Origin of the sequence: Bifidobacterium aerophilum (assembly GCF_010667685.1) — a bacterium.
GTDB lineage: Bacteria > Actinomycetota > Actinomycetes > Actinomycetales > Bifidobacteriaceae > Bifidobacterium > Bifidobacterium aerophilum.
Genome location: NZ_WHZW01000003.1, coordinates 57,672 through 171,854, shown reverse-complemented (window position 1 = coordinate 171,854; position 114,183 = coordinate 57,672). Strand labels below are relative to the sequence as shown.

Annotated in this window: 66 protein-coding genes (1 of these 66 cut by a window edge); 50 read left to right on the top strand and 16 right to left on the bottom strand. The window is 63.9% G+C overall.

Going from position 1 to position 114,183, the window contains the following annotated elements:
- The first annotated feature begins 302 nt into the window (after window positions 1-302).
- The 7 genes from GFD25_RS02220 to GFD25_RS02190 all read left to right on the top strand — a co-directional run bounded on the left by GFD25_RS02220 (window position 303) and on the right by GFD25_RS02190 (window position 13,074).
- The gene (locus tag GFD25_RS02220; RefSeq protein WP_163229543.1) at window positions 303-1,286 is read left to right on the top strand and encodes an ABC transporter permease; all 984 of its coding nucleotides are present in this window, start codon (window positions 303-305) and stop codon (window positions 1,284-1,286) included.
- A 45-nt stretch (window positions 1,287-1,331) separates the two neighbouring features.
- A complete protein-coding gene (locus GFD25_RS02215) occupies window positions 1,332-2,324 on the top strand; it encodes an ABC transporter permease (RefSeq protein WP_163229541.1) in 993 nt (330 codons plus the stop codon).
- An 18-nt stretch (window positions 2,325-2,342) separates the two neighbouring features.
- Window positions 2,343-4,475 (top strand): dipeptide ABC transporter ATP-binding protein, encoded by a 2,133-nt coding sequence (locus tag GFD25_RS02210; protein ID WP_204314738.1) that lies wholly within the window; start codon window positions 2,343-2,345, stop codon window positions 4,473-4,475.
- Between the two features lie 56 nt (window positions 4,476-4,531).
- Window positions 4,532-6,274, top strand: coding sequence for an ABC transporter family substrate-binding protein (locus GFD25_RS02205; protein ID WP_163229537.1), 1,743 nt, complete (start codon window positions 4,532-4,534; stop codon window positions 6,272-6,274).
- Window positions 6,275-7,092: 818 nt separating this feature from the next.
- The gene (locus GFD25_RS02200; RefSeq protein ID WP_163229535.1) at window positions 7,093-8,934 is read left to right on the top strand and encodes an ABC transporter ATP-binding protein; all 1,842 of its coding nucleotides are present in this window, start codon (window positions 7,093-7,095) and stop codon (window positions 8,932-8,934) included.
- 41 nt (window positions 8,935-8,975) lie between these two features.
- Window positions 8,976-10,790 (top strand): ABC transporter ATP-binding protein, encoded by a 1,815-nt coding sequence (locus tag GFD25_RS02195; protein ID WP_163229533.1) that lies wholly within the window; start codon window positions 8,976-8,978, stop codon window positions 10,788-10,790.
- A 37-nt stretch (window positions 10,791-10,827) separates the two neighbouring features.
- Window positions 10,828-13,074, top strand: a complete 2,247-nt coding sequence (locus tag GFD25_RS02190; RefSeq protein ID WP_163229531.1) for an alpha-galactosidase — start codon at window positions 10,828-10,830, stop codon at window positions 13,072-13,074.
- A 171-nt stretch (window positions 13,075-13,245) separates the two neighbouring features.
- Here GFD25_RS02190 and GFD25_RS02185 read toward each other — a convergent pair whose 3' ends face one another.
- Complete coding sequence (locus GFD25_RS02185) at window positions 13,246-13,458, bottom strand: helix-turn-helix domain-containing protein (protein ID WP_204314737.1); 213 nt, start codon at window positions 13,456-13,458, stop codon at window positions 13,246-13,248.
- A 299-nt stretch (window positions 13,459-13,757) separates the two neighbouring features.
- Here GFD25_RS02185 and GFD25_RS02180 point away from each other — a divergent pair, with 299 nt between their 5' ends.
- The 3 genes from GFD25_RS02180 to GFD25_RS02170 all read left to right on the top strand — a co-directional run bounded on the left by GFD25_RS02180 (window position 13,758) and on the right by GFD25_RS02170 (window position 22,810).
- The gene (locus GFD25_RS02180) at window positions 13,758-19,115 is read left to right on the top strand and encodes a family 43 glycosylhydrolase (protein ID WP_163229527.1); all 5,358 of its coding nucleotides are present in this window, start codon (window positions 13,758-13,760) and stop codon (window positions 19,113-19,115) included.
- A 343-nt stretch (window positions 19,116-19,458) separates the two neighbouring features.
- Window positions 19,459-21,681 (top strand): glycoside hydrolase family 127 protein, encoded by a 2,223-nt coding sequence (locus GFD25_RS02175; protein WP_163229525.1) that lies wholly within the window; start codon window positions 19,459-19,461, stop codon window positions 21,679-21,681.
- Window positions 21,682-21,751: 70 nt separating this feature from the next.
- Window positions 21,752-22,810 carry an AraC family transcriptional regulator gene (locus tag GFD25_RS02170; protein ID WP_163229522.1) on the top strand — a complete coding sequence of 353 codons (1,059 nt, stop codon included), beginning with the start codon at window positions 21,752-21,754 and terminating at the stop codon, window positions 22,808-22,810.
- A gap of 16 nt (window positions 22,811-22,826) precedes the next feature.
- Here the strand turns inward: GFD25_RS02170 and GFD25_RS02165 are convergent, their stop codons facing one another.
- Window positions 22,827-23,690 carry an AraC family transcriptional regulator gene (locus tag GFD25_RS02165; protein WP_163229520.1) on the bottom strand — a complete coding sequence of 288 codons (864 nt, stop codon included), beginning with the start codon at window positions 23,688-23,690 and terminating at the stop codon, window positions 22,827-22,829.
- Between the two features lie 255 nt (window positions 23,691-23,945).
- Here GFD25_RS02165 and GFD25_RS02160 point away from each other — a divergent pair, with 255 nt between their 5' ends.
- From GFD25_RS02160 to GFD25_RS02135, 6 genes are all read left to right on the top strand, one after another.
- Window positions 23,946-27,038, top strand: coding sequence for a galactose-binding domain-containing protein (locus tag GFD25_RS02160; protein ID WP_163229518.1), 3,093 nt, complete (start codon window positions 23,946-23,948; stop codon window positions 27,036-27,038).
- Window positions 27,039-27,187: 149 nt separating this feature from the next.
- Window positions 27,188-28,612 carry an MFS transporter gene (locus GFD25_RS02155; protein WP_163229516.1) on the top strand — a complete coding sequence of 475 codons (1,425 nt, stop codon included), beginning with the start codon at window positions 27,188-27,190 and terminating at the stop codon, window positions 28,610-28,612.
- An 80-nt stretch (window positions 28,613-28,692) separates the two neighbouring features.
- The gene (locus GFD25_RS02150) at window positions 28,693-31,446 is read left to right on the top strand and encodes a glycoside hydrolase family 2 TIM barrel-domain containing protein (protein WP_163229514.1); all 2,754 of its coding nucleotides are present in this window, start codon (window positions 28,693-28,695) and stop codon (window positions 31,444-31,446) included.
- Window positions 31,447-31,680: 234 nt separating this feature from the next.
- A complete protein-coding gene (locus GFD25_RS02145) occupies window positions 31,681-35,028 on the top strand; it encodes a DUF5107 domain-containing protein (RefSeq protein WP_163229512.1) in 3,348 nt (1,115 codons plus the stop codon).
- 203 nt (window positions 35,029-35,231) lie between these two features.
- On the top strand, window positions 35,232-36,098 hold the full coding sequence (locus tag GFD25_RS02140) for an HAD family hydrolase (RefSeq protein ID WP_338024605.1): 867 nt from the start codon (window positions 35,232-35,234) through the stop codon (window positions 36,096-36,098).
- Between the two features lie 118 nt (window positions 36,099-36,216).
- The gene (locus tag GFD25_RS02135; RefSeq protein WP_163229510.1) at window positions 36,217-37,644 is read left to right on the top strand and encodes an ATP-binding protein; all 1,428 of its coding nucleotides are present in this window, start codon (window positions 36,217-36,219) and stop codon (window positions 37,642-37,644) included.
- 64 nt (window positions 37,645-37,708) lie between these two features.
- On the opposite strand, the gene GFD25_RS02130 is transcribed toward GFD25_RS02135, so the two are convergent.
- On the bottom strand, window positions 37,709-38,938 hold the full coding sequence (locus GFD25_RS02130) for a substrate-binding domain-containing protein (RefSeq protein WP_163229508.1): 1,230 nt from the start codon (window positions 38,936-38,938) through the stop codon (window positions 37,709-37,711).
- A 665-nt stretch (window positions 38,939-39,603) separates the two neighbouring features.
- Between GFD25_RS02130 and GFD25_RS02125 the strand changes: the two genes are divergently transcribed.
- Complete coding sequence (locus GFD25_RS02125) at window positions 39,604-41,466, top strand: DUF2264 domain-containing protein (protein WP_163229506.1); 1,863 nt, start codon at window positions 39,604-39,606, stop codon at window positions 41,464-41,466.
- Window positions 41,467-41,607: 141 nt separating this feature from the next.
- Here the strand turns inward: GFD25_RS02125 and GFD25_RS02120 are convergent, their stop codons facing one another.
- Both GFD25_RS02120 and GFD25_RS02115 read right to left on the bottom strand, forming a co-directional pair.
- Window positions 41,608-41,922 carry a hypothetical protein gene (locus GFD25_RS02120; RefSeq protein ID WP_163229504.1) on the bottom strand — a complete coding sequence of 105 codons (315 nt, stop codon included), beginning with the start codon at window positions 41,920-41,922 and terminating at the stop codon, window positions 41,608-41,610.
- Window positions 41,923-41,927: 5 nt separating this feature from the next.
- Complete coding sequence (locus GFD25_RS02115) at window positions 41,928-42,266, bottom strand: hypothetical protein (RefSeq protein ID WP_163229502.1); 339 nt, start codon at window positions 42,264-42,266, stop codon at window positions 41,928-41,930.
- A gap of 311 nt (window positions 42,267-42,577) precedes the next feature.
- Between GFD25_RS02115 and GFD25_RS02110 the strand changes: the two genes are divergently transcribed.
- From GFD25_RS02110 to GFD25_RS02090, 5 genes are all read left to right on the top strand, one after another.
- A complete protein-coding gene (locus GFD25_RS02110; RefSeq protein WP_163229500.1) occupies window positions 42,578-44,137 on the top strand; it encodes an FIVAR domain-containing protein in 1,560 nt (519 codons plus the stop codon).
- A gap of 259 nt (window positions 44,138-44,396) precedes the next feature.
- Entirely contained in the window at window positions 44,397-45,419 is a 1,023-nt protein-coding gene (gene galE / locus GFD25_RS02105) for a UDP-glucose 4-epimerase GalE (protein ID WP_163229498.1), read from the top strand.
- A gap of 199 nt (window positions 45,420-45,618) precedes the next feature.
- Complete coding sequence (locus tag GFD25_RS02100) at window positions 45,619-46,803, top strand: GNAT family N-acetyltransferase (protein WP_163229496.1); 1,185 nt, start codon at window positions 45,619-45,621, stop codon at window positions 46,801-46,803.
- 144 nt (window positions 46,804-46,947) lie between these two features.
- Window positions 46,948-48,885 (top strand): DUF4091 domain-containing protein, encoded by a 1,938-nt coding sequence (locus GFD25_RS02095; protein ID WP_163229494.1) that lies wholly within the window; start codon window positions 46,948-46,950, stop codon window positions 48,883-48,885.
- Between the two features lie 295 nt (window positions 48,886-49,180).
- On the top strand, window positions 49,181-50,731 hold the full coding sequence (locus GFD25_RS02090) for a glycoside hydrolase family 30 protein (protein ID WP_163229492.1): 1,551 nt from the start codon (window positions 49,181-49,183) through the stop codon (window positions 50,729-50,731).
- Window positions 50,732-51,086: 355 nt separating this feature from the next.
- On the opposite strand, the gene GFD25_RS02085 is transcribed toward GFD25_RS02090, so the two are convergent.
- The gene (locus GFD25_RS02085; RefSeq protein WP_163229490.1) at window positions 51,087-52,157 is read right to left on the bottom strand and encodes a LacI family DNA-binding transcriptional regulator; all 1,071 of its coding nucleotides are present in this window, start codon (window positions 52,155-52,157) and stop codon (window positions 51,087-51,089) included.
- A 219-nt stretch (window positions 52,158-52,376) separates the two neighbouring features.
- Between GFD25_RS02085 and uxaC the strand changes: the two genes are divergently transcribed.
- The 5 genes from uxaC (at window position 52,377) to GFD25_RS02060 (ending at window position 60,837) form a co-directional block, all read left to right on the top strand.
- Entirely contained in the window at window positions 52,377-53,795 is a 1,419-nt protein-coding gene (uxaC, locus tag GFD25_RS02080) for a glucuronate isomerase (protein ID WP_204314735.1), read from the top strand.
- A gap of 24 nt (window positions 53,796-53,819) precedes the next feature.
- On the top strand, window positions 53,820-55,232 hold the full coding sequence (locus GFD25_RS02075; protein WP_163229488.1) for a mannitol dehydrogenase family protein: 1,413 nt from the start codon (window positions 53,820-53,822) through the stop codon (window positions 55,230-55,232).
- 149 nt (window positions 55,233-55,381) lie between these two features.
- Window positions 55,382-56,629 carry a D-mannonate dehydratase ManD gene (gene manD, locus GFD25_RS02070; RefSeq protein ID WP_163229486.1) on the top strand — a complete coding sequence of 416 codons (1,248 nt, stop codon included), beginning with the start codon at window positions 55,382-55,384 and terminating at the stop codon, window positions 56,627-56,629.
- A 498-nt stretch (window positions 56,630-57,127) separates the two neighbouring features.
- Complete coding sequence (locus tag GFD25_RS02065) at window positions 57,128-59,878, top strand: sugar-binding protein (protein WP_163229484.1); 2,751 nt, start codon at window positions 57,128-57,130, stop codon at window positions 59,876-59,878.
- Window positions 59,879-60,048: 170 nt separating this feature from the next.
- Window positions 60,049-60,837, top strand: a complete 789-nt coding sequence (locus tag GFD25_RS02060) for a hypothetical protein (RefSeq protein ID WP_163229482.1) — start codon at window positions 60,049-60,051, stop codon at window positions 60,835-60,837.
- 19 nt (window positions 60,838-60,856) lie between these two features.
- On the opposite strand, the gene GFD25_RS02055 is transcribed toward GFD25_RS02060, so the two are convergent.
- Window positions 60,857-61,906, bottom strand: a complete 1,050-nt coding sequence (locus GFD25_RS02055) for a LacI family DNA-binding transcriptional regulator (RefSeq protein WP_163229480.1) — start codon at window positions 61,904-61,906, stop codon at window positions 60,857-60,859.
- A gap of 420 nt (window positions 61,907-62,326) precedes the next feature.
- Between GFD25_RS02055 and GFD25_RS02050 the strand changes: the two genes are divergently transcribed.
- The 11 genes from GFD25_RS02050 to GFD25_RS02000 all read left to right on the top strand — a co-directional run bounded on the left by GFD25_RS02050 (window position 62,327) and on the right by GFD25_RS02000 (window position 79,797).
- A complete protein-coding gene (locus GFD25_RS02050; RefSeq protein ID WP_163229478.1) occupies window positions 62,327-63,943 on the top strand; it encodes a type 2 periplasmic-binding domain-containing protein in 1,617 nt (538 codons plus the stop codon).
- 262 nt (window positions 63,944-64,205) lie between these two features.
- A complete protein-coding gene (locus tag GFD25_RS02045) occupies window positions 64,206-65,210 on the top strand; it encodes an ABC transporter permease (RefSeq protein WP_163229476.1) in 1,005 nt (334 codons plus the stop codon).
- An 18-nt stretch (window positions 65,211-65,228) separates the two neighbouring features.
- The gene (locus GFD25_RS02040; protein ID WP_163229474.1) at window positions 65,229-66,185 is read left to right on the top strand and encodes a carbohydrate ABC transporter permease; all 957 of its coding nucleotides are present in this window, start codon (window positions 65,229-65,231) and stop codon (window positions 66,183-66,185) included.
- A 720-nt stretch (window positions 66,186-66,905) separates the two neighbouring features.
- A complete protein-coding gene (locus tag GFD25_RS02035; RefSeq protein ID WP_163229472.1) occupies window positions 66,906-68,036 on the top strand; it encodes a glycoside hydrolase family 43 protein in 1,131 nt (376 codons plus the stop codon).
- 42 nt (window positions 68,037-68,078) lie between these two features.
- Window positions 68,079-68,762: a YesL family protein gene (locus tag GFD25_RS02030; protein WP_163229470.1), complete on the top strand. Its 684-nt coding sequence runs from the start codon at window positions 68,079-68,081 to the stop codon at window positions 68,760-68,762.
- Window positions 68,759-69,025 carry a glycoside hydrolase family 43 protein gene (locus GFD25_RS02025; protein ID WP_163229468.1) on the top strand — a complete coding sequence of 89 codons (267 nt, stop codon included), beginning with the start codon at window positions 68,759-68,761 and terminating at the stop codon, window positions 69,023-69,025. The genes GFD25_RS02030 and GFD25_RS02025 overlap by 4 nt, the downstream gene beginning before the upstream one ends.
- Before the next feature lie 18 nt (window positions 69,026-69,043).
- On the top strand, window positions 69,044-69,973 hold the full coding sequence (locus GFD25_RS02020; RefSeq protein ID WP_163229466.1) for a glycoside hydrolase family 43 protein: 930 nt from the start codon (window positions 69,044-69,046) through the stop codon (window positions 69,971-69,973).
- Window positions 69,974-70,174: 201 nt separating this feature from the next.
- Window positions 70,175-73,087, top strand: a complete 2,913-nt coding sequence (locus GFD25_RS02015) for an alpha-L-rhamnosidase-related protein (protein ID WP_163229464.1) — start codon at window positions 70,175-70,177, stop codon at window positions 73,085-73,087.
- Between the two features lie 553 nt (window positions 73,088-73,640).
- Entirely contained in the window at window positions 73,641-75,869 is a 2,229-nt protein-coding gene (locus tag GFD25_RS02010; RefSeq protein ID WP_163229462.1) for a glycoside hydrolase family 31 protein, read from the top strand.
- Window positions 75,870-76,007: 138 nt separating this feature from the next.
- On the top strand, window positions 76,008-77,117 hold the full coding sequence (locus tag GFD25_RS02005; RefSeq protein WP_163229460.1) for a LacI family DNA-binding transcriptional regulator: 1,110 nt from the start codon (window positions 76,008-76,010) through the stop codon (window positions 77,115-77,117).
- A 541-nt stretch (window positions 77,118-77,658) separates the two neighbouring features.
- The gene (locus tag GFD25_RS02000) at window positions 77,659-79,797 is read left to right on the top strand and encodes a right-handed parallel beta-helix repeat-containing protein (RefSeq protein WP_163229458.1); all 2,139 of its coding nucleotides are present in this window, start codon (window positions 77,659-77,661) and stop codon (window positions 79,795-79,797) included.
- A 390-nt stretch (window positions 79,798-80,187) separates the two neighbouring features.
- On the opposite strand, the gene GFD25_RS01995 is transcribed toward GFD25_RS02000, so the two are convergent.
- The 4 genes from GFD25_RS01995 to GFD25_RS01980 form a co-directional block, all read right to left on the bottom strand.
- On the bottom strand, window positions 80,188-81,240 hold the full coding sequence (locus GFD25_RS01995) for a LacI family DNA-binding transcriptional regulator (protein WP_163229456.1): 1,053 nt from the start codon (window positions 81,238-81,240) through the stop codon (window positions 80,188-80,190).
- Between the two features lie 639 nt (window positions 81,241-81,879).
- Complete coding sequence (locus GFD25_RS01990; protein WP_163229454.1) at window positions 81,880-83,463, bottom strand: alpha-N-arabinofuranosidase; 1,584 nt, start codon at window positions 83,461-83,463, stop codon at window positions 81,880-81,882.
- A 229-nt stretch (window positions 83,464-83,692) separates the two neighbouring features.
- The gene (locus GFD25_RS01985; protein ID WP_163229452.1) at window positions 83,693-84,739 is read right to left on the bottom strand and encodes an alpha-arabinofuranosidase; all 1,047 of its coding nucleotides are present in this window, start codon (window positions 84,737-84,739) and stop codon (window positions 83,693-83,695) included.
- 49 nt (window positions 84,740-84,788) lie between these two features.
- A complete protein-coding gene (locus GFD25_RS01980; RefSeq protein WP_163229450.1) occupies window positions 84,789-85,883 on the bottom strand; it encodes a LacI family DNA-binding transcriptional regulator in 1,095 nt (364 codons plus the stop codon).
- Between the two features lie 257 nt (window positions 85,884-86,140).
- Between GFD25_RS01980 and GFD25_RS01975 the strand changes: the two genes are divergently transcribed.
- The gene (locus GFD25_RS01975) at window positions 86,141-87,511 is read left to right on the top strand and encodes an alpha-amylase family protein (RefSeq protein ID WP_163229556.1); all 1,371 of its coding nucleotides are present in this window, start codon (window positions 86,141-86,143) and stop codon (window positions 87,509-87,511) included.
- 593 nt (window positions 87,512-88,104) lie between these two features.
- Here GFD25_RS01975 and GFD25_RS01970 read toward each other — a convergent pair.
- Both GFD25_RS01970 and GFD25_RS01965 read right to left on the bottom strand, forming a co-directional pair.
- Complete coding sequence (locus GFD25_RS01970) at window positions 88,105-89,148, bottom strand: LacI family DNA-binding transcriptional regulator (RefSeq protein ID WP_163229448.1); 1,044 nt, start codon at window positions 89,146-89,148, stop codon at window positions 88,105-88,107.
- Window positions 89,149-89,284: 136 nt separating this feature from the next.
- Window positions 89,285-90,415: a LacI family DNA-binding transcriptional regulator gene (locus tag GFD25_RS01965; protein WP_163229446.1), complete on the bottom strand. Its 1,131-nt coding sequence runs from the start codon at window positions 90,413-90,415 to the stop codon at window positions 89,285-89,287.
- A gap of 476 nt (window positions 90,416-90,891) precedes the next feature.
- On the opposite strand from GFD25_RS01965, the gene GFD25_RS01960 reads away from it, so the two are divergent.
- The 9 genes from GFD25_RS01960 (at window position 90,892) to GFD25_RS01920 (ending at window position 108,603) form a co-directional block, all read left to right on the top strand.
- Window positions 90,892-92,487 (top strand): extracellular solute-binding protein, encoded by a 1,596-nt coding sequence (locus tag GFD25_RS01960; RefSeq protein WP_163229445.1) that lies wholly within the window; start codon window positions 90,892-90,894, stop codon window positions 92,485-92,487.
- 287 nt (window positions 92,488-92,774) lie between these two features.
- Window positions 92,775-93,770 (top strand): ABC transporter permease, encoded by a 996-nt coding sequence (locus tag GFD25_RS01955; RefSeq protein WP_163229443.1) that lies wholly within the window; start codon window positions 92,775-92,777, stop codon window positions 93,768-93,770.
- A 30-nt stretch (window positions 93,771-93,800) separates the two neighbouring features.
- The gene (locus tag GFD25_RS01950) at window positions 93,801-94,763 is read left to right on the top strand and encodes a carbohydrate ABC transporter permease (protein WP_163229441.1); all 963 of its coding nucleotides are present in this window, start codon (window positions 93,801-93,803) and stop codon (window positions 94,761-94,763) included.
- A 642-nt stretch (window positions 94,764-95,405) separates the two neighbouring features.
- Window positions 95,406-96,332: a family 43 glycosylhydrolase gene (locus tag GFD25_RS01945; protein WP_163229439.1), complete on the top strand. Its 927-nt coding sequence runs from the start codon at window positions 95,406-95,408 to the stop codon at window positions 96,330-96,332.
- A gap of 250 nt (window positions 96,333-96,582) precedes the next feature.
- Complete coding sequence (locus GFD25_RS01940; protein WP_163229437.1) at window positions 96,583-97,569, top strand: hypothetical protein; 987 nt, start codon at window positions 96,583-96,585, stop codon at window positions 97,567-97,569.
- Between the two features lie 1,352 nt (window positions 97,570-98,921).
- Complete coding sequence (locus tag GFD25_RS01935; RefSeq protein ID WP_163229435.1) at window positions 98,922-100,904, top strand: hypothetical protein; 1,983 nt, start codon at window positions 98,922-98,924, stop codon at window positions 100,902-100,904.
- 50 nt (window positions 100,905-100,954) lie between these two features.
- Window positions 100,955-103,315 carry a beta-galactosidase gene (locus tag GFD25_RS01930; RefSeq protein WP_163229433.1) on the top strand — a complete coding sequence of 787 codons (2,361 nt, stop codon included), beginning with the start codon at window positions 100,955-100,957 and terminating at the stop codon, window positions 103,313-103,315.
- Between the two features lie 382 nt (window positions 103,316-103,697).
- Window positions 103,698-105,866, top strand: coding sequence for a glycosyl hydrolase 115 family protein (locus GFD25_RS01925; protein WP_163229431.1), 2,169 nt, complete (start codon window positions 103,698-103,700; stop codon window positions 105,864-105,866).
- Between the two features lie 349 nt (window positions 105,867-106,215).
- Entirely contained in the window at window positions 106,216-108,603 is a 2,388-nt protein-coding gene (locus tag GFD25_RS01920; RefSeq protein WP_163229429.1) for an alpha-L-arabinofuranosidase C-terminal domain-containing protein, read from the top strand.
- Between the two features lie 74 nt (window positions 108,604-108,677).
- Here the strand turns inward: GFD25_RS01920 and GFD25_RS01915 are convergent, their stop codons facing one another.
- Together GFD25_RS01915 and GFD25_RS01910 are read right to left on the bottom strand one after the other, a co-directional pair.
- The gene (locus GFD25_RS01915; RefSeq protein ID WP_163229427.1) at window positions 108,678-109,730 is read right to left on the bottom strand and encodes a sensor histidine kinase; all 1,053 of its coding nucleotides are present in this window, start codon (window positions 109,728-109,730) and stop codon (window positions 108,678-108,680) included.
- Window positions 109,718-110,410 (bottom strand): response regulator, encoded by a 693-nt coding sequence (locus GFD25_RS01910; protein ID WP_163229425.1) that lies wholly within the window; start codon window positions 110,408-110,410, stop codon window positions 109,718-109,720. The genes GFD25_RS01915 and GFD25_RS01910 overlap by 13 nt, the downstream gene beginning before the upstream one ends.
- A gap of 330 nt (window positions 110,411-110,740) precedes the next feature.
- On the opposite strand from GFD25_RS01910, the gene GFD25_RS01905 reads away from it, so the two are divergent.
- Complete coding sequence (locus tag GFD25_RS01905; protein WP_163229423.1) at window positions 110,741-112,180, top strand: YncE family protein; 1,440 nt, start codon at window positions 110,741-110,743, stop codon at window positions 112,178-112,180.
- Window positions 112,181-112,298: 118 nt separating this feature from the next.
- Window positions 112,299-113,864, top strand: coding sequence for an MFS transporter (locus GFD25_RS01900; protein ID WP_163229421.1), 1,566 nt, complete (start codon window positions 112,299-112,301; stop codon window positions 113,862-113,864).
- Window positions 113,865-113,874: 10 nt separating this feature from the next.
- Here GFD25_RS01900 and GFD25_RS01895 read toward each other — a convergent pair whose 3' ends face one another.
- A protein-coding gene (locus tag GFD25_RS01895; protein WP_163229419.1) for a LacI family DNA-binding transcriptional regulator crosses the window boundary here: on the bottom strand, window positions 113,875-114,183 show its final stretch. 732 nt of this gene lie beyond the right edge of the window; 309 of the gene's 1,041 nt are visible here — the last part of the coding sequence; its start codon lies beyond the right edge, outside the window; its stop codon occupies window positions 113,875-113,877.

The window sequence follows — 114,183 nt, the reverse complement described above, 5'->3', positions numbered from 1 at the left end:
GACCCCCTCAGTCAGCTGCGCTGACAGCTCCCCCTATCAGGGGGAGCAGAAGATGAGGAGTCGGTCGGCTTTGCTGAAAAGCGGCGGCTGAAAATCCGCAGACATTGTACTGCGTATTTCCTGTACGAATCCGAAACGAGAAATTAACAAACGGGTTCGTTGCGACGACCCGCCGCCAACTAAAACGGTTTTGCCATATCTCCGAACCGCAAATCCGTCAATACCCCATCTCATATATTGGATTGAATTTTGCGGGCGCCTGCGCGCGCGGTACTACTACTGAGGCTTTTAGGAGGTGACGGATGCTCAAGTACATTCTCAAGCGCATCGGCAACTACATCATCATGCTGTTCGTGGCGGTGTCGATGACGTATTTCCTGGCGAGCGCGTTCATGGATCCGCGTTCGAACTACATGTCGCGTAATCCGCGCCCGCCGATGGCATCCATCAACCGTTCGCTGGACATGGCGAACATCAACGACCAGACGCCCGTCATCATTCGTTACGGCCGTTGGCTCAAGGGCATCGTGACCCGCTGGGATTGGGGCCTGAGCCCCGACCAGTCGCCGGTCGGCCCGGCCATCGCGTCGCGCATCGCCGCGTCGCTGCAGCTGGTGACGCTCGCCACGATCCTCGCGATCATCTTCGGCGTGAGCATCGGCGTGTACACCGCCATCCGCCAGTACAAGTGGCAGGATCGCGTGCTCAACTCGGTCGCCACGTTCTTCCTGGTCATCCCGGCCGCCGTCATGGGCCTGATGGTCGTGCTCATCGCGATCAACTTCAACAACCTCATCGGCACGCGCGCGTTCTACGTGACCGGCCTGCACTCGTACCAAGGCAACAATCCGGTCCTGTGGGTGCTCGACTACCTGCAGCACCTGATCCTGCCGACCATTGTCATGACGATCCCCGGCACGGTGAGCTACCACCTCACCCAGCGCACGTATCTGCTTGACACGATGAACGCCGATTATGTGCGCACCGCCCGTGCGAAGGGTCTGCCGCTCAACGTCGCGATCCGCCGCCACGCGCTGCGCACGAGCCTGATCCCGACGGCCGTGGACGTCGCGTTCTCGATCGCGGGCGTGTTCACCGGCGCGGTCATCACCGAGAACGTGTTCGCGATCAACGGGCTGGGCATGTACTTCACGCAGACGATCGCGCAGAACGACATCAACGGCGCGGTCGCCGTGGCCGCGTTCGGCGGCGTGTGCACGCTGACCGGCGCGCTGCTGGCCGACATCTTCTCCGCGTGGCTCGACCCGCGCATCCGACTGAGCTGAGACGCCCGATCCCGATACGTGGAACGTGAGTAAAGGACGATCGATATGATGAACGATTCCGAGAACATGGTCGCCGACGCGGACGCGACCGACGAGGTGCGCGACGAGCAGAACGGCGTCGACCAGACGGTCGCAGCCGGCAAGTCCGACAAGTCCGAGCACGACGATTTCAAGCGCACCGGCCGCATGATGCTGTACGTGCGCCGCTTCTGCCGTCGCCCGTCCGCGGTGGTCGGCCTGATCGTGCTGCTGATCCTGATCTTCTTCGCCACGTTCGGCGCGCGCTTCTCGCAGTGGAGCTACGACGAGCCGGACTTCGCCGCGCTCGCCGCGCCGCCGTCCGCCGACCACTGGCTCGGCACGACCGTCGGCGGCTCCGACCTGTACGCGATGATCGTGCGCGGCCTCGGCCGTTCGCTGACCATCGGCATCCTGAGCTCGGTGTGCATCACGATCATCGCCGCGCTCGTCGGCACTGCGGTCGCGTTCTTCGAGGGCTGGTTCGAGCACGTCGGCATGTGGCTGCTCGACATGCTGCTCGTCGTCCCGTCGTTCCTGCTCATCGCGCTGATCGTCGGCATGGCCAAGGGCGGCAGCGACTGGATCTGGCTGGCGATCGGCCTGACCGCGTTCGGCTGGATCGGCTACGCACGAACCCTGCGCACGCTGACGCTCTCGCTGCGCGACCGCGAATACGTGCGCGCAGCGAAGTTCATGGGCGTGCCGTCGTTCACGATCATCGTGCGCCACCTCGTGCCGAACCTCGGCTCCGTGCTCGTCATCAACACCGTCCTCGGCGTCATCGGCGCGGTCAACAGCGAAACCTCGCTGAGCTTCCTGGGCCTCGGCATCAAGGCCCCCGACACCTCCCTCGGCACGTTGTTGAACGCCGGCCAGTCGGTCGTGCAGACCTCCCCGTGGGTGCTGGTCTTCCCGTCGGTCATGCTGATCATCCTGACCTTCTCCGTGCAGCTGATCGGCGACGGCCTGCGCGACGCGATCGACCCGTACTCCCGCTCCGGCGGCAAGGCCGAGTAAGCCAGGACGGCGATCATCATGAACGACAAGAACGCAACGACTACGAACGCAACAGGAGCAACCGTGAACGACACCGCGAACGAGAACGAGCAGCCGGTCATCAGCGTGCGCGACCTCACCGTCAGCTTCGCCTCCGAAGCCGGCACGGTGCACGCGGTGCGTGGCATGAACTTCGACCTGTACCGCGGCCGCACGCTCGGCATCGTCGGCGAGTCCGGCTCGGGCAAGTCCGTCACGTCGATGGCCATCATGGGTCTGCTCGACAAGAACGCGAAGGTGACCGGCTCGATCACGTACCACGGCGACGAGCTGCTCACCAAGTCCGATCTCGAGATGAGCAAGATTCGCGGCAAGGGCATCGCGATGGTGTTCCAGGATCCGCTCTCGGCCCTGACCCCGGTGTTCTCGATCGGCGACCAGATCAAGGAGGCGCTGGTCACCCACAACCCGAAGATGACCGAACAGCAGATTCACGACCGTTCGATCGAGCTGATGAACCTCGTCGGCATCCCGGACCCCGAGGACCGTTTGAAGTCGTTCCCGCACGAGTTCTCCGGCGGCATGCGCCAGCGCGTCATGATCGCGATGGCCATCGCCAACGACCCCGACGTCATCATCGCCGACGAGCCGACCACCGCGCTCGACGTGACGATCCAGGCGCAGGTGCTTGAGGTCCTGCGCAAGGCGCAGCGCGAGACCGGCGCGGCCGTCATCTTCATCACCCACGACCTCGGCGTGATCGCCGGCATCGCGGACGACATCGTCGTCATGTACGCGGGCCGCCCGGTCGAAAAGTCCGACGTCGACACGATCTTCGCCAAGCCGGCCATGCCGTACACGATGGGCCTGCTCGGCGCCGTGCCGCGCTCCGACCGCGAACGCGCCAGCCGCCTCGTGCCGATCCCCGGCTCGCCGATGAACCTCGTGAACATGCCCAAGGGCTGCCCGTTCTCCCCGCGCTGCCCGCTTGCGACCGACGTGTGCCGGCAGTCCGAGCCGGCCATGCAGCCGGTGCCGGGCCGCGAAGGCCAGTTCGTCGCCTGCCATCGCGCGGCCGAGATCGTGAGCAAGGGACTCACGTTCCGCGACGTGTACAGCGTGGGTGAGGCCGCCAAGTCGAAGTTCGACGGCATCCCGCGCGAACAGCGCAAGACCGTGCTCGACGTGCGGCACATGCGCAAGACGTTCCCGCTGACCGGCGGCGGATTCCTGCGCCGCAAGATCGGCGAGGTGCGCGCGGTCGACGACGTGACGCTCAACGTGCGCGAAGGCGAGACCGTCGCGCTCGTCGGCGAATCCGGTTCCGGCAAGTCCACGACGCTCATGGAGATCATGGAATTCGCCAAGCCGCAGGAAGGCGAGATCGAGATGTTCGGCACCAAGCTCGAACGCAAGATGCCGCGCGAACAGCGCCGCGAACTGCGTTCCGCCGTGCAGTACGTCTTCCAGGACCCGATGAGCTCGCTCGACCCGCGCCTGCCGATCTACGACATCCTCGCCGAGCCGATGAAGGTGCAGCACTACTCCAAGGAGCAGATCCGCGAACGCATCGCCGAACTCATGCGGCTCGTCGAACTGAACCCCGATCAGGTCGACCGCTTCCCGACGCAGTTCTCCGGCGGCCAGCGCCAGCGCATCGCCATCGCGCGCGCCCTTGCCGTCAACCCCAAGCTCGTGCTGCTCGACGAGCCGGTGTCCGCGCTCGACGTGTCCATCCAGGCCGGCGTGATCAACCTGCTTGAGGATCTGCAGAACAAGCTCGGCGTGGCCTACCTGTTCGTGGCGCACAACCTGTCGGTCGTCCGCCACATCTCCAGCCAGGTCGCCGTCATGTACCTCGGCCGCATCGTCGAATCCGGCGAGACCGAGGACGTGTTCGAACACCCGCTGCACCCGTACACGCAGGCGCTCATCAGCGCCGTGCCGGTGCCCGATCCGGCCGCCGAGCGCACGCGCAAGCGCATCGTGCTCGAAGGCGAAGTGCCCAGCCCGACCGAATCGTTCACGGGCTGCCCGTTCGCCGGCCGATGCCCGCTCATGCCCACGCTGAGCGCCGACCAGCAGGCCCGTTGCCGCGGCGAAAAGCCGATGCTGCGCGCCGCCAATGCTTCCCGACCGAGCGGCCATCAGGTCGCATGCCATTTCGCATGACAGGTCGGAACCCGCGCGGGGAATCCCGCACGGGTGGAAATAGAGAGGAAACAATCATGAAGAACATGCGCAAGATGACCGCTGTCGCGGCGTCCGTCGCGGCGTTCGCCATGCTGCTCGCGGGCTGCGGCAGCACGGGCAACGGCAACGGTTCCAACGGTGCCGCTACCGTGACCGAGGAGCCGGCCGCCGGCTTCGACTCGTCGTACACCGGCGCCCTGCCGATGCCGAAGGCCGACCAGCGTTACGACAACCACATGGACCGTGACAAGGTCAAGGACGGCGGCACGCTGACCCTGCCGATCTCCGAGATCACCTCCAACTGGAACTACCTGTCCACCGACGGCAACACCGGCTACATGTCCGAGCTGTGGAGCTGGTACCAGCCGCAGCTGCTCATGACCGACGAGGTCGGCGGCGACCCGATCGAGGTCAACCCGGACTACCTGACCGACATGAAGCTCGTCAGCTCCGACCCGATGGTCGTGCAGTACGACATCAACCCGAAGGCCAAGTGGAACGATGGCAAGGACATCGACTGGACCGCGTTCGAGGCGACCTGGAAGGCCCTCAACGGCAAGGATTCCAACTACAACCCGCCGAGCACCGACGGCTTCGACCGCATCGCGAGCGTCAAGCAGGGCGACAGCGCCAAGCAGGTCATCGTGACCTACTCCGAGCCGTACTACCCGTGGCAGCTCGTGTTCTCCTCGCTGGTCAACCCGGAGGCCGGCGACGCCAAGACCTTCACCCAGGGCTGGGTCAAGAACCCGCACAACGAGTGGGCTGCCGGCCCGTACAAGGTCGACTCCTTCAACGACAACAGCGTGACCTTCGTGCCGAACCCGAACTGGTGGGGCGACAAGGCCAAGCTCGACAAGGTCGTCTACAAGGTCATGTCCTCGACCGCTGAGATCAACGCGTTCCAGAACGGCGAGATCGACGCCTCCACGTCCATCTCCACCAAGGACAACCTGAAGGCCGTGCGTTCCGTCAAGGACGCCCAGCTGCGCTACGGCTACAGCCTCAAGACCCGCGTGCTCGAGTACAACGGCAAGTCCAAGCCGCTCGACGACCTGCAGGTGCGCAAGGCCCTGACCCAGGCCTTCGATGCCGACACCTACAACAAGATCCAGTTCCAGGGCATGGACTGGGACGCCAAGCGCCCGGGCTCCGAGATGCTGCTGCCGTTCCAGAAGGGCTATGAGGACAACATGCCCGCCGAGTCCAAGTTCAGCACCGACGCCGCCAAGAAGACCCTCGAGGCCGACGGCTACAAGCTCGGCGACGACGGCTACTACGCCAAGGACGGCAAGACCCTTGAGGTCTCCTTCACGTTCTTCGGCGACGACGCCACCCAGCAGGCCCTCGCCAACGCCTACCAGGCGATGATGAAGAAGGCCGGCATCAAGATCAAGGTCGTGAACGTGGCCGAGTCCAAGTTCTCCGACACCGTCATGAACGGCGACTACCAGGTGCTGCCGATGGCTTGGCAGGCCTCCGCGGCCCTCGGCTTCGTGACCTCCGCCCCGCAGCTGTACACCTCCGACGGCCCGTCCAACTTCACCTACGTCGGTTCCGCCGAGGTCGACAAGCTCGTCAAGGCCGCCGGCGCCCACGAGAAGTACGACGACCAGGTCAAGGCCATGAACGAGGCCGAGAAGGCCGCGCTCAAGCTCTACGGCACCGTCCCTGTCTCCAACCCGGGCCAGTACGCGGCCGTCAAGAAGGGCCTCGCCAACTACGGTCCGTCCGGCTTCGCCGGCAACCTGCCGCAGAACATCGGCTGGGAGAAGTGAGCCTTTCGCCGCGCCCCTGAAGGGGAGCCGTGATAGCGGCGGATCCTGCCGTTGCGGTTCTCGTTCGCTGCTCCCCCTGAAGGGGGAGCTGGCAGCCGAAGGCTGACTGAGGGGTGCCACAGCCTCCCCGACATAACTGAACTTCCCTCCGTGCCGGCCCGAATCGGGAACAGCCGGGCCGGCCGACGGCGGGATGATGATTGCGTTCGCGCGCGTCTTTTCTCCTTATTCTGCGCGTGCGTCCGCGATCGATCGTGGCCTTCCGTGCCGATGCGTCCAATCGCATCGGGGCGGAAGGCCTTTTTTCGTATCGGGGCTGTTTGCGGGAATGGGCGTATGACCCGTGTGACTACCCCTCAGTCGGCTTCGCCGACAGCTCCCCTGACAAGGGGAGCTAGGAGAAAGGGAGTAGTCGTCGCGCGGATAGACAGCTCCCCTAGGGGAGCCGAGGAAAACGAGCCGCGCCGCCCGGCGTTTCGCGGGTTGCGTTCAAGCGCGCTTGAGGCGATAGCGTGGACGGCGACCACAAAGGAAACGCGGGCGAACACACAGGACCGGAGGTGGTGCCTTTGCCCCGGAAAACCAAGGCAACACGCCCGAATCGGACGGGTTGCAAACGCATGAGGTTCGCCTAGACTGGACCGCGTTTGCGAATCCGAACAGGGGTTTCGGCCGGCGAAGGAGAGCGCCGGTTGCGGGACGCTCGAAACACGACGGTCGTGAATCGTGGCGGCAGCGAATGTCGCGCACGGCGGGGGAAACACATACGCCGTGCCATACCACAAGCAAACAACCAAGAATGCGGGGGATCTCCTCACATGTACGTCGATCCGACGAAAAACCAAGACAAGGGCAACCTGCGCTGGATCCTGCCCTACTGCAAACCCGACCTGCCTCGCGTGGTCGGCGCGATGATCCTGTTCTGCGCCAACAACACGATGGCCCTGACCATCCCGCTGATCACCGGCATGATCGTCGATCAGGTCATCACGCAAGGCCACACCGAACGGCTCATCCACTTCTGCATGCTCATGATCGTCATGACGATCATCCGCGTCGCCTCCCGATACGGCTACCAGATGTGGATGGAACGCTTCGGCCAGAACTCCATCTACCGGCTCGTGTGCGACGAATACGAAAAGCTGCACGAGCTCGACTTCACCTACTTCAACCACACGCGCACCGGCGACATCATGAGCCGCATGACCTCCGACACCGACGCGCTGCGCCACATGCTCAGCTGGGTCAGCTATCAGATCGCCGACTGCGTGGTCATGTTCGTCGGCGCGCTGTGCGTCATGTTCGCGATCGACTGGCGCCTCGCGCTCGCGCTCGCCTGCGTCACGCCGTTCATCTTCGTGCTCACGCGCAGCCTGTCCACGCACGCGCACCCGCTGTTCTTCGCGATCCGCAACTCGCTCGCCTCGCTCAACTCGATGGTCGAGGAGAACATCGAAGGCAACCGCGTCGTCAAGGCCTTCGTGCGCGAACCGTACGAGACGCAGAAGTTCGACGAGCACAACGACGACTACATGCAGCGCAACATGAAGCTCGCCTACAACTCGCGCAAATACATGCCCTGGCTCGACGGCTTCGGCTTCAGCCTCCAGCTCATCACGCTCGGCCTCGGCGGCTTCCTCGTCATCCGCGGCTACATGACGCTCGGCAACCTCGTGAGCTTCAACTCGTTCCTGTGGATGATCGACGGCCCCGTGCGCGCCTCCGGCTGGCTCATCAACGACTGGCAGCGCTTCAACGCCAGCTGCATCAAGATCCGCCGCCTGCTCACCGAACAGCCGCGCATCACCGAAAAGCCCGACGCGAAGGAAACCGTCAAGCAAGCCGTCGCCATCGCCGAACAGGTTGGCTCGCCCCACCCGGCGACCCCCGACCGCATCAGCGGCGAAATCCGCTTCGACCACGTCAGCTTCGCCTTCCCCGACGATCCGGACACGCCGATCCTCAAGGACATCGACTTCACCATCCCCGCCGGCAGCAAACTCGGCATCCTCGGCGAAACCGGCGCCGGCAAGTCCACGCTCGTCAACCTCATCTCACGCTTCTACGACCCGACCGTCGGCCGCGTGCTCATCGACGGCATCGACGCGCGCGACTGGCCGCTGTCCACGCTGCGCTCGCAGGTGTGCATCGTCGCGCAGGACACGTTCCTGTTCTCCGACACGATCGGCGGCAACATCGGCTTCGGCGCCGACTCCGACACCGACGACTGCTACATCCACAGGATGGCGCAGATCGCCGGCGCGGACAACTTCATCAAATCCATGCCGCAAGGCTACGACACGGTCGTCGGCGAACGCGGCGTCGGCCTGTCCGGCGGCCAGAAGCAGCGCCTGTCGCTCGCCCGCGCGCTCGCCGACAACCCGAGCATCCTCATCATGGACGACACCACGTCGGCCGTCGACATGGAAACGGAAGCGGAAATCCAGCAGCACCTGCGCGAAATGGACGGCAACAAGACGATCGTGACGATCGCGCACCGCATCTCGTCCGTCAAGGACTCCGACCTGATCCTCGTGCTCGAGCACGGCCGCATCGTCGAACGCGGCACGCACGCCGAACTCGTCGCGCAGCACGGCCGCTACTGGGACATCTACCACAAGCAGCTCGGACTGCAATCCGGCGCCGCGCAAGGCTTCTGACCGACCGGCATCCGCAACAAGGACTTGTATAAGGACTTCTCATGGCACAACGCAACACCTACCGCGAGGACGAGGAACTCGAGGAAACCATCAATTTCCACGACATCCTGCGCGTCGGCAAATACCTCAAACCCTACCTGCCCCAGGTGGTCCGCATCCTCGTCGTCGTCATCTCGATGAGCTGCATCATCGTCACCGGACCGTACCTGACCAAGATCATGATCGACGACGCGATCCCGAACAAGGACCTCGGCAAGCTCGGACTGCTCGCCGCCGGCCTGTTCGCCCTGATCGTGATCTACGAACTCGCGCTGCGCTACCGCACGGTCGCGATCACCCGCGTCGGCCAGCTCATGCTCAAGGACATGCGCCGCGACCTGTTCACGCACATCCAGACCCTGCCGTTCAGCTACTTCGACTCGCGTCCGCACGGCAAGATCCTCATCCGCGTGGTCAACTACGTCAACACCCTCTCCGACACGCTGTCGTCCGGTCTGATCAGCGTGTTCGCCGACGTGTTCACGTTCTTCGTCACGCTCATCGTCATGTTCGCGATCGACTGGCGGCTCGCCCTGTGGAGCCTGATCCTGTTCCCGCTGCTCATCATCTGGGTGCGCGGACTGCAGTACTTCCAGCGCAAGGCCTACCAGAAGCTGTCCAACAAGCAGAGCAACCTCAACGCGTTCATCCACGAGTCGATCGCCGGCGTGAAGACCACGCAGACCTTCGCTCGCGAAAAACGGCAGTTCGAGATCTTCCAGCAGCAGCAGGACGACGTGCGCACCGCGTGGATGCACGCCAAGCACATCGAATTCCTCATGTGGCCGGGCGTGCAGACCATCTCCGTGATGACCATCTCGTTCATCTACTTCGTGGGCATCACCGGCTTCGGCGGCGTGAACGTGACCACCGGCATGCTCATCGCGTTCGTCGGCTACGCGAACAACTTCTGGAACCCGGTCATCAACATCGGCAACTTTTACAACCAGCTCGTCACCTGCTCGGCCTACCTCGAGCGCATCTTCGAAACGCTCGACGTGGTGCCGGAGATCGAGAACAAGCCGAACGCGGCCGACCTGCCGCAGATCCGCGGCAAGGTCGACTTCAACGACGTGGTGTTCCGCTACGAGGACGACGGCCGCAACATCCTCAACCTCGTCGACTTCCACGTCGAGCCGGGCCAGACGATCGCCCTGGTCGGCCCGACCGGCGCCGGCAAGACCACGATCGTGAGCCTGCTGTCGCGCTTCTACGACGTGTCGGAAGGCTCGGTCACTATCGACGGCTACGACGTGCGCGACGTGACGCTCGAATCGCTGCGCCGGCAGATGGGCGTCATGCTGCAGGACACGTTCATCTTCTCCGGCAACGTGCGCGAGAACATCCGCTACGGTCGTTTGGACGCGACCGACGAGGAGATCGAGGCCGCGGCGAAGGCCGTGCACGCGCATGAGTTCATCATGGAACTGCCCGACGGCTACGACACCGCGGTGGAGGAGCGCGGCTCGACCCTGTCCGCCGGCCAGCGCCAGCTCATCGCGTTCGCGCGCGTGCTGCTCGCCGACCCGCGCATCCTGATCCTCGACGAGGCGACGTCGAACATCGACACGCGCACCGAGGAGGCGCTGCAGGCCGGCCTGCAGCATCTGCTCAAGGGCCGCACGAGCTTCATCATCGCGCACCGCCTGTCCACCATCGAGAACGCGGACGAGATCTTCTACATCGACCACGGCCAGATCGTGGAGCACGGCTCGCACGCGGAGTTGCTCGCCAAGAAGGGCGCGTACTACCGCCTGTACGAGTCGCAGTACGCGATGATCCGCGTGGCGACCGGCGCCGCGGCGGCGAACGAATAGCGAACGGCAACGAACGATAACGGATAGGATTGACCCCATGGATATCATCATCAACGACGAACTGACCCAATTCCACCTGACCAACGGCCGGCTCAGCATGATCCTCAAGGTCGTCAACGGCAAGCTGCTCAACCTGTACACCGGCGCCGCCCTGCCGGATGCGGCGCTTGACGGCGGCGAACCGAGCGACTTCGGCTACCTGGTCGACGACCGCTTCCGCGTGCAGGCGTCCACGCCCAGCGACGACGAGGCGGACCGCCAGTTCGTCGAGCACCAGCGCGTCGAATACCCCGAATTCGGCATGGGTGACTACCGTCACCCCGCCATCGAGGCCGTGCAGGCGAACGGCTCGCGCGTCACCGACCTGCGTTTCGCCGGCTACCGGGTCGCCTCCGGCAAGCCTGCGCTGCCCGGTCTGCCTGCCACGTTCCCCGAGGTTCGCGACGGTAAGATCGCATACGATTCCCCGGCCGCCGAAACGTTGTCCATCGACCTCGCCGACGAGCTGACCGGCCTGACGGTGACGCTCAACTACACGATCTTCCGCGACGAGCCGGTCATCGCCCGGTCTGCAAGCATCGCCAACCGCGGCGCCGAGCCGCTGACGATCACGCGCGCGGCCAGCCTCAACCTCGACCTGCCGGATTCGGACTACGACATGATCGAGTTCACCGGCGCGTGGGCGCGCGAACGCACGCCGCAGCGCCAGCCGCTGCACCCCGGCATCCAGCAGATCGAATCGCTGCGCGGCGCCTCCAGCCCGTTCTTCAGCCCCAACGCGGTGTTCGCGCGCCCCGCCGCCACCGAGGACGCCGGCGAGGCGTTCGGCCTCGCGTTCGTCTACTCGGGCAACTTCGACCTGCACGCCGAAGTCGACACGTACCACGCCACGCGCCTGCAGCTGGGCATCAACCCGTTCGGCTTCGCCTGGCACCTGGCCCCCGGCGAGACCTTCCAGACCCCGGAGGCGCTGCTCGGCTACACCGACCGCGGCCTGAACGACCTGAGCCACACCTTCCACCGCATCGTGCTCGACCACCTGCAGCGGCCGGCGTGGGCGCGCCGCGAGCGCCCGGTGCTTATCAACAACTGGGAGGCCACCTACTTCGACTTCACCGAGGACAAGCTGCTCGACCTCGCGAAGCTCGCCAAGAAGGCCGGCATCGAACTGTTCGTGCTCGACGACGGCTGGTTCGGCGCACGCACCGACGAGGACGCCGGCCTGGGCGACTGGAAGGCCAACCCGGACCGCCTGCCCGAAGGCATCGCCGGCATCGCGCGCAAGATCAACGAGCTCGGCATGGACTTCGGCCTGTGGTTCGAGCCGGAAATGGTCAACAAGAACTCCGACCTGTACCGTGCGCACCCGGACTGGCTGATCTCGACGCCCGGCCGTCGCCAGAGCATCTACCGTCACCAGTTCGTGCTCAACTTCGCCGACCCGGCCGTGGTGGACGACATCTACGGCCAGATGCACGCGATCCTGGCGAACGCGAACGTGGCGTACGTCAAGTGGGACATGAACCGCTTCATCACCGAGGCGTACGACGCGACGCGTGGCGCCGAGCATCAGGGCGAGATCATGCACCGCTACATCCTCGGCGTGTACTCGCTGTACGAGCGCCTGTTCGCCGCGTTCCCCGACCTCATCATCGAGGGCTGCGCGTCCGGCGGCTCCCGCTTCGACTACGGCATCCTCGCGTATTCGCCGCAGATCTGGACCAGCGACGACACCGACGCGGTCGAGCGCATGTCGATCCAGTACGGCACGAGCTACTTCTTCCCGGTCGCCGCGATGGGCGCACACGTCTCGATCACGCCGAACCATCAGACCGGCCGTTCCGAGCCGCTGTCGACCCGCGCAAACGTCGCCATGTTCGGCACGTTCGGCTACGAGATGGACCTGACCCGCACCTCGGCCGAGGACCTGGACGAGATCGCCGAACAGGTCGCGTTCTTCAAGGAGCACGCCCCGCTGCTGCACAACGGCGACCTGTACCGTCTGCGCGCGCCGTACGACCACCGCCGCATGGCGTGGATGAGCGTCGATGCGGACCGCGCGCACGCGATCGTCGGCGACTACGTGATCCTCGGCATCCCGAACCGTCCGAAGTCGCGCCTGTATCTGCGCGGCCTCGACGAGACCGCCCGTTACCGGGTCGTCTCCACCGACGGCAGGTTCGACGCGGTGCGTTCCGGCGGCGAGCTCATGCGCGCCGGCATCGACGACACCGACCTCGGCCCGGACTTCGCCTCGCGCATCTACCTCGTGGACCGCGTGTGAGTTTGACGTGTGGCGTTTGCCGGGCTAGCGTCCGCTGATTGCCCGCAGGAGCGCGGAGTGCATACGGATGCCGTCGACGGTTCGGGTGATGATGCCGTTGCGATCCAAACCGCTCATGCGCTCCGCGGCGCTGTCCAGCGCCGTTGACAGGTTCTCGAGTGTCCGGTTCGTTCATTCGCCATAGGACATCTCCACCGTCATGCCGAGCGCCTGCGTCACCATCAGCACCTTCCTGAAATCGAAGGATGCCTTGCCGGTCTCCACCTTCGCGAGCCAGCTGCGGGACACCGACGCCTGATCAGCCAGCTCCTGCTGGCTCAGCCCAGCGTTTTCCCGCCCGGACCGGATGGCTATGCCAACGTCGTACATGGTACGTATCTTCATGGCGGCTCCTGTGGTTGTGTATGATCGTATACAAAAGAAATTGTATACGATCATACACAACGTGCAACATGCGGCGCCGACTGCGATCCAAAGTGACGTCGGACTTCCGGGAGGGGCTTGTGTGGGTGACTTGGCCGGAGTCGCGGCGATTGCGTTCGGGACATCGGCTCAGTTTGCGCAAAATCGAGCATCGTTGATCAAGCATGATTGAGTTTGCGTTAACTTGATTAATCTGATCGAAGGTGCTTTACTGTCTTGTAGCGATATAAGTTAACGTTATCCACAAGGTTTGTGGAGCGGTGACCAACGCTGACATCACCAACCCAATAACCAGCAAGGAAGCACCCATGCACCTCAACGCATCCGGAGGCAAGGGGCTCGTCGCCGCACTGGCATCGGCATCGATGCTCCTGTGCGCGCTGCCCGCCGCCACCGCATACGCCGAACCGGCCTCAAACGCCGGCGCCACGGCAACCGCGGCGGACACGCCCGCCGTCACCACGCAACTGGCGACCTACTACGGCAAGGCCCCGAACCTGCCCGCCGAAATCGACGGCAAGGCCGTCACCTGGAACGACGACTACACGCAGGGCGACACCTACAACGACCTGTGGGGCACCGTCACCGCCGAAGGCACCACCGCCGACGGCGGCAAAGCCACCGCCACCGTCGACGTCGTGCCCGAAGGCATCACCTACTTCGTCGACGCCGGCACCGGCAAGGACTGGAAGACCGCCGCATCCATCGCCCGCAAGGACATCACCTCCGGCACCTGGACCGCCGTCAAGGCGCTCGCCGGCGACCAGCTGCTCAACGGCACCGATTCCGACCAGTTCTACGTCGCCGCCGACGGCGACACCTGGGGCCACGAACAGTCCAAGCGCAGCAGCGACAACCGCCCCAGCCCGGACCAGGTCTCCTTCCCCGACACGACCGTCAACGACGGCGACACCGTGTCCGACAAGTACGCGATGGGCATGACCTCGCTCGACAAGAACAACTTCACGTACTACTTCACGCTCGACGCCGGCACGTACACGCTGACCACCGGCATCCGCGAGCTGTACAACGGCAACCACGGCCGCACCATCTCCCAGCAGGTCACCGACGCGGCCACCGGCGACGAGCTGCTCACGCTCGATGACGTGCGCCTGTCGCCGCGCGGCGGCAGCGCCAAGGCCAAGGACGCGTCCCCGGTCGTCTCCTCCGGCAGCTTCACGCTGACCAAGACCACGCTCGTCAAGGTCGCGTTCCCGCGCGGCCCCGACGTGTCCGGCCAGTCCAACGAAAACGGCGTGATCAGCTGGCTCGCGATCGCCACTGGCGAGAACCCCGGCCCGATCCTCAACAAGTCCGCGCTGCGCGCTGCGGTCAAGACCGCCAAGGCCATCCAGGCCGACGGCAAGACCTACGCCAAGCACAGCACCGAACTGTTCGACGCGGCCGTGAACGAGGCCGACAAGATCCTCGCCGACACCGACGGCAGCACCTACAGCCAGGACGAAGTCGACTGGCAGGTGCGCATGGTCGACGCCGCGACCGAAACCATGACCGAACGTGACCTCAATGAAACGCGCTACACCGGCGTGCAGGTCGGCAAGCAGTGGCTCGACACCGAAGGCGCCGCGATCCAGGCGCACGGCGGCGGCTTCCTGCAGCAGACCGACACCGACGGCAAGCCGATCTACTACTGGGTGGGCGAGGACAAGACCCACAACTCCTCCAACTACAACGGCATCGCCCTGTACTCCTCCAAGGATCTCGTCAACTGGACGTTCCGCCACCTGATCCTCAAGTACGACGTCGACACCCCGGGCCTCAACCAGAACAAGATCGAACGCCCGAAGCTCATCTACAACGCCAAGACCAAGAAGTACGTGCTGTGGGGCCACTGGGAAGGCTACGACAGCTACGCGTCCTCGCAGGTCGTGGTCGCCACCAGCGACACCGTCGACGGCGACTACCAGTACCTCGGCCACTGGCGTCCGGGAGCCGACGCGGACCACCGCAACTGGCGCACCGAACGCGGCCACACCTTCTTCGAGAACGGCGACGAGATCGACTCCGCCGACCTGGCCGACACCGCCAAGTGGGGCTACGGCTCGCGTGACATGACCCTGTTCGTGGACGACGACGGCACCGCGTACATGATCTCCGCGCAGGACGGCTCCCGCATGCGCATCTACCAGCTCAACGACGACTACACCGACGTCGCGTTCAACGACGACGGCACCGTCAAGATGACCTACCTGATGTTCGACGGCGGCCGCCGCGAGGCCCCCGCGCTGTCGAAGGTCAACGGCAAGTACTACATCATCACGTCCGGCCAGTCCGGATGGCTGCCGAACGAGGCGCGCTACTCGTACACCTCCGACCTGACCGACCCGGACGGCTGGAAGACCGAAACGACCGGCAAGAGCCCGTTCGCGGCGATCGGCAACAACTCCACGTTCTACAGCCAGCCGACCAACATCATGCAGATCAACGGCTCCAAGGGCACCACGCTCGTCTACATGGGCGACCGCTGGAACCCGTCCGCGCTGCGCGACTCCACCTACGTGTGGCTGCCGCTGACCGAAACCGGCGACGCCGACAACCCGCTGACGATGAACTACTCCGACGGCTGGTCCGTGGACACCGAAACCGGCGAGGTCAGGCAGCCCGACATCCAGCTGCTCTCGCGCGGCGACGGCGTCACGACCTCCACCAACGCGGCCGTCACCGACAAGGAGGGCTTCGAGCTCAAGAACGCGAACGACGGCGACTACACGACGTTCTTCCGCGGCTATGACGCGGACGGCACCACCGTCACCATGCCGTTCACCTACACCGTCGACCTTGGCAGGATCAGCAACGTCAGCCGCGTCGACCTGTCCACCAGGCTCGTCAACGGTTCCGAGACGTACTACCAGTACGTGATCGAAACCAGCGTCAACGGCGTCAACTGGACCAAGCAGGTCGACCACAGCGACAACACCACCGTCGGCTTCCTGTCCGACTCCCTCTCCGGGCAGGCGCGCTACGTGCGCATGACCGTCACCAAGGTCGCCAAGCAGAAGGACAACCAGTCCGCCAGCTGGGCCGTGGGCGTGCAGGAATTCGAGGTGTACGGCACCAAGGCCGACAAGCTCGAGCCCGTCACCGACACCGCGCTCACCGCGCAGGCGTTCAAGGTCGCCGGCAAGGACCCGGTCAACCGCGTGCAGCTGCGCTGGAAGGGAGTCGACGCGGCCACCTCGTACGTCGTCTACCGTTCTCACAAGGCCGACATGAGCGACGCCGAGGCGGTCAAGACGTTCGACGAGACCGCCGGTTCCGCGACCGGCGACGATTCCGCAGCGACCGCGACCAGCTGGGTCGACAACCTGCCCGCCGCGAGCCGCACGTACTACTACCAAGTCAAGGGCATGCTCGGCGACCAGGTCGCCTCGACCAGCGTCGTCGTCTCCGCGAAGACGTACGCGACCCTGCCCGACGGCATGTCGAAGTACGACGACAACACCGGCGAAGGCTCCACCAGCTCCAATGACGAAGGCATCGTCGTGGACGGCGTGAAGTACCGTTACCGCGTCAGCGGCAACAACACCGACGCCGCGACGAACGGCTACGTCGTGCTCGAACAGAAGTCCACGGACGGCGGCAAGACGTGGGTCGATTCCGACATCGTCGTCGCGCCCTCCGACGCGACCGACGGCACGTTCGACGACTACAAGTTCGAATCCGTCAGCACCGTGTACAACAAGGCCAAGAACAAGGTCGTCATCTGGGCGCACTACGAGAAGCGCTCCGGCTACGCGACCGGCGCCCTGTTCGAAGCCGACGTCACGCCCGGTCATGCGGCGACCACCAAGCACTACGGCGGCCTCGTCTACCCGAACGGCTACCAGGCGCGCGACAAGGCGGTGTTCGTGGACGACGACGGCAGCGCGTACCTCGTCACCGCCAGCAACCAGGCCGGCGAAACCGCGAACCGCCACATCGTCATCAGCAAGCTGAACGACGACTGGACCGAGGTCGTGCCGGTCGGCGAGAACGGCTACGTGGCCAAGCTCACCGCATCCGGCTCGCGCGAGGCCCCGGCGCTCATCAAGTCGAACGGCTGGTACTACCTGTTCACCTCGGCCAACGCGGGCTGGCTGCCCAGCGCCGGCGGCTACTACTCCGCCAAGTCGCTCGACGGCACGTGGAGCGAACTGCGGCAGGTCGGCGAAGGCTCGTCCTTCTCCACCCAGCAGAACGGCGCCGGCACGTGGGTCGACGCGGACGGCAACGCCGTGTCCGCCACCGTCTCCGGCAACCGCTGGTGGCGCTCCGACGGCACCGCCGGCTGGCGCGTCACCCCGCTGCAGCTGTCCGAAGGCTACGCGACCTCCGAGTACTACCGCACCCTGTACACGAACGCGACCACCGGCGAGGTGATCCCCGAACGCGACGGCAGCGTGCTGTCCGAAGGCAAGACCGCGACGCTCAACGGCGCGGACGCCTCGGCCAGCGTGGACGGCGACTACACGACGGCCGCCGCCAACACCGACGCCGACCTCACCAAGCGCTGGCCCGCCACCTGGCAGGTCGACCTCGGCAAGGCGTACCCGCTCAGCGGACTCGAGATCTCCTCGTACATCATGAACGGCTCCGAAGGCTGGTACCCGTACACGGTCTACGGCAGCACCGACGGCGAGAACTTCACCGAGATCCTCGACCGCACCGCCAAGCCCGACGCCGCCAACAAGGCCGACTTCGGCTTCGCCGCCGAGACGCTGAGCGGCACGTACCGCTACGTGCGCGTGGTCTTCCAGGCCCCGTACACGCAGAACAACTGGACCAAGGGCCAGCAGACCTGGTGCCGCGCCCAGTTCGCCGAGATCAAGGTGCTCGGCGACGACGGACTGACCGCGCCCGAAGCCGGCGACAAGGCCCCGGAGCTGACCGGAACGGACGACGTGACCGTGCCGTTCGGCGGCGAGTTCGACCCGCTGGCCGGCGTGAAGGCCACCGATGACGTCGACGGCGACCTGACCGGCGACATCGCGGTGACGATCACCGACGGCTCCGGCAACGCGATCGACGCGATCGACACGACCAAGCCGGGCGTGTACACGGTCGTCTACGCCGTGGCCGACAAGGCCGGGCACGAGACGACGGCGACGCGCACCGTCACCGTCGAGGCCGAACCCGAGCCGGAACCGACCGAATACACGGTCACGTTCGACGCGAACGGCGGATCCGCGGTCAAGCCGGTCACGGTCAAGGCCGGCAAGCCGGTCGCCAAGCCCGCCGACCCGACCCGCGACGGCTATCGCCTGACCGGATGGACCACCGACAAGGAAGGCAAGTTCGCCTACGACTTCAACCAGCCGGTGAACGCCGACCTGACGCTGTACGCGCAGTGGGAGAAGACCTCCTCCGACGGCGGCAACGGCGGTTCTCAGCAACCGGGCGGTTCGGATAACGGCTCCGGCGATGGTTCGCAGGACGGCAATGGCTCCGGCGACGGCTCGGATGCCAACGGTTCCGGCAAGACCGACGCAGACAAGACCGGCAAGGTTGAATCGCTGACCAACACCGGTTCCGAAGTCGTCGTGGCGGCGATCCTGGCCGCGACCCTGCTGGCCGCGGGCTGCGCCATCATGACGCAGGTGCTGCGCCGTCGCCGGTGACGGCGGCGATGTGACGGGCCGGCCGGTCCGGCCATGCACCGGAAGGTGCGTGACGGGTCGGCCGGCCCAATCCGACCGTTGAACGGCCGTGACTGAGTCCTTCCCGTTGGGCAAGGATTCGATTACGGCCGTTTCTCATGTTCGAAACGGCCGTAATTGAGTCCGCGTACGGTGGCCGGACATGGTGTGTCTCGGATGTCTGATGAAATCCACTGCGTCAACGATTTGTCCACCTTCCGTCACCGGAAGTGCGACGTACGGTAGTCATCGTTCGCCAATGATCGCCGATCATATCGATCACCGGCATCCGTCGAAACCACCGGCATAAGTCAAAGGAGCCGATATGTCTACCGAAACCGCGCAGCCCAACCAGACCGCGCAATCCGCCGCGCAAACCCAGCCCGCGCGGCACAGCAAGCCGCTCGCCCTGCGCGACGTCACCGTCACCGACGCGTTCTGGCACGCCGAGCAGGAGCTCGTGCGCACCGCCGTCATCCCGTTCCAGTGGAACGCGCTCAACGACAACGTCCCCGGCGCCGCGCCCAGCTACTGCATGCACAACTTCAAGGCCGCCGCCGCGCAGAACGCGCGCAAGAGCACCGAAGGCAAGAAGTTCGTGCCGCCGGCCTACACCTACCGCGGCTTCGAATCCAAGCCCGCCGACCCCAAGCACCCCGATCCGGACAAGTTCTACGGCTTCGTGTTCCAGGACACCGACTTCTCGAAGTGGATCGAGGCGGTCGGCTACAGCCTCACCCAGCACCCGGACGCCGAGCTTGAAGCCACGGCGGACAAGGCGATCGACATCGTGTGCGCCGCCCAGCTCGACAACGGCTACCTCGACACGTACTACATTTTGAACGGCATGGACCGCGCGTTCCACAACCTGCGCTGGCACCACGAGCTGTACTGCCTCGGCCACCTCATCGAAGGCGCGATCGCGTACTACGAGGGCACCGGCAAGGACAAGCTGCTCAAGGCCGCGGAACGCTTCGCCGACTACGTGGGCGAGGTCTTCGGCCCCAAGCCGGACCAATGCAAGGGCTACCCGGGCCACGAGATCGCCGAAATGGCGCTCGCCCGCCTGGCGGACCTGACCGGCGAGAAGAAGTACCTCGACCTCGCCAAGTTCTTCATCGACGAACGCGGCACCGAACCAAACTACTTCGTCTACGAAGGCGAACGCGACAAGCGCGACGGCTACTCCGACACCAACTGGTCCTTCGACTGCGAGTACACGCAGGCCGACAAGCCGGTGCGCGAGCAGAAGGAGGCGGTCGGCCACGCGGTGCGCGCCGGCTACCTGTACTCCGGCATGGCCGCGGTCGCCAAGCTCACCGACGACGATTCGCTGGTCGCCGCATGCGAGAACCTGTGGCGCAACATCGTCGACAAGAAGCTGTACATCACCGGCGGCATCGGCGGCACGGTGAACGGCGAGGCGTTCTCCTACGACTACGATCTGCCGAACGACGCGGCCTATTCCGAGTCGTGCGCGGCGATCTCGCTCGCGTTCTTCGCCCGCCGCATGCTCGAGATCGCACCGAAGGCCGAATACGCGGACGTGATGGAGCAGGCGTTGTACAACACGACGCTGGCCGGCATGGCGCTCGACGGCAAGAGCTTCTTCTACGTGAACCCGCTTGAGGTCAACCCGTACGCCTGCCACAAGGACGACCGCCTGCGCCACGTCAAGCCGGTGCGTCAGAAGTGGTTCGGCTGCGCGTGCTGCCCGCCGAACATCGCCCGCATCGTCGAGTCGGTGCAGGAATACGCGTACACGGTCAGCGACGATACGTCCACCTTGTTCACGCACCTGTACATGGGCGGTGAGGCGCGTGCGACGCTCGGCGGCGCGTCCGTGACCCTGAGCGTGACGGCGAACTTGCCGTGGCGGGGCGATGGCTCGGCGACCGTGCGGCTCGGCGACGGTACCGATTCGGCGACGTTCACGCTGGCGTTCCGCCTGCCGGGCTGGGCCGGTTCCGCGGATGCGGCGGCCGCTGCGATCTCGGCGTCTGGTGAGAAGGCCGGCGGACGTGTCTCGCGCGACGTGCGCGACGGATACGTGTACCTTACCGGCGAATGGCATGACGGCGACACGGTGTCGTTCGACTTCCCGATGCCGGTGCGCATGATGGCCGCGAACCCGATGGTGCGCGAGGATGCGGGCAAGGTCGCGTTCGTGCGCGGTCCGATCACGTTCTGCGCCGAGGAGAAGGACAACGGCGCGAACCTGCACCTGCTGCACGCCGACGTCGCGGCGATCCTGAACGATCCGACGTCGGTCAAGGTCGTGCCGTTCGCGTTCCACGCGGGCGCGACCGGCATCGACGCGGACGGTCAGGGCGAGGTCGACGACGTGACCCGCGACATGGTGCGCCTCGAGGTGCCCGCATGGCGCGAGCCGGTACCGGCCGGCATGGACGCCGAATCACCGGCGTTCGCGCCGCTGTACGCCGAGTATGCGCCGGCGAAGCGCGAACCGGCGACCGCGACCCTCATCCCGTACTTCGCATGGGCCAACCGCGGCGAAAACGAGATGACCGTCTTCCTGCACGACTGACCGGTCGCGCGTGGCCGTGCGTGGCGGCGTGTGACGGTCCGGCGGACGGTCTGCGGCTACTCTGGAACCTATGAGCGTGACGACATGCAGGCTGGACGGGCCGGTGGAATTCCTGTCGATCGGACAGTTCGTGTCCGGTCCGGGATGGCGGCATACGCGCCGCATCATCGACTCGTCCGAACTCATGTTCGTCCGCCGCGGCACGTTGCCGATCCGGGTGGGGGAGCGCGAGATGCGCGTCGGCGCCGGCGAGGTCATCCTGCTGCCGCGCGGCGTGGAACATGCCGGCACCGAGATCATCACCGACGATCTGGAGTTCTACTGGCTGCACTTCCGCCTGCCCGACGCACGCGTCATCGCGGCGTCGTCCGCGGCCGACCTGCCGCAGGACGACCGCACGCTGATCCTGCCCGACCGCGACCGGATCCCCGACCCGGACCGCGTGGCCGTGCTGTGCGGCCAGCTGATCGACGTGTACGCGCGATTCGGTCCGCACCGCAACGCCTACTGCGACTATCTGGCAACCAGCCTGCTGCTGGAGATCAGCGTGCAGGAACGGGCCTCGATGACGATGGCGCTGAACCCCAGCGCATACATGATCGGCGGCATCATCGGGATCCGCGCCGACGGGCGGCCGATACTGGCGGCCGAGAGCGGCGGCGTGGGGCATGACGCGGCGCCGGACGGTGCCGCCGATGGTCCCGATGATGCCAATGATGCCGTCGGATGTGGTTCCGGTAGCAGGTCAGGTGGTGACGAGCCGTCCGACACGTCCGCCAGGCGGATCGGCCTCGCCCCCATGCTGGCCGTACGCGCTTGGATCATGGCGAACGCCTGCGACGACATCACCGTCGCCGCCGTCGCCGCGCGATTCCACTACTCGCCGAGCTATCTGACCGTCATGTACAAGCGCGTGTTCGGCGTCGGCGTGGCCGAACAGATCACCGAATACCGCATCGACCGCGCGCGGGACCTGCTGAGCACCACCGCCTCGCCGATCGCCAACATCGCCCATGACGTCGGCTACGACGATCCCAAGTATTTCATGCGCGTGTTCAAACGTCGCACCGGCCTCACTCCGGGGCAATACCGCGACGCCTTCCCCAAACGGCTCTACAACAGCGTGTGAGAGCGCGGCTGGTTCGTCACGTCTCCGGCGATCCGCCCCGCTGACGGAACGCGATGGGGGAGACCCCGGTCTTGCGCCTGAACGCGGCGCAGAACGCGCTGGTGTCGGTGAACCCGCATTCCTCGCACAGCTGCTTGAGCGGCATGTCGGTGGTGGTGAGCAGATACTTCGCCGCATGGATGCGCGCCTCCACCAGGTAGGCGTGGGGCGTGTACCCGGTCTCCTTCCTGAACACGCGGATGAAATGGTATTCGCTCATATAGGCGCGCGCCGCCATGTCCGCGACCGACAGCGGTTCGCCGAGATGCGCGGAGATATACGTGAGCACGTCCTCGATGGCGTGCGGCTGCCGTTGCGTCGCGGTGCCGCCGTCGGCCGAATCCATGGAGAACTCGGTGAGGATGTCGGTGACGTACTTCGACATCAGCGGTTCCGACACGCGCCCTCCCTGCCGGAACGTCTCGTAGATGTCGGACATCCGCGACAGCGCGAATCCCGGATCCTTCAGCGAGCACACCGTGCCGAGCTTGTCATGGATGAGATCGAAATACGCGCGGGCCGTCACGCCGTCGAAATGCAGCCACAGCACGTCGCTGTCCTCGGCGCAGCCATAGGAATGCGGCCGATAGCAGTCGACCAGGATGAAACTTCCCTTGTCCGCATGCAGCGTGCCTTGGCCGACGTCCACGTCGAACGATCCCTGCCGCACGGCCATGAGCAGGAAACTGTCGAACGAACTGCGCTCCTGCCGGTACCCGGCCTCGTACCTGAACGAGCCGACGCGCAACGGGTACAGAAACGTCTGCAACGCCGTTTTGCTTGGCGTGTAGATATAGAAATCCGACCCCTCGTCGAGAATCCCATGTTCAGCCGGTTTCATGACGCCGCCTCCTTGTGGCTGAGCAATTATTCTACATGGTAGCCGCCATGACGGCAGGTGCGTCCGCGGTCGCCGTCGAACGCAATTTTTGTGCCTACTTGAGCAGTTTTTCTACACCGCGCACGCCGGCGCGGGCATACGCTGGTAGCATGCTCCGCACGGGATACGGCGGGGAATGCATTGCCGGGCAACGGAGTCCGGCAGGGCTACACAGGGACGGTGAGGTTTTCCATGACGACACGACAATCACACAATGTGCTGCTGGACCTAAGCGGACCATGGGACTATCGGCTCGACCCCGATGACCGTGGCATGCCGGAGATCTGGTCGGCGCAATCTTTTGATGCGGCACCCTTCGAGCTGCCGGGAACCACGACCACGAATCATGTCGGGCACCGGCTTGAGGCCGACACGGAACTCAACGAGGATACCACCCGGTGCCTGCGCCAGCGCTACGATTACCTGGGCGCGCTGTGGGTGCAGCGTCGGATCGTTATGCCGCCGGCCGAAGCGCTCGCCGACGGCGTCGAACTGTATCTCGAACGGGTGATCTTCGAATCGGCCGTATGGATCGACGGTCATTACGTGGGACGCCGCGACTCGCTGTCCGCCGCGCACGTCTACGATCTGACGCCGTTCGTCGAACCGGGCCGCGAACAGACGCTGACGATCCGCATCGACAACCGCGACGTGGAACACATCTACGACAAGGCGAGCGCCTACACGGACGAGACGCAGACGCTGTGGAACGGCATCGTCGGCGCCATCGAACTGCGCGCCGGCGCCGGTCCGGTACGCGACGTGCAGGTGTTCCCGCGACCGTCGGACGGCTCGGTGCATGTGCTGCTGCGCGGCGTCGCGCAGTCGGCGACGACGGCGGACGTGCTGGTCCGGGACGCCGCCGGCGAGACCGTGGCCGAAAGCCATGGCGTCGCCGTCCATGCGGGCGACAACGGCATCGACGTCGTCCTGCCGCATTTCGAAACGTGGGACGAGTTCCATCCGACGCTGTACACGCTGTCGGTCATCGTCGACGGCCGCGAAACGGACGTGACGTTCGGCATGCGGGAGCTGTCGGTCGACGGCAGGACGCTGCGCATCAACGGCAACGGCATGTTCCTGCGCGGCACGCTCGACTGCTGCGTGTTCCCGAAAACCGGATTCCCGCCGTGCGACGTCGCCTCGTACGAGCACATCTACCGGCGCGTCAAGGAAGCGGGACTCAACCATGTGCGCTACCACAGCTGGTGCCCGCCGGAAGCCGCGTTCGAGGCGGCCGACCGGCTCGGCGTCTACCTGTCGGTCGAAGGCCCGTTCTGGATGGACGACTGGTTCAAGGGCGACGTCGGCTCGCACATCGACCACTACGACTACATCGAGGCCGAACTCAACCGCATCGTCGACGCGTACGGCAACCATCCGAGCCTGTGCATGCTCGTCGCCGGCAACGAGCTGAGCGGCGACTACACGTATCTCGAGGACGTGCTGACGCGCATCCGCAAGCGCGATCCGCGATTCCTGACCACGCTGACCTCCAACTCGGGATGCATCGTGACCCGGCGCCAGCCGACCGCCGCCGACGACTATTTCGTCGACGTGCAGTACGACGAAACCGGCATCCGCGGCCAGGCGTTCCTCGACGAAATGGTCGAGCAGACCACGCTGACCTACGACGAGGCGGTCGGCAAGGCGTCGCTGCCGCTCGTGGCGCACGAGCTCGGCCAGTACGCGGTGTTCCCGGACGTGAGCGAGATCCCCGAATACGACGGCGCGCTCGCCCCGGTCAACCTGGAGGTGATCAAGAACGATCTGGAACGCAAGGGCCTGATCGGCTACGCCAAGGACTACGTGCTCGCCTCCGGTCATCTGGCGGCCGTGCTGTACCGCGACGACATCGAATCGACGATGCGCACGCGCGGCTTCGGCGGATTCCAGATGCTTGACCTGCACGATTTCCCCGGACAGTCGACCGCCACGGTCGGCCTGCTCAACGCGTTCTGGGAGCCGAAGGGCATCGACGACATCGACCTGCACTGCGACGCGGTCAAGCCGCTGGTCATCCTCGACAAACGGCAGTTCGTCGCCGGCGAGACGCTGACGGCCACGCTGAAGGTGTTCAACTACGGCGCGGACGACATCGAGGCCGGGCGCTGGACGTGGAGCCTTGACGCCGTGGACGCGCGGTCGGATGCCGGGGTCGGCGTCCCGGCCGTCCATCTGGAAGGCGAGGTGGATGCCGCGGCCGCGCCGCAGGGCGACCTGACCGAAGTCGGCGCGTTCTCCGTGCCGCTGGATTGTTTCACGTCAAACACCAAGGCGCGGCTCGCCGTGCGCCATCCCGGTCTGGGCGTCGAGAATTCGTGGGACATCTGGGTGTACGCGCCCGAGCCGGCACGCGACTTCGCCGACGACGTGACCGTGTCCGACCGTTTCGACGACCGTGTGCGGCAGACGCTGGAACGGGGTGGCAAGGCGGTGATCCTCGCCGATCCGAACAAGGTCGCGAAGGCACGCAAGGGCGAGTTCTTCCCCGTGTTCTGGAGCCCGGTATGGTTCAAAAGCGTGGACCCGTGCGGCATGTTCTGCGACGAACGTCACCCCGCACTGCGGTCGTTCCCCGCGTCTCGGTACAGCGAACTGGTGTGGAAGGACCCGATCGAACGGTCGTTCAGCATCGTCATCGACGCCCTCGGCGGCGCGTTCAAGCCGATCACGCAGATCGTGCCCAACTTCTACACCATCGAACACGCCACCAACCTGTTCGAATGCGCGGTCGGCGACGGGCGGCTGCTGGTCTGCTCCATCAATCTGGACGCGACGGATTCGCCGTCGGTCCTCGCGCTGCGCAACAGCATCGTCGACTACGTCAACGGCGACGGGTTCGCTCCCGCGCAGTCCGTCGACGCGGCGACGCTGACCGCGCTGCTCAACCCGCCGGCCGGAGCGGTCGTGCCGGATCATGACGAGAAGCCGAACCTCGCGCTGCGCAAGCCGGCGTCCACCGACGGATCCAAGTCGAAGTCGCGCGGGCCGGAACACGCGGTCGACGGCAGCCCGCTCACGTTCTGGGAGTCGATCAACTCGCTGCCCGGCCACTGGTGGCGGGTCGACCTGCAGCAGGAGGCGACCGTCAGCCGGATCGAGATCGACCTGCAGGAACCGCAGGACACGGAACTGACCATCGACGGATCCGTTGACGGCTCGTCCTGGACGACGCTGGCGCAGCGCCGCGAACAGGCGAAGAACCGCGTCTACGACATCGAACCGCAGCCGCTGCGCTACATCAGGGTCACCTACGTGCAGCCGTCCACCATCGGCGCGGGCATGACCGACTTCCGCGTGAGCTGAACCGGATCGGGGCGGCCGGACTCGCGGGAGGTCCGGCCGCCCGCCCGGGATCCCGCAACGTCATAACCGAACATCAACCGAATATCGACCGAACCATACCAAGCGACGGAACGACGACGTCCCGCCGCATACAGCGAAGGAGCATCATCATGGCAACGGATATCGCGGCGTCAGGCGGCGCCGGCACGGCGGCGGGCATCACCAAGAACCCGAAGGACAAGGTCAGCTTCCTGGTCGCGTTCTCGTACGGCGCCGGCAGCTTCGGCGCCAACCTCACCTACTTCGTCATGGCCACCTACCTGATGTTCTTCTACACCGACAGCGTGGGACTCAAGGCGGCGGCCGTGGCGACCATGTTCCTGGTGACCAAGTGCATCGACGCGATCACCGACATCATGTGGGGCATCATCGTCGACAACACGAGCACGCGATGGGGCAAGTTCAAGCCGTTCATCTTCGTCGGCACGTCGCTGACCGTGCTCACCACGATCGCGCTGTACATCAGCCCCGACTTCGACGAGGCCGGCAAGCTCGTCTACGCGTACGCCACGTACATCCTGTGGAACATGACGTTCTCGATCCTCGACACGTCGTACTGGTCGCTGTCCTCGGCCATCACGCAGGACCCCGACGAGCGCGTCAAGGTCGTGGCCGTGCCGCGCACCGTCGCCGCGTTCGGCCAGCTCGCCATCAGCGCCTTCACGCTGCCGCTGGTCAGGATCCTCGGCTCGTGGACGATGGCCGTGACGATCATCATGATCACCGCCGCCGCCTGCCTGCTGCTCACGCTGCTGTTCGTGCCAGAAAACTATTCGACCAAGCGCGAGACCTCGCAGTCGCCGGTGCAGATCGCCAAGATGTTCGTGAAGAACACCCCGTTCACGCTCATCATGATCTCCATGTTCCTGCTCGAAATGGTCAGCAACATCAAGGGCTGCTTCCAGCTGTACTTCTTCAAGTACAACCTCGGCATGGAAAACGTCGTCCAGTACTACCTGACGCTCACGCTCGTCTTCCAGCTCATCGGCTCGTCCCTGTCGCCGTTCATTTCGAAGCTGTTCGGCAAGAAGAACTCGACGATCGGCTGCTACATCGCGATGTCCGTGTTCGGCGCGGCGCTGTTCCTGTTCCAGCATGAATACTGGGGCGTCATGATCATCGGCGCGATCATCTCGTTCTTCACCGGCGTCGCCAACATCACCGGCTTCTCGATGATCGTGGACTGCATCGAATACAACGAGTGGAAGACCGGCGAGCGTTCCGAAGGCGCCGTGTTCTCGCTCAACATCTTCAAGTCCCAGATCTCCAACGCGATCGGCGTGGCGTTCGGCGGCTACGTGCTCGCCTGGGCCGGTTTCGTGGCCAACACCGACCTGTCGGCGCACACGCTGTTCTGGATCGGCGCGATGTTCACCTTCATCCCGGCGATCCTGACGATCTTCGCGCTGATCCCGATGTTCAAGTACGAGATCACCGAGAAGCGGTTCCTCGAGATCGTCGCGATCCTGCGCGAACGCCGCGCCGCCAAGGCGGCCGCCGAGGCCGGAACGGACCCCGCCGCCGTCGCGAACTGACGACACGTAGGAAGCGGGGCGTCCGTCACGCCGCAATGCGGACGGACGCCCCGCCCGTGGTTTTCGGGAAGGAAACAACAATGATCATCGGTTTGGAAGGCTCCTGGAGCGCCGCCATCGACGACGGCATCGCACGGCCGGTCCGTCTGCCCGGCACGCTTGACACCAACGGGATCGGACACCCGGACGTCGCACGCACCCGCACGACGACGCCCGGCGTGATCGACGATTCCGTGGACCTGCGCCCATGGGCGACCCGATTGACGCGCAAGCACACGTTCGAAGGCGAGGCGAGGTTCACGCGGCATATCGCATACCGTCCAAAGCCCGGCGAACGCGTGTTCTTCGAAGTCGAACGAGCGCGCCACCTCGCCCTGCAGGTCGACGGCACGCCCGTGCCGCCGCATCTGCCCGGCACGTTGAGCACGCCGCACGTATTCGAAGTGACCGGCATGCTGACCGGCGACGACGAACTCGTCGTGCTCAGCGACAACAGCTATCCGGGCATGCCGCACGATGCGATCGTCGGCTCGTCCACGGCCACCGACGAGACGCAGACCAACTGGAACGGTCTGCTCGGCTACGTCCGGCTGCGCGTCGAACCGGAAACGTTCGTCTCCTCGGTGCGGGTCCTGCCGCACGGCGACATGGTGGACGTGACGGCAAGCGTGGACTGCGGCCGTGCGGCGTCGGCGACGATCCTCGTCCGTTCCGACGCGTTGGCCGATACGGCCCGGCGGACGGTCGCATTGGTCCCGGGCGTCAACGACATCACGTTCGAGTCGCTGCCGTTGCGCGACGGTGTACGCCGCTGGGACGAATACGACGGCAACCTGCAGTACCTGACCGTGACGCTTGGCCGCGATGGCGGTGCCGTTGACGGCGCTGACGGTCCGGACGAAACGGTCCGCGAGCTGCCGTCCGGTTCGCCGTCCGGCTCGACCATGACCGTACGGTTCGGCGTGCGCGATTTCGGCTCCGACGACCACGGTCGACTGACGATCAACGGACGCGCGTTCTTCCTGCGCGGCGAAGCGAACTGCGCCGAATTCCCGGAAACCGGCCATCCGCCGACGAGCGTGGACGACTGGCGGCGAATCCTCGACACCTACCGGTCCTACGGCGTCAACTGCATGCGGTTCCACTCGCACTGCCCGCCGGACGAGGCGTTCGCCGCGGCCGACGAGATCGGCATGATGATGCAGCCGGAACTGTCCCACTGGGATCCGCACACCGCGTTCGAATCCGACGAATCCTTCGCCTACTACCGCACCGAACTCGAACGGGTCATCCTCACGCTCGCCAACCACCCCTCGTTCGTCATGCTCACGCTCGGCAACGAGCTCGCCGCCGGCGACCTCGGCCACCGGCGCATGACCGAATTGCTCGACCTGGCGCGTTCCCTCGACCCGACCCGACTGTACGCATGGGGCTCCAACGTGCACTACGGGCTCAACGGCTGCGATCCGAACAGCGACTTCTATACGTCGCAGGCGTACCGGGACCATTTCCTGCGCGCCACCAGCTCGCCCATGACCGGACATCTCAACAACCGGTATCCGGGAGCCGACATGAATTACGAGCAGTCGATGGCCGCGCTGCGCGAACAATACGCGGGGCCGGTGTTCGGATTCGAGGTCGGCCAGTACGAGGTTTTGCCGGAACTGAGCGAGATCGAACGGTTCCAGGGCGTCACCGACCCGGCGAACTACCGGATCATCCGCGACCGCATTCATGCGCGCGGCCTCGACGACATCTGGCCAAAGTACGTCGAGGCCAGCGGCGAATTGTCCCTGATCGGCTATCGCGAGGAAGTCGAAGCCGTATTGCGCACCGGGTCGATGAGCGGACTGTCGTTGCTCGGACTGCAGGATTTCCCCGGACAGGGCACCGCGCTGGTGGGCATGCTCGACGCGCATCTGGAATCCAAGTCATACGGATTCGCGCAGCCGGAACGGTTCCGCGCGTTCTTCACCGACCGTCTGCCGCTCGCGCTGCTGCCGCGATACACGTACACCTGCGACGAGACGCTGTCCTGCGACGTGGTCATCGCCAATTACGGACGGACGGCGCTCGCCGGTCCGGTGCGGTTCTCGCTGACCGGCGACGGCATCTCGCTGAAGGACCGCCTGCCCGACGTCTACTGTCCCGTGGGAACGCTGACCTCGGCCGGCAGGTTGGCGTTGCCGCTGGACTCGGTACGGCCGCCGGCCAGGCTGGACCTGCGCATCGACATCGACGGAGCGACGAACTCGTACCCGATTTGGGTGTATGCGCCGACGACGCCGTCGCGGCCGGCGGGCGTGTATGAAACCGAACATTTCGACGAGACGGCCCGCGCTGTGCTCGACCGGGGCGGCGTGGTCTACCTGTCGCCGCGTTCCACGGCCGAAGCGCTGCCGGGGTCGGTGCAAGGCCAGTTCTCCACCGATTTCTGGTCGGTCGGCACGTTCCCCCAGCAAAACGGCGGCATGGGACAGTACATCGACGCCGACCATCCGCTGTTCGACGGGTTCCCGACCGAATCGCACACCGACTGGCAATGGTGGCCGATGGCCGGTCGCCGCGCCGTCGTACTGCCCGAGTCGGCGGGACGCATCCGTCCGATCGTCACCGAAATGGACAGTTACGCATACCTGCGTCCGATGGCGCAGCTGTTCGAATGCCGGTGCGGTAACGGACGACTGCTGTTCTCGTCGATGGGATTGCAGGATCTGCAGGATCATCCCGAAGGCCGCGCGTTGCAGGGCGCCATCTACCGGTATCTGGCATCGCCGGCATTCGACCCACGGCAGCGGATCGACATGGAGGTCATCGCGTCGATGGTGCGGTGACGTTGGTGCCGTGCCCGTGCGGGCGGCGTGGCCGGTCGGCTGCGCCGCCCGCACGGTCATATCTGTCGGCATTCGGCAAAGTGAGAGCAATTTTTCACTATTGGTGAGCAGAAAAAACCCTGTATCGGCCGGAAAACGGTCTTAGTCTTGAAGCAAGCGATCACTATGTTGCGGTAACGGCGACAATGGGCCGGTCGCATGGTTTCCAAGGCAGTTCCAATGAAGGAGCACACTATGGCAGTGACGATTCGGGACACCGTCATCACGATCCCCACCTACGAGATCGGCGCGGCGGACAAGAACCCGGAGTTCATCGAAAAGCGCGTGTATCAGGGCAGTTCGGGCCGCGTCTATCCGTATCCGGTCATCGAGACGATCAGCGATGTCAAGCGCGACAAGGACTACCGGGCCGTGATCATCGAGAACGAGTATCTCGAAGTGACCGTGCTGCCGGAACTCGGCGGTCGCATCCAATACGCGAAGGACAAGACGAACGGCTACGACTTCGTCTACCGCAACAACGTGATCAAACCGGCGCTCGTGGGTCTGACCGGACCGTGGATCTCCGGCGGCATCGAATTCAACTGGCCGCAGCACCACCGTCCGACCACGTACCTGCCGGTCGACTATACGGTCGAGGACCTGCCGGACGGCGGCAAGGCCGTGGCTCTCCACGACACCGACCAGATGTACGGCACGCAGGTCGTCACCACGATCGCGCTGCACCCGGGCAAGGCATACATCGAGATCGACGCGCAGCTGTACAACGGAACCGCGCTGCCGCAGACCTTCCTGTGGTGGGCGAACCCGGCCGTGCCCGTCAACGAGCACACGAAAACCGTGATGCCGCCGGACGTGACCGCCGTCATGGACCACGGCAAGCGCGACGTGTCCCGCTATCCGATCGCAACCGGCACGTATTACAAGCACGACTACTCCGAAGGCGTCGACATCGGCCGCTACAAGAACGTGCCCGTGCCGACCTCGTACATGGCCGCGCATTCCGACTACAACTTCGTCGGCGGCTACGACTTCGGCGTCGGCGCCGGCATCCTGCACGTGGCCGACCACCACATCTCGCCCGGCAAGAAGCAGTGGACGTGGGGCAACGGCGACTTCGGCCGCGCATGGGACCGTAACCTCACGGACGCGAACGGCCCGTACGTCGAGCTGATGACCGGCGTGTTCACCGACAACCAGCCCGACTTCACATGGCTCAAGCCGTACGAGGGCAAGACGTTCACCCAGTACTTCATGCCGTACAAGGGCGTGGGGCTGGTCAAGAACGCGTCGATCGACGCGGCCGTGAACCTCGAGATCGGACCGGAGGATTCGTTCGGCGCGGCCGGCGAGACCGAAGGCATCGAAGCGCAGGGGCTGGCCGCCGGTCAGGGGCGCGTCACCGCATACGCGACGAGCGTGTACGAGCATGCGCACGTCACCGTCACCGACGACCGCACCGGCGCGACGCTGTACTCGTACGTCGGCACGATCAGCCCGAACGACATCGTGCGCGCCGAATTCGACACCGGCGACGCGGCCGCCACCGACATCACCGCGACCGTGACCTCCGCCGACGGGACCGTGCTCGTCAAGTACACGCCACAGCCGAAGACGATCGACAAGCTGCCCGAGCCGGCCAAGGCCGCCGACGACCCGGAGGACATCCTCACAAACGAGGAGCTGCTGCTCGCCGGCCTGCACCTTGAGCAGTACCGTCACGCCACATACATGCCCGACCCGTACTATCTCGAAGGCTTGAAGCGCGACCCCGGCGACGCGCGCATCAACAACGCGTACGGCCGGCTGCTGCTGCGCCGCGGCGACTTCGCGGGTGCCGAACGGTACTTCCGCACCGCGATCAAGCGCCTGACCAAGCACAACACGCAGCCGTACGACTCGGAACCGCACTACAACCTCGGTCTCGACCTGCTCTACCAGGGCCGTGACGACGACGCGTTCGACATGTTCTACAAGGCCACCTGGGACGACGCGCAGAAAGAGCGCGCGTTCTTCGCCATGGCCGCCATCGCCGCCCGCCGCGGCGACTTCGCGGACGCGCTCGAATACGTCGACACCGCGCTCACCCGCAACACGATGAACATCAAGGCGCGCGGCCTGCGAGCCTACGTGCTGCGCAGGCTGGGACGCGCGGAAGACGCCGCGGCCGCGCTCGCCGAGAACCTCGCGGTTGACCGGTTCGACTTCGTGTCCGGCAACGAACGCGTGATCGCCGGGGGAGACCCGGCCGAACTGTCCGGTCTCATGCGCGGATTCTTCGAAAACCACCTGCAGGCCGCCCGCGACTACGCGCTGTTCGGCGCCTACGAGGAGGCGCTCGCGCTGCTCGCCGAGACCGACCAGTCGAAGCCGATGGTCAAGTACTACGAGGGTCTGTATCTGGCAGCGCTTGGCCGCGACGAGGAGGCGCGGACCGCGTTCGAGGCAGCCGAAGCCGCGCCGTCCGACTACTGCTTCCCGAACAAGCTTGAGGATATCGCGCCGTTGGAGGCCGCGATCGAGTCCGTGGACGGTGCCAGGGCGCCGTACTATCTCGGTTGCCTGTACTACGACAAGACGCTCGCCGACCGTGCGATCGGGCTGTGGGAGCGTTCGCGCGACCGTGATCCGGGCTTCCCGACCGTGCATCGCAACCTCGCGCTCGCCTACTACAACAAGCGCGGCGACGCGACGGCCGCACAGCGGGAGATCGAGGAGGCGTACCGTCTCGACGGGTCGGACGCGCGCGTCTTCCTTGAAATGGATCAGCTGCACCGCAAGATCGGTTGGACGTACGCGCAACGGCTTGCGGAATTCGAGAAGCACCCCGATGTGGTCGGCGAACGCGACGACCTGTATATCGAATACCTGACCGTGCTCAACCTCACCGGGCGTTACGCGCGGGCATACGAGCTGATGGGGCGGCGCCGCTTCCACCCGTGGGAGGGCGGCGAAGGCAAGATCACCGCGCAATACCGCATCGCGCTCACCCTGCTCGCCAAGGACGCGATGGCCGCCGGCGACTGGGATCGGGCGAAGGAGCTGCTCGGGCGCGCGCTGTCCTACCCACAGAACCTCGGCGAAGGCAAACTCGAAGGGCAGAAGGACAACGACATCCACTACTGGCTCGGCGTGGTCGAACGTGCGCTCGGCGACGAGTCGGCCGCGCGCGCCGAATTCCGGCAGGCGACGATCGGCCCCGACGAGGTGAAGGGCGCGATGTACTACAACGACCAGCCCGCCGAAATGATCCTGTTCCAGGGACTCGCCCACAAGGCGCTCGGCGAGGAAGGCCCGGCCAACGCGCGGTTCTACCGGCTGCTCGACTACGGCGAGCAGCACCTCGACGACCAGGTCAGGATCGACTACTTCGCCGTCTCGCTGCCGGACTTCCTCATCTTCGACAACGACTACACGAAGATGAACCGCGTCCACTGCCTCTACCTGATGGGACTGGCCAACATCGGCACCGGCGATCGCGAGGCGGCCGCGCGGTTCCTCGATGATGCGCTCGCGCTCGACCCGAGCCACATCCAGGCGAACCTGTTCGCCGACGAGATCGGCGTGCGGCAGCTGCTGTGACGGCTGGGGCGGCTGTGACGGTTATGGCATCAAGGTGATGGCATCGTGCCGGTTGCATCGGTCGTTATCGGTGCGCCGGCACGATGCCCGTCGTGGAGGGGCGTCTGCCGTGGGCGCCTACCATGAGACAGGGCGTTTTCGTCTGCGGAACCATCGTTCCGTGGAAGAAAACGCCCGTTCGTGCGTGAGCAAGGAGCGTTGCGGTGAGCGGTGAGGTCGGGGAACGTTGCGATGCGGGTGACCAGGCTGCTGACGGTGCTGGTGCCGACAGTGCCGTGTGCGGTACCGTCGGACGGATCTCTGGTGCCGGCTGCGCTGTCGGCGGGTCTGCGGGTCTGCCGGCAGCGGTGTTCTGGGACTTGGACGGCACGCTGATCGACTCGGACCCGTACTGGGTGCGCGCCGAGCGTGCATTGCTGGAGCGGTGCGGCGGCGCGTGGGACGACGCGCTCGCCGAGGCGATGCAGGGGGCCGCGCTGCCGATGATCATACGCCTGCTGCGCGAGCGCGGCGTTGACCTGCCGGATGAGGTGATCGTCTCCACGCTGACTGATCAGGTGATGTGCATGGAACGTGAACGTTTGCCGTGGATCGAAGGGGCTTGTGAATTATTGGCGGAACTTGCCGAGGCATGTGTGCCTTCCGTGTTGGTCACCGGTTCGCCGCGGCCGATCGTGGACAACGTGCTGGCCCACGCGCCGGCCGGTTCGTTCGTCGGTGCGATCAGCGGTGACGACGATGTCCCGCACAAGCCCGATCCGGCGCCGTATCTGGCGGCCGCGCGCATCGCCGTTACGGCCGGGTCGGAACACAGGATGCGCGACAGCGGTCGCCATGGTGAGGGCGTGAGCACGGGGAACGCGTCTATTCCGTCCCGTGATCTCATGCGTCGATGCGTGATCTTCGAGGACTCTCTGCCGGGGTTGGCCGCGGCCCGGGCCTCCGGCGGCTACGTGATCGCCGTCACCGGTCATGCCCGCGTTCCCGTCGCCGGCTGCGGCCGCTATGACCGCATGATCAGGGATTACCGTGGCCTGCGTCCGTCCGATCTCATTGTGGGCCATCCCTGATCCTTGCCGGACGGCTCGCGTGAACGAAGCCGGATGATTAGTGGTCCAAGTATTTAATACTCTTGAGTATGATACTCTAGAGTAAGATACTCGTGAGTATCATATGTAAGGTGGTTGCATGTTTGTCGGACGTGAACACGAACTGTCGGTGATGGAAGATCTGTGGGATCAGGACGATTTCCAGATGTTGGTGCTATACGGTCGTCGTCGTGTCGGCAAAACCGCGCTGCTTGACGAATTCGCGAGGGATCGCCATGCGCTTATGTTCACGGCTCGTCAACAGACCTCAGCCGCGAACCTGCGGGATTTTTCACGCGAGATCTATCGGTTTTTCGACGAGCCGATTTCAAGGCCGGCATTCTCGCTATGGCAGGATGCGTTCGATTTCATCGTCGAAAAGTCCAGGACGGAACCATCCCGTCGCATGCTGTTCGTGTTCGATGAATTCCCCTATGCGGCATTGAACGAACGGGCATTGCCCTCCATCCTGCAGGTCGCCATCGATCATGGTTTCAAAGACGCGAATGTGATGATGGTGCTGTGCGGCAGCAATGAAGGATTCATGGAAAGCGATGTGCTCGGCTACAAAAGTCCCTTGTACGGTCGGCGTACCGCGCAGATACGTCTTAAGCCGTTCGATGTGTTCGACACGGCTCGCATGCTTCCGTTCGCGTCGCCGATCGATGTCGTTCAGTATTACGCTACTTTTGGCGGCACTCCGTACTACCTGAAGCAGATTCGCGCGAATCTGTCGTACGAGCAGAATGTCGGCCGTCTGCTCTTTGACACCAGCGGGTTGCTCTATGAGGAACCGCTGATGCTATTGCGTCAGGAACTGCGCGACATTGCGGTGTACAACTCGGTGATGGAGGCGGTAGGGTCCGGTGCGACGCGACAGAACAAGATAGCCGGAAAAGCCGGCTTGGCAACATCATCGAGCGTCGGCAAGTACCTGAGCGTATTGTCCGATCTGGGATTGATCGAGCGCCGTGTTCCGTTCGGGGACAATCCGACGCATACGCGCAAAGGACTATGGGTGATCGGCGACCCGTTTTTCGCTTTCTGGTACCGTTTCGTCGGACCGAATTCGGATAGGATAGAGCGAGGCGACGGCGAGCTTGCGGTCGAAACCGACGTGATCGGCCCCGCTCTGGACACTTATGTCGGACAGCAGTATGAAACGGTATGCGAACAATGGCTGATACGAGCCAATCGTGAAGGGCATTTGCCGTTTCGCGCGACGGCCTTCGGCAAATGGTGGGGTGCTGATCCCCGGGTCAGGCAGGAAACGGATATCGATGTCATCGCCGCCGACGCGAAAACCGGTTCCATCCTGTTGGGCGAATGCAAGTGGAAGTCCAGTCTTGAGGTCGCTGACACGATCGCCGTTCTGCGATCCCGGGCGGACCTGATCCCGGGGTATGCCGACCGCCATTATGCCTTGTTCGTCAAAACCGACGAGCTGGCGCGGATCGCGGCCGGTCGTGGTGAGACGGGGCTGATGGCGATATCCGTGCAGGATATGCTGTCGCCGGACGGCCGATGATGTCGTATTCGGCCGCGGGGCGATGCGGAACCGTCAGTGGCGTATCGCCCCGCGATCGCACATGTCAGTGGCGGTCCGTCACGGAACCACGGTCGATGAGCGTCGGGTCGACGAAGACGTGACGCGTCGCCGCGTCCGGGTTCTGGATGCGTTCGATCAGCGTGGTGACCGCGGCCTCGGCCAGGTCCTGCGCACTGGAACGCAGCACGGTCAGCGGGCGCGAGCTCGGGGTGGCGAAACCATCGATCGAGATCAGCGACACGTCGTCCGGCACGCGGATGCCGCGCCGCTCAAGCACCTGTGCGATCGCGATCGCCAGATAATCGGAATGCACGAGCATCGCGGTGACGTGGGTCGCGGCGATGCGCTCCACGATCTCATCGACGCCGTGCGCGTCATACGGCTGTATGCCATCGCAGATGAACGGGCATTCGATCCGACCGTCGCTGGCATCGACCAGTTCGCGCCAGCTTTTCTGGATCATGGCCGACGTCGGCGTTTCGCTGAACGCGGCGCCGATGCGCGTATGACCATGGCCGAGGAAGTGCACGGCGGCCTTGCGCACGCCATACGGATGATTGGTACGCACAGAATCCACATAGCAGGTGCCCAGCGGTGGCTGATCGCGTTCGATCACCACCGTGGGAATCTGTGCACGTTCGATCCAATCCCATGCGCGTTTGCCGGATTCGGGATGGGAATTCGGTGCGACGATCAGGCCGCAGAGGTTCTGGTCGATGGTCAGACCCGCCATGATCTCGTCGTCGGGCGAGCCTTCGTCGTAGGACGATTCGCGCACGGTGAGTTGCAGACCGTACCGTGCCGCGATCGGAGCCATGCGTTCGATGACGCCGGGCCAGAAGAAGCTCGGTTCGGGCAGCATGACGCCGATGACCGGCTGCGCGTCGGGGCGGATGGCGGGGGCGGCCGCATCCGGGGCGATATTCGTCGTGATGCCTGGTGCGGCGTTCGCGACATGTCCCGGGACGTCGGGGGCTGCGGCGGATGCCGGGCCGGATTCGAAGCGTGCCGTGCGGCTGACGTTCGTGGATGGCTGAGGCGCGTCGTCGCTGCCCACCGACATCGCGCCGCCGCGGATGCGCTTGAGCAGGCCGGCGTTGCCCAGTTCGGCCAGATCCCTGCGCACCGTGATCTCCGTGGTGTTGAGCAGCGTGGCGAGTTCCGGCACCGTGGCCACGTTCTGCCGCGTGAGCAGGCTCAGGATCATGTCGCGGCGTTCGGCCGGCAGATAGTTGCGCTTGCGCTGGTTGTCCGGGGACTGGGGTTCTGACATCGTTCCGCTTTCCGAGGGCGCGCCGCCGTATCGCTTCGGGCTGCGCGCAGTCGCGTGCCGAAGAAATTGAGCGGTGCTGATCGTTTTTGCTTATACATTGTATCCGATGTGTTGATAACGGGTTGTGCTGTCGAGTGGCGGTATTGCGCCGAATTGGCAATGCTTGTGGAGAATCGGTGAGGATGGGGGCGTGGGTGTGATGATTGAATTTGATTGAATTCGTGCGTTATGGTATAGTTAACGATAACTACCGCAGAGGGGTACGTAGAGGTTCCTCGCGGACAACGACAGCAGGCATTGCGCGACAGCGACGTTCTGCGCAAACCGACCGACAAGGAAAGGAATCGTCATGGAACAGCACTTCAATGGATACGGCGTCAACGATGGCCTTGACCGCGCGTCTTCGCCCCAGTCTTCGGTTGAGACGGATGATTGGGCGGCGCTGTTCGCCGGTCTTGCCGCCTGAATTGGATATCCTCGGACGTCCGGCTGGCCTTGTGGCTCGCCGGGCGTTGTGGTATCGAGCGAAGGGTGAAAGCGCGACACAATTTATCAAAATTGATTGAAATTGATTAAAGTTGAGTGTATAATCAAAATTGATCAAACGATATGGTGTCGCGAGGCTAGGTATGCCGGACGGCACGACTTCTTCCAAGGAGAAAGCAATGGCGGTCGCTCCCTTCAACGCGCAGGTCGCGCGCAACCCGCTTCGTACCAAAGCCCAATGCGAACAGGCCCTCATCGATCTGCTCACCCCGGGCATGGAACTCATGATCAAGAACGGACGCTACGGCCGCTTCCGCATGAGCGACTCCGGCGCCGTCTACAGCCAGGACCGCACCTCGTCCGAAGGCTTCGCGCGCCTCCTGTGGGGTCTCGGCCCCCTGTTCCACAACCGCGACAACATCCGCCGCTTCGGCCACTGGTGGCAGTTCACCTGCGAAAGCCTCATCAACTGCACCGATCCGACCCATTCCGACTACTGGGGCGGCGACCTGACCGACTACGATCAGCTGTTCGTCGAAATGGGCGCGATCACCGCGTTCCTGTACGAAACCAAGTCCGAATTCTGGGATCACCTGACCACCAAGCAGCAGAACAACATCTTCGACTGGCTCGAACAGGTCAACCACAAGGTCCTGCCGAAAACCAACTGGCTGCTGTTCCGCACGCTCGTCAACAGCTGGTTCGCCGACAACGGCCACCCCGACCACGCCAAGCTCGTGCAGGACGATTTCGACATCACCAACTCGCACTATCTCGGCCACGGCTGGTCGTACGACGGCTACGTCAACCAGATCGACAACTACATCCCGTTCGCTTACCAGTTCTTCACACTCGTGCTCGTCGGCCTGACCAAGAAGAACGGCAAGCAGGAACAGCTGCTCAAGGAGCGCGCCACCGCGTTCGTGCCGAGCTATGCGAACTGGTTCACCACCGGCGGCGCCTGCCTGCCGTACGGCCGCAGCCTCGACTACCGCTTCGCGCAGGCCGCGTTCTGGGCCGCGGCCTCGTTCGCCGGCGTCGAACCGCCGGAAGGCTGGTCGATCGCCGACTTCAAGCACCTGCTGCTGAACAACCTGCGCTGGTGGTTCTCGCAGAACATCTTCCAGTCCGACGGCCTGATCCCGATCGGCTACGCCTACCCGAACATGAACATGGCCGAGGGCTACAACGGGCCGGCCTCCGCCTACTGGGCGCTCAAGACGTTCATCTTCCTGTGCATCCCCGACGACGACCCGTTCTGGCAGGTGCGCGAGGCCGAGGACTTCAAGTTCGAGCCGCTCAAGAAGCAGCCCGAACCGCGCATGCTCGTCGCCCACAGCGCCACCGGCCGCGAGGTGCAGGCGTTCACCGCCGGACAGCACAGCCACGAGCATGCGCACGCCAACGCCAAGTACGAGAAGTACGTGTACTCCACCACCTTCGCGTTCTCCGTGCCGAAGGCCGCCGTGCTGCTCAAGCAGGGCGCGTACGACAGCACGCTGGCGGTGAGCGAAAGCGATCATTACTGGCAGACCGCGTACGGTTATGAAGATTATGCGATCCACGACGACTACGTGTACTCCGAATGGAAGCCGTGGAAGGACGTCGACATCAAGAACTTCGTCGTTCCGGACATGCCGTGGCACGTGCGCGTCCACGTCATCGATTCGGCGCGCGAGCTGCACCTCGCGGAAGGCGGCTTCTCGTTGCCGGACTACGGCGAGACGATCGAGACGGGCGTGCCGAACTCCGTGTTCTACCGCACCGAACAGGGCGTCATCGGACTGGTCGGAGCTGACGGTTTCAGCGTGGAACTGTCCACTCCGGAACCGAATGTGAACATCCTGTACCCGAAGACCCGCATCCCGATGCAGACGCGCGTGATCGAACCCGGCAAGTACGTGTTCGTCTCGCTGTACCTCGGCGACGCGGAAGGCGAGTCGCTCGACGCCGACGGCAAGGTCGTCGTCCCGGAGTTCCATCTTGACGGCAACGTGCTGACCGTCGGCGGCAAGACCGTCACGCTCGCCGAACTCGCGTAGCGCATCGTATTCGCGCGACGATGTTCATGGCGTAGTCCGTCAGTCATGCATGCATAGGGTGGCGTCCGGATCCGCGAAGGACCTGGGCGCCACCCTTACATATGTGGCTGACGCGGTTGCCCGGCGGTTCGTCGGCGGTGGTTACGCGCGTTCCAGCTTCGCGTAACGCAGTCGCGTGGCCTCGCCGGTAATGCCAAGCAGACGCCCGATGGTCTCCCAGGACGCGCCCCGTCGGTGCATAAGCAACACCATGCTGGTGAGGCGTCCGTCGATGTAGGCCAGTTCGGCCTTTCTCCGGTTCAGCAGTCGGCTGATCTCCAGCTCGGGGGAGAATCCCGGGTCGTCTTCGGGCAGGACGTCCGAGGGAGTGTCAGTCCGTTCGACCGCATCCGCCGCGGCGTTGCCCATGGCAAGCAGCTGTGCCTGCGTGTCGGGGTCAAGGTCTTCAAATCTCATATCGGTCACCTTCCTGTGCGGTATTGCAGCGTCAGCCATTTCGTTTCGTAGCTCAGTCGTGCGCGCATGGCGTGCACGATGACGTGTTCGGTTATCCCCGGCATCCAGGAGCGTTCGATGACGCCGATCTCGTACAGCACCGCCCCTGATCGGCCTGTGCCGACCAGTATGTGTGTAGGGGGCGTCCGGGAAACGTTGACGTCGACCTCGATGCCGTATCGGTAGGCGTGCAGAATGTCATCGTCGCTGATCGGCGGTTCGCCGTGTTTGTGTTCCCGGTGAGCCGAAGGAATGATCAGTGGATCCTCGTCGCCAATGGGAACAAGTATACTTGGCAAGTTCATTTGCATCAACTCCGTCGTCGCGTATTGGTCTGGTGCGCTGACTGTACCCGTTCGGCGCTCGCTGCAGTGCGTAAAACAAGTGCTGTGGTCGAAAGGTATGTCCGTCGGCGTGTCCTGTGCCGGTTGTGGATAACTGTCCGGAATGACGGCGGATTGCGGATACGTTGCGTGCGGAATGATCGGCTGGCTGATTGTCGGCGGGTGTCTGCTTGGAGACCGCCGTGATTCGGATGGGGTTGTCTGGGGGGGGGGTGAAGGCTGGTGATTGCAGACGATCTGGTCTGTGGAGGATCGTGGAAAGGGTTTCGCTCATGGGACGAGTGAAGAAAATCGCGGCCGCATTGATCGCGGCGTGCACGTTGTTCGGCGGCGCCGGTGCGGCATATGCGGGGGAGTCAGGAACTCCGTCGGATGCGGCGGCGCCGCAGACGGCCGCTGAAACCGGCAACCTGGTGTATGGCAAGACGTCCGTCAGCAACGTCAGGGTGTCGGATGTCGGCGCGCATACCGCCAACGTGACGTTTGATTACACCATCGATCAATCATTGCTGCCGCAAATCGAAAAAGTGTGCTTTGCGGTCGACCTGCAGCGCATTGCCGAGGTTACCGCTACGTCCGAGCCCGATCCGGGATATGCATGGGGACGTGGATCCTTTGACGTCGCATGCACCGGCGTGAAGGATGAGGATCTGACCCAGTCCACGTATAACAGCATTTACGGCATTCGTGCGAACCAGCCGGTCGTGGATGTTTCCGGTAATACCGTCGGCTCCGCCTCGTACCAGTCGTTCACTCGTTTTTACGATAGTTCGTGGGACGGAAAGGCGACCGGAACGTTCGACCTCACCGTGATCGGTCTGACCGCGGGCATGTCGTACGGCAACCGTAACGTCGACCAGTTCTCCGCCGCTCCGTTGATCGTGAACCTCTGGCGCATGGCCGATAAGGCATATCAGGAGGGTGGCCATGTCGCCGACGTGGATTTCAGCCAGGTCTATGCCGGTCTGCGCATTGATCTGAAGAACGGCGATCATGTGCCGTTCGACGATAACTCGACCAAAGTCCCCGATTTCACTACGACCGCCGAACCGGCGTCCACGCCGACCGCTCCCGATCTGACCGAATCGAACAAGGGTGATCTGGCCGTCGCCGATGGCACGGTCACGGCCGGCAGCGTGGCCCGCATCTATGTCAACAATCTCGCCAAGGGATGCGCGGCGAAGGTCGACGCCGGTGAGAATTGCTTCTGGTACTCCTACATCTATAGCGATCCGGTCAAGTTGACCGGCCCGGACGGCGCGCCGTACGTGACGATCGCGAAGGACGACGCGGGCAGGTACTACTTCGACGCATACATCCCGGTGGGCTATTCGGGCGCACACAAGATCTCGCTGCAGGATGCGGATGGCAACATCCAAGGCTGGACCGACATGACCGTGGGCGAGAAGACCCCGTCGTCGGTGGACAAGACCGCGCTGAACGCCGCGATTGCGGCCGCCGGCAAGCTGAACAAGTCCGACTACACCGAGGCGACGTGGAACGCGTTCGCCAAGGCGCTGGACTCGGCGAACGCCGTCGCCGCCAAGCAGGACGCCACGCAGGATGAGGTCGATGCGGCCACGAAGGCGCTGACTGACGCGCAGTCCGGTCTGAGGAAGGCCGCGGCAACGCCGACGACTCCCGTCACGCCGGCGCCGGATGACCAGTCCAAGAAAGACGAGCAACCCAAGGCGGACAAGGGCAAGGCGCAAGCCAAGCCCGCCGCGAAGGAGTTGTCGCAGACCGGCTCCGCAGTGACTGCGGTTGCGGCCGTGATGCTGGTGATGGTCGCCGCGGCCGGCGTCGTGACTGCCATTTGCCGCCGCGCCTGAGCCGTCGGTTCGCTGCATTGATGTTTTGGGGCTTCCCTGCGGGGAAGCCCTTTTGTGTATGGGGTGCGCCGCGCTCTGCGTCGGTCGTGTCGGGAACGCAACAATTTTTGTGCGTTTTTGGTAGAATGTGGTTGAAAATGTTTCGTCGTGATATACTGGAGGACGGAACTGGGACGATGCGGCGACGTTGCGGAAACGACACGGTGTACGTGCCGTCACCAGGCTTCACCGAGTCCCATATGACAACAAGGAGACTATCATGACGACCATTCTGGTCACCGGCGGCGCCGGCTACATCGGTTCGCACACCGACGTCGAACTGCTTGAGCAGGGCTACGACGTGGTCTGCGTCGACAACTACTGCAACTCCTCGCCGAAGTCGCTCGAACGCGTCGAGCAGATCACCGGCAAGAAGATCAAGTCCTACGAGGGCGACGTCCGCGACGAAGCCTTCATGGACAAGGTCTTCACCGAGAACAAGATCGACTGGGTCATCCACTTCGCGTCCCTCAAGTCGGTCGGCGAATCCGTCGCCAAGCCGATCGAGTACTACGACAACAACCTCAACAGCACCATCGCGCTGCTCAAGGTCATGCGCAAGCACGACGTGAAGAAGATCATTTTCTCCTCGTCCGCCACCGTGTACGGCACCCCGAAGCAGCTGCCGATCACCGAGGACACCCCGACCGGCGGCACCACCAACCCGTACGGCACCACCAAGCTGTTCGAGGAGCAGATCCTGCGCGACGTGCACGTCGCCGACGACTCGTGGACCGTCGTCATCCTGCGCTACTTCAACCCGGTCGGCGCCCATCCGTCCGGACTCATCGGCGAGGATCCGAAGGGCATCCCGGCCAACCTCACCCCGTACGTCGCCAAGGTCGCCATCGGCGAGCTCAAGGCCGTGCAGGTCATGGGCGACGACTACGACACCCCCGACGGCACCGGCGTGCGCGACTACATCCACGTCGTCGACCTCGCCAAGGGCCACGTCGCGGTCATCGGCAAGATCGATAAGCCGGGCGTGTTCACCTACAACCTCGGCACCGGTCACGGCTACTCCGTGCTGCAGGTCATCAAGGCGTACGAGAAGGCCGCCGGCCACGAGATTCCGTACGTGATCGTGCCGCGCCGCACCGGCGACATCGCCGCCTGCTACGCCGACTCGTCCAAGGCCGAGCGCGAGCTGGGCTGGAAGGCCGAGCTGGGCATCGACGACATGGCCGCGTCCTCGATGAACTGGCAGACCAAGAACCCGAACGGCTACCGCGACGCCGAGTGACGTTGCGGCCGATCGCGTAACTGATCGCTGAATAAACGATAAGCGCTTTCCGCGTGGGCATGACTCGCGCGGGGAGCGCTTTTTCGTATGTGTACGGTGCGCGATGATGCGGTGGATGTCGTGGGGTGGGGGTGGACTGAGGCATGGAAGGATGATCGAAAGTATTCAAAGATGATTATTGATGATTGAAGGTGCACAAATGACGATATATCGTGACGCCAAACCCGAAGACACCGACGAGGTCGTTGACCTGATCAACTACGCGTTCGGCATGCAGGCCCAGAAGATCCTCGCCAAGGCCTATGCGGAGAACGGGGAAGTACTTGAATCGCGACATAAGGTCGCCGTGGACGAAACAACCGGACGCATCGTAGCCGCGGTGGGCGTGTATCCGCAGACCATGCATGTGGCCGGCAAACAGCTCAATGCCATGTTCCTCGGTTGCGTATGCGTGCATCCGCGCCATCGCGGCGAAGGCCACATGGGCAAGCTCATCGGGATGTGGCACGACGAGCTGCGCGCTGAAGGCAACACCGACCTGATGGTGCTCTGGGGGCTGCGTCACCGCTACGCATACTTCGGCTATACGCCCTGTGGCTACGACTACACCTACTCGGTCAACCAATCCTGCGTCAAGCACGCGCTCGCCGGCACGGACGCCGACGGCATCACGTTCCGCACGCTGTTCACCAAGGACGGCGACGCCGCGCTTGCCGACCAGCTCAATCGTGAACGTCTGGTGTACGCCGAACGTCCCCTGCCTGTTCTTGAACGAATCTGCACGTATCTGAACAGCGAGGCGATCGCGATCGACCGCGACGGGGAGTCGATCGGCTACCTCATCCGCGCGCTCGCCGACCCGAGCGTCGTGCGCGAGATCGCACTGGTCGATCCCGCCGACTCGCCGGCCGTCTCCAAGGCGTACCTCGCCTCGCTCGCAGCCTGTCGCAAGGATGCGTTCACGGTGCGCGTCTCGCCGACCGATGTGGCGCTCAACGAACGGTTCGCCGCCTTCAGCGAGAACACGACGATCGGATGCCTGTGCCGGTGCAACGTCTTCGACTACGCGACGGTACTTGATGCCTACCTATCGGCGGCCGCGCGCTTGTGGCGGCTCGAACCGGGTCGGTTCAGCGTCGTGCTCGACGGCCAGCCGGTCACCGTCACCGTGCGTGATCACACATCCGACGGCGACGATCGCACCGCCGTCCGCCAATCCGTCACGGTTGAGCGTGCCGCCGATCCGGACGCGCCGCACCTGTCGCACATGGACGCGCAGGATCTGCTGCTCGGCATGGGCGCCCGTTTCCGCCACGACCTGCCGGTTGCGCCGGCCGGCTGGTTCCCGTTGGCCATGTGCTGGTACTGGCCCGACCTCAACTGATGTTGCGGACCGGCATCGGCGGACGGTCGCGAACGGTGCGTTCGGCATGACAGTCCGGCGGCGATGGGGGATACTGATGACGGTGACGATGATGGTGGCGTGACGACGCCGCGTCACCGTGTGACGGTCGAGAAAGGATCTGGCATGGCTGCGTATCGCGTGATTCCCATTGGCTCGCTGGAGAAGCTGCTGCCGTCCGATGACGCGCGGGCTTTGCCCTCGATCGACGGCGTGACCGGACTGGCGGGGGAGACGGTGTCGTTCCAGCTGGCGTACCGTGTGGAGGATGATCAATGCCATGAAGATACGGCGGATACCGATAGCGGTTTGTGCGGGACTGGTGAATCGGGCGATGTCACGCGTGAGATTGGTGGGGAATCTGGCGGACATGCGCGGGATGCGTGCGTGAACCAGTTCGTGACGCGGGTGTCGATGCGCGGCGCATTTGCCGAATATGCGCATATTCGCGCGGTGCGCGATGTCCCGGTCGATTTTCCGTGCTATCCCGGCAAAACCGACGACATGTACCTGTCCGAACGGCCCGGACTGTATCCCGACCTGCTGCAGGACACGAACGGCTGGGTCGCGTTCATGCCCGATCAGTGGCGATCGCTATGGGTCGATATCGATCTGCCGGCGATGTCGGATGACGGACATGTCGCACGAAGTTGTGAACGGAATGCAGGGGGGCGAGAATGTGGCGCGCAGGATCCTTTTGCGTCCGTGGCGGATGTGGCGGATGCGTGTTCCTCTGCGAATATTGTGTCGGGATCGCGGCCCGATGCGGCGGACGTGGAGGAACCGTCCGCGGTTCCTGTGTCAGGTAGCCTTATTGTGGAGTTCCGAACGCCTGATGGGGAGACGGTGAATGAAACCGCCGTATCGATCAGCCGCATTCCCGTGCAGCTGCCCGCGCTCGACATCGCGCACACCGAATGGTTCCACGCCGACTGCCTCGCGCAGTACTACGGGGTGCCCGTGTGGGGCGAGGAGCATTGGCGCATCGTGGAACGGTTCGTGGCGCTCGCCGCCAAACGCGGTGTGACGATGATCTACACGCCGCTGTTCACTCCGCCGCTCGACACCGAAGTCGGCGGCGAACGCCCCACCACGCAGCTCGTCGGCGTGACCCGGACGGGCGGCTCGTGGTCGTTCAACTTCAGCCGGCTCGAACGATGGACGCGCATGTGCGACCGCGCCGGCATCCGCCGATTCGAGATGAGTCACCTGTTCACCCAGTGGGGCGCCGAGCACTGCCCGAAGATCATGGCCACGGTGGACGGCACGGAACGGCGGGTCTTCGGCTGGGATACGTCGGCGACTGCGGACGGGTACCCTGAATTCCTCGCCGCGTTCCTGCCGGCGCTCGATCGGGAGCTGCATCGGCTCGGCATCGCCGACCGCACGGTGTTCCACGTCTCCGACGAGCCGACCGATGAGAATCTCGATTCGTATCTGGCCGCCAAGGCGGTGGTCGCGCCGTATCTGACGAGTTATCCGATCATGGACGCGCTGAGCCACATCGAGTTCTACGACAGCGGCGCCTGCGAGCATCCGGTGCCTGCTGAGAACAGGATCGAGCCGTTTGTCGCAGCCGGTGTGAAGGACCTGTGGACGTACCATTGCTGTGTACAGACGGTCGACGTGCCGAACCGTTTCATGGCGATGCCCTCGTATCGCAACCGTGTGCTCGGATTCCTGCTGTACGTGTACGATCTGGCCGGATTCCTGCATTGGGGGTTCAACTTCTACAACACCGAATATTCGCGACGCGCGATCAACCCGTACACCGAGCCGGGGTGCCCGGAAGGGTTCGCGGCCGGCGACGCGTTCCTCGTCTACCCCGGGCCGGGCGGAAGGCCCGAGGAATCGATCCGCATCATGGTGCTTGAGGAGGCGTTGAACGATCTGCGCGCCTGTCGTCTCCTCGAATCTCTCACCAGTCGTGATCAGGTCCTGTCGATCCTGACCGATGGGCTTGCGGAACCGCTCACTTTTGCCCGGTATCCGCACAGTGCCGCATGGTTGCTCGGCCGCCGCGACGCCATCAACCAAGCCATCGTCGACTATCTCGGCATGTGACGGCGCGGCCTACGATGTGCGCCGCGGCGGTAGCGGCACCGACAAGATGCGTTGCTGAACGTGTCTTGTCGGTGTAAGACGCGTTCAGCAAGGCACGTCGCATAAGGCGTGCTGTGCGCGACGGTTCTTCACGTCGAGATCAAACATTCCCCATAGTGATCAAAAGTGATAAAAAGGGATTATTTCGGTCTGTCGCAGTGAGCAGTTGTGTATAATAGTGATCGTTTAGAGGTTGCGATGCGATCGCAGTGATCGAATCGCGGTTATCATCCAACACCACGAGGGAGTGATCCTCATGACTGAGGCCCGTAATCCGTTTGCATATGAATACTGGACGCGCACGACCGGCGATCTGACCGACCGCCGCAAGCCGATCGCAACGCCGGTGATCGAAAATGATCATAACGGCGCGCAAACCGTCGTCATCGACCCGACCCGCCGCTACCAGTACTGGGAAGGCTGCGGCGCGGCCATCACCGACTCGTCCGCATCCCTGTTCATGCAGTCGATGACCGCCGAACAGCGCCACGCGATCCTCACCGAAATGTTCGATCCCGAACAGGGCGGCTTCTCGTCCGTGCGCATCTCCATCGGCGCCTGCGACTTCTCCAGCCAGAAGTACTACTCCTACGACGACCTGCCGGAAGGCGTCGTCGCCGACGCGGGCCTCAACTACTTCTCCATCGGCGAAGGCGAGCCGGGCGCGCCCGACGCGACCAAGGACCTCAAGAACGTCATCCCCGTCCTGCAGGAGATCGTCGCGATCAACCCGGCCGTCAAGATCATGGCCTCCCCGTGGTCCGCGCCCGCGTGGATGAAGACCTCCAACCGACTCGACGGCGCCGGCCGCCTGCGCCTCGGCGAATTCGTCGGCAACGGCTACCGTTACCAGGACACCATCGACTACGTGTACGCGCAGTACTTCGTCAAGTTCATCGCCGCGTACGCGAAGTACGGCATCCGCATCACGTCCGTCACCATGCAGAACGAGCCGAGCAACGGCTGCCCGTGGCCGATCACCGTGTGGACGCCCGAGGAACTCGCCAAGTGGGGCAGCGAATACCTGCGCCCCGCGCTCGACCGCACCTTCCCGGACGTCGAGATCTACTTCGGCGACGACAGCCTCCGCTTCTACCAGCGTCCGGTGAGCGAGTACATGACCCCCGCGCAGGCCAACGCGTTCGCCGGCGCCGCGTTCCACACCTACTCCGGTCTGCCCGAGTGGGTCCACAACGGCACCCGCCAGTTCCCGCAGTGGAAGGCCGCGATGACCGAACGCCGCTGCATGCTCGACGAAACCGTCGACGAGGCCAGCCACGTCATGTTCGGCGAGATCGGCACGTGGCTCGTGCGCAACGGCATCGGTCTGATCAACCTGTGGAACATGGCGCTCGATGAGCAGGGCTTCCCGAGCTGGGCCGGCACGTCCGGACGCCGCGGCGTCATCACCATCGACTCGTCCACCGGCAAGGTCAAGCGCAATCTCGAGTACTTCATGCTGCGCAACTACGGCCAGGACGTCACCGTCGGCTCGCAGCGCGTCGCCTCCACCAACCGCACGCCGGACGGCCGCCACGGCGGACTCGGCTCGGTCGCGTTCGTCAACGATTCGACCGGCGATCTCGCGGCGATCCTGTACAACCCGACGGGCGAGGACATCGAGGCCGCGGTGACGATCAATGGCGAGGGCGCGCGCTGGCAGAAGGTCACGGTTCCGGCATACGGCACCGTGAGCCTGCACAAGTCGCAGCATCCGGTCAACGAGTCCGAGGCTCCGGCCGACGACGAGTTCAAGATCACCTACACGCCGCACCCGGCCGACGACCACGACGAGACGCTGTTCTGATCCGTCTCTCGCGTGATTCGCTGCCCCGTTGGTTCATCTCATGCGCGCCAGCGGGGCATTTCCATGTCATGCTCCGGGAATTGCCCCGCTGAGTGGCATGTTTGCGGGGTGGTTCCCGGATCTATCATGAATTTGCCCCGCTAGAGGGCATGGTCGCGGGGTGATTCTCGAAACCATCGGGGGTTTGCCCCGCGGGGAGTGCTCTTTACGGGGCGGAATGGTGAGCTCGTCTTGGACTTGCCCCGCGGGTCGGCTTATGAGCAGGGTCAAACGGCGAAGTAGTTTTGGATTTGCCCTGCGAACCGGGCCGTGAGCGGGGCGGCATGGCGAAATCCTCCGCTGGTCGCCGCCCGGCTTACCGAGCGATGCCGATGCTGTCGCGCTCCACGAAATGCGAATCGAACATGATCGGCCGCCGGTTGCGCGGGTCGTTGACGTGCCGCACCGCCGCGAGCACCTCCTCGACCGCAGTCTCGCCGGCACGGTACCGCGCCAGATGCACGGTCGACAGCGTCGGCGTCACGAGCGCGCCGAGCTGGATGTCGTCGATGCCGACCACCGACACGTCGCCCGGCACCGAGATGCGCCGCGCCTGCAGCGACGTGATGAATCCGATCGCCATGATGTCGTTGTAGGCCAATACCGCGCTCGTCGGATTGCGCACGAACGCCTCGCCGCACAGGAATCCGCCGTGGAATGTCGGTTCGCTTGCGCCGATCCGCCGTACGCGTACGCCGTGCCGCCCGCAGATCGCGGTCAGCGTGCGCCATCGCACGCCGTCCTGCCACGACGATTCCGGCCCGGCCAGGTACGACAGCGATTCGTGGCCGAGCTGCGCGAGCCGCGAGATCGCCTGTTCCATGCCGGCCGTCGGGTCCGCGATCACCGACTGGATGCCCTGGATCGACCGGTTGATCGCGACGAGCGGCTTGATCTCGGCGAGTTTGCGGATGCCGGCGTCCGACAGACGCGACGAGGCGAGGATGATGCCGTCGATATGTCTGCTGGCCGACTGCAGCGCGGCTTTCTCGAGTTTGTCGGTTTCCTCCGAGTCGATGACCATGAGACCGTAGCCGTTGCGCAGGCACTGGTGCTGGGCGCTGCGCGTGTAGTCGGCGTACACGGGGTTGCGCAGGTCGGCCACGACGATCGCGAGCAGGCCGTTCGGCTCGCCGTCGGTCGCGGCGGTTTGCGCGGTGATCGTGCCGGCCCGGTATCCCAATCGCTGGGCCACGTCGCGGATGTGCGCGGTCGTCTCCGCACTGACCCGGCCGGGCCTGGCGAACGCGCGCGAGACGGTCGACGGCGCGACGCCCGCCGCCTCGGCCACGTCGCGGATCGTCACGCGACCGTGGCGGTGCGGTCCGTGAGCGGATTCGGATGCCGGTTGATGTGCGGATTCGTGCGCGGTGTCGTCGTCGCTCATGGGTGCCTCGTATTTCCGACGTTGGATGGTGCTCGATGTTGTTCAGATACATCGTACTGCCGATTGCCGTCGTTTGTTGCCAAATGTTGCCATATGCCGTGAGATGTTTGGAATTGAGATCGGTTCGAGGCGTCTTGCCTCTGTGTGCTCGGAAGTGCGCACGGCGGCAAACCGTGGCAACAAACCGTCCATTTGTTGCCAACATGGGACTATGGAGCCATGACTCAACCAGTGCAGTTTGATTTGAATCCCGATCGCCTGCTTCCTCCCGAACAGCCCACGCGCGACATCGCCCGCACGTTGTACGAATCGGTGAAGGACCTGCCGATCATCTCCCCGCACGGCCACGTGCCGATCAGCTGGTTCGCCGAAGAACAGCACTTCTCCGACCCGACCAGCCTGTTCATCACGCCCGACCATTACGTGACCCGCGTGCTGCACACCTGCGGCGAAAGCCTCGCCGACCTCGGCGTCAACCAGAAGGACTTCACCCCCGAACAGGCGCGCAACGCGTTCCTGCTGCTCGGCAAGCACTGGGCCGCGTTCGCCGGCACGCCGATGCGCTACTGGTTCGAGGACTCGCTGCGCAATGTCTTCGGCATCACCAGGCAGTTCGGCCCCGAAACGGCCGGCGAGATCTACGACGAACTCAACGCGCTGCTCGCCACCGACGACTTCACGACCCGCAAGCTCGTCAAGAAGTTCAACATCAGCTTCATCTCCACCACCGACGATCCGGTCGACGACCTGCACCTGCATGACCAGGTCGCGGCCGACAAGGAGTTCGGCGTGCGTGTCGCCCCGTGCTTCCGCCCGGACAAGTACCTTGAGCCGGCGCGCGTCGACTGGCCGGAACTCGTCGCCGCGCTCGGCAAGGCGGCCGGCGTGGACACGTCCACGTACGACGGCTTCTACGAGGCCATGCGCCGCCGTCGCCTGTACTTCAAGGAGCACGGCGCGGTTGCGTCCGACCATTCGCACGCCGACGCCGGCACCGCCCGCCTGACCGACGCCGAGGCCCGCGACCTGTACGCGCAGGCGCTCAAGGGGTCGATCAGCAAGACCGACGCGACCCGTCTGCGCCGTCACTTCGTCAATGACCAGGCCAAGCTCGCCCAGTCCGACGGCCTGACGATGACCATCCACCCGGCCGTCTACCGCAACTACGACTACCAAAACTTCGTCGATTTCGGCCCCGACACCGGCGCCGACATCCCCGACAAGGTCGACTTCGCGGCCGGACTGCGCCCACTGCTCAACGAGTACGGCAACAACCCGGACTTCCACTTCGTCGCGTTCACGATGGACGAAACCGAATACTCCCGCTCGCTCGGCCCGCTCGCCGGCTTCTACCCGGCGCTGTACGTCGGCGCCCCGTGGTGGTTCATCGACGCGCCCGAACCGATCCTGCGCTACTTCCAGGCGGTCGTGACCGCGGCCGGATTCACCAAGCTGTCCGGCTTCATCGACGACACACGCGCGCTGTGCTCGATCCCGGCCCGCCACGACATGAACCGCCGCCTCACCTCGCGGTTCGTGGCCACGCTCGTCGCCGACCACCGCCTCAGCCTCGACGAGGGCCTGCAGATCGTGCATGACGCGGTCTGTGCCCAGCCCGCCAAGGTGTTCAAGCTGTAAATCGTCAACCAAAGGACCAACATCATGACCGAAGCAACATACACGTCCAAGCCGCGGCTCAACCGCGCCGAACACGGCCGCAAGGCCGCGCCCGAGCGCATCCTGCACCTCGGCATCGGCAACTTCACCCGCGCCCACCAGGCGTTCTACACCGAACACGCGCCCGACGCCGCCGACTGGGGCATCGCCGCGTTCACCGGCCGCGCCGGCGACAACGTCATGCTCGACGCGCTCGCCCCGCAGGACAACGTCTACACGCTCATCGTCACCAACCAGGACGGCGACCATTTCGAGGTCATCTCCTCCGTCTCGTCCATCCACTCCGCCGACGACATCACCGCGCTGCGCCGCTACTTCGCCGATCCGAACATCGCGATCGTCACCTCCACCGTCACCGAAGCCGGCTACATGCGCGACCGCAACGGCGACCTCGACGTCGCCAACCCGGCCGTCGCCGCCGATCTCGCCGCGCTCAAAGCCGATCACGAGACCTCCGAACTGACCACGATCCCCGCCAAGGTGACCGCCGGCCTGCTCGCCCGCCGCGCGTCCGGCGCCGGCTCGATCACGATCCTGCCGTGCGACAACCTCGCCGGCAACGGCGCCGCCTTCCGCAAGGTCGTCGAACAGGCCATCACGGCCGTCGACCCGACCCTGCTCGACTGGGCGAACGACAACGTCGCATGGGCCACCTCGATGGTCGACCGCATCACGCCGCGCACCACCGACGCCGACCGCCAGACCGTCGCCGACGAACTCGGCTGGTACGACGAGTTCCCGGTGCGCACCGAACCGTTCATCGAATGGGTCATCCAAGGCGACTTCCCGAAGGGACGCCCGGCCTGGGACAAGGTCGGCGCGGTCATCACCGACGACGTGACCCCGTACGAGCACCGCAAGCTGTGGCTGCTCAACGGCGCGCACACGTCGATGGCGTACATCGGCACGCTGCTCGGCGTCAAGACCGTCGGCGAGGCGATCGCCGATCCGACGATCCGCGCATGGGTCAACGAATGGTGGGATCTGGCCAGCAGCTATCTGACCATCTCCACCGACGACTACCGTGCCAAGCTGATCGAACGCTTCTCCAACCCGCGCATGCACGACAACCTGCTGCGCATCGCGGAAGACGGCTCGCAGAAGCTGCCGGTGCGCATCGCGCCGGTCGCCAAGAAGGCGCTCGCCGACGGCAAGCCGATCACCCCGGCCGCCCGCGCGATCGCCGCGTGGATCCTGTTCCTGCGCGCGCACGGCGAAACCGACGCTCGCGACGCGTACCTCGACGACGTGCTGCCGCTGGCCAAGGCCGACGGTCCGGACGCGACGCGCAACGTCGTGGCCTACCTCGACAAGGAGCTGGCGACCTTTGACGAATTCGTCGCGGCCGTCGACGCGCAGAAGGAGGCGCTGGCCGCGGAAGCCGCCAAGCGTCAGTAATTTTCTGGCTCCCCTGGCAGGGGAGCCGTCAAACGCAGTTTGACTGAGGGGGCACCCGCCAGCCGAACCGCATCACATACCCCCTCAGTCAGCGTTGCTGACGGCTCCCCTCACAAGGGGAGCGGAAACAATGAAAGGAACCAACCACCATGGCAATCGAAAAAGCCGAAGTCTTCGTCACCAGCCCCGGCCGTAACTTCGTCGTCTTCCGCATCACCACCACCGACGGCGTCGTCGGCCTCGGCGATGCGACCCTCAACGGCCGCGAGCTCGTCGCCGCGGAGTACCTCAAGACCATCGCCCCGTCGCTGATCGGCAAGGACGAGGACAACATCGAGGACATCTGGCAGTACCTGTACAAGGGCGCCTACTGGAAGCGCGGCCCGGTCACGATGGCCGCGATCTCCGCCGTCGACGTCGCCCTGTGGGACATCAAGGCCAAGAAGGCCGGCGTGCCGGTCTACCAGCTGCTCGGCGGCGCCTCGCGCACCGGCATCCTGACCTACGCGCACGCCTCCGGCGTTGACCTGCCGAGCCTGTACGACAGCATCGACATGTACCGCGAGATGGGCTTCAAGGCCACCCGCATCCAGTACGCGCTGCCGGGCATCCCGTCCACCTACGGCGTTGCCGCCTCCGCCAACGCCCAGCAGGGCGAGGGCGAGAAGGGCGTGCGCTACGACTACGAGCCGGCCCGCCGCACCACCGTCCCGGTCGAGGAGGTGTGGGACGCCCGCACCTATCTCAACACCATCCCGGGCGTGTTCGAAGAGGTCCGCAACAAGTACGGCAAGGACCTGATCCTGCTGCACGACTCCCACCACCGTCTGCGCCCGATCGAGGCCGCCCGCTTCGGCAAGCTGCTCGAGCCGTACGACCTGTTCTGGATGGAGGACACCACCCCGGCCGAGGAGAACCAGCAGTACCTGCGCATCGTGCGCGAGCACACCACCACCCCGATCGCGATCGGCGAGATCATCAACTCCTGGTCCGACTACATCACGCTGATCGAGGAGCAGCTCATCGACTACGTGCGCTCCGCCGTCACCCACACCGGCGGTCTGACCCACATGAAGAAGCTCATGGCCTTCGCCGAGCTGTTCGGCGTGCGCTCCGGCTTCCACGGCCCGACCGACGTGTCCCCGGTGGGCATGGCCGCGAACCTGCACCTCGACCTCGCGATCCCGAACTTCGGCATCCAGGAGTACATGAAGCACTCCGAGGAGACGCTCGAGGTGTTCCACACCTCCTACACCTTCAAGGACGGCTACCTGCACCCGGGCAACAAGCCGGGCCTGGGCGTCGACTTCGACGAGAAGCTCGCCGCGAAGTACCCGTACCAGCCGGCCCCGCTGCCGGTCGACCGTCTGCTCGACGGCACCATGCACGAGTGGTGATCGGGGGTCGCTTGCGCCGGCCGCCGCGTGATGCGCGCAGGGCGGCTTCGCAGGCGATGACGACCACTGCCAGCTCCAGCTGACCTCGGCTGGGCGAAGCCAAACAGGCAGGCTCCGCCCAGCCGTTTTTTTGTGTGACGGACGATTTTGGCCGTTTGACAGGGGCTGACTGGCCGCCGATTACAAGCTTTTTGCAAACTTTGAGGCAGATTACGGATGAGGACGAGGTCTTTCTGCAAACTCTGAGGCAGGTGTTCCTCTCAATAACGCCATAATCCTTGGAAGGAGAGGCCAATTGAGGCCGATACGGCAGGTAGGCTGCCTCAGAGTTTAAGAAAAGACCCGTGCGGAAAGCCGAAACTGCCTCAGAGTTTGCGAAAAGCCCGTCAGCGGGCATCGTTGCGTCGGCGGCACCTGGCACCCGTACATCGCCAGTGGCTTGGAACGCCATCTGCTGTGCGTCCATCGATACTTGATACCAAGGAGTGAATAACGCTTATGCTCGATGAAACCTCATACGTCGGCGGCAGTCGGCCGGTCGACATCAACCTGCGCGCGGCCGATGTGGCCGCCGCCGCGAAGAACCGCAACGGCCTGACCTACAAGGGCTTCGGCGTGCTCTCGGGCAACGCCACGTCGGCGCTGCTCATGGACTACAAGGCCGAGCATCCGGACGCGTACTGGACGCTCGTGCGCACGCTGTACGGAGGCCCGCGCCCGATGATGAACACCGTCAAGATCGAAATGGGCAACGACCGCAACAACTCGACCGGTCCGAACGTCGCCACGATGCGCGAGCGGGACGAATACCCGCAGGTACGCCGCGAACCCGGCTTCCAGCTCGCCGCCGACGCCCGCCGCTACCAGCCCGGCGTGCACGTGAGCATCCTGCGCTGGCACGCCCCGACCTGGGTGCATGACAACGACGACGTGTACCGCTGGTACAAGAACACGATTCTGGCCGCATACCGCGAGTACGGCGTGATGGTCGACTCCGTAAACCCGGACGTGAACGAGCGCACCGCCGACCTCGACTGGGTGGCCGAGTTCGCTGATCGCGTGCACTCGGACACCGACGGTTTCCTGGGAAACGCTCCCGACGACCCGAACGCCGGCTTCCGTTCCGAGGCCGAGCGTGACCTGTTCCGCGCGATCAAGGTCATCACCTCCGACGAGGAGGTGACCGGCACATTCGGCGGCGACGTGATCGCGGACCCGCGTTATCTCAAGGCGATGGACGTGGCGTCGTACCACTATTCCGTCGAGGACGATAAAGACGGCAACTTCAAGCGCCTCGCCGACGAATACGACAAGGAGGTGTGGAACTCCGAGGCGCAGGCCGTGTTCTCTAACTCCGCCGACCGGCCGAACAACACGATGGACGACGGACTGGGGGAGCGCACCGGAACCGGCATCGGCGGCATCGGCGGCCCGCTGGAGATGGCGAACACGCTCATCAAGGGATTCGTCGAATCGCGCCGCACGGCCGCGTTCTACCAGCCGGCGATCGGCTCGTGCTACGAGCACATGGAGTACGCGTCGAAGGAGCTGATCTCCGCACGCGACCCGTGGAGCGGTTGGATGTATTACGATGCCGGCTGCGCCGTGCTTGAGCATTTCGCCCGTTTCGCGAACCTCGGCTATGACCCTGCCGTGACGTGGCGCGCCATTCCGCAGGCCAGCGACAGCAAGGTCGGCGGCAACAACCCGGTGTCCGGCGCGCGGCATGGCGAACCGAGCTACCTCACCCTCGCCGCGCCCGACGGCGGCGATACGAGCGTCGTCATCGTCAACGACAGTTCCCTGACCAAGACCTACCGCATCGCCATCGATTCCGCGTTGTCGGCCGCCGGTAAGCCGTTCACGATCTGGCAGACCCGCGCCGCGGATGCCGGTCAGCCGTACGATGCGAACTGGCGCAGGCCGGTCGCGATCGTGCGGTCGTCGGACGGTGACGGTCGCGGGGACGCCGCCGCGTATGAAATCGCCGTCGAACCGTGGAGCATGATCACCGCGACCACGCTCGACTCGGCGGACCCCGATCCCGCGAACGGCGGCACGTTCACGCCCAAGCCGGAATTCGCGTACGACCTGCCGCACACCGCCGAGAACAGCCGCGCCGTGCTCGATGTCGATCCCGCGAACGGCGTGCTGTACGCCGACGATTTCGCGTACGCCGACGCGCGGCCGGTGGAGGTCTACAAGTTCGACCGGCTGGTTTCCGAGGATTACCTGACCTCGCGCGGCGGCGATCACGGCGCGACCCCGCGGTACACCACCGACACGAACGGCGCGTTCGAGATCGTTCCGGACGACGAACGCGGCCACGTCCTGCGCCAGCAGATCGACTGGACGCACGCCGGCAACGCCTGGATCGAAGGCGACCCGCGCACCGCGATCGGCGACATGCGCTGGACGAACTACCGCGTGACGGTCGACGTGCAGTTCGAGGACTACCCGGGTCGCGCCCCGTACGCGCTGATCGGCGCGCGCGAGATGGGCGGCAACAAGTTCACCACCGACATCTGCGGCGTCGACTTCAAGATCCGCGCCGACGGCGTGTGGCTGCTGCGCAACTTCGGCAACGAGGTGCGTCGCGGCCATCTCGAGGATCTGAAAAAACGCGCCGCCGAAGCCGGCACGCGCCCGTTCGCGCCCGGTGCGGGCCAGTGGAACACGATCGCGCTTGAGGTCGCCGGCGACACCGCCACCGTGTTCGTCAACGGCGCGAAGATCACGACGTGGTCCGACCCCGCGCTGCAGTCCGCCGGCCGTGTGAACCTCGGCACGAGCTTCGATCACGTGCACTTCTCGAACCTGCGCGTCGAGCGCGTGGCGGGCGGCGCCTCGCCGTACTACACGCAGCTCATCGACGACATGCACATGACCTCGTGGGACGACTCCTCACGCCAGATCCTGCGCTACGAGGGCCCGTGGACGCACGACAACGGCCAGGGCATGTTCACGTACATGCGCACGATCTCGCGCGCCGACATGCCGGGGGCGTCCGTCGCGCTCGATTTCGACGGCACCGGCATCGACCTGTTCGGCCCGAGCGACGGGCGTGCACGGCTCGACGTGTTCGTGGACGGACATCTGGTGCGTGAGGCGGCGCCGACGTTTGCCACGAACGGCTCGCTGCGCTGCCAGCTGCGCGTCGACGGACTGGAACGCGGACGGCATGAGGTGGTGTTCCGCACCGCCGACTCGGCCGGTTTCGCGCTCGACGCGGTCGGCGTGCTCGCCTGATCCGGGCGGTTTCGCAAGACACGGGATAACGGCCGGTCACGCGACGGTTTTGTACCGCAACAATCCCTCGCGTGACCTTCCCGGTCCGAGCTGCCGCCGGCGGCCCGGTCTCCAGTCAATCCCCAGTTTGCCGACTATACTCAGGAACATTGCATAGGGGAGGTCCTGATATGGCTGATGACGACAAACTGGGGAACACCGGCGCCGCGAACGGCAGCGGCGAAGCGACCCCCGGCATCCTGACCGCTGAACAGCAGGATGCGGTCGCCGCGCTCGCCGCTACGAACAAGTACGCGAAACAGTCGAAGTGGAAGACGTTCAGGGAACTGCCCGCCAAGGACAAGTGGCCGTTCTTCGTGCAGCATTTCCTGTTGATTGTGGTCGGCGCGGTCATCGCCGTCGCCATGGTGCTTTCGCTGGTGCTGTCGGTGGCGCTCAAGGCGCCCGATCCGGAGCTGGCGATCGTCGGATTCGGCATGGACGACTACGCGGCCCAGCTCGACGAGCTCAAGGAGGCGTTCGTCAAGGAAGCCAAGATCGACGACGACCGTCTCGTGGACATCGACGGCTCGTACCGGCTCGGCGGCGACACCTCGAACATGTACGAGGACGATTCCGCGAAGATCATGGTGCGTGTCACCGCCGGCGACATCAACATGATGATCGTGGACAGGGATTCGATGCCGACGCTCATGCAGCGTGGCTACGTCTCGCCGATCAAGGACGCCGAAGGCAAGGATGCGCAGGCCGCGCTGGCGGCGTCCGGCGCGCTGGTCGACAAGAACGGCGAGACGACCGACGATGTGTCCAAGGCGCAGGGCCTCGACCTGTCCAAGTCGGCCACGTGGACCGGCATCGACGGCCTGCCGGACGACGCGATCCTCGTGTTCAGCAACATCGTCGACGACACGCACGCCGAACGTGCGCGCGAGTTCGTCGACTACCTGAAGTTCGAGTAGGGGCTGCTTCGGCTAAGGGCTATCGCACCGCGGTGGATTCGCGCTGGGTGAGCGTGTAGCCGACGGTGATCGTGGTCGGGTCGGGGCGTTTGCCGGCCGGGGCCTCGATCTGCTGGCGCAGGTTCATCACGGCAAGCGAGGCGAGCTGGCCCATGTCCACGCTGATCGTCGTCAGCGACGGCACCATGAACTCGCCCGAGGTCACGCCGTCGAAGCCGATCACCTTCACGTCGTCCGGCACGCGCAGTCCAAGATCGGCAAGTCCGCGGATCGTGCCGATCGCGGAGGAGTCGTTCAGGCAGAACAACCCGTCGAACGGCAGCCCGTCGCGGCCGCGCTCGCGGATCGCCTCGCGCGCGTACTCCTCGTTCATGCCCTTGAGCGGGATCACGACCGATTCGTCGTACGGCAAGCCGAGGTTGATGAGCGCCGACTTCGCGCCCATAAGGCGCAGCTTGCGCGTGGTGGGCGCGGACAGCAGTTCGTTCTTGTCGATGAACGGCGGGCCGACGATGCCGATGCGCTTGCAGCCCTGCGCGGCGAGATGCTGCACGGCCGCGCGTGCGCCCTCCTCGTTGGGGAACATGATCGCGGAGACGAGGGTCTTTTCCTCGCAGGTGTCGATGAACAGCGCCGGACGACCCTGTTTGATCGAGTCGACGAGTTCGCCGGTCAGGCCCGAGGCGTGGATGATCACGCCGTCGGCAAGCGTGCCGGAGAACAGCGAGTTCGACAGCGCGGTGGCCGCGGTGTCCGACTGGTATTTCGTCTCCTGCAGGAACGGCACCATGTCTTGGCTGACGATCGCGTTCGACAGCGCGTCGATGAGTTTCGAATAGAACGGGATGTCGTATTCGTTGACGATGACTTGGATGATGCCGCTGCGGCCGGATTTGAGCATGCTGGCCGACGCGTTGGCGGTGTAGCCCATCTCCTTGGCGATGGCCTGGATGCGGTCGCGCGTGGCATCGCTGATGCCGGGCGCGTTGCGCATGGCCTTGGATGCGGTCATGGCCGATACGCCGGCTGCTGCGGCTACATCTTTCAGCGTGACGGCGGCTCGTTTCATGATGCTCCTTTGGCATGCCTTGTGTAGAACTTCTCTATCGTAACCCAACGTTAGGTTAACGATCTCCGTTGTTTACCGATAATCATATAGATAATCCCAGCATTTCGTCAAATACGCGATTTGAGCAGTATGCGACACGCCGAAAGTTAACCGTAAACTATGATTTTGCCAAAATTTGCAATCGAGAAAACCGTTGGAATATAAGCGATCTACGGTATTGCTTCCGGTTGTCTCGCGGTTTTTCCCTGCACAATTTGCTGAACGTTAATCTATGGCTTATATTGGTTAGCGTTAACCCCACGACGAGGTGAACCGATAATTGAGTTGTTGTCCGGTACGGTTTTCTTCCTTTTCCTTCCGCGCCGGGCGGGGGCTCAGTCGTATCGGTGCGCGATGAACGCGCACAAGAAAGGAAACAAGATGTCGAACAAAGGTGTGGCGAAGAAGGCCATGGCCGCCATCGCGGCCGTCGGCGCCATGTCCATGATCCTGGCGGGCTGCGGCTCCTCTTCCGCCGACAAGAAGCAGGTCGACGAGAACGGCAAGCCGCTGGTCAAGGTCATGTTCCAGAACGCGACCAACCAGGACGTCAAGAACATGTCCTGGACCAAGGACCTCGAGAAGGCGTGCGGCTGCACGATCGAATGGTCCCAGGTTTCCGACGCCCAGTGGACGCAGCAGAAGTCCGCGACCCTGTCCGCAGGCAACCCGGCCGACGTCACCATCCGCGGCTACCACCCGGCCGACGCGCAGAAGTACCAGTTCTTCGAGGATCTGTCGGACGATCTCGACAAGATGCCGAACGTCGAGAAGTTCTTCAAGGAGCAGCCGCTCGCCAAGGGCATGGTCACCACCCCCGACGGCAAGATGTACACCCTGCCGCGTTACTCCGGCAAGAACTACAAGACCTCCGGCCAGCACCTGTTCATCAACAAGACCTGGCTCGACAAGCTGGGCCTGCAGGTGCCGAAGACCTGGGACGAGCTGTTCAAGGTGATGGACGCGTTCAAGACCCAGGATCCGAACGGCAACGGCCAGGCCGACGAGATCCCGTACGCGATGCGCAACATGGGCTCCGACATCGGCTGGTGGTCCCCGCTGCTGTTCCTGAACTCCACCGGCATCTCCACGCAGTTCAACAACTCCCCGTCGCGTTACGGCGCGTACGTCGAGAACGGCAAGGTCAAGAACTACCTGGTCTCCGACCAGCTGCGCGAGACCGTCGAGTTCCTGCACACGATGATCGAGAAGGGCTACAGCCCGAAGGACTCGCTGACGCAGGACTCGTCCAAGTACTACGCGTCGCTGACCGGTTCGTCGGATGGCAAGACCGCCACCGTGGGCCTGGCCATCACCAACGAGCCGAACGCCTTCGGCGCCGATCTGCGTGACCAGTACGAGGCGATCGAATGGCCGTCCTCCGCCGACGGCGTGACCGCCGCCGCCGATCACTCGCAGGACGAAGGCACGTTCGAGGACTACGGCGTGGCCGTGTCCGCCGACGCCCCGAACAAGGACGCGATCTTCAAGCTCATCAACGCCATGTACGACGGCTCCTCCAACTCCATCCAGCAGCGTTTCGGCGCCTTCGGCGAATGGGTCACCGATGAGGGCAACGACACCTACACCGTGAACTCCAAGTTCTTCAACCTCGGCGCCAACGACAAGAGCCCGGCCTTCGCCGACCGCTTCGCCGGCTGGATCCCGGATTCCGTCACCATCAAGGGCGACGAGGCCGCCGAACGCCTGAAGAAGGCCGACGACGTGTACGCCAAGGCCCTTGAGAACGTCGGCAAGGACTACTTCCCGATCACGCTTCTGCCGTCCGACGCGGATTCCACCACGCTGTCGAACAACTCCGCCACCTACCTGACCGCCGCCCTGCCGCAGATCGCCAAGTTCATCCAGAACGGCGGCGCGGACGACGACGCCACCTGGGACGCCTATGTCAAGGGCATCCAGCCGCTCGGCATCGACGAGAACAACCAGCTGTGGCAGAAGTGGTACGACGACGCCTGGAAGAAGATCAACGAGTGATCTCCTCCACGCCAGCGCCCCCTGTCAGGGGGAGCTGCCAGCCGCAGGCTGACTGAGGGGTCAAGCGCGACTGGCCTCTGACCCCCAGTCCGTTTCGTGGCCAGCTCCCCCTATCAGGGGGAGCAAAGAAACAAAGAAGATCCCCGCTCAGGGGAGCAAAAAAGGGGAATTCCCCGCAAGGGGGACAGAGAAACAACGAGCGCTCCCTCGCAAGAGGGGGCGCTCCCCTCCCAACAAACCAACCCATCTCCAAAGAGGAACAATGGTACAGAACACAGGCACGGGCGCGAGCGCAGTCTCGCAGACCGTCGACGCGGGCAACGCGGTTTCCGCGCCGGTTGTTGACAATATCGCGGCCCGCAAGCATCAGCCGCTTCCGGTGCGCATCGGACGGCATCTCAAGCTCTATTGGCAGTTGTGGACCTTCGTCCTGCCGGCCATGATCTTCGTGGCGCTCTTCGCATACGTCCCGATGTACGGCCTGCTGCTCGCCTTCAAGGATTACGATCCGCGCAAGGGCCTGATCGGCGGCAAGTTCGTCGGTCTCAAATACTTCAACCAGTTCTTCCAGAACCCTCAGTTCGGCACGATCCTGCGCAACACGATCAACATCGCCGTGCAGACCGTCGCCTTCGGCTTCGTCTTCCCGATCATCCTGGCGCTGCTCATCAACCAGATCCATTCGATGAAGATCAAGTCCTTCGTGCAGACCATCACGTACATGCCGCACTTCATCTCCACGGTCGTCATGGTCTCGCTCATCAACATCTTCCTGTCGCCGAACACCGGCATGATCGGCCGCTTCTTCGGCGAGCAGAGCCTGCTGGCCTACCCGCAGTTCTTCGCCCCGATCTACTGGATCACCGAGGTCTGGCAGCACTGCGGCTGGAACTGCATCATCTACCTCGCGGCCCTCTCCGCGGTCGACACGTCGCTGTACGAGGCCGCCAAGATCGACGGCGCCGGCCGACTCCAGCTCATCTGGTCCGTCGACCTGCCGACCATCCTGCCCACCTGCGTGATCATGCTGATCCTGAACATGGGCGGCATCCTGAACGTCGGCTTCGACAAGACCTTCCTGATGCAGAACGCGCTGAACCTGCCCGGTTCCGAGGTCCTCTCGACCTTCATCTACAAGATGGGTATCTTGAACGGCCAGATCTCCCTGTCCACGGCCGCGACGCTCTTCAACACACTGATCAACTTCTTCTTCCTGGTGCTGACCAACTTCATCTCGAAGAAGTTCTCGGACACGAGCATCTTCTAAAGGAGCGGGTGATACATCATGGCACAAGCAACTGCAACCCCCACCGGCGTCGCGCCGAAGACCGCCGCGGACGAGATTCCGTGGAACCCGAAGGTCACGCAGCATCGCACCGTCGGCGACTGGATCGTCGACATCGTGATCTGGACGATCCTGACCCTGGTCGTGCTCGCGGTGCTCTATCCGATCTGGTTCGTGATCATCGCGTCGTTCTCCGACCAGACGCTCGTCGCATCCGGCAAGGTGACGCTGTGGCCGCTCGGCTTCAACGTCAAGGGCTACGAGATGGTGTTCTCCGACGACCGCGTGTGGCAGGGCTACCTCAACACGATCATCTACTCCGTGCTCGGCACCGCGCTCAACGTGGCCGTGACCATCCCCGCCGCGTTCGCGCTGAGCCGCCGCGAGTTCGCCCCGCGCCGCATCATCATGTTCTTCTTCACGTTCACGATGTTCTTCGCGGGCGGCATGATCCCGAACTACCTGCTGTTCCGTTCCCTCGGCCTGCTGGACACCATGTGGGTGTTCATCCTGCCGAGCGCGGTCAACGTGTTCAACCTGATCGTCGCGCGTTCGTTCTTCGAGTCCTCGATCCCGGAGGAGCTGCACGAGGCCGCCCAGCTGGACGGCGAGTCGTACTACGGCTTCTTCTTCAAGATCGTCATCCCGCTGTCCGCCGCGATCATGGCCGTGATCATGCTGTACTACTTCGTGCAGCACTGGAACGACTTCGGCACGGGCCTCGTGTACATCCAGGACACGCACAAGCAGCCGCTGCAGAACGTGCTGCGCGACATCCTGCTCGCGAACTCGACGCAGACCGGCAACTCCTCGATGAGCGCCGGCGAGCTGCAGCTCTTCGCCGACCAGATCAAGTACGGCATCATCCTGATCTCCACGATCCCGCTCCTCATCCTCTACCCCTTCCTCCAGAAGTACTTCAACAAGGGGGTTATGGTCGGCGCTGTAAAGGGCTGATCCGTTAAGCGGACAGTCCGGTGGACTGTCCGTAGGATCAGCCTGAGTGAGGCGGTAGCCGAGCGAAGGTCGGATTGAGTCCGAGCGTAGCGAGGTCCGCTGTTGCAGGACTGATCTTCGATCAGCCTTTCAGGACAGTCCAGTGGACTGTCCGGCTGCGCCGAGCGGAGGGCTGCGGCAATACAGGCCGCAGCCCGGAGCCAGCATTGAGCCTCGCCGCAGGCGAGTCCTTAATTGCAGGACCGGAGCGGTCAAGACAGTCCGGTGGACTGTCTGTAGGCGTGGGGCGAGCGATATCGAGCCAGCATGATGTCACACGCAGTGTGTCCGTAATTGCAGATCCGAAGGCAGAGCCGGTCAAGATTCTCCCCTCCCTCCCCTCTCAGGGGAGGGTGTCAGCAACGCTGACGGGTGGGGTATCGCCGCGAATCCGCCAACAAAACAGCGTCGCTCACAGCCGAATCCCGTCCTCCCCGCGGTCCGAGGTCGCGGCTCCAGTCATCCTGCAGCCGACAGCGTTCCCCTGAAACGGGGAACGGAATCCTACACACTTGCCGGGCGCACTTCCAGAACAGAAGATTTCTCTCCTTCCGCTTCCGTTTCGGCCGTGCGCCCGGCTTTTTCATGTCCATATCCGTTGCGCGAAAACCGCCACGCAGAACCCGCACGGACGCGCACACATCCATCCATCCGCACTGTGAACAGTGAAAGGAACCAACTATGGCAACCACCAGATTGCCGCAACCGCAGGCGCCGGCCGACCCGTACGGCTACCTGCTCGTCCACTTCATCGAAGACCCCGACAACTACGCCGAGCGCATCTACCTCGACATCTCCGAAGGCGACGATCCCGAACGCTGGCATCCGTTGAACGGCGGCAATCCGATCCTCACGTCGAACCTCGGCACGACCGGCGTGCGCGACCCGTACCTGACCCGCAATCCGGAAACCGGCCGCGTCTACATCATCGCCACCGACCTGCGCGTCTTCGACGGCACCGGCCGCGGCTCCGCGCCGGGCAGCCCGTGGTACGGCTTCTCGCATCACGGCAGCACGAATCTCATCATCTGGTACTCCGACGATCTGATTCACTGGAGCGAACCGCACGCGCTCGACGTCTCCCGTCGCGTCGACGGCACGCATGCCCAGCTCGGCATGGCGTGGGCGCCGGAGGCCTTGTGGGTCGCGGACTACTATCCCGAAGGCTCGGAGGCCGAGCACAACGGCAGCCGTGGCGCGTTCGTCGTGTACTGGTCGAGCAAGCTGTTCGCCGACGACGATCCCGAACATGCCGACGACTCCGTCTACGACCGCATCCTGTGGGGCGCGACGAGCGACTTCACCGACGAGACGTTCGAATACGGCGGCATCTTCATCGACAAGCACCGCCCGACGATCGACACGACCATGCTGCAGCGCGCGCTGCCCGACGGCACCATCCGCACCTACCGCGCGACCAAGGCGAACGGCGCGTCCACGGTCGAACCGGCCGAGGTCAAGCGCGGCATCTGGCTCGACGCGACCGACGCGCCGCGCTGGTGGGAACCGGGAACCGAGTGGCACGTCATCCAGGAGGAGATCGGCGTCGACTGGATCCCGAACCGCGATCCGGCCGGCGTGGAAGGTCCGGCGCTGTTCGCCTCGCACTCCGACGACCGCGCGTACCTGTACGTGGACGTGATCCCGTCGATCGGCTACCGCCCGATGGTCACCACCGATCCCGACAAGGGGTTCGATTACCTGCGTTCCGGCGACTTTTCCATGCGCCCGCACACCAAGCATGGCGGCGTGATGTCCCTGTCCCGCGCCGAATACGACCGGCTGCGCGCGGCTGACGGTACACTTGGGTGATAGCGTTCACACAATCGTTGGTCAACGGGTAAGGGAGCTTCCATGCAACGGTTCGCAGTCGGATACGAGTTCGTGTGCCGCATCATCCTGATGCTCATGGTGTGTCAGGTCGCGTTCGTCGTGCATACGGTCATGGGCCTGGTCGTCGGCGGTTTCTTCCCGTCGATCGCGGCCCTGTACACCACGTTCCGCACCTGGCTGCTCGACGTGAAGGACCGCTCGTGGACCATCAAGCAGAGCTGGGTCACGTTCCACCGCGCATGGAAGGCGGAACTGGCCGGCGCGAACCTGTTCGGCTGGCCGCAGTTCATCGTCTGGGCGCTGCTGATCTGGGACTATTACCTCGTCAACTGGAACGACATGGGCCGCATCGGCTACGCGGTATCCGGCGTACTGCTCGTCATCAACGTGCTGTACGGCCTGTTCGTGCTCGTCTCGTGGGCGATCCGCGCGAACTTCGACGAAAAGCCGATGTGGGTGGTGCGCACGTCGGTCTCGATGGTGATCGCGCGCCCGTGGTGCTCGTTCATGGTGACCGTGCTGTTCTGCGCGACCGTCTGGGCGTACTGGACCTGGCCCGGTCTCGGCGTCGCGCTCGGCATCACCGTGCCGGTGTTCGCCGCGATGATGTGCATCTACTCCTACGGCCGCGTGCCCGGCATGGACATCCACGTGCTCGAGCCGGTCGAGGAAAAGAAGCGTCGCGGAAAGAAGAAGGAATCATGACGCAACCATACGAAGCGTACGTCTGGGCGTACTTCACCGGCGACCAAGGCGACAGCGAGCGGATCAGCCTCGCCATCTCGCGCGGCAACGACGCGCTGAACTGGCGGACGCTCAACGGCGGCCGTCCGCTGCTTACGTCCGCCTTCGGCACTCGCGGTCTGCGCGATCCGTTCATCATGCGCTCGCACGACGGCGATCGCTTCTATATCATCGCCACCGACCTCAACGTCGCCGCGCTGCACGGCGGCTTCCGCGAAGCCTAATGCCGTGGCTCACGCTGCTTGGAGATCTGGGAATCCGACGACCTCGTGCACTGGGGCGGTCAGCGGCACGTTCTCGTCTCCGCGCCGGACGCCGGCAATACGTGGGCGCCGGAAGCGTACTGGGTGCCCGAACTCGGCGAATACGCGGTCTACTGGTCGTCGAACCTGTATCCGGCGGTGGTGGGCGGCGGTGACGCTGCGGCTGGTTCCGTGTCCCACGGGGCCGACGACGCGACTGCGCCGACCGCTTCGCTTGCGTCGTCCGCACAGTCCGACCCCGCGCGCATGACCGCCGACGAGATCGCCGCGCAGACCGCGCGCGAACTGCCGACCTACGGACGCATGATGATCGCGACGACCAAGGATTTCCGCACGTTCTCCCGGCCTCGCGCGTGGATGGACGTGTGCCGCGGCAACGGTCACGACGGATTCGGCCTGATCGACGCGACCGTTGCGCACGACGGCGACTGGTGGTACCGGTTCGTCAAGGACGAGAAGCTCATGACCGTGCGCGAGGAACGGTCGCATGACCTGATGACGCCGGTCGTCGGGACGCTTCCGGGCGAGCATGGTGCGACGCCCGACGGCTGGCAGCTGATCCGCGAAAACGTCGGTGTCGGGCTGCCGAACGGCGAAACGGACGCCGATGGTACGCCGAAACTCTTCGCGCACGGCGAAGGGCCGTGCATCTTCCGCGCGAACCCCGGCGACGTGAACGGATACCGCTGGTTCCTGTTCATCGACCAGCCGCGTTACCACGGCGGCCCGAACCATTACATCGGCTTCGCCACGCAGGACCTCGCCGACCCGGACGGTTGGGTGCCGGTCAGCGGCAAGCTGCGCGAAGGCATCCCGACCAATGCGGACGGCGGCAAACCGCGTCACGGCACCGTCATGCCCATCACCGCCGCCGAACGCGACCGGCTCGTCGCCGCCTTCGGGGAGTGACGCGAGTCCTCTGTGCGCAAACCAACGCGAATCGGTTGTTTTGCGTCGGTTCGCGCACAGTAACATGCCGCTGGCCGTGACAATGGCAACAGGTGGCAAAACATGGCAACGGTGCGGCGCGCCGGATAGGCTGAAAAGCCGATGCGCCGATTATGCGCGGAAACCTGCCGTCCGGCTCGTCACTCAAGGAGGAGTCCCATCATGCTGCTGATCAACGATCGTCACGCCCCGGTGGATCTGGAACCAGGCATCACGCCTGTGCTGCGATGGCGTGACGACGCCGACAAGGAAGCGACTGATCCGGTACATAGCGGCGATCCGGTCGCTTGCCGGGCGGTCGTTGCCGAAACCCGCGAAGATGCGCTGGCCGGGCGCGGCACGGTATGGGACAGTGATTGGATCGATGGCGATGCGTGGGGCGGCGTGATGCTGGACGACATCGATATGAGGGCGTCGCGCCGATACTGGACGTCGCTGCGATGGAAGTATGCGGATGGCGCGATTGGCGATTGGGCCGAGCCGGCCACGTTCGGCACCGGTGCGGGTCACGAGTGGCAGGCCGACCCGATTTGGAGCGCGGAAGCTGGGGATGAGAAGATTGCTCCGCTTGCATCGCTCGGCCGAAATGACAAAAAAGATGGTTTGATCGATCGAAATGATGTGGATGATTCGGCCGATCGTCACAACCGCGATCTCGGCAACGCCGCCGGATGGGCGTTCCTGCGCGGCACCGTCACGCTGCCCGGCAAGCCGATCCGCTGGGCGACGCTCAACGCGACGGCCGCATCCACCCGCCCCGCGCGCCAGTTCGTCTATCGACTCTGGCTCAACAACCGATTCGTCGGCGTCGGCCCGACTTTCCCGATCCACGACGAGGCCCGATACGACGGATACGACGTCACCGCTCTCCTGCGATCGGGCGAGACGAACGCGATCGGCGTCGTCGCCTACACGATGGACGACCGTCGCTTTATCGCCCAACTCGACGTCTGCTATACGGACGGCACCATCGAACACTACGGCACCGGCGCGGACGCCACGCATGGCATGACCTGGCGCGCGCTCGCCGATCCGTCCGCCGTCTACCCGCCCAGCGCGTCGATCGGCACGCAGTACTTCGACGCCCCCGCCGAAAACCTGCGCGGCGACGCGTATCCGCGGCTTTTCGCCGATCCGGGCTCCGGTGATCTCGGCGGCGACAGTCGAGACTGGCTTCCCGTGACCGTCAAGCCGCAATTCGCCGAATTGCTGGCCACGCCGACCGACAAACTCGCCGTACGCTACGTGCGTCCGGCATCGCTGCTGCGCGTGGAACGCCCCGTGAAACAGGACGATCCCGATGATGCGGCGGTCTGCTGTATGGGCGAGGATGCGATTCGCGGTACGGCCGACACTGATTCTGACGCCCAGATCCTCAGCGTCATCGCCGACTTCGGCGGCGCGCGCATGGGCGGCATCCGACTCAACCTGCACCCGCGCCGGCCGATCGACGTCACCGTCCGTTACGGCGAGGTGCTCAACCCCGACGGTTCGGTGAAATTCCACCTCTCCGCCGGCAACGCGTACGAGGACCGCTGGCACGTCACGCCCGGCTGCGGGCCGCTCGCAACATGGGGGCTGCGCGTCTTCCGCTACGTCGAGATCAGCGTCGCCCAGCCGCCGGCCGCGCCGTCGTCGTGGGATACGCCGTCGCCCATCGGACTGGACGAACGCGCCGCCGCGATCGAGGAGATCCTGTTCGGCGGAGACGGCGACCGCACCGGTACTCCCGCACTGTCCGCCGCCGCGCTCGTCTACCCGTCCCTCGACGGCTCGACTGACGGATATCCGGGCTCGTTCCATTCGTCCGACCCCGCGCTCGACAGGGTCTGGCAGCTGTCCGCGCACACGATCGAGGCGCTGAACGGCAACATCTACGCCGATTCGTGGACCCGCGAACGTGCCGCCTACGAGGCCGACGCGTGGCTCCAGCAGCGCGCGCACCTCGCGCTCGACGCGGCGCCCGCGCTCGGCGCCTACACGGTCGACTACCTCATCGCGAACCGCACCTGGCCCACCGAATGGCCGTTGTACCTCATCCTCGCCGTGCACGATTCGTGGATGCGCAGCGGCTCGACCGCGCAGATCGCCGACCAGTACGACGGTCTGCTCACCTTGCTGCCCGACCGCTATCTCGACGCGGCGACCGGTCTGGTCGTCAAGGAACCGGGGGAGTCGAGCAAGACCGACGGCGATCTCGTGGACTGGCCGCCGTCCGAGCGCGACGGATTCCGGTTCGGGCAGGTCAACACGGTCGTCAACGCGCTCGCCTCGCGGGCTTACGCCGATATGGCCGATCTCGCGCGGGCCGTCGGGCATGACGACGATGCGTCGCGTTTCGCGGCCGTCGCGTCTCGCATGCGTGCGGCGATCCATGATCGGCTGTACGACGCGGGTCGCGGCGCGTATGTGGACGGACTGATGGTTCGCGCGACCGATGACGACGCGGCCGGGTTCGTTGCCGGCGGCCGCCGATTCGTACCGATCGATCATGCGTCGTTGCATGCGTCAGCGTTTGCCTTGGCGTTCGCCGATGTGCCGGCCGATCGGGTGCGGCGGGTCGTCGCGTTCCTGCGGTCGCGCGGCATGGCGTGCAGCGTGTACACGGCCGCACCGTACCTGCTCGGACTGTATGGGACGGGTGCGGCCGACGCCGCCGCCGATGCGACCGCGATGATCGTCGACCGTCGCACCACGCATTCGTGGGCATATATGATCGCGCAGAACGCGGGCGGCACGATGGAGGCGTGGGACGTGGCACGCAAGCCGAACACCACGTACTCGCATCCGTGGGCCGCGTCGCCGGCGTTCCTGCTGACGGAAGGATTGATGGGCGTGCGTCCGCTCGCGCCGGGATACCGCCGGTTCGAGGTCGCGCCGCAACCGGGCGGGGTGCGCGAGGCGGGTGCGGTTGTTCCGACGCCGGCCGGCGACATCCATGTTGCGTATCAGGTGAGGGAGGATGGCGCGATCGAACTCGATCTGACCGTTCCGTCGCGCACCCGCGCCGACGTGACTCTGCCGACCGCTACCTACCGTGATCTTGTCCCCGGTCGCCATCGCTTCATCGGATGAATTGCGGGGTGATGCGCGGGTAGGTTCGGCGGATTGCCCCGGATGTGCCAGTGTGAACAGGGCAATGTGCCGGAGTCTTCGGTGATTCGCCCCGCAGGCAGGTTGGTCAGCGAGGCGGGTCGCGGGGTATTTCCGTGTTTTGCCCACAAGGAGGGGCGTATGCGGGGCGGATCGCGGGTAGATTCCTTGGGACGCCTCGCAGGGAACTGCATGCAGGGCAACGGAGTGAGGTTTCCGGGATTTGCCCCGCTTGGGCATCTGTGTGCGGGGCGGATCACCGATACTTCCCGGGGTTGCCCTGCTATGCAGCTCACATGTGAAGCGACTTGCAGATGGTTTCCGGGATTTGCCTCGCTGGATGTCATGTGTATGAGGCGTTTCCCGAACGAATTTCTTGGCCTACCTTGCTGGAGGGCCATATGTGTCGGGGCGTCGATGGCTTCCGGGCTTTGCTCGGCGGGATGCGCGACTCCGAGCGTGTCGCAAAATTGTAGCGCTACAATAATGATCGTCAACGATGTTGTATCCATCCGTCATCAGCAAGGAAGCAGCCATGAGCAACACTTCATGCGATCAGTTCGCAATCGTCGGCAAACCGGCAAACGAAATCGCGGATCGGCTTGCCGGTGCGGCGAGCGGCAACGCAACCGACGTCAGCGTCGAAAATTCAGCCGCGTCGTCCGGCCAGCGCGACGCCATCGCCGCGCAGGTCTTCCGCGTCGACCCGTCCGGCACCGCGATCGAATGGACCAGCGACGGCGAATACGTGCGCGTCGACGCGTGGGGCGCGAACAGCGTGCGCGTGCGCGCCCGCCTCATGCAGCGTCCGCTCGACACCGACTGGGCGCTCCTCAAGCCGCCGGCCGACGCCCCCAAGCCGAGCATCGCGATCGGCGACACCGCCGCCGCACTCGTCAACGGCGAGATCGCGGTCAAACTCGAGGTCTTCGGCTGGGCCAAGGACAAGCTGCGCCTCACCTTCCTCGACACGCACACCGGCAAAACCCTCCTCAAGGAAGCCTCCGACGGCGGTGCCCTGCGACTGCGCGCCCGCAAGCACAACCCGCTCGAATCCGGCGCGGAAGCCCCCGTCGCCAGCTTCGAACCGCCGGCCGGCGAGCACCTGTACGGCATGGGCGAATACCAGCAGAACGTCCTCGACCTCAAAGGCTCCACGCTCGAACTCGCGCACCGCAACTCGCAATGCTCCGTCCCGTTCGTCGTATCCTCCGCCGGCTACGGGTTCCTGTGGCACAATCCGGCCATCGGCCGCGTCACGTTCGCACAAAACCGCACCGAATGGCAGGCCGACTACTGCGATCAGATCGACTACTGGATCACCGCCGGCCGCACGCCCGCGCAGATCGAATCGCAGTACGCCGACGCGACCGGCCACGCGCCCGTCATGCCCGAATGGGGCCTCGGATTCTGGCAGTGCAAACTGCGCTACTGGAACCAGCAGCAGCTGCTCGACGTGGCGCGCGGCTTCAGGAAGCGCAACATCCCGATCGACCTGATCGTCATCGACTTCTTCCACTGGCCGCTCATGGGCGACTTTCGCTTCGACGAGGAATTCTGGCCGGATCCCAAAGCCATGACCGACGAACTGCACAAGATGGGCATCAAGCTCATGGTCTCCATCTGGCCGCAGATCGACCTCAAATCCGAAAACTACGAGGAGATGCGCCACCGCAACTTCCTCGCCAAAACCCGTACCGGCAAGGACGTGGGCATGTGGTGGCCGCGCGACAGCCAGTTCTTCGACGCGACCAACCCGGACGCGCGCGCCTTCGTGTGGGGCAAGGTCAAGGAACACTACACCGACCTCGGCGTGGACGCGTTCTGGCTCGACGAGGCCGAACCCGAGTGGGGCGGCGACTACGACTACGCGCACTACATCTTCAACGCCGGCCCGGTCGGCAAGGTCGGCAACCTGTACCCGCAAAAGTACAACCAGACCTTCTACGAAGGGCAGCTGTCGATCGGCCGCGAAAACGACACGGTGAACCTGTCGCGTGCCGCATGGGCCGGCGCCCAGCGCTACGGTGCGCTCGTGTGGTCCGGCGACGTGCACTCCACGTTCGACGACCTCAAGGCGCAGATCACCTGCGCGATCCACATGGGCGCGGCCGGCATCCCGTGGTTCACCACCGACATGGGCGGCTTCGCGGGCTCCGACATCACCGCCGACGCGTTCAAGGAACTGTTCGTGCGCTGGTGCCAGTTCTCCACGTTCTGCCCGGTCATGCGCAACCACGGCGACCGCGGCCCGCGCAACCACCAGGTGCTCGACAACCGCGGCAACCAGATCACCCACGTGCACACCGGCGACGACAACGAGCCGTGGAGCTTCGGCCCGGACGTCGAGAGGACGATGGTCAAGTACATCCGGCTGCGTGAGGCGATGCGCCCGTACACGCGCGAGCTGTTCGCGGCGGCGCACGAATCCGGCCAGCCGCTCGTGCGCGGCCTGTTCTACGAGTTCCCCGGCGAGGAGGCGGCGGCCGACATCGCCGACGAGTACCTGTTCGGGCCGGATATCCTCGTCGCGCCGGTGACCGAACCGGGCGCGCGCTCGCGCGAGGTGTACCTGCCGGGTGCTGGTGTGAGCGAGGCCGACGACGCGGTTGGTGATGCGTCCGCCGAGCCGACCACGTGGACGAACCTGCACACCGGCGAAACGTTCGCCGGCGGCCAGACGATCACCGTCGACGCGCCGCTCGACGTCGTCCCCGCGTTCGCGCGCAACGGCCGCGATCACGGACTTGCCGGACTGATCTGACCGACCGGCTGATCGGTTGATCCGCCGACTGCGTCGACCGGATCGGCCGGTCAGCCGGTCCGATCGACCGTCGACCGGTTGACCCGAGCGGCCGTCGACCGGCAGGCGGGTCGACTACGATAAGACGCGGAGGTAAGGATGGTCACACTCGATGATGTAGCCGCACGCGCCGGCGTATCGCGCATGACCGCGTCGAACACATTGCGCGGCAAGATGGTAGGCGGCAGGCCGATCGTCAAGCCGGAAACCGCCGAACGCGTGCGCAAGGCGGCCGCCGAACTCGGCTATCGGCCGAACCTCGCCGCGCGTCAGCTCAGCTCCGGCCGCACCGGCATCATCGGACTGTCCGTCGCCGATCTCGACATGATCTTCCCGGCCGCGCTCGCCGCCACCCTCTCCGACGAAGCGTATCGGCGCGGCTACCAGCTCATCACCCAGCAGACGCGCATGTCCGCCGACTACGAGCGCGAAATGCTCGGCAGCGCCAGCGCGCAGATCTGCGACGGCACGATCGTGTGCTGGCCCAGCCGCGACACGGTATCCGCGCTTGCCTCCGCGCATGGGCATCCCCTGGTCGTGCTCGACGGATTCGGGCTTGAGGGGAGTGTCGACTGCGTGTTCACCCCGTGCGTTGATGGCGCGAAGGCGGCGGTGCGGCACATGGTCGCGTCCGGTGCGCGGCGGATGCTCGTTCTCGGCACATCGTACTGTTCCGGGAATGAGCTGACGAAGGCCGCGAACAGTGCCGGGCTGCGTTTGCGGGGTGCCTGCGAGGCACTGACCGAAGCCGGATTGCCGTATGGGCCTGACGATGTGGTGCCTTGCGGCTGGACCCGGCAATCCGGGTATGATGCCATGTCGCGGATCCTTGCGGATCGCGGCATGACTGCGGGGGACGGTCGCGCGAGCCATGATTCGCTGGGGTTCGATGCGGTGTTCTGCATGACGGACACGGTTGCGATCGGCGCGTTGCGGGCGCTGGCCGATGCCGGCGTGCGTGTGCCCGACGACGTGATGGTCATGGGCTTCGACGGCGTGGAGGACGGTCGGTACACGAATCCCGGCCTGTCCAGCGTGATGATCGATACCGCCGAGGTCTCGTCCGTCTGTCTGGACATGCTGGCGGATCGGATCGGCAAGTCTTCCGCTCGTTCGGGGGTTGGTGGCGCCGCTGCCGGTGCCTCCGATGCGCCGCGCACGCATATGCTCGCGTATCGCATTGTCTCGCGTGGCAGTGCCGAACGGTGACGGTTTTCGGCCGTGTTCGAGGGGCGGATTGTTTCTTGATGCGTTGGTGGGCTTACGGTACCTTCCGCCTCTTTTCGTATCCACTTGTCGGGAGGGCCGTTGCGCAGCGACTGTGGGACTGGCCGGGACTTGGGTTTTCGGCGCATACACCGGTAAAGATGGGGCAAATATTGCCGATTTGCAAACCTTGAGGCAGTTTTGACGACGCGGCGTCGTCGATTCGCAAACTGTGAGGCAGATGATGTTGCGAAACACGCTGAAACGCACCACCGAGCGGCCTTGTTGGATGCGATATATGCGATGCTGCGATCTGCGGCTACCTCAGAGTTTGCGAAATGACTTGTGCGGGACGGAATTTCTGCCTCAAGGTTTGCGAATTGCCTCGGTAATGGAGATCAGGGGGGATTTCGAGTGGGGTTCCCGAATTGCTGAGGGTCAAGTAGTGCTGATTCGCTGATGAGGAAAGTTCTGCTCGGCGTGTTATTCAAACGTTTGAATATACAATGATGGCAAATAAGGCCCCACAACGAGGAGGAGCGTCATGACCGCGTACCACGTTTCCGCATCCGCGCCCGCAACCGGCGCGGACGGCACCGAAGCCCATCCGTTCCGTACCATCAACGAGGCAGCCGCCATCGCGCGCGCCGGCGACGAGATCATCGTGCATGACGGCGTCTACCGCGAATCCGTCGACCCGCGATACGGCGGCGACGGCGCGGAGCATCGCATCGTCTACCGCGCGGCGGACGGCGAACACCCCGTCATCAAGGGTTCCGAGCGCGTCGACACCTGGGAGCGTGCCGAGGAGTCCTCGGACGGCATCGTGTGGAAGGCCGAGCTGTCGAACGCCATGTTCGGCGCGTTCAACCCGTATGCGCGCACGGTGTTCGGCGATTGGGTGATCGACGCCAGCTCGCACGCCCGTGCCATCCGCGAGGGGTGCGACGAACTCGCCCCGGAGGTCGTCGCGGCCGGCTACCCGGAACGTCCCGCTTGTCATCTCGGCTGTGTCTACCTCGACGGCCGTGCGCTCTACGAGGCATTCAGCCGCGAGGAGGTCGCCCATCCGCGCCCACGCACGGTTGGCTTCGACTCTGGCGCATGGCGCAACGGCCCGGTCGCGGACACCGCCGTCGGCAACCCGGACCTCACCACGCTTGTCTGGTACGCCGAAGTCACCGGCGACGCGTACACCGGCACCACCACCATCTGGGCCAACTTCCACGACGCGGACCCGAACAAGTCCCTCACCGAAATCAACGTGCGCGAAACCTGCTTCGCTCCATCCCGTCCCCAAACCAACTACATCACCGTGCGCGGCTTCGAAATCGCCCAGGCCGCAACCCCGTGGGCCCCGCCCACCGCCGACCAGACCGGCATGATCAACACGCACTGGTCGCGCGGCTGGATCATCGAAAACAACCACATCCACGACGCGAAGTGCTCCGCCGTCGCGCTCGGCAAGGAAGCCTCCACCGGCGACAACGACTGCACGCGCACCCGACGTAAGTCCGGCTACCAGTACCAGATGGAGGCCGTATTCAAGGCCCTGCGCTTCGGCTGGCAGCGCGGCGTGGTCGGCGGGCACCTCGTGCGGGGCAACCGCATCCACGACTGCGGCCAGACTGGCATCGTCGGCCACATGGGCTGTGCGTTCAGCCGCATCGAGCACAACGAGATCCACGACGTCGCCACGCGCCGCGAGTTCTGGGGCCACGAGATCGGCGGCATCAAGTTCCACGCCGCGGTCGATACGGTCATCGCGAACAACAACATCCACGACTGCACGCTCGGCATGTGGCTCGACTGGCAGACGCAGGGCACTCACATCGACCGCAACGTGTTCTGGGCGAACACGCGCGACATCATGATCGAGGTCAGCCACGGCCCGTACACGGTCAGCAACAACGTGCTCGCCTCGCCGATCAGCCTCGACATCATCTCCGACGGCGGCGCGTACGTGAACAACCTCATCGCCGGCACGATCCGGCTCGGCCGCGTCATGGACCGTTCCACGCCGTACCATTTCCCGCACACCACCGCGCCGGCCGGTTCCGCATTCGTCTACGGCGGCGACGACCGGTTCGTCAACAACCTGTTCGTGAAGGCCGACGGCACGCCCGACGACGCCGACGAACAGACCGGCTGGCTGGCCGAGGGGCATGGCACGCGCGCGTACAACCTGCAGGCCGCGCACGAGATGAAGCGTGGCGCGGGGGAGCATGGCGAGCGTCCGGCGACGCTTGACGAGTATCGCCGACTGGCCGACGAGTACGTCGGCATCAACGATGAGGATTATTTCCGCGATCTGCCGCAACCGGTGTTCTCGCGCGACAACACGTACGTCGGCGGTGCGAGGGCGCTGCTCGGAGAGACGGGTGCGCTGGTGCGCGACGGTTCGTTCGCGGTTGACATTGCGCAGGATGATGCCGATCGTTCGGTGCGATTGGCCGTGCGGGCTGATGGCGGTGCGGATGACGATGACGTGTTCGGCACAGGTGTGATCGTGCGCACCGCCGACCTCGGCGAGCCGCGCATCGTGGAGGAACGATTCGAACACGCGGACGGCAACCCGTTCGTCTTCGACACGGATATTGCGGGGGAGTCACGTGCGGCGCAATCCTCGCGCGGCCCGCTCGCCGCGTTCCGCCCGAACCGGTCTGTCACCGTGTGGCGCTGATCGGCGCGATCGCGGATATACGGAGTGTGTCGGTGCGACTGGCTTTCCCTTGTTGGATCGTGCGGTGATGGGTCCAGGGCTCGTCGCCGCACGATGTCGTGTCACACATTGTCGAAAATCGGTTTATATCGTTTTTGTGACAGCGATACTGTCGTCAATGGCGCGTATATCGTTTGACAAGGCAGGGTGCGACAGTTCGTCGAGAATCATGAACATTGGAATTAAGCCGTTTTCCCGCATGGCTGCTGTGCCGGCCGTGCGAGGAGCTGTCTCCAAAACGATTATGGGGCATAAATCGTCATGGTGAGACATGGAATATGAGCACGTCATGATTTCATCGATGCGATCATATGGTGTGGCAGGAATCCTCCACGAAGAAGTGGTTGTTCCTCAGCGTGCGGTGGATTCGCGCTGGACAAGACGGTAATTCGCGACCAGCCGCCGTGGGGCGGTCGTCTCGGACGGGCGCTCGATGCGCGAAACGAGCAGGTCGAGCGCCTTGCGCGCGTAGTCGTCATAGTCGATGTCGACCGTGCTGATCGACGGTGACGTATACGCCGCTTCGAGGATGCCGTCGAACCCGATGATCGCCACATCGGAGGGCACCCGTACGCCGCAGTCCGTAAATCCGCGTGCCGTGCCGATCGCCAGCGCATCGTTCAGGCAGAACAGGCCGTCAACCGGCAGACGATCATCCGTACGCCGCGCCGCCAATCGGTGCGCCGCTTCGCGTCCCGACTCGAAATCCCACGGACAGGCGATCGCCATATCCGGTTCGAACTCGATGCCGGCCTCATCCAACGCCGCCAAGGCCCCGCGCAGCCGTTGCGCGCGGAATGCGGAGTTGCCATCCGCATCCGAGACCGCCTTATTCCGTGCATCCTCGTGCGCGCCAATCCCCAGAATCCCGATCCGCCGGCAGCCGACCGCGATCAGATGCCGCACCGCATCCCGCGCCCCTTCGAAACTCGGCGTCACCACCGCGTCGAACAGCGGCTCGTCCGCGAAATCCTCGCACCACACCATCGGTTTCGTGCCGATATGCGACTTGATCTCCTCCGCCGACACCTTCGCCGGGCTGAAGATCAGGCCGTCGCAGAACTGGCTCGTCGTACGTTCCAGCGCCTGCAACTCGCCTTCGCGCGAATTGGCCGTTTCCTGAACGATCACGCGCAACCCGCGCTCGCCGGCCTCACGCGTGATCGCCGCCGCCAGCCGCATCGGCTGCGCGGCTTCCAGCGCATATACCGCCACGCCGATCACGCCGTTGCGTCCGGCCTTGAGGATCCTCGCCGACAGATTCGCCGTATATCCCAGCTCGCGCGCCGCCGCCCGCACCCGTTCGACCGTTTCCGTCTGGAACCGGGTATCCCCGCGAAGAATGTACGACACCGCCGACGCCGACACACCGGCCCGTGCCGCCACATCCCGCAACGTCGCCATGTCTCCTCCTTCGCCGTCGCGCCCGGAACCGGGCTGGATCGCACAGCATCATCGTAGTGCATCACCGCATCACCCCACCCGGCGCTTTGCGCCACCCTCCCCTTCAGGGGAGGGAAGAGGTGATTGGTGGTGGTCTTTTCCTCTCTTAACCGAATCCCGACTCCCTCTGCGTCACCTCGCCCGGCGCTTCGCGCCACCCTCCCCTTCAGGGGGGGCGCCGTTCGCGTTTCCGAGGATCGGGCTTCGTTGCGGCTTGCGGACCGGCCGGTTTTTCCTTCCCCTGAGGGGGAGTACGTCCTTCCGCCACGTCCATAGTGCGGTGCCCGCAGGTTTTCCCTCCCCTGAAGGTGAGGATGTCAGCGAAGCTGACGGGTGGGGTGCTACGGCGCGGAAATGCCGTTCATAACACGGCATCGCACGGCGGCCCGAACCTGCCATACCTGCCCGCATTCCATACCCGTATGACCGCAAAAACGTTGGGGCCCGGTTCGTGTGAACCGGGCCCCAACGCGAGAAAGGAGAAAGGAGAGAGAAGAGAGGAAGAAGATGTTCAGTTGTCGCGGCCTGTCCGGCCGTGATTCCCATATAACCGCACGTTCCATGACGTAGCGTGCGGTTTGTCTGGAAATCCTCTGGGAATCACGCGGTGAACTCGACCGCCGCCCACGAGACGGCAGGCAAAGCGAAAGTCAGCGTGCCGGCATCCACCGTCGTCACGTCGAGATCGCCCGGCGTCACGGCGTCCGTGTCCTCGGCCGTGTTCTGACGGTACGGATTGTCGTCGTGCAGGATCCGCGTGCGCGTCACGGTCATGTCTCCCGCGTCGGACAGTCCGTCGAGCGAGACGGTCACGTCGTGCGCCGCGCCGAGATCGCAGTTCACGGCAAGCAGCAGGCCGCGACGCGACGCGGCATCCCACGTCACCACCGCGTCGATCGCCGCCACGTCGCCGTACGACTTGGTCGCCACGGTCGGCGAGTCGATCGCCGGCACATACACGTCGCCGCGCGCGTGGTTCGCGGCTTCGGCGAACGGGTAGAAGATCGTCTGCTTCCACGCCTTGCCGCCATCCGGTTCGGCCATGATCGGCGCGATCACGTTGACGAGCTGCGCGCGCGACGCGGAACGCACACGATCGCAATGCTTGAGCAGCGTGATCATCAGCGATCCCTCGACCACCGCGTCGGCCGCGGTGTAGATGTCCTCGAGCAGGTGCGGCGCGACCGGCCAGGCCCCGTGATGCAGTCCGTTCGCGGACTCCTGTCTCCACGCCTCCTCCTGCTCGCCCCACGCATCGGAGTACCACACGCCCCATTCGTCGAACGACAGCGCGATGTCCTTGTCGCCGTGGTTCGCAGCCTTCGCGGCGTCCGCCTGCTTGGCCACGGTGTCGATGAAGTACGTCATGTCCTCGGCCGACGCGAGGAAATCCTGCAGCTCCACCGCATCATGCGTGCGATGGCCGCGATCCATGTAGTACGCGTGCGCGGACACGAAATCGAGGTTCCGGTACGCCTTGGTGAGCACCTTGCGCTCCCATTCGCCGAACGTCGGCATGTGCGCGTTCGACGAGCCGCACGCCACGAGCTCGAGACCGGATTCGGCCAGCTTCATCGCGTGCGCGACGCGGTCGACCGCCGCCGCGTACTCGTCCGGGCTCATGTGACCGACCTGCCATGGGCCGTCCATCTCGTTGCCGATGCACCACATCTTCACGTCCATCGGCTCCTCGATGCCGTTCTTCACGCGGCGGTCGGCCAGCTCGGTGCCGGCCGTACCGTTGACGTACTCGAGTTCCTCAAGCGCCGCGTGCAGCCCGCGCGAGCCCATGTTCACGGCGAGCATGATCTCGGTGCCGGACTTCTGGCTCCAACGGTAGAAGTCGTCGATGCCCATCTGGTTGGTTTCGGTGCAGTGCCATGCGAGGTCGCGGCGTACCGGGCGCTTCTCGCGCGGACCGGTGCCGTCCTCCCAGTTGTAGTTGGACACGAAGTTGCCGCCCGGATAACGCACGCAGGTCACGCCGAGCTCCTTGACGAGGTCGAGGACGTCCTGACGGAAGCCGTTTTCGTCGGCGGTGGGGTGGCCGGGCTCGTAGATGCCGCCGTAGACGCATCGGCCGAGATGTTCGACGAACGAGCCGAACAGGCGGCGGGGCACGTCGGCGATCGGTTTGGTGCCGGTGAGGCTGACGGTTGCGGTGTTGGTTGCTTCATTGCTCATGTGATACTGCTCCTTTGCGTGGGATGATGGACGATGACTGAGCGGATGCGATTGCGGTGATCGTCATTGGTGGAACGGCCGCGATTGAGTCCGCGTATCAATGACGGGACTCAGTTACAGTGGTGATTCATTCAGTTAACGACCATAACCGAGTCCGGATATGAGTAAGGGGACTCAGTTACGGCTGTTGCAAGACGGAAAACGACCGTGCCTGAGTCCCGATGATGGATCACAGCGCGAACGCGGCCTCGACGGCGTCGTATTCGGCCGCGGTGATCGGCAGGATCGCGCCGTGGCGCTTCTTCAGCCCGCCGAAGTCGATGTCGTCGGCCATGGCCCAGTCGGCCGGATCGCTGCTGGCGAGGTTCGCCGAGCGGAACGGCAGGTAGCCCTTGGCTTCCGCGTACTGGTCGCACATCAGGCCGAACCTCATCTCGCGGCCGTTCACCGTGCGCACGTCCGCGTCATTGTAACGGAACAGTTCCGGGCCTTCGAGATAGAACCACGAATAGCGGCCGTTGCCGAGGATGCTGGTCAGCGATCCGACGTACGACCATGCGTTCGGATCGTCGGTGCGCAGCACCTCATAGGCGCTCGCGTACGGATTGCGCGTGCGTTCGATCGTGATCTCGGAATCCTTGGACGCGCGGTACCACCAGCCGTCGTCGTCGCGCAGCATGGTCGAGTCGATCACACTGTTCTTGCGGTCGATCCACTTGACCGGATCGGAGAACGTGACGAGATCCTTGGAAGTCGCGTAGTACATGTTCGTGCGGTCGCCGAGCTCGTTGTCGAGCGGGTTGCCCGGCTCGTCGACGTTGGTCTTGGTGGCCCAGAACACGATCCACTGCTGCTTGTCCGGATCCCAGTTGGCTTCCGGCGCCCACGCCATGCCAGCGCCCGGAATCTTCGAGGCGACGTCGACGAGGCGCGGCTCGCTCCAGTGCACGAGGTCGGGGGAGTCCCAGATCACGAGGCCGGTCGATCCGTTCGTGGTCGCGCCGTCGTGCGGGCCCCAGCCGCCGCGGTAATGGATGGACAGATCGGTGGCGACGATGTGGAAGCCGCCGTTCGGGTCTCGCGTGATGTGCGGGTCGCGCGTGCCCTTCTCGCCGCCGAGCCAGGTGAGCGCCGGCTTGCCGGCCGGGCGCAGGTCGTGCCACGTGACGCCGTCGCGGCTCAGGGCGAAGTACAGCTGTTCGTCGGTCGGGGTCTTCTCGTCGCCGATGAAGTGGACGAAGAGGTACGCCTCGGTTTTCGGGGTGGATTCGGTCATGGATTGATCTCCTTGTTCGGATGGGTGATGTTGCAGTGATGCCTTGGGTTCAGTTGAGGGGGCCGTCGGATGCGCCGGTCGATTCGCGTGCGACGAGCTGATAGCCGATCGTGGCGCGCGACGGCGCGGTTTCGTCCTTGCCGTGCGTGCGCTGTTCGATGCGTCGGGTGATCATGTCGAGCGCGAACTGCGCCAACTGGTCGAGGTCGACCTGGATGGTGCTCAGCGTCGGCGTCGAGTACGCGCCGAAACTGGTGCCGTCGATGCCGATCACCTTCACGTCGTCGGGCACGCGGATGCCGCGGTCGGACAGCCCTCGGATCACGCCGAACGCGCCGTAGTCGTTCGCGCAGAACACGCCGTCGAACGGCGTTGCGGCACCGTCCGCGCGGGCCGCGAGAATCTCGTCGGCGATCGCGTGTCCCGCTTCGATGCCGCGCTCGCTGTTGTAGGCGTTGAACGTCACCGACTCGTCGTACGGCAGTCCCGCGTCGAGCAGCGCGCCGCTCGCGCCCCGCAGCCGCAGTCCGTACGATGTTTCGGCGTGGGCGAGTTCGGTGCGCGGCGTGTATCCGCCGCCGACGATCGCGATGCGCGTGCAGCCGCGTTCGATGAGATGCTGCACGGCGGCGCGCGCGCCTTCCTCGTTCGGGAAGTTCACGGTGTCGACGCTGGGCGTCTCTTCGCAGCCGTCGATGAGCACGAGCGGGCGGCCCGAGTTCATTTTGGCGAGCGGCAGGTTGGTGCCCAGACCGGACGCGTGGATGATTTCGCCGTCGAACAGCTGGCCGGAGAACGGGTTGGCGGACAGTGCCTGCTTGGCGGCGTCCGGCGAGTACCGGGTCTGTTCGACGAACGGCGTGAGCCCGCGCGCGGTGGTGGCGTTGGCCAGCGCCTGCACGAGCTTGGAGTAGAACGGCGAGTCGAATTCGTTGACGATGATATGGATGATGTTGCTGCGGCCCGACTTGAGCATGCTGGCGGTCAGATTGATGCGGTAGTCGAGCCGTTCGGCGGCCTCGATGACCTTCTGTCGGGTGGATTCCTTGACGCCGGCCTTGCCGTGCAGCGCGTTCGACGCGGTCATGGGGGAGACGCCGGCCGCTGCGGCCACATCACGCAGTGTCGTTTTGTCGTTGCCCATGTCGAGTCTCCTTTGCATCTGCCTTTCGGGTGCGGACGTATTAATCATATGTAACGGTATTCAAAAAAATATGGTTTGTAAAATCGCGAGTTTCGTATCGTAAATGTTGAAATATCAAGCGACTCGCTGAAAACGGCCTCAGTTGTCGCGCTACAATTTTCGAATAAAATATGTATCGGTACATAACACAACGCGGTATCCGATCAACGAAAGCAGGGAACAACATGGCATCACTCCCGCAGGCATGGCGCCCGCCGATGGGCTGGAACAGCTGGGATTCCTACGGAACCACCGTCACCGAAAGCGAGCTGCTCGCCAACGCGCGATTCATGGCCGAACACCTCAAGTCGGCCGGCTGGGACACGCTCGTCATCGACATCGACTGGTACGACCCGACCGCGCGCGCCCACGGCTACAACGAGAACGCGCCGCTCATCCTCGACGAATACGGCCGCCAGCTGCCCGACCCGGTACGCTTCCCGTCCGCCGCGAACGGCCGAGGATTCGCGCCGCTCGCCGCCGCCGTCCACGATCTCGGTCTGAAGCTCGGCGTGCACATGATGCGCGGCATCCCACGTCTCGCCGTCGACAAGAACCTGCCCGTGTACGGCACCGAATACACCGCGCGCGACGTCGCCGATCTCGACCACGTCTGCAAATGGAACCCCGACAACTACGGTCTCAACCAGCAGCATCCCGGCGCGCAGGCCTGGTACGACGCGCAGCTCGACCTGTTCGCCTCTTGGGGGCTCGACTTCCTCAAGGTCGACGACATGCAGACCCCGTTCCACAGTGACGAAATTGCCGCATACCATCGCGCGATCGCCAAGGCCGAGGCCAAGTACGGCCGTTCGATCGACCTGTCCCTGTCGCCCGGCGGCTGGGTGGCGACCTCGTACGTCGACTTTTTGCGCGAGAACGCGCAGATGTGGCGCATCTCCGACGACCTGTGGGACCGCTGGGAGGATATCTACCAGCAGTTCGCGCGGCTCGCCCGCTGGGCGCCGTTCCAGACGGCCGGCCACTGGGCCGACGCCGACATGGTGCCGTTCGGCCACATCGGGCTGCGCGCCGAACGCGGCGACGACCGCCAGTCGCGACTGACGTTGGACGAACAGAAAACGCTGCTCGCATTGTGGTGCATGGGCCGCTCACCGCTCATGGTCGGCGGCGACCTGCCGACCAGCACGCCCGAAACGATCGCGCTGCTCGCCAACCCGGCGTTGCGTGAGGTGCTCGCCGGATCGACCAACAATCGCGAAACCGTGCGCGAACGCATCTTCAAGCACTGGTGGGAAGACAACTCCTACCGCGGCGAATTCATCGTCTGGGCCGCCGACGCGGCCGACTGGGCCGACGGCACGCCGTCCGCACATCGCGGCGGCCACTATGCCGCCCTGTTCTGGACCGGTGACGACGATTTCGAGATCGGCGGCAACATCCAGCTGCAATCCATCGTGGGATTGGATGCGCGTGAGGATGGCTGGAAACTCACCGACCTGTTCGCCGGCGCGCCGGGTGCCGCCGCCGACGTGCGCATCGAAGGCAAAGGCGCCGACCGCATCATCACCGGCACGATACCGGCGCACGGCGCCCTCTGGATCGCCCTCGACCCGATCGCCGCATAACGGAGCGTCCTGCGCGCCGCGTCGGACTCGACGTATTGATATACGCCTTCGTTCGCCGCGGTGCGCAGGCCGCACGCGTTATGCGACGATCGGTCTGCGCGTGGTTGCTTAGAACGAATAACGGAGCGTCCTGCGCGCCGCTGCGGACTCGACGTATTGATATACGCCTTCGTTCGCCATAGGGCGAATTCCCGAAATTGTTGCGCTGACGGGGACTTGGCGCAACCATTTTCGGAAAAGAACGGCTTCGGCCTGAAATAGTTGCGCTGAGGTATTGCCGGCGCAACTATTTCCGGATGGGTGGGCTTGTTTCCCGGATGAGTGGGCTTATTTCCCGGATGAGTTGCGCTGGGATGGCATCAGTGCAACGAACTTCGGAGAAGTGGGCTGATCTCCCGAAATAGTTGCGCCGAGGACGGGATGGTTGGCTGCCGACCGTCCATGTCCTGCGAAGCGGGACTTCGGAGAAGCCAATGAAGCGCGATCCCGGAGGAGTAAATAAGGCGGCTAGACGGAGGTCTCGCCCGCGTCACGTGAAGCGCGACTCGCGGTTACCGGGCAATTCGGATAGGTCTCGCCCCCATCCGCGTCCGTCACGCGGATTCGCCGATGATGAGGCGGGAGCGAGCGGTTTCGATGCGCGGCGTGCGCGCCCGCCCCGGATGCTTGATCTGGTCGATCAGCATATTGACCGCCTTCGTGGCCGTGTCCTCATAATCGATTCCCACGGTCGTCAGCGTCGGCACCGTGAACGGCGGCGACATCACGCCGCTGCCGAAAATCCCGTCGTGACCGAACACCGCCACGTCATCCGGCACGCGCACGCCCTCATCGTGCAGTCCGCGGATCAGCCCGTACGCGACCAGATCGTTCATGCAGTAGAACACGTCATACCGATCGACCGCCCGCGTGCCGTCGTCGCCGGCCGCGCACAGCGCATGCGCCGCCTCGATGCCGCCCGCAACGCTCCAGTTGCATTCCGTGAAATCGCCGTCGCCGCCCAGGCCATTGGACTGCATCGCCTCCATGACGTACCGGATGCCGTCGTTGCGGCCGCTGGTATCCGGGTCGTTCCTGTCGAACGCGCGGCCGCCGACCACGCACGCATGCCGGTACCCGCGTCCGCACAGGTAACCGAACGCGGTGCTCGCGCCGGACGCCGCCGCGCCGCGTACGGTGTCGAACAGCGGCTCGGCGGCCGGATAGTTGAGCAGTACGGTCGGATGATTGCCGAGCATGCCGCGCAGATGCCGGTCGTCGACGTTGTTGACGTTCAGGATCAGCCCGTCGCACAGCGTCGCGTTGATCTGCTTGAGCACGTCGGATTCCGTGGTGGACGAATACCCGGTCTGCTGGATGACCGTGCGCAGGCCGTGTTTGCCGGCCGCGTCGCACACCGCGCTCACCAGATTCGTGTAATACGGGTGCAGGATGTCGGGCACCATGACGGCGATCGCGCCGGTGCTGCCCTTCTTCAAAAACCTGGCCGACAGGTTCGCGGAATAGCCGAGCTCGCGGGCGGCGGCCAGCACCTTCTCCTTGGTGGCCGCCTTGACGATGTCCTCGCCGCGCATCGCCGCGCCCGCCGTGCTCATCGACACGCCCGCCAGGGCCGCCACATCCTTGAGAGTCGCCATACTTCACCGCTCGATCATCATCGGAAACCACGTCGACGACCACTGTACCGCACGCTGCGCGCACAAGTCGAATCGTTGCGATTTGTGGTGAACAACGTGGCGTGACGTATCGCGCATCGCGCCGCATCGACGCACGTCACGACGCAACGGCCGTGGACTCGCGCTCGATCAGGCGGAAACCGGCGGTGACGCGCTGGGGGAGCGTGACAGGCGCATCGCCGAACTTGCGCAGCATCATCGAGACGGCGGTCGTCGCCATGCCCTCGTAGTCCAACGCGATCGTGGTGAGCGTCGGCACGCTCCAGCCGCCTTGCGGCACGCCGTCGAACCCGGTGACGGCCACGTCCTGCGGCACGCGCAGGCCGGCGTCGGACAGCCCCCGGATCACGCCGAGCGCGATGTCGTCATTCATGCAGCACACGCCGTCGTACCGTTTGCCGGACTTCGCCAGCGCGGCGAGCCGGTGTCCGAGTTCGATGCCGCCGTCCGGCCCCCACTCGCAGTCGATCATCGTGCTGTCGTCGTACAGGTCCAGCTCCTCGAGCGCGCGGACCGCAGCGTCGATGCGTTCGTATCGCGCGCGGCTGCTGTTCTGCTCGTCCTTGACGGCGCGGTTGGCCACGACCGTGCCGATGCCGCCGGCCGGTCTGCCGGACGGACGCGCGTCGCCGGGTCTGCCGGATGCCTGACCGCGCCGACGAACACCGCCGACCGGCGCGGCCCCGGCCACGCAGATGTGCGTGCGGCCATGCTCGGCCAGATGTCGGATGGCCTTGTCGATACCGTTTCCGCTGGGCGCGTTCACCGTGTCGAACGTGATGTCGGCGCTGTAGTCCTCGAACAATACGGTCGGATGCCCCTGCGTGAGCTCGGCGATCTCCCGGTTGCTCACGCGCGCCGGCAGCATGAACAGTCCTTCGGACAGCGTGTCCTCGGCCTGGGCGAGCACGCGGCGCTCCATCTGCGCGTCGAAGTTGGTCTGCTGGATGACGAGCTGGTAGCCGTTGCGTTCGACGCAGGTCTCCATCGCACTGGCGAGCCGGCTGTAGAACGGGATGGAGACGGTCGGGATGGCGAGCGAGAGGATGCCGGTGCGCCCCGAGCGCAGGGCGCGCGCCGAGACGTTCGCGGTGTAGTTGAGTTCCTGCGCGGCCTTGAGGACGCGTTCCGCGGTGTTCGGGCGGACGAAGTCGAGTCCTCTGAGCGCTCCGGACGCGGTCGACGGCGAGACGCCGGCTCTGGCTGCCACTTCCTTGAGGGTGACCATGGTTCTCTTCCCAGCCTTCTGTTGGTGCGTGCGCGGTGACGCGCGCGCTGCGGTGACCGTGCGACATCCGTACGCAACGATGCGGTTTGCGGCGTTCGTTGCCTGGAATATCCCACGATGACGGTGTTGGCGATCGGACACGTTGTCGAATCGCTTCGATTGTGTGCGATGGTATTCGTGAGTATAGCGCATAATCGTAGCGATGCGGAAGTAGGGCGTGTTGATAGACACGGTGGTGACTATATCCGAAAATCGTTGAAATTTAGCGGTTTTCCATATTTTTCACTGCAACACGCCGAGCGGTGTGCCTGGTTGACGGATCGCATCGAATCGATTTAGAATCGCAGCGTTGCGAGTTTGAAGATGACTCGCAGAACAGTGTCCACGCGGGAACCGGATGTGCTATACGATTTCCGCGCAAGAGGCACCCAGCGCCTCCGAACGCAGAGGTCGGAGGCATAGGAAAGGAAAAGGAAATGGCACGCAGAAGTGTGATCACCAAGGCGCTCGCCGCCATCGCCGCCGTCGTGACGCTGGGATCAATGGCCGCCTGCGGCAGCAGCGACAAGGCCGCCACCACCGAGGACGGCAAGCCGATCGTCACCATCCTGATCGTCAAGAACACCAACACCGACAAGGTCACCAACATGCAGTGGGCCAAGGACCTTGAGAAGGACGCCGGCGTCAAGATCGAATGGAAGGAAGTCACCGACGACCAGTGGGGCCAGCAGAAGAACCCGTCCATGAGCGCCGGCGAGATCGAGGACATCTCCCTGCGCGCGTTCAACCCGGACGACGCCGCACAGTTCCCCGACCTGTTCGAGGACTTCAGCAAGGACATGGACAAGCTGCCCAACGTCAAGAAGTTCTTCGACGAGAAGCCCGACGCCAAGAAGCTCGTCGCCGACCCCGAAGGCCACATCTACAACCTGCCGTCCTCCCGCGGCAAGGCGTACTCCGGCTCCGGCCAGAACATGATGATCAACAAGGCCTGGCTCGACAAGCTCGGCCTTGAGGTACCGAAGACCTGGGACGAGTTCGAGAAGGTCCTCGAGGCGTTCAAGAACGACGACCCGAACGGCAACGGCCAGGCCGACGAGATCCCGATGAACATCCGCAAGCTCGACACCGGCGGCTTCGGCTGGTACAGCCCGATGCTGCTGCTCAACTCCACCGGCATCGTCACCGGCTTCAACAAGGGCCCGAGCGCTCAGGGTATCTACGTGCAGGGCGGCAAGGTCAAGAGCTTCCTCGTCACCGACCAGTACAAGGAAGTCATCAAGTACTACCACGAACTCATCTCCAAGGGCCTCATCCCGGCCGACTGGTCCACCAAGGCCGATGACGCCTACTACGCCGACCAGACCAACGACGGCAAGACCGCCAAGACCGGCGTGATCTTCGGCTGGTCGCTCGCCGACTTCGGCGACCTGCGCGACCAGTACGAGGCGATGCCGGTACCGTCCGCGCCGGGCGTCTCCGCCGACAAGACCGTCTGGGACGGCTCCTCCAACGAGTTCGAGAACTACAAGTGCTCCGTCTCCGCCAACGCGAAGAACAAGGACGCCGCGCTCAAGGTCGTCAACCTGCTCTACTCCGAAAAGTACTCCGTGCAGCAGTTCGCCGGCTCCTTCGGCGACACGCTCACCGACGACGGCAACGGCAAGTACACCGAGGACGCCAAGAAGATGCAGGACCTCAAGGCCGACAACAAGATGCCGGCGCTCGCCGACCGTCTCGCCGGCTGGATCCCGGATTCGGTGACCATCGACGGCGACTACGACGCGGCCGACATCCAGGAGGTCAACAAGGCGTTCGACGAGCAGCGCTCGCACTTCGACCCGGTCAAGGACTACATGCCCGACTACGTGCGCGCCGACGCGACCGACTCCACCACGATCTCCAACAACAACACGCAGATCATGAACACCGCCATCCAGAAGACCGCCCAGTGGATGTCCGACGGCGGCATCGACAAGGAGTGGGACGCCTACGTCGAGCAGCTGAACAACCTCGGCCTGAACGACAACGTCAAGCTCTGGCAGAAGTGGTACGACACCTACACCAAGTGATGTCCTCGGCTCTGTAGCAGGAGCAAACTGATCCACGTATCCCTTTGCTCCCCCTTCCGGGGGAGCCGTCAGCCGCAGGCCGACTGAGGGGCGCAGAGGTTCTGCCCATCTGCCCCCTCAGTCCGCTTCGCGGCCAGCTCCTCCAGCAACTATGGACGGCCTTCGACCGACTGCCTGCCGGCTCGACTGTCGTCTCGCACATTGCCTACAAACAGCTCCGCTGTTTGCTGAACGGCAATGTCCTATCAGGGGGAGCAAAGGAAAAGGACAAAAAGAAAGAAACGACAATGTCTGCATCTCGTAAGACTGCGGCGACTACGGCTGCAGTACCGAACGGCGACGGAACCGCGTCCGTCGTCGACAACATCGAAGCCGCAAAGCACGCCCCTCTGGGCGTCAAGTTCGTCCGTCACTTCAAGCGTTACGGCGCCCTGTGGCTCATGAGCCTGCCGGCCATGATCTTCGTGGCCCTCTTCGCCTACGTGCCGATGTACGGCCTGCGCCTCGCCTTCTACAACTTCAACCCGAGCAAGGGCCTCATGGGCGGCACGTTCGCCGGCATGAAATACTTCAACCAGTTCTTCAAGTCCGGCATGTTCGTGCAGATCCTCACCAACACGCTGCGCATCTCCCTGTGGACGCTGATCATGGGCTTCATCGCGCCGATCATCCTTGCGCTGCTCATCAACCAGATCGGTTCCGTCAGGATCAAGTCGTTCGTGCAGACCGTCACCTATCTGCCGCACTTCATCTCCACCGTCGTCATCGTCACGATGATCAACATCTTCCTTGCCCCGAACACCGGTCTGCTCGGCCGGTTCTTCCCGGACACGAACCTGCTCGCCAAGCCGAACCTGTTCACCCCGATCTACTGGATCACCGAGGTATGGCAGCACATGGGCTGGAACTGCATCATCTACCTCGCCGCGCTTTCGAGCGTCGACCTCGCGCTGTACGAGGCCGCCAAGATCGACGGCGCCGGCCGACTGCAGCTCATCCGCTACGTCGACATTCCGACCATCATGCCGACCGTCGGCATCATGCTCATCATGAACATGGGCAACGTGCTCAACGTCGGATTCGAGAAGGTCTTCCTCATGCAGAACTCGATGAATCTGTCCGCATCCGAAGTCATCTCGACATACACGTACCGCATCGGCATCCTCGGCAACCAGTTCAGTTACGCGACGGCCATCGGACTGTTCAATACGTTGGTCAACTTCTTCTTCCTCGTGCTCGCCAACTTCATCTCGAAGAAGGCGTCCGACACGAGCATCTTCTAGCCCGGGCGAAGCGGAAAGGTAAGGCAAATCATGACTAGTGCAACCGTGCAGCCGTCGCTCGCGCCCAAGGCGAGCGCTGAGGACATTCCGTGGAACCCGAAGGTCCACCAGAAGAAGACCGTGTCCGACTGGATCACCGATACCGTGATCTGGGTGGTGCTGGCGTTGGTCGTCGTCGCGGTCATCTATCCGATCTGGTTCGTGATCATCGCGTCCGTGTCGAACCAGACGGCCGTGAACCAGGGGCAGGTGACCGTCTGGCCGGTCGGGTTCAGTCTCGGCGGCTATGAGAAGGTGTTCTCCGATTCGCGCATCTGGATCGGATACTGGAACACGATCGTGTACTCGGTGGTCGGCACCGCGCTCAACATGCTCGTGACGATCCCGGTCTCGTTCGCGCTGTCGCGGCGCGAGTTCAAGCCGCGGCGCATCATCCTGTTCCTGTTCACGTTCACGATGTTCTTCTCCGGCGGCCTGATCCCGAACTACCTGCTGTACAAGCAGCTCGGACTGCTCGACAACTGGCTGGTGTTCATCCTGCCGGGCGCGGTGTCGGTGTGGAACGTGATCATCGCGCGTTCGTTCTTCGAGTCGTCGATCCCCGAGGATCTGCACGACGCGTCGCAGCTCGACGGTCTCGGCTATTGGGGCTACTTCCTGAAGATCGTGATCCCGCTGTCGTCCGCGATCATCGCCGTGCTGGCGCTGTACTACTTCGTCGGCCACTGGAACGACTTCTTCACGGGCCTGGTGTACATCCGCGATACGGAGAAGCTGCCGTTGCAGAACGTGCTGCGTTCGATCCTGCTGGCGAACCAGACCGGCATCACCGGCGCGCAGTCGAGCGGCATGGACCTGATCCAGCAGCGCAAGTTCGCCAACCAGATCAAGTACGGCGTGATCATCGTCTCGACCCTGCCGCTGCTCGTGCTCTACCCCTTCCTCCAGAAGTACTTCAACAAGGGCGTGATGATCGGAGCCGTGAAGGGCTGATCTTCGATCAGCCCCTTCAGGAAAGCCCTGTGGGCTTTCCGACGGCGACGAGCGTAGGGCTGCGGCAATATGGGCCGCAGCCCGGAGCCAATGCTGAGTCTTCGCGCAGCGAAGTCCGTAGTTGCGAAGGCCGAAGGCGGAGCCGTCAAGGGCTGATCCGTTAAGCGGGAAGCCCGGTGGGCTTCCCGTAGGATCAGCCTGAGCGAGGCGGTAGCCGAGCGAAGGTCGGATTGAGTCCGAGCGTAGCGAGGTCCTTAATTGCAGGACTGATCCGTTAAGCGGGAAGCCCGGTGGGCTTCCCGTAGGATCAGCCTGAGCGAGGCGGTAGCCGAGCGAGGGTCGGATTGAGTCTCGCTCGTAGAGCGAGTCCGCTGTTGCGGGACTGATCCGTTAAGCGGACAGTCTCACTCCCGGCAGCCGCAACTGAGTCCCGCCGTACAATCCCGACTCATCTACGGTCGTTATTCTTTCGTAAACGGCCCTAACCGAGTCCGTTAGTCGTAACAGGCACTCATCTACGGTCGTTTCTCCTCCGTAAACGGCCCTAACCGAGTCCGCAAATCGTAACCGGCACTCAGTTGCGGCCGTTCCGATCGGCCCGCCCAAGTCATCAACCACTTACAATCCCAAAGGAACCCAATCATGGCAACACTTCACGGCGTACAGCTGTTCCGCGACACGGACGGCAACGTCGCCCAGCTCCACGGCATCGGCGTGCAGCGTTTCGGCGACCGCTGGTACGCGTACGGCGAGATCAAGAATCACGGCAACCTCTTCCAGGGCGTCGCCTGCTACTCCACCACGGATTTCGCGACGTGGCGCAACGAAGGCACGGTACTGCCGGTCGGCGACGAGGATTCGATCACCGGTCCGAAGCGCATCATCGAACGGCCGAAGGTCATGCGTCGCCCGTCGGACGGCAAGTACGTCATGTACCTGCACGTCGACGGCGAGGACAACTACTCGTACGCGCACATCGGCACCGCGATCGCGGATTCGCCGACCGGTCCGTTCGAGTTTCTCGCAACGTTCCAGTTCCGCGGCTACGAATCGCGCGACATCGGCGTGTTCCAGGATGAGGACGGCACTGGATACATCCTTTCGGAGGACCGTCCGCACGGCACGCACGTCTACCGACTGTCCGAGGACTACCTGTCAGTGGTCGAGGACGTGGTCTGCCTGCGCGGCACCGACTACTGGGCGGGCTACGAGTCACCGATCATGGTCAAGCGCGACGGCACCTACTACTGGTTCGGCTCGCAGCTGACCGGCTGGGACTGCAACGACAACATGTACGCCACCGCGACCGACCTGCACGGCCCGTGGAGCGAGTGGAAGGCGTTCACGCCGGCCGGATCGCGCACGTTCGACTCGCAGTGCGACATCGTCGTGCCGCTCAACGGTGCGGACGCCGGACGCGACGACTGGCATGCGAGCAGGTTCCTGTATATCGGCGACCGTTGGAATCCCAAGGATCTCGGCAATTCCGAACTCGTCACCCTGCCGATCGAGATCGGCGACGGCACGGCGCTGCTCGAATGGCACGACGAATGGGACAACGGCCTGTGACCGGAGGACTTCCTTCGGCCGGCCTCCGTGGCCGGTGGCGGTAATGGGCGCAAGCCAACGCTGCACGGGGTGTTTGCGTTGGTTTGCGCGCGGCGGGTGACCGGATGGCCGGATGGCGGCTCGGACGGGCCACCTGCCGAGGGCGGCGGCATGCGTCGTGGGGATTCCCTTTCTTCTCCCCGCGTGTATGCCGCCGTTTTCCTTATATTGGATGTGGTATGCGAGACGGGCCGGAATCGGGGAAGTGGCTATGGATTGCAACGGCAAGGTATTGTACGCGTTCGGCGACAGCATCATCGAGGGACATACGTATCCGCAGCGCTCGTGCGCGGATGTGGTCGCCGATGCGGAGGGGATACGGCTGTTCAAGTTCGCCCGCAACGGTGCGGCCATACTGCCGCGGCCGATGACGCGACCTGACTTGGGCGGCCAGATCATCGATCAGTGCGACGAGGTTCCGGCCGGCACGCCCGCTCCCGACGTGATCCTGTTCGACGGCGGTACGAATGACGGATACATGGACGGCATCATGGACCGGCTCGGCGCGGTGATCAACCGTGCCGCCGACGGTGACGATCGAATGGCGGTTGCCGGTGACCGGTCGCGGCGGACCCGGGGCGGTGACGCCCGCGATATCGTGCGGCGTGACGACGGCGCATCGCACGATTCGGTTCATTCCGATTCCGCAAACGGCGTTGCGTGCGATTGCCATTTCGGAGATGCTGCGACCCGTGACGAACGGTCGTCTGATGGCTGTAAGCAGGATTCGGCCGACGACATCGCCCACGGGCATGCCGATGATCATGACGTCGATGGCGTGGCCGGTCATGATGCGTTGGCGTTTGACCGCAGTACGTTCGCCGGCTGCTTCGAGGCGACGATCGCCGAATACCGCCGTCGCTGGCCGGCGGCGCGGATCGTCTATGTGGCGGTCGCGAAACTTGCCGGAGTGGACATGGAGATCCAGCTGGCCCTGCGGTCGATCGAGCTGGACGCATGCCGCAAGTGGGGCGTGAGCGTGGCAGACGTGTTCGACGACGCCGATCTCGACCCGCGCCGCGCCGCCGATCGCATCGCCTATTCCTTCGACCGCAATGGTTCGGATGGCCTGCCCGGCACCCCGCAAACCGTCACCTACGAGCACCCCGAACACCAGCCCAGCGGCACCCATCCGAACCTGATCGCCGTCGAACGCTTCTATGCACCAGTCATCCGCCGCGCCCTGTGCGCGCTGTAATGGCGAGATGTCGGCGGGGTGAATCACGGCCTGCGCACGCTGTAGCGGAGGATGGATTGTCGCAGCGTTCAGCTCCCGGTGCGGTGCTGGCTGAGGCTGGCTGATGATGACCGATGAAGGTCGGTGAAAGGTCGATCATGGTCGATGAGAGTCGATGAGAGTCGATGAGAGTCGGATGAGAGTCGATGAGAGTCGGATGATGTCCGGTTGGCAACATCCGGCCGTCAGCATCCCGGCGCAACTATTCTCGGAAATCAGCCCCGAACTCCCAAAATAGTTGCACCGGCAATATCTCGGCGCAACTATTCTGGGAAATCGTCCCTTTGTTCCGGAAATAGTTGTGTTGGCGATAGTTCAGCGCAACTATTCTGGGCCGAAGCCGTTCTTTTCCGGGAATAGTTGCGCTCCATTATCGGATGATTGGTGCTTAAGTCAATAGTGTTCACGGGACGGAATATCGGCTTGTTTTTCCGTCCCGTGCATACACGATTCCTCACGCGATGGAATTAGGCGTCGTCCTTCCATCCTATGCGCTTGACGGTGCCCGGAATCGACCTAATTTCGGTCACGGGATGGCGGATCGGCTCGTGGTGCCATCGCGCGACCGTGCGGTTGTTCAAGGGATGGCAAAGCTCGATGTTCTGCCATCCTGTGACCTCGCATTACCCCGTATTCGGGTATTGCGGGGTCGCGCGATGGTTTGTAGCGCGAGAATGCCATCGCGCGAGAAAGCGTTGGGTCATATGGTGGCATGGTGTGTGATTTTCCATCCAGTGCGCTGCAAATGACCGGAATTGGGGTGAAATTTGGCTATAGGGCGGCGTGTGACGTTGTGATGCCGGATGTGGCTTTGTGATGCCTGGGGTGACGTTGTTGTGATGCCGGATGTGGCTTTGTGATGCCAGGTGTGATGTTGTGATGCCGGCGTGGCAGTTGTCGTTCGCTGAGCGAGGTATCGGCGAGTGTTTTCTGCCACTAAGGATAGGGGTTGGCGGTTTTCGCTCGCTGACGTGTTGCCGTGCAAGTGTTTTCTGCCGCTAAGGATGGGGCGTAGCGTCGCTGTCGTTGCGCTGGGTTGAGGGTGTCATCCAGAGGTGTGCTATCCCGTGACCGAAATTCGGCGTTTTCGATTTGTGCGAAGATGCAAAATCGTATAGAATCGCAGCGTTGCGATTTTGGTTGATACGACGACGTTCGGAAGCGTCGATGCTTCGTGCAGAAAGGACTGGCGTATGTACTCGCTAGGCAAGAATTCCCCGGTAATTCCGGCATATGCGGACACCAGGTCCATGACGTCGGAACTTGGCGACCCCGGCGCCGTAACGATTCGATTCTCATCCGATCCGACTGGCATGAACTGGCTGCGCCCCGATCACCCGTACGCCGCGGTCAGCGCTCCGGATGGCATCCAGTCGTCCGTCCACATGCTGCGCGACGGCGACGTCAGCGTCACGACCATCGCCCTGTCCAACGCCACGGGCAAGCCGATCGTCACCACGGTCGGCGACATCGGCATCACCCTGCCGCTCGAAGACCGCTACTGGGACGACACCGGCGACTATTCGATCGACCGGCACTGCAACGTCCACCTGTTCTGCGGCGGCACCTGCAGCTGGGCTCTCGCCCTGCGCATGAACGGTCGTGCCCCGCACCTCGGCCTGATCCTGACCGAAGGCGCGCTCGCCGACTACAGCGTCAGCCGCGATTTCGTCCACTACAGCAACGACCGCGGCTGTTTCGTCCTGCACCCCGAGGCGATGGAATTCGCCCCCGGCCAGACCCGCACGATCTCATGGACGATCTTCCCCTGCGATTCGTGCGAGGACTTCTTCGCCCAGGCCGCCGAACGCAGCGCGTTCATCGACGCCCGCTGGAACACGTACGTCACGTTCCCGAGCGAAACCGCCGTGCTGCGCATCCGCCCGTCGTTCCGGCCAAGCCAGGACGATGCGTCCGACGCCGTCACCGTCAACGGCATCCCCGCCGCCCTCGAACCCGACGGCACGTACACCTTCGCCTTCACCCCGTCCGACGACGACCCGTACACCCACGACGAGTACCGCGACCGCGCCGGCGAGCACACGTTCACCGTCCGCATCGGCGACCGCACCGTGCGCACGCGCCTGTTCGTCTCCGCGCCGCTCGACGAACTCATCGCCCAGCGCGTGCGCTTCATCGCCCGCAAACAGCAGTACCGCGGCCAAAACGAGCACCTGACCGGCGCGTACCTGCCGTACGACAACGAGGATCGCCGCCAGTACTACTACGCCGGCGACGACAAGGGCAACGTGGTCAACGACTACAACGCCGGCCGCGAGCGCGTCGGCATGGGACTGCTCGTCGCCGCGTACCTGCGTGAGCTGGACCGCGGCATCGTCGAGGACGAGAACGGCGACCTGCTGGCCGACGTGTCGATGGCCCTGTCCGGCACGATGCCGGGCGGCGAGTGGCAGCCGTTGCGCGAGGAGCTGTCCGACAGTCTGCGCGACTACCGCTCGTTCGTCGAACGCGAGCTGGTCGACGTTGCGACCGGCGAGGTGTTCAACGACGCGCCGCGCGACAACTCGTACAAGCGCATGTACAACGCGCCGTGGTTCGCCGAACTGTACGTCGAGTTCTACCGGCTCGACGGCGACGTGGAGGACCTGCGTATCGCCTGCCGCATCGTCCGCTGGTTCTACGAGGGCGGCGGCAGCCGGTTCTATCCGATCGAACTGCCGATCCTCTCGTTGTGCCGCGCGCTCGAACAGGCCGGCGAAACCGGTCTGCTGGCCGAGATGCGCGACCTGTTCCTCACCCATGCGCGCACGCTGGCCGGACTTGGCCTGCACTATCCGAAGCACGAGGTCAACTACGAGCAGTCGATCGTCGCCCCGGCCGCGAGCGTGATCCTGCAGACCGCCGCGCTCACCGGCGACCGTGACCTGCTCGCCGCCGGTTTCGAACAGTTGCGCGTGCTCGACCAGTTCAACGGATGCCAGCCGGACGCGCACCTCAACGAGGTCGCGATCCGTCACTGGGACGGTTTCTGGTTCGGCAAACGCAAGCAGTACGGCGACACGTTCCCGCACTACTGGAGCGGACTGACCGCCGACATCTTCGACCTGGCCGCCGATCTCATGGACGACGAAGACGCGGCCGCGCGGTATCGCCGTCGTGCGACGGCGTCGCGACGCGCGCTGCTGCAGCTGTTCTTCCCGGACGGCAGCGCATCGTGCGCGTACGTGTTCCCGTTCTCGGTGAACGGCGAACGCGCGCATTTCGCCGATCCGATGGCCAACGACCAGGACTGGGCGCTGTACTTCACCGTCCGGCACATGCTGGACGCCGAGTGACGCCATTGCATATGGCACGACGCGACAACGCAACAAAGGAGTTTTCGATCATGACATCGACCGCATCAGCCGCATCAGCCGCATCGACCCGGCGGCAGACCCGGGAAACCAGCCCGACCCCGTTCTTCGCGGAGCGTCTCGCCTCACGCGGCAGCATGCTCTACGGCGGCGACTACAACCCCGAACAGTGGCCCGAATCCGTCTGGCGCGACGACATGCGGCTGTTCAAACAGGCCGGTATCAACGAAGTCACCCTCAACGTCTTCTCTTGGGCGCAGCTGCAGCCCAGCGAGGACGAATACGACTTCAGCAAACTCGACCGCATCGTGCGCGCCGTCAGCGACGCCGGCATGTCGATCGTCATGGCCACATCCACCGGCGCCCTGCCGGCCTGGATGAGCCTGCGTCATCCCGATGTCAACCGCGTCGACGAACGCGGCCGCAAGATGCGCCACCGCGAACGCCACAACGCGTGCATCAACAGCCCGACCTTCCGCAAATACTCCGCGGCGCTCGCCGGCAAACTCGCCGAACGCTACGGGCGGCTGGACAACCTCGTCGCGTGGCACGTCGGCAACGAATACGGCGGCATGTGCTGGTGCGACACCTGCGCGAAGGCATTCCGCGAGTGGCTGCGCCGCAAATACGGCACGATCGAGGCCGTGAACGAGGCGTGGAACACCGCGTTCTGGAGCCATACCTACCACGGCTTTGACGAGATCTTCCCGCCGAACGAGCTCGGCGACACGACCAGCTGGGGCGGCAAGGCGATCCTCGGCGGATTCTCGCTCGACTATCAGCGGTTCTACGGCGAGTGCGTGCTCGATTCGTACAACGAGGAGAAGGCCGCGATCCGCAAGTTCGACCCGGTCAATCCGGTCACGACGAACATGATGGGCACGTATCCGACGTACGACTACTTCCGTTGGCGGGCGGGCGCGAACCCGGCGGACGGGACGGTCGGCGACGCGGATGCCGCGAACGTCAGCACGACCGGCGACGCGACCGCCGCGGCTGATAACACAGTCGGCAATGCGACTGACGCAACCGCACCGACCGTCGGCGGCGTGGACGTCGTCTCGTGGGATTCCTACCCGCGCCCCGACACCGATCCCGCGAACGTCGCGTTCTGCCACGAGCTCATGCGCGGCGTGGGCGGCGGCAAGCCGTTCATGCTCATGGAACAGACCCCGAGCCGGCAGAACTGGATGGCGTACAACACGCAGAAACGCCCCGGCCAGATGCGCGAGCTGAGCTGGCAGGCCGTCGCCCACGGCGCGGACACCGTGCAGTTCTTCCAACTGCGGCAGAACCGGTCCGGCTGCGAGAAGTTCCACGGCGCGCTCATAAGCTCCGACGGCACCGACCGCACGCGCGCGTTCAAGGAATGCGCCGAGCTGGGCGCCGAACTGCGGCGTGTTTCCGGGCGCGTCCTCGGCAGCCGCGTGGTGCCGGCCCGCGTCGCGCTGGTCTTCGACTGGCAGTCGCGCTGGGCGATCGGCATGTCCGCAGGCCCCACGATCTCGATGGACTACGTGGCCGAAGTGCAGCGTTGGTACCGCGAACTGCACCGTCGCAACATCCCGGTCGACATCGTCGGACCGTACGACTCGTACGATGCGTACGACCTCGTGCTCGCGCCGTGTCTGTACATGATGCGCGCCGATCTGGTCGAGCGGTTGCGCGCGTTCGTGTCCGGCGGCGGACGGCTGCTGCTGACCGCGCTGAGCGCACTGGCCGACGAGCACGACAGCCTGTACCAGGGCGAGATCCCGGTGCCGTTGCGCGACCTGACCGGCGTGTGGGTCGAGGAGACCGACGCGCTCGACCCGAGCGAACACGTGGTGCCGCTGCGGTTCGCGGCCGATGATACGGATTCGGCCGGTGACGCGGCGGCCGGCACGAGCGGTGATGCGGCGGAATCTCACGGCCGCGTGCTGTTCGACGTGCTCGAAGCCGATGAAGGCACAACGGTGCTTGCCACCTACGGCAGCGAATACTATGCCGGTACGCCCGCCTTCACGTTCCGTCCGAGTGCGGGCGACGGCGGCGTGTTCTACGCGGCCACATTCCCGGACGATGCGGCCATGCCTCGATTCGTCGACGCCCTGCTCGCCGGCACCGGCATCACGGGTCTCACCGACGCGCCGCTGATCGGCACGGTCGAACGGTCCGCGGTGGTTCCGGACGCCACGGTGCCGGCCGACCTGCGCACGGTCGATCTTGAAGTCACGCGTCGCTTCGCGGCCGACGGCACCACGTTCACGTTCGTGCTCAACCCCGCAAACGCGCCAGTCTCCGTCGACCTGCCGGCCGCGCTCGCCGGCCGCGACCTCCTGACCGACGCGACCGTCACCCCCGGACGTCGCGTCCTGCCCCCATTCGCCGTGCTGGTCATCGAATCGAAGTGAGTCGGGCACAAGGACGTTGTCACGCTTTGCCGATTTGGAGTATTGAGTTGCAGGTGTGGCGCGATATGTTGTCACACCTGCGTCGGATAAGTGCTGTGACGGGAAGTGTGACAGGACATGTGTCACGCTTCCTCTCATATGACCGAATCCAGACAGGTGTGACAACTGCCGTCTCGGCGCATCCTTGATATTCCAAGGATGCGAAGTGCCGCGATCGCGTAGACGCAGATCGGGCTTGTCGTACTTTGCGAAAAATACGTTCGATAAAGATTGCGTGACAACGATTCGTGCCACACCTTCGCCGTTCATCGATTGACGAAGCGGGGTGTGACACATCAGCCGTTACGCAATGAGCAACAGTCAAAAAAAGGAGCGTGCCACTATGTCGGTGGTGCTGAACGGACATTCCACAGTCCGTTGGAATGATGCGGAAGAAGCGAGTGCGCCGGAACCGGTCGCGTTCGCGATCGAGGATCTGACGCATGATCTGGGCGTCGCGTTCGCGGGAGGCGACAGCATGGACGGCGCGACGATCAAGGTACGCTATGATCGCACGCTGGCGACCGAACAGTACCATGTGACCGTCGACCCGGCCGCGAACGTGGTGACCGTCGCCGGCGCGGACGACCTCGGCTGCATCTACGGCCTGTACGCGATCAGCCGCGAATGGCTCGGATTCGAGGACTTCTGGTTCTGGAACGACCAACGCCCTGCGCCGCGAGCCTCGCTCGCACTGCCCGATACCGCGCGGCTCGGCTCGCATCCCGCCGCCGTGCGCTACCGCGGCTGGTTCGTCAACGACGAGGTGCTCATCGTCTCATGGAACATCCGCAACGACAACGAACTGACCTGGCGCATGGTCTTCTCGACGCTCCTGCGCTGCGGCGGCAACCTCGTCATCCCCGGCTCCGGCCAGAACATGGCCCCGCACTGGGATCTCGCGCATCGCATGGGGCTGTATGTGAACCAGCACCATTCCACGCCGCTCGGTTCGCGCCTGTTCTCCGAAGCATATCCCGGTCTCAGGCCGCGCTGGCCCGAGGATCGCGACAAGTACGAGGCGCTGTGGCGCGAGGCGATCGGACAGCGTTGCGGCGCGGCGGCCGGCCGTGATGATCCGAAGGTCGTGTGGACGCTCGGTTTCCGCGGCAGCTGCGACGGTCCGTTCTGGACCGACGACCCGCGTTACGTGACCGACGAGGACCGCGGACGCGTGCTGTCCGAGGCGATGCGCGACGAATACGATCTCGTCCGCGCCGCCGACCCGGACGCGCCGGTCGCCGCGTACCTGTACTCCGAATCGCTCGAACTGTACCGCAAGGGACTGCTGCATCTGCCCGACGATGTGATCAAGATCTGGTCCGACAACGGCTACGGCCGCATGATGGTGCGCCGCAATGGCAACTGGGACCCGCGCGAGCCGGCCATGCCCGACGCCGACGATCCCGGCGAAAACGGCATCTACTATCACGCGTCGTTCTTCGACCTGCAGGCCGCCAACCACATCACCCAGATGCCCGAATCGGCCGACGACATCGCGCGCGAACTCGAAACCGTGATCGCCCGCGGCGGCGACTCGCTGTGGGCCGTCAACTGCTCGAACATCAAGCCGCACGTCTTCACGCTCGATCTCATCGCCCGCCTGTGGTGCGACGGTTCGCTCGGCGAACCGGCCGACCCGCATGCGCAGGTCGACGCGTTCCTGCTCGACTACTGCCGTCGTTACTACGGCGAGCCGTTCGCGCCGGCCGTGGCGCGACTGTTCCGCGCGTACTGGGATGCGGCCGCGGACTTCGGGCCGCAGGATGATCCGCAGTGGGATCAGAAGTGCGGCGAACAGTTCTACACGTACATTCCGCGCATGATGATCACGCACTACCTGTCCGGCAGCCGCGACGAGGAGAACGATCTCAAGTGGCTCGTGCGCGGGGACTTCGCCGCGCAGATCGCGTGGGTCAAGCAGTTGTGCGCGGACGCCTTGCCGCGATACGAACGGCTCGTGCGCGACTGCGCCCGCGCCGCGCTCGACGCGGAGGGCGCACTGTCGCCGGATTCCCGTGACTTGGGTGCGCTCGACGCGAGCCGTGATCCGACCGTGCGGCAATCCGCCGGCGCCCGCGCCGCCCGGCTCATCCGCGACACGATCGGCCTGCAATCGACCATCTACCGCGAATGCGCGGCCGGCGCGCTGCTCGTGTGCGACGCGCTCGAACAGGCGCTCGCCGGCGACTTCAAGCACGCGTTCTACCATGCCGGTCTCGCCCGCGAACGCTTCCGGGCCGGCGATGCGGCGATGCGCGCCCGCGAACACGGCGTATGGCAGGGCTTCTGGGCGAACGACTGCCTTGCGGACGTGAAGTTCTCCGGGCAGGTGTGCGGCGCGCTCATGTCCTACCTGCGCAATCGCGGCGACGGCCCGCACTACTACCGCTGGCAGCACGAGTTCCGCTACCCCGAACAGTGGCGCGACGTGATCGTCGTGCTCAACATGGAGAACCACGAGTCCGACGACGGGATCTTCCAGGCCATGAAACGCGCGTGGCAGGAATGACTCGCTGACATGACCTTCGGCGAGTCATTCCTGCCACGACTGTTGTCGTGCGGCGGTTTTTGCTCGCTAGGCGTCCCGTCGGTGTGCGAAAACCGCCACGAGAGCGAGTGGGTGACTGGGGCTGGTGGCAGGGATGTGTCGCTAATCTGTACCGGTACGGAAAAGTATCGATGGTCAATGATCGTACGGAAAACGCGAAAAACGTTGCGATAATGCGGGACTCACCGAGATGGCAACGCGGTTGTGGATTATGTTTCGACCGGTAATATATGTAACGGTACATATATGACTGCAAGTGGACGGCGATGTCATGCTCGCCGCCGACCGACGAAACGTAAGGGGATCGATCATGACCGACAAGCTCGTCGCGACGCTCGACAAGGCCGGGGTGCGTAGGATCAGCACCGACCTGTGGGGCATCTTCTTCGAGGACATCAGCTATTCGGGCGACGGCGGCCTGAACAGCGAGCTCGTGCAGAACGGCGCGTTCGAATACAACCGCGCCGACAGCGCCGACTGGAGCAACTACACCGCATGGCGCAAAATCGTGCCCACCGGCTCGTTCGCCGCGTTCGCAGTGGGGGAGAAGGCCCCGGTCGCGGTCGAGAACCCGCACTACGCGACCGTCGAAATCGGCTCGGTCGATGGTGGCTCGCCCGCGCTCGAAAACCTCGGCTTCGATGGCATGGTGTTCCGCGCCGGCGAAACCTACCACTTCTCCGTATGGACGCGCGTCCACGGCAACGAACTGCCGCTGACCGTCTCCCTGCGCGGCGACCACGGCGACCCCCTCGCCGAAGCGAACCTCGTCGCCCCCGAATCCTACGCCTGCGGCGACTGGTCATGGCTCCAGGCCACCCTGACCATCCCCGCTCGGGAAGACACCGCCAAGAACGACGAGCTGCCCGTCGTCGCCACGCAGGGCACGTTGCGCATCGCGTTCGACCAGCCCGGCACCATCGACCTCGACTTCATCTCCTGCGAACCGCAAACCACCTACCAAGGCCTCGAACACTTCCGCCCCGACCTCGTCAAGGCGCTCGCCGACCTGCACCCGCGCTTCATGCGCTTCCCCGGCGGCTGCATCACGCACGGCCTTGGCATGAGCAACATGTACCACTGGAACGCCACCATCGGCGACGTCGAGCACCGCCCGCACAACTTCAACGTGTGGGGCTACCACCAGTCGTTCCGCATCGGCTTCTACGAGTACTTCCGCCTGTGCGAGACCATCGGCGCCAAGCCCCTGCCCGTGTTGCCGGCCGGCGTGAGCTGCCAGAACACGAGCCAGGGCCCGGTCCCGGTCGCGCAGGAGGACATGCCCGCCTACATCGACGAGGTGCTCGGCCTCATCGACTTCTGCAACGCCGACCCGGCCGCCAACGCGTGGGCCGCCAAGCGCGCCGAAATGGGCCATCCGGAGCCGTTCGGCCTCGAGTACCTCGGCATCGGCAACGAGGATCTCATCGACGACGTGTTCAAGAACCGTTTCCAGCAGATCTTCGACGCGGTCAAGCGCGAACACCCCGAAATCACCGTCGTCGGCACCGTCGGCCCCGCGCCGAGCGGCCAGGACTACGAGCAGGGCTGGGCGTACGCGCGCGAAGCCGGCATCCCGATCGTCGACGAACACTCGTACCAGGCGCCGAGCTGGTGGTTCCACAACCTCGACCACTACGATCACACGGACCGCAAGGGCCCGAAGGTCTACCTCGGCGAATACGGCTCGTGGGGCACGGGCCTGATCAACGGCCTGTCCGAAGCCGCGTTCATGAGCCGTATGGAATTCAACGGCGACGTCGTGCACATGGCATCGTACGCGCCGCTGTTCTGCAAGCACGGCCACGGCAGCTGGAACCCCGACCTCATCTACTTCGACAACGAACGCACCTACCTGCCGTGCAGCTACTGGGTGCAGCGAATGTACGCGACCACCACGGCCGACACCGCATGGCCGGTCGCTATCGACGGTCCGACCACGTTCCGTCGCGAACTGCCGAACACGATCGGCCTCGCGCTCGGCGGCGGCGCGCACGCAGACTTCCGCGACTTCTCGATCGAAACGGCGGACGGCCAGCGCGTCGACCTGCCGGACGTCGAGTACCGCGGCAGCGGCATGACGCTGCCGGTCGATATTACGGCGGACGCGTACACGATCCGCGCGACCGTGACGTATTACACCGGCATGTGGGGCGTGCAGATCTCGTCCGGCGACCTTGCCGGCAAGGATCGCAACCGCGTCTCGCTCGGCCGCGGCTTCGCGTTGCAGGTCGTGCGCGACGGCAGCGGCTACAACATCGGCGGCACCGAAACGTCGATGGATGCGGTGCGGCCGGGCACGGTGTGGCATATGCGCATCGATGTCGCCGATCGCGGCGAGTCGATGAAGCTGTATATCGACGACCAGTTGGTCGCCGAAGGCCGCGAGGTCGCGGACGAGCCACGCCGTACGGTGACGGTGTCCCGCGATTCGTCTGCCGGCGTGGACTACGTGCGCATCGTCAACGCGCTGCCCGACGCGGTGGACGTCGACCTGACGCAGGTGCTCGACGAGCTGGGCGTTCCGGCCGAATCGCGCGCGGTCGTGGCCGCAACCGTGCTCGCCGGCGATGACCCGTACACCGGCCAGGAACCGGTCGGCAGCGAATCGCCGCAGCCGACCGCCCACGAGGTGAACCTCGCCGCCGGCACCTACGCCGCCCCCGCCTGGTCCTTCACCACGCTGGCGATCAGGTAGCGCGGATCGGTTTTCAGTCCAAGCTCATTCAGTGGGTGGAACCCGAATATTGGGTCCCATCCACTGTTGGGTTGTCATTCATGATAGGGAACCGTGATGGTGATTTCCCATATATCGTCGCTGATTGATGATGAAAGGGAGCCGCCTTTGGTCTTTAGCTCATCTTGAATGAATGACAAACCGAAACCTGATGATATGTCCGATTGAGGATCAATGCCGTTGCTTTCTTTGAGAACGACAGTGCCGTCTTTGCGGCATAGAGAAAGAGTGTAAGTGCTATCTAAGGGTGCGTGACGTATAATATTCGAAAATATCTCTCTGAGAATATTTACAATAAAAGGATCATTGACATATTTGAATATGTCATCTGCGTATATCTTTCCGTAACGTTTCAGTGATATTAATTGTTGTTCCTGTTGCTTTATATAATCGAAAACGCTTAGAGCGTTATTTTGTACTGGCTTGTTGTTTAGTATCCTGATTGAATTATGGATATTTAGTAATGCCATTTTTGCTAGTACGATAATTTCTTGTAATGATTTTTCTCTTGATGTCTTACCCGTCTGTAGTGTGTTTTGCGCAATGAGCAATATGGAGCTTAACTCATTTGTTGCTGATTCATGAAGCTGTTGTGATATCTTACGATCATGTTCTCGAATATATGCGGAAACCAGCTTTTGATTGAGTCGTATGGTGTATCCGAGAATATATGCGGTGAAATAGTTGCCGTATGTGGCTACTATAGAAGGCAGACCATTCATCTGGATGGTCTGCATTGTTGCGTCAACAGCTAAAATCAGTAGTAGAAGAGTGGCTGATTTTCTGAATTTGAATTTAAATCCTAAAAACGCAATAGCGAAATGGATTCCCCATGTTTGATATGCGCAATATGTGCCCGGTGTGGCTAGTGTGGCGAGATAGTTGATGATTGTGGGGTATATTGCGATTTTTGAAAGTAAAGGAAAGAGTAGTAATGATAGTATATGGATAGTCATATAAAGATTCATCAAGAAACTTGAGTATTTAATGCTTGGGACATATGATAATAAATCAAACAAAGCAGCACATATTGGGAATGCAGTAAAAATCACCTTTTTACTGTAAATAGAGGAATTTATTTCATGCATACTAATCCACCATTATATTCTCGGGTCCATTTTACAAGTGCTTGTGCGGTGGTGAAGGATTTCAGTTTAAATCTGATATGCATCATATGGGTTCTGACCGTAGTTGGGGTAATGGATAGCTGTTTTGCGATATTCTTTGGATCAATTCCACCTGATAGCATATTCAGTACTTGTATTTCCGTATACGTTAAGGACTCGAATCCGTCTTTTGGGGTCATCTCGAGACGCTGATGTGCGGTTTTCGATGTTTCGAAGTAATTTCTAAATGAAACGGGCGAGATGATATTGTTTTCTTTTATTTGTCTAATGGCGTAGTAAAGATTTAGATAATCGTTCTTTTCGATTATGCCTTGTGCGCCTGAATCGGCTATATCTGCCGCGTACAATTCTATTGGATATGATGTTATGGCCAGAATCTTTGGCTCCGATGAATTTCGTCGAATCCTTCGGCATACTTGCGTGCCCGGTATATCCGACAGGCCCATATCAAGCAGCAATACATCGGGTGAGTTGTCATCTTCTAAGCATTGCGTTAATGCAGAACGGCCGGATTGTGATATCCAAGTTACATGAATATTCGTGGTTTGGTTGATTAAGGATTGAAGTGTCTTTAAAGTTATTAGATCATTGTCAACGATGGCAATGGTTATAGGGCTTTTGTTTGTTGTAGATTCCGCCATAGAGAACATTATCCTATCGATCGTTGACTGGGAAACAATCGATTAGGTTTCTTTTTATCAACAAATGTTGATGGTCGGTCTTTTTGAAAATATTTGTTGATGGTAGTTGCTCTTGTTATTCATAAACGAAATAATTGTTTATGGACATATGGCGTAAGGTAGATGTTGCGTGAGAATGTCGTCCGGACGATGGTGATTTACCATTCTGCGTGAAACCATCGATTATGGGCGGTTAGCCGAGCATGTGCCGCACTGAGATAAACGAGGGTGTTTATGGGTATAGGATTTCAGACTCGAGAATGGACCGTTGCTCGTCGGCTAAGAATGATGATGGCTTTGGTCGTAGTCTGTGCGGCAGTGCTGGTGACCTTGGTCCTCGGCACTGCCAACGCATGGGCTGAAAACGGTACGAATGCTGGGCAGACCGACGGGATGCTTGCTCCGGTGACGATTCCGATGCCTTCCGATATGCAGGTTGATGATGGCCAAATGGATTTGTCGAATCTGCGGATGTCCCGGGATGGGAAACGGGTCTTCGTCACCATGATCGCGAAGGGGTCGGGTGAGACATCCTCGTCTTTGTGGTTTATGGATGTCGATATCGCCAAACAAGAGATATCACGATCGGTGAATCTAGGGGAAAATGCGGAAACCTTCAATCAAGGGCCGATCGCTGAAGTTCCGAACAGTGATGTCATATACGTGTGCGCCGATTCGGTATACCGGATTGATGCGGACTCGCATGTACGTGTTCTGGACGATGACGGATTCATCACTGCGGGTTGCGTGCTGAGCAAAGATGGCAGATTCCTGTATGCGGGAAAGGATCGCGGCCGGGCGGCCACATGGAACGATCCCATCCCGTGGGGCGTGAACGTATATGACGCCGTCAGCGGAAACTTGATCGGACAAGCCGATCTCTCGTCGCCGCAAAGACGCGTGTTTCTCCTCGGCGGAACAAACGACGGAAAGACGGCGTATGTATCCGCATGCCAAAGCGAAACGATATGCAGCGCGCAGTCATTGCGTATCGATAACGGTACGACTTCAGTAATCGATGACCTGTATACCATCGGCTCGGGGTATGCGGCACGATCGGGGGATTTCTTGATCCTCCGCAGACTGGACGGCGATCTGACGGTCCTGGACATGGAATCCCGGGAATCGCACATCCTGCACATGGATGACTCCGGAGACCCGTCCGCTTTCGTAGTCGCGGACGGCGGCGGCTCCGTAGGCGTCAGCAACGAGCAGGGCACGCGAATCTACGATACGGATAGCGGCGATCCGATCGGTACCGTCCCTGACACGACGGTGCGCTTGCTGTCGAAAGACGGGAAAATCGCGATAGCGAAGGGGAAGCAGGAATTTACGCTCTATGTGATCGATTCGTCAACGGGCAATGCGCTCGCGCGAATATCGGACGACGGATATCGCGCACTGTCCGATTACGGGAATCACAATATCTTCTGCGCGCTGACGCAAGGGGCCAAAGGTGTCAGCATACAAGTAGTCGATCTTTCCCAAGTCATCGGTGCCGAGTCGCAAGATAAGACGAATACGACAGCGGCTCCGGACGGCGATGAACAGGTGCGACCGGCAGCCGGCCATTTGCAATGGGTATACGTGCTCATTGCAGTGGCCATCGCGGGGATACTGATACTGATCCTGATCATTTGGCGGGGACGCCAGAGAAGACACGAGAACGCTCACTCGGATGCGGTTCCACGCCATCGTTCGGACAGTAAACGTTCACCTCTCACGAAGTGAACCTTGCCGATATCAGATACGCCGCCACGGTCGGGCCTTGCATTACGCTGTGATCAGATAGTGATATGTCTCTAGCCGTCACGCGCATCGCGCATCGACGGCCAAGGAGCTGCGGATCATGTCCACCTCATCCAGTCCCGCCCTGCGCGCGGCCGTAGCGACCCCGGGGCCGCGCAAGATCACCCTGCGCGATGCCGTCGGCTTCGGCATCGGCGACTTCTACGGCGGCGGCCAGCTCGTCATCATCGCCACGTACCTGTCCCTGTTCTGGACGCGCTTCTGCGGCATGACCATCGCGCAATCACAGACCATCATCGGCCTGAGCGCGTTCGTCAGCGCGCTCGCCGCACTCTGCTTCGGCGTCGCCGACGACAACCTCTACCGGTACCCGATCGGCCGTCGCTTTGGCCGCCGCCGGCTGCTCCTACTCGTCACCGCCCCGCTGCTCCTGTTCGGCGTCTTCCTGTGGATCCCCGGCCAGCCGATCGCCGTCTACGTTGCCGTCTACGTGCTGTGGGTCGTGCTCGCGCAACTGTTCCAGACCGCATACAATCCGCTGCCCGGCGAAATGACCCCCGACTTCAATGGCCGCACCACGCTGTCCACCGTCCGCCTGTTCATCTCCACCGGATCGGCCACCGTCATCCCGCTCGTCGGCAGCGCGGCCATCGCGCTCGCGGGCGAGTCCAATCCGGCCGGATACATGGCGTTCACCATCGCCATGACCGTCCTGTTCGCGCTCGCCGTGTTCGCCAGCTGGCGCCGCACATGGGAAATGACCCCCGAACAGGCCGGATTCGGCGCGTACGCTCGCGGCGAGATCCGCGACGGCCGCATCGGGGCGCGCGGCTGGCTCAGACGCGCCGGCAAGGTGCTGCGCGAATATGCGAGCACCCTGCGCGTGGCCGAGTTCCGCAAGCACCTGACGATCTACCTGCTCGTGCAGATGTCGATGGACGTGTTCGGGCAGACCTTCGTGTTCTTCGTCGTCTACGACTGGAACCGCACCGCCGCGTTCGCGTCGCTATTGCTCGGCTGCACGGCCATCTCCCTGCCGCTCATGCCGTTGTTCGGCCTCGGCATGGCCAAGCTCGGGCCGCGGCGCATGTACGCGATCAACTACACCGGATGCGCGATCGGCGTGATCTGGCTGTTCGCCGCGTGGATGACGGCCGAAAGCGGCGCGCTGCCCGGTCCCGCATGGACGGCGTTCGCCGTGGCCGGATCATTGTGGTTCTTCGCGTTCAAAGCATTGTGCGGCTACCTGCCATGGGCCGTGTTCCCGTACATTGCCGACATCGACCAGCTGGTCACGCGCCGCTACCGTTCGGCCACGTTCGCCGGATTGCAGGCGTCTTTGCGGCAGGTGTGCTCCGGCATCGGCACGATCGGCGTCGGCGTGATCCTGTCCGCGGTCGGATTCGACGCGACCCGGTCGTCGCAGTCGCCGGCCGCGCGCATCGGCCTCGGTGCGGTGTTGCTCGGCGGATTCACGCTGGCAATGATCGTCTGCTGGATCGTCTCCGCGCATCTGATCATCGACAAACGCACCGACGGCATCGTGCTGCACGAAATCGACCGGTTGCGCAACGGCGGCAGCAAGGCGGACATCGATCCCGCCGTCCGTCGCGTCGCCGAATCCCTCACCGGACTGCCGTACGAGCGCTGCTGGGGAGAGCGGTGACGGCCGGCGTCTAGCGGCGGGTGGACTCCCGTTCGATGAGGCGGAAGTCCGCGGTCAGCCGGCGTGTCGACAGGTCGGTTCCCTCCGGCACGTCGCCGTTGGCCACGTCGAGCCGGAAGGAGAGCAGTTCGATCGCCTTCTTCGCCAGATCGTCGAGATCGGTCTCGATCGTCGTCAGCGACGGTATGGAGTATTCGCCCTCGTTAATCCCGTCGAAACCGATCACCGCCATGTCGTCCGGCACGCGGACCCCGCGATCGGCCAGGCCGCGCAGCGCGCCGAGCGCCACGGTATCGGTCAGGCAGAACAGGCCGTCGAA

What these genes read in the sequence shown, in the direction of transcription:
- GFD25_RS02110 (WP_163229500.1), top strand. Translation starts at nt 42,578, where the DNA reads ATGGGACGAGTGAAGAAAATCGCGGCCGCATTGATCGCGGCGTGCACG.
- GFD25_RS02145 (WP_163229512.1), top strand. Translation starts at nt 31,681, where the DNA reads ATGGCAGTGACGATTCGGGACACCGTCATCACGATCCCCACCTACGAG.
- uxaC (WP_204314735.1), top strand. Translation starts at nt 52,377, where the DNA reads ATGACTCAACCAGTGCAGTTTGATTTGAATCCCGATCGCCTGCTTCCT.
- GFD25_RS02085 (WP_163229490.1), bottom strand. Translation starts at nt 52,157, where the DNA reads ATGAGCGACGACGACACCGCGCACGAATCCGCACATCAACCGGCATCC.
- GFD25_RS01900 (WP_163229421.1), top strand. Translation starts at nt 112,299, where the DNA reads ATGTCCACCTCATCCAGTCCCGCCCTGCGCGCGGCCGTAGCGACCCCG.
- GFD25_RS02065 (WP_163229484.1), top strand. Translation starts at nt 57,128, where the DNA reads ATGCTCGATGAAACCTCATACGTCGGCGGCAGTCGGCCGGTCGACATC.
- GFD25_RS02045 (WP_163229476.1), top strand. Translation starts at nt 64,206, where the DNA reads ATGGTACAGAACACAGGCACGGGCGCGAGCGCAGTCTCGCAGACCGTC.
- GFD25_RS02220 (WP_163229543.1), top strand. Translation starts at nt 303, where the DNA reads ATGCTCAAGTACATTCTCAAGCGCATCGGCAACTACATCATCATGCTG.
- GFD25_RS01990 (WP_163229454.1), bottom strand. Translation starts at nt 83,463, where the DNA reads ATGAGCAATGAAGCAACCAACACCGCAACCGTCAGCCTCACCGGCACC.
- GFD25_RS02210 (WP_204314738.1), top strand. Translation starts at nt 2,343, where the DNA reads ATGAACGACAAGAACGCAACGACTACGAACGCAACAGGAGCAACCGTG.
- GFD25_RS01955 (WP_163229443.1), top strand. Translation starts at nt 92,775, where the DNA reads ATGTCTGCATCTCGTAAGACTGCGGCGACTACGGCTGCAGTACCGAAC.
- GFD25_RS02000 (WP_163229458.1), top strand. Translation starts at nt 77,659, where the DNA reads ATGACCGCGTACCACGTTTCCGCATCCGCGCCCGCAACCGGCGCGGAC.
- GFD25_RS02150 (WP_163229514.1), top strand. Translation starts at nt 28,693, where the DNA reads ATGATCATCGGTTTGGAAGGCTCCTGGAGCGCCGCCATCGACGACGGC.
- GFD25_RS01975 (WP_163229556.1), top strand. Translation starts at nt 86,141, where the DNA reads ATGGGCTGGAACAGCTGGGATTCCTACGGAACCACCGTCACCGAAAGC.
- GFD25_RS02010 (WP_163229462.1), top strand. Translation starts at nt 73,641, where the DNA reads ATGAGCAACACTTCATGCGATCAGTTCGCAATCGTCGGCAAACCGGCA.
- GFD25_RS01925 (WP_163229431.1), top strand. Translation starts at nt 103,698, where the DNA reads ATGTCGGTGGTGCTGAACGGACATTCCACAGTCCGTTGGAATGATGCG.
- GFD25_RS02115 (WP_163229502.1), bottom strand. Translation starts at nt 42,266, where the DNA reads ATGAACTTGCCAAGTATACTTGTTCCCATTGGCGACGAGGATCCACTG.
- GFD25_RS02055 (WP_163229480.1), bottom strand. Translation starts at nt 61,906, where the DNA reads ATGAAACGAGCCGCCGTCACGCTGAAAGATGTAGCCGCAGCAGCCGGC.
- GFD25_RS02120 (WP_163229504.1), bottom strand. Translation starts at nt 41,922, where the DNA reads ATGAGATTTGAAGACCTTGACCCCGACACGCAGGCACAGCTGCTTGCC.
- GFD25_RS02015 (WP_163229464.1), top strand. Translation starts at nt 70,175, where the DNA reads ATGCTGCTGATCAACGATCGTCACGCCCCGGTGGATCTGGAACCAGGC.
- GFD25_RS01950 (WP_163229441.1), top strand. Translation starts at nt 93,801, where the DNA reads ATGACTAGTGCAACCGTGCAGCCGTCGCTCGCGCCCAAGGCGAGCGCT.
- GFD25_RS02035 (WP_163229472.1), top strand. Translation starts at nt 66,906, where the DNA reads ATGGCAACCACCAGATTGCCGCAACCGCAGGCGCCGGCCGACCCGTAC.
- GFD25_RS01910 (WP_163229425.1), bottom strand. Translation starts at nt 110,410, where the DNA reads ATGGCGGAATCTACAACAAACAAAAGCCCTATAACCATTGCCATCGTT.
- GFD25_RS02200 (WP_163229535.1), top strand. Translation starts at nt 7,093, where the DNA reads ATGTACGTCGATCCGACGAAAAACCAAGACAAGGGCAACCTGCGCTGG.
- GFD25_RS02030 (WP_163229470.1), top strand. Translation starts at nt 68,079, where the DNA reads ATGCAACGGTTCGCAGTCGGATACGAGTTCGTGTGCCGCATCATCCTG.
- GFD25_RS01915 (WP_163229427.1), bottom strand. Translation starts at nt 109,730, where the DNA reads ATGCATGAAATAAATTCCTCTATTTACAGTAAAAAGGTGATTTTTACT.
- GFD25_RS02025 (WP_163229468.1), top strand. Translation starts at nt 68,759, where the DNA reads ATGACGCAACCATACGAAGCGTACGTCTGGGCGTACTTCACCGGCGAC.
- GFD25_RS01905 (WP_163229423.1), top strand. Translation starts at nt 110,741, where the DNA reads ATGGCTTTGGTCGTAGTCTGTGCGGCAGTGCTGGTGACCTTGGTCCTC.
- GFD25_RS01945 (WP_163229439.1), top strand. Translation starts at nt 95,406, where the DNA reads ATGGCAACACTTCACGGCGTACAGCTGTTCCGCGACACGGACGGCAAC.
- GFD25_RS02005 (WP_163229460.1), top strand. Translation starts at nt 76,008, where the DNA reads ATGGTCACACTCGATGATGTAGCCGCACGCGCCGGCGTATCGCGCATG.
- GFD25_RS02090 (WP_163229492.1), top strand. Translation starts at nt 49,181, where the DNA reads ATGACTGAGGCCCGTAATCCGTTTGCATATGAATACTGGACGCGCACG.
- GFD25_RS01920 (WP_163229429.1), top strand. Translation starts at nt 106,216, where the DNA reads ATGACCGACAAGCTCGTCGCGACGCTCGACAAGGCCGGGGTGCGTAGG.
- GFD25_RS02075 (WP_163229488.1), top strand. Translation starts at nt 53,820, where the DNA reads ATGACCGAAGCAACATACACGTCCAAGCCGCGGCTCAACCGCGCCGAA.
- GFD25_RS02165 (WP_163229520.1), bottom strand. Translation starts at nt 23,690, where the DNA reads ATGAAACCGGCTGAACATGGGATTCTCGACGAGGGGTCGGATTTCTAT.
- galE (WP_163229498.1), top strand. Translation starts at nt 44,397, where the DNA reads ATGACGACCATTCTGGTCACCGGCGGCGCCGGCTACATCGGTTCGCAC.
- GFD25_RS02100 (WP_163229496.1), top strand. Translation starts at nt 45,619, where the DNA reads ATGACGATATATCGTGACGCCAAACCCGAAGACACCGACGAGGTCGTT.
- GFD25_RS01960 (WP_163229445.1), top strand. Translation starts at nt 90,892, where the DNA reads ATGGCACGCAGAAGTGTGATCACCAAGGCGCTCGCCGCCATCGCCGCC.
- GFD25_RS01930 (WP_163229433.1), top strand. Translation starts at nt 100,955, where the DNA reads ATGACATCGACCGCATCAGCCGCATCAGCCGCATCGACCCGGCGGCAG.
- GFD25_RS02170 (WP_163229522.1), top strand. Translation starts at nt 21,752, where the DNA reads ATGAGCGTGACGACATGCAGGCTGGACGGGCCGGTGGAATTCCTGTCG.
- GFD25_RS02130 (WP_163229508.1), bottom strand. Translation starts at nt 38,938, where the DNA reads ATGTCAGAACCCCAGTCCCCGGACAACCAGCGCAAGCGCAACTATCTG.
- manD (WP_163229486.1), top strand. Translation starts at nt 55,382, where the DNA reads ATGGCAATCGAAAAAGCCGAAGTCTTCGTCACCAGCCCCGGCCGTAAC.
- GFD25_RS01995 (WP_163229456.1), bottom strand. Translation starts at nt 81,240, where the DNA reads ATGGCGACGTTGCGGGATGTGGCGGCACGGGCCGGTGTGTCGGCGTCG.
- GFD25_RS02195 (WP_163229533.1), top strand. Translation starts at nt 8,976, where the DNA reads ATGGCACAACGCAACACCTACCGCGAGGACGAGGAACTCGAGGAAACC.
- GFD25_RS01935 (WP_163229435.1), top strand. Translation starts at nt 98,922, where the DNA reads ATGAACTGGCTGCGCCCCGATCACCCGTACGCCGCGGTCAGCGCTCCG.
- GFD25_RS01980 (WP_163229450.1), bottom strand. Translation starts at nt 85,883, where the DNA reads ATGGGCAACGACAAAACGACACTGCGTGATGTGGCCGCAGCGGCCGGC.
- GFD25_RS02205 (WP_163229537.1), top strand. Translation starts at nt 4,532, where the DNA reads ATGAAGAACATGCGCAAGATGACCGCTGTCGCGGCGTCCGTCGCGGCG.
- GFD25_RS02155 (WP_163229516.1), top strand. Translation starts at nt 27,188, where the DNA reads ATGGCAACGGATATCGCGGCGTCAGGCGGCGCCGGCACGGCGGCGGGC.
- GFD25_RS02095 (WP_163229494.1), top strand. Translation starts at nt 46,948, where the DNA reads ATGGCTGCGTATCGCGTGATTCCCATTGGCTCGCTGGAGAAGCTGCTG.
- GFD25_RS02125 (WP_163229506.1), top strand. Translation starts at nt 39,604, where the DNA reads ATGGCGGTCGCTCCCTTCAACGCGCAGGTCGCGCGCAACCCGCTTCGT.
- GFD25_RS01940 (WP_163229437.1), top strand. Translation starts at nt 96,583, where the DNA reads ATGGATTGCAACGGCAAGGTATTGTACGCGTTCGGCGACAGCATCATC.
- GFD25_RS01970 (WP_163229448.1), bottom strand. Translation starts at nt 89,148, where the DNA reads ATGGCGACTCTCAAGGATGTGGCGGCCCTGGCGGGCGTGTCGATGAGC.
- GFD25_RS01985 (WP_163229452.1), bottom strand. Translation starts at nt 84,739, where the DNA reads ATGACCGAATCCACCCCGAAAACCGAGGCGTACCTCTTCGTCCACTTC.
- GFD25_RS02215 (WP_163229541.1), top strand. Translation starts at nt 1,332, where the DNA reads ATGATGAACGATTCCGAGAACATGGTCGCCGACGCGGACGCGACCGAC.
- GFD25_RS02050 (WP_163229478.1), top strand. Translation starts at nt 62,327, where the DNA reads ATGTCGAACAAAGGTGTGGCGAAGAAGGCCATGGCCGCCATCGCGGCC.
- GFD25_RS02185 (WP_204314737.1), bottom strand. Translation starts at nt 13,458, where the DNA reads ATGAAGATACGTACCATGTACGACGTTGGCATAGCCATCCGGTCCGGG.
- GFD25_RS02190 (WP_163229531.1), top strand. Translation starts at nt 10,828, where the DNA reads ATGGATATCATCATCAACGACGAACTGACCCAATTCCACCTGACCAAC.
- GFD25_RS02135 (WP_163229510.1), top strand. Translation starts at nt 36,217, where the DNA reads ATGTTTGTCGGACGTGAACACGAACTGTCGGTGATGGAAGATCTGTGG.
- GFD25_RS01965 (WP_163229446.1), bottom strand. Translation starts at nt 90,415, where the DNA reads ATGGTCACCCTCAAGGAAGTGGCAGCCAGAGCCGGCGTCTCGCCGTCG.
- GFD25_RS02175 (WP_163229525.1), top strand. Translation starts at nt 19,459, where the DNA reads ATGTCTACCGAAACCGCGCAGCCCAACCAGACCGCGCAATCCGCCGCG.
- GFD25_RS02040 (WP_163229474.1), top strand. Translation starts at nt 65,229, where the DNA reads ATGGCACAAGCAACTGCAACCCCCACCGGCGTCGCGCCGAAGACCGCC.
- GFD25_RS02060 (WP_163229482.1), top strand. Translation starts at nt 60,049, where the DNA reads ATGGCTGATGACGACAAACTGGGGAACACCGGCGCCGCGAACGGCAGC.